The 87831-nt window shown below is 70.5% G+C and carries 69 protein-coding genes (1 of these 69 only partly in view); 31 read left to right on the top strand and 38 right to left on the bottom strand.

The annotated features are described in order from the left end of the window. Positions 1–71: 71 nt before the first annotated feature. From IEY79_RS15670 to map, 6 genes are all read right to left on the bottom strand, one after another. The gene (locus IEY79_RS15670; RefSeq protein WP_189108068.1) at positions 72–254 is read right to left on the bottom strand and encodes a hypothetical protein; all 183 of its coding nucleotides are present in this window, start codon (positions 252–254) and stop codon (positions 72–74) included. Beyond that, positions 251–442: a hypothetical protein gene (locus IEY79_RS15665; RefSeq protein ID WP_189108067.1), complete on the bottom strand. Its 192-nt coding sequence runs from the start codon at positions 440–442 to the stop codon at positions 251–253. Before IEY79_RS15665 ends, IEY79_RS15670 begins: the two co-directional genes overlap by 4 nt. Then, the gene (locus IEY79_RS15660; RefSeq protein WP_189108066.1) at positions 439–768 is read right to left on the bottom strand and encodes a hypothetical protein; all 330 of its coding nucleotides are present in this window, start codon (positions 766–768) and stop codon (positions 439–441) included. Before IEY79_RS15660 ends, IEY79_RS15665 begins: the two co-directional genes overlap by 4 nt. A gap of 123 nt (positions 769–891) precedes the next feature. Beyond that, a complete protein-coding gene (locus IEY79_RS15655; RefSeq protein WP_189108065.1) occupies positions 892–2145 on the bottom strand; it encodes a helix-turn-helix domain-containing protein in 1254 nt (417 codons plus the stop codon). Positions 2146–3633: 1488 nt separating this feature from the next. Then, positions 3634–3792, bottom strand: a complete 159-nt coding sequence (locus tag IEY79_RS15650; protein WP_189108127.1) for a hypothetical protein — start codon at positions 3790–3792, stop codon at positions 3634–3636. A 149-nt stretch (positions 3793–3941) separates the two neighbouring features. Further along, positions 3942–4799: a type I methionyl aminopeptidase gene (gene map, locus IEY79_RS15645; RefSeq protein WP_189108064.1), complete on the bottom strand. Its 858-nt coding sequence runs from the start codon at positions 4797–4799 to the stop codon at positions 3942–3944. A gap of 70 nt (positions 4800–4869) precedes the next feature. Here map and IEY79_RS15640 point away from each other — a divergent pair, with 70 nt between their 5' ends. Continuing rightward, on the top strand, positions 4870–5097 hold the full coding sequence (locus IEY79_RS15640; RefSeq protein WP_189108063.1) for a hypothetical protein: 228 nt from the start codon (positions 4870–4872) through the stop codon (positions 5095–5097). 20 nt (positions 5098–5117) lie between these two features. Here the strand turns inward: IEY79_RS15640 and IEY79_RS15635 are convergent, their stop codons facing one another. Both IEY79_RS15635 and IEY79_RS15630 read right to left on the bottom strand, forming a co-directional pair. Then, positions 5118–6443: an MFS transporter gene (locus tag IEY79_RS15635; protein WP_189108062.1), complete on the bottom strand. Its 1326-nt coding sequence runs from the start codon at positions 6441–6443 to the stop codon at positions 5118–5120. 87 nt (positions 6444–6530) lie between these two features. After that, entirely contained in the window at positions 6531–7160 is a 630-nt protein-coding gene (locus IEY79_RS15630) for a hypothetical protein (RefSeq protein ID WP_189108061.1), read from the bottom strand. 179 nt (positions 7161–7339) lie between these two features. Between IEY79_RS15630 and npdG the strand changes: the two genes are divergently transcribed. Beyond that, positions 7340–8050, top strand: a complete 711-nt coding sequence (npdG, locus tag IEY79_RS15625; RefSeq protein ID WP_189108060.1) for an NADPH-dependent F420 reductase — start codon at positions 7340–7342, stop codon at positions 8048–8050. A gap of 125 nt (positions 8051–8175) precedes the next feature. Beyond that, positions 8176–8412 carry a hypothetical protein gene (locus tag IEY79_RS15620; protein ID WP_189108059.1) on the top strand — a complete coding sequence of 79 codons (237 nt, stop codon included), beginning with the start codon at positions 8176–8178 and terminating at the stop codon, positions 8410–8412. Here the strand turns inward: IEY79_RS15620 and IEY79_RS15615 are convergent. After that, complete coding sequence (locus tag IEY79_RS15615) at positions 8405–9205, bottom strand: site-2 protease family protein (RefSeq protein ID WP_189108058.1); 801 nt, start codon at positions 9203–9205, stop codon at positions 8405–8407. The genes IEY79_RS15620 and IEY79_RS15615 overlap by 8 nt on opposite strands. A gap of 190 nt (positions 9206–9395) precedes the next feature. Between IEY79_RS15615 and IEY79_RS15610 the strand changes: the two genes are divergently transcribed. Further along, positions 9396–12770: an AfsR/SARP family transcriptional regulator gene (locus IEY79_RS15610; protein WP_189108123.1), complete on the top strand. Its 3375-nt coding sequence runs from the start codon at positions 9396–9398 to the stop codon at positions 12768–12770. A 63-nt stretch (positions 12771–12833) separates the two neighbouring features. Here the strand turns inward: IEY79_RS15610 and IEY79_RS15605 are convergent, their stop codons facing one another. From IEY79_RS15605 to panB, 3 genes are all read right to left on the bottom strand, one after another. After that, the gene (locus tag IEY79_RS15605; protein WP_189108057.1) at positions 12834–13694 is read right to left on the bottom strand and encodes an ABC transporter permease; all 861 of its coding nucleotides are present in this window, start codon (positions 13692–13694) and stop codon (positions 12834–12836) included. Continuing rightward, positions 13691–14713: an ATP-binding cassette domain-containing protein gene (locus IEY79_RS15600; RefSeq protein ID WP_189108056.1), complete on the bottom strand. Its 1023-nt coding sequence runs from the start codon at positions 14711–14713 to the stop codon at positions 13691–13693. The genes IEY79_RS15605 and IEY79_RS15600 overlap by 4 nt, the downstream gene beginning before the upstream one ends. Before the next feature lie 239 nt (positions 14714–14952). Continuing rightward, a complete protein-coding gene (gene panB / locus IEY79_RS15595; protein ID WP_189108055.1) occupies positions 14953–15813 on the bottom strand; it encodes a 3-methyl-2-oxobutanoate hydroxymethyltransferase in 861 nt (286 codons plus the stop codon). A gap of 175 nt (positions 15814–15988) precedes the next feature. Between panB and IEY79_RS15590 the strand changes: the two genes are divergently transcribed. The 3 genes from IEY79_RS15590 (at position 15989) to IEY79_RS15580 (ending at position 19626) form a co-directional block, all read left to right on the top strand. Next, complete coding sequence (locus IEY79_RS15590) at positions 15989–17650, top strand: DHA2 family efflux MFS transporter permease subunit (protein WP_189108054.1); 1662 nt, start codon at positions 15989–15991, stop codon at positions 17648–17650. Positions 17651–17745: 95 nt separating this feature from the next. Beyond that, entirely contained in the window at positions 17746–18405 is a 660-nt protein-coding gene (locus IEY79_RS15585; RefSeq protein WP_229700884.1) for a TetR/AcrR family transcriptional regulator, read from the top strand. A gap of 195 nt (positions 18406–18600) precedes the next feature. Further along, positions 18601–19626 carry an endonuclease/exonuclease/phosphatase family protein gene (locus tag IEY79_RS15580; protein ID WP_189108052.1) on the top strand — a complete coding sequence of 342 codons (1026 nt, stop codon included), beginning with the start codon at positions 18601–18603 and terminating at the stop codon, positions 19624–19626. 16 nt (positions 19627–19642) lie between these two features. Here IEY79_RS15580 and IEY79_RS15575 read toward each other — a convergent pair whose 3' ends face one another. The 5 genes from IEY79_RS15575 to IEY79_RS15555 all read right to left on the bottom strand — a co-directional run bounded on the left by IEY79_RS15575 (position 19643) and on the right by IEY79_RS15555 (position 24019). After that, on the bottom strand, positions 19643–21403 hold the full coding sequence (locus IEY79_RS15575; RefSeq protein ID WP_189108051.1) for an NAD+ synthase: 1761 nt from the start codon (positions 21401–21403) through the stop codon (positions 19643–19645). Between the two features lie 126 nt (positions 21404–21529). Then, positions 21530–21949 (bottom strand): CBS domain-containing protein, encoded by a 420-nt coding sequence (locus tag IEY79_RS15570; protein ID WP_189108050.1) that lies wholly within the window; start codon positions 21947–21949, stop codon positions 21530–21532. A gap of 212 nt (positions 21950–22161) precedes the next feature. After that, on the bottom strand, positions 22162–22848 hold the full coding sequence (locus IEY79_RS15565; protein ID WP_189108049.1) for a DUF305 domain-containing protein: 687 nt from the start codon (positions 22846–22848) through the stop codon (positions 22162–22164). Continuing rightward, positions 22845–23498 carry a thioredoxin-like domain-containing protein gene (locus IEY79_RS15560; RefSeq protein ID WP_189108048.1) on the bottom strand — a complete coding sequence of 218 codons (654 nt, stop codon included), beginning with the start codon at positions 23496–23498 and terminating at the stop codon, positions 22845–22847. Before IEY79_RS15560 ends, IEY79_RS15565 begins: the two co-directional genes overlap by 4 nt. Before the next feature lie 77 nt (positions 23499–23575). Then, positions 23576–24019, bottom strand: a complete 444-nt coding sequence (locus IEY79_RS15555) for a hypothetical protein (protein WP_189108047.1) — start codon at positions 24017–24019, stop codon at positions 23576–23578. Between the two features lie 137 nt (positions 24020–24156). Here IEY79_RS15555 and IEY79_RS15550 point away from each other — a divergent pair, with 137 nt between their 5' ends. Together IEY79_RS15550 and glnA2 are read left to right on the top strand one after the other, a co-directional pair. Continuing rightward, positions 24157–24684: a MarR family winged helix-turn-helix transcriptional regulator gene (locus IEY79_RS15550; protein WP_189108046.1), complete on the top strand. Its 528-nt coding sequence runs from the start codon at positions 24157–24159 to the stop codon at positions 24682–24684. Positions 24685–24847: 163 nt separating this feature from the next. Further along, positions 24848–26209, top strand: coding sequence for a gamma-glutamylpolyamine synthetase GlnA2 (gene glnA2, locus IEY79_RS15545; RefSeq protein ID WP_189108045.1), 1362 nt, complete (start codon positions 24848–24850; stop codon positions 26207–26209). A gap of 13 nt (positions 26210–26222) precedes the next feature. Here the strand turns inward: glnA2 and IEY79_RS15540 are convergent, their stop codons facing one another. Then, complete coding sequence (locus IEY79_RS15540; protein WP_189108044.1) at positions 26223–26861, bottom strand: NADPH-dependent F420 reductase; 639 nt, start codon at positions 26859–26861, stop codon at positions 26223–26225. Between the two features lie 116 nt (positions 26862–26977). On the opposite strand from IEY79_RS15540, the gene IEY79_RS15535 reads away from it, so the two are divergent. Next, complete coding sequence (locus IEY79_RS15535) at positions 26978–27388, top strand: winged helix-turn-helix transcriptional regulator (protein ID WP_189108043.1); 411 nt, start codon at positions 26978–26980, stop codon at positions 27386–27388. Here IEY79_RS15535 and IEY79_RS15530 read toward each other — a convergent pair. Beyond that, a complete protein-coding gene (locus IEY79_RS15530) occupies positions 27370–28128 on the bottom strand; it encodes a sulfite exporter TauE/SafE family protein (protein ID WP_189108042.1) in 759 nt (252 codons plus the stop codon). The genes IEY79_RS15535 and IEY79_RS15530 overlap by 19 nt on opposite strands. Positions 28129–28266: 138 nt before the next feature. Then, positions 28267–28779, bottom strand: a complete 513-nt coding sequence (locus IEY79_RS15525) for a pyridoxamine 5'-phosphate oxidase family protein (protein ID WP_189108122.1) — start codon at positions 28777–28779, stop codon at positions 28267–28269. Positions 28780–28960: 181 nt separating this feature from the next. Between IEY79_RS15525 and IEY79_RS15520 the strand changes: the two genes are divergently transcribed. Next, positions 28961–32029, top strand: a complete 3069-nt coding sequence (locus IEY79_RS15520) for a bifunctional [glutamine synthetase] adenylyltransferase/[glutamine synthetase]-adenylyl-L-tyrosine phosphorylase (RefSeq protein WP_189108041.1) — start codon at positions 28961–28963, stop codon at positions 32027–32029. Here IEY79_RS15520 and IEY79_RS15515 read toward each other — a convergent pair. Next, positions 32014–33099 (bottom strand): phosphatase PAP2 family protein, encoded by a 1086-nt coding sequence (locus tag IEY79_RS15515; RefSeq protein WP_229700883.1) that lies wholly within the window; start codon positions 33097–33099, stop codon positions 32014–32016. The genes IEY79_RS15520 and IEY79_RS15515 overlap by 16 nt on opposite strands. A 95-nt stretch (positions 33100–33194) precedes the next feature. Then, entirely contained in the window at positions 33195–34253 is a 1059-nt protein-coding gene (locus tag IEY79_RS15510) for a LacI family DNA-binding transcriptional regulator (RefSeq protein ID WP_189108040.1), read from the bottom strand. Positions 34254–34637: 384 nt separating this feature from the next. On the opposite strand from IEY79_RS15510, the gene IEY79_RS15505 reads away from it, so the two are divergent. The 8 genes from IEY79_RS15505 to IEY79_RS15470 all read left to right on the top strand — a co-directional run bounded on the left by IEY79_RS15505 (position 34638) and on the right by IEY79_RS15470 (position 49014). Then, entirely contained in the window at positions 34638–35909 is a 1272-nt protein-coding gene (locus tag IEY79_RS15505) for an extracellular solute-binding protein (protein ID WP_189108039.1), read from the top strand. Positions 35910–35943: 34 nt separating this feature from the next. Beyond that, positions 35944–36957 carry a carbohydrate ABC transporter permease gene (locus tag IEY79_RS15500; RefSeq protein ID WP_189108038.1) on the top strand — a complete coding sequence of 338 codons (1014 nt, stop codon included), beginning with the start codon at positions 35944–35946 and terminating at the stop codon, positions 36955–36957. Between the two features lie 5 nt (positions 36958–36962). Then, positions 36963–37853: a sugar ABC transporter permease gene (locus IEY79_RS15495; protein ID WP_189108121.1), complete on the top strand. Its 891-nt coding sequence runs from the start codon at positions 36963–36965 to the stop codon at positions 37851–37853. 106 nt (positions 37854–37959) lie between these two features. Then, the gene (locus tag IEY79_RS15490; protein WP_189108037.1) at positions 37960–39657 is read left to right on the top strand and encodes a glycoside hydrolase family 13 protein; all 1698 of its coding nucleotides are present in this window, start codon (positions 37960–37962) and stop codon (positions 39655–39657) included. Further along, positions 39642–40703: a LacI family DNA-binding transcriptional regulator gene (locus tag IEY79_RS15485; protein WP_189108036.1), complete on the top strand. Its 1062-nt coding sequence runs from the start codon at positions 39642–39644 to the stop codon at positions 40701–40703. The genes IEY79_RS15490 and IEY79_RS15485 overlap by 16 nt, the downstream gene beginning before the upstream one ends. 257 nt (positions 40704–40960) lie before the next feature. Further along, a complete protein-coding gene (locus IEY79_RS15480; RefSeq protein WP_189108035.1) occupies positions 40961–42664 on the top strand; it encodes a carbohydrate-binding module family 20 domain-containing protein in 1704 nt (567 codons plus the stop codon). A 211-nt stretch (positions 42665–42875) separates the two neighbouring features. Next, positions 42876–48164, top strand: coding sequence for a pullulanase-type alpha-1,6-glucosidase (gene pulA / locus IEY79_RS15475; RefSeq protein WP_373292548.1), 5289 nt, complete (start codon positions 42876–42878; stop codon positions 48162–48164). Positions 48165–48378: 214 nt separating this feature from the next. Then, positions 48379–49014 carry a DUF4230 domain-containing protein gene (locus IEY79_RS15470; RefSeq protein ID WP_229700882.1) on the top strand — a complete coding sequence of 212 codons (636 nt, stop codon included), beginning with the start codon at positions 48379–48381 and terminating at the stop codon, positions 49012–49014. Between the two features lie 6 nt (positions 49015–49020). Here IEY79_RS15470 and IEY79_RS15465 read toward each other — a convergent pair whose 3' ends face one another. Then, positions 49021–49776, bottom strand: coding sequence for a TetR/AcrR family transcriptional regulator (locus tag IEY79_RS15465; RefSeq protein WP_189108033.1), 756 nt, complete (start codon positions 49774–49776; stop codon positions 49021–49023). Between the two features lie 52 nt (positions 49777–49828). Here IEY79_RS15465 and IEY79_RS15460 point away from each other — a divergent pair, with 52 nt between their 5' ends. Continuing rightward, on the top strand, positions 49829–50338 hold the full coding sequence (locus tag IEY79_RS15460; protein ID WP_189108032.1) for a hypothetical protein: 510 nt from the start codon (positions 49829–49831) through the stop codon (positions 50336–50338). A gap of 16 nt (positions 50339–50354) precedes the next feature. Here the strand turns inward: IEY79_RS15460 and IEY79_RS15455 are convergent, their stop codons facing one another. After that, on the bottom strand, positions 50355–52319 hold the full coding sequence (locus tag IEY79_RS15455) for an RNA polymerase sigma factor (RefSeq protein WP_373292547.1): 1965 nt from the start codon (positions 52317–52319) through the stop codon (positions 50355–50357). Between the two features lie 70 nt (positions 52320–52389). After that, the gene (locus IEY79_RS15450; RefSeq protein WP_189108031.1) at positions 52390–55521 is read right to left on the bottom strand and encodes an alpha-N-acetylglucosaminidase; all 3132 of its coding nucleotides are present in this window, start codon (positions 55519–55521) and stop codon (positions 52390–52392) included. Between the two features lie 161 nt (positions 55522–55682). Between IEY79_RS15450 and IEY79_RS15445 the strand changes: the two genes are divergently transcribed. After that, positions 55683–56189 (top strand): hypothetical protein, encoded by a 507-nt coding sequence (locus IEY79_RS15445; RefSeq protein WP_189108030.1) that lies wholly within the window; start codon positions 55683–55685, stop codon positions 56187–56189. A gap of 78 nt (positions 56190–56267) precedes the next feature. Here IEY79_RS15445 and IEY79_RS15440 read toward each other — a convergent pair whose 3' ends face one another. The 4 genes from IEY79_RS15440 to IEY79_RS15425 all read right to left on the bottom strand — a co-directional run bounded on the left by IEY79_RS15440 (position 56268) and on the right by IEY79_RS15425 (position 61223). After that, the gene (locus tag IEY79_RS15440; RefSeq protein ID WP_189108029.1) at positions 56268–57779 is read right to left on the bottom strand and encodes a DUF1996 domain-containing protein; all 1512 of its coding nucleotides are present in this window, start codon (positions 57777–57779) and stop codon (positions 56268–56270) included. A gap of 223 nt (positions 57780–58002) precedes the next feature. Continuing rightward, on the bottom strand, positions 58003–58656 hold the full coding sequence (locus IEY79_RS15435; RefSeq protein ID WP_189108028.1) for a LuxR C-terminal-related transcriptional regulator: 654 nt from the start codon (positions 58654–58656) through the stop codon (positions 58003–58005). After that, positions 58641–59906: a sensor histidine kinase gene (locus IEY79_RS15430; RefSeq protein ID WP_189108027.1), complete on the bottom strand. Its 1266-nt coding sequence runs from the start codon at positions 59904–59906 to the stop codon at positions 58641–58643. The genes IEY79_RS15435 and IEY79_RS15430 overlap by 16 nt, the downstream gene beginning before the upstream one ends. Before the next feature lie 285 nt (positions 59907–60191). Further along, positions 60192–61223: an NAD-dependent epimerase/dehydratase family protein gene (locus IEY79_RS15425; protein ID WP_189108026.1), complete on the bottom strand. Its 1032-nt coding sequence runs from the start codon at positions 61221–61223 to the stop codon at positions 60192–60194. A gap of 209 nt (positions 61224–61432) precedes the next feature. Between IEY79_RS15425 and IEY79_RS15420 the strand changes: the two genes are divergently transcribed. Together IEY79_RS15420 and IEY79_RS15415 are read left to right on the top strand one after the other, a co-directional pair. Then, positions 61433–62026 carry a hypothetical protein gene (locus tag IEY79_RS15420; RefSeq protein ID WP_229700881.1) on the top strand — a complete coding sequence of 198 codons (594 nt, stop codon included), beginning with the start codon at positions 61433–61435 and terminating at the stop codon, positions 62024–62026. A gap of 55 nt (positions 62027–62081) precedes the next feature. Further along, positions 62082–63608, top strand: coding sequence for a PepSY-associated TM helix domain-containing protein (locus IEY79_RS15415; protein WP_189108024.1), 1527 nt, complete (start codon positions 62082–62084; stop codon positions 63606–63608). A 62-nt stretch (positions 63609–63670) separates the two neighbouring features. On the opposite strand, the gene IEY79_RS15410 is transcribed toward IEY79_RS15415, so the two are convergent. From IEY79_RS15410 to IEY79_RS15400, 3 genes are all read right to left on the bottom strand, one after another. After that, positions 63671–64231 (bottom strand): winged helix-turn-helix domain-containing protein, encoded by a 561-nt coding sequence (locus IEY79_RS15410; protein WP_189108023.1) that lies wholly within the window; start codon positions 64229–64231, stop codon positions 63671–63673. A gap of 440 nt (positions 64232–64671) precedes the next feature. After that, positions 64672–65823, bottom strand: a complete 1152-nt coding sequence (locus IEY79_RS15405) for an ARPP-2 domain-containing protein (RefSeq protein WP_189108022.1) — start codon at positions 65821–65823, stop codon at positions 64672–64674. After that, on the bottom strand, positions 65820–67307 hold the full coding sequence (locus IEY79_RS15400) for a hypothetical protein (RefSeq protein WP_189108021.1): 1488 nt from the start codon (positions 67305–67307) through the stop codon (positions 65820–65822). The genes IEY79_RS15405 and IEY79_RS15400 overlap by 4 nt, the downstream gene beginning before the upstream one ends. Positions 67308–67524: 217 nt before the next feature. Here IEY79_RS15400 and IEY79_RS15395 point away from each other — a divergent pair, with 217 nt between their 5' ends. Then, the gene (locus IEY79_RS15395) at positions 67525–68463 is read left to right on the top strand and encodes a Gfo/Idh/MocA family protein (protein WP_189108020.1); all 939 of its coding nucleotides are present in this window, start codon (positions 67525–67527) and stop codon (positions 68461–68463) included. A 51-nt stretch (positions 68464–68514) separates the two neighbouring features. On the opposite strand, the gene IEY79_RS15390 is transcribed toward IEY79_RS15395, so the two are convergent. Continuing rightward, positions 68515–69192, bottom strand: coding sequence for an SCO2207 family protein (locus IEY79_RS15390; RefSeq protein WP_189108019.1), 678 nt, complete (start codon positions 69190–69192; stop codon positions 68515–68517). 300 nt (positions 69193–69492) lie between these two features. Continuing rightward, complete coding sequence (locus IEY79_RS15385; RefSeq protein ID WP_189108018.1) at positions 69493–70647, bottom strand: epoxide hydrolase family protein; 1155 nt, start codon at positions 70645–70647, stop codon at positions 69493–69495. Between the two features lie 295 nt (positions 70648–70942). On the opposite strand from IEY79_RS15385, the gene IEY79_RS15380 reads away from it, so the two are divergent. Then, positions 70943–71230 carry a hypothetical protein gene (locus IEY79_RS15380; RefSeq protein ID WP_189108017.1) on the top strand — a complete coding sequence of 96 codons (288 nt, stop codon included), beginning with the start codon at positions 70943–70945 and terminating at the stop codon, positions 71228–71230. A gap of 266 nt (positions 71231–71496) precedes the next feature. Then, positions 71497–72420: an AEC family transporter gene (locus IEY79_RS15375; protein WP_189108016.1), complete on the top strand. Its 924-nt coding sequence runs from the start codon at positions 71497–71499 to the stop codon at positions 72418–72420. On the opposite strand, the gene IEY79_RS15370 is transcribed toward IEY79_RS15375, so the two are convergent. The 3 genes from IEY79_RS15370 to IEY79_RS15360 are packed head-to-tail and all read right to left on the bottom strand — an operon-like array spanning position 72401 to position 76393. Next, entirely contained in the window at positions 72401–72961 is a 561-nt protein-coding gene (locus IEY79_RS15370; RefSeq protein ID WP_189108015.1) for a GNAT family N-acetyltransferase, read from the bottom strand. The genes IEY79_RS15375 and IEY79_RS15370 overlap by 20 nt on opposite strands. Beyond that, positions 72958–74934 (bottom strand): SMI1/KNR4 family protein, encoded by a 1977-nt coding sequence (locus tag IEY79_RS15365; RefSeq protein WP_189108014.1) that lies wholly within the window; start codon positions 74932–74934, stop codon positions 72958–72960. Before IEY79_RS15365 ends, IEY79_RS15370 begins: the two co-directional genes overlap by 4 nt. 55 nt (positions 74935–74989) lie before the next feature. Next, positions 74990–76393: a CoA transferase gene (locus tag IEY79_RS15360; protein ID WP_189108013.1), complete on the bottom strand. Its 1404-nt coding sequence runs from the start codon at positions 76391–76393 to the stop codon at positions 74990–74992. A gap of 516 nt (positions 76394–76909) precedes the next feature. Here IEY79_RS15360 and IEY79_RS15355 point away from each other — a divergent pair. From IEY79_RS15355 to IEY79_RS15345, 3 genes are all read left to right on the top strand, one after another. Beyond that, positions 76910–78667 (top strand): ThuA domain-containing protein, encoded by a 1758-nt coding sequence (locus IEY79_RS15355; RefSeq protein ID WP_189108012.1) that lies wholly within the window; start codon positions 76910–76912, stop codon positions 78665–78667. A gap of 109 nt (positions 78668–78776) precedes the next feature. Next, on the top strand, positions 78777–81311 hold the full coding sequence (locus tag IEY79_RS15350; RefSeq protein ID WP_189108011.1) for a PQQ-dependent sugar dehydrogenase: 2535 nt from the start codon (positions 78777–78779) through the stop codon (positions 81309–81311). A 113-nt stretch (positions 81312–81424) separates the two neighbouring features. After that, positions 81425–84109: a glycosyl hydrolase family 95 catalytic domain-containing protein gene (locus IEY79_RS15345; RefSeq protein ID WP_189108010.1), complete on the top strand. Its 2685-nt coding sequence runs from the start codon at positions 81425–81427 to the stop codon at positions 84107–84109. A 115-nt stretch (positions 84110–84224) separates the two neighbouring features. Here the strand turns inward: IEY79_RS15345 and IEY79_RS15340 are convergent, their stop codons facing one another. Continuing rightward, positions 84225–86255 (bottom strand): glycosyl hydrolase family 28-related protein, encoded by a 2031-nt coding sequence (locus tag IEY79_RS15340; protein WP_189108009.1) that lies wholly within the window; start codon positions 86253–86255, stop codon positions 84225–84227. A 319-nt stretch (positions 86256–86574) separates the two neighbouring features. Here IEY79_RS15340 and IEY79_RS15335 point away from each other — a divergent pair, with 319 nt between their 5' ends. Both IEY79_RS15335 and IEY79_RS15330 read left to right on the top strand, forming a co-directional pair. Continuing rightward, a complete protein-coding gene (locus IEY79_RS15335; RefSeq protein WP_189108008.1) occupies positions 86575–87162 on the top strand; it encodes a SigE family RNA polymerase sigma factor in 588 nt (195 codons plus the stop codon). Continuing rightward, on the top strand, positions 87159–87831 hold the 5' portion of the coding sequence (locus tag IEY79_RS15330; protein ID WP_189108007.1) for a WD40 repeat domain-containing protein. The gene runs 560 nt beyond the window's last position; the window shows 673 of its 1233 coding nt (coding positions 1–673); it begins with the start codon at positions 87159–87161; the stop codon falls past the right edge of the window. The genes IEY79_RS15335 and IEY79_RS15330 overlap by 4 nt, the downstream gene beginning before the upstream one ends.

Below are 87831 nucleotides of genomic sequence, written 5' to 3'. Positions count from 1 at the left end.
CGCCGCACCTGGCCCCGCAGGGCTGAGAGGGGGTTCGGTCCCGCAGAACGCCAGGAGATCGGCCACGACTCCTACCGCAAGGAACGGGGGCCCCACCCGATCTCATCGCGGAGTTCGCGAACGGTCTTGAGAAGCCGGGTGGCCATGCCGCAATACGCGTGGAAGGTCGCGCAGTCGGTGCACTTCCCGGAATGGGCGAGATACGCGTCCCACGCCGTCTCTTCCTGGCTTTCGAGTGTCGGAGCGGCAGTCATGAGGTCATCCCCAGGGCGCGTTCGGCGTCCGCGGTGGTCGCGGCGATATTGGCACCGGTACCGCAGATCACGCCCGGCGTACGGCACAGGACGCACCGCATCTGATGGGTCTCCAGATCAAGGGCCGACCGAATCACGATTGCCCGTAGTGCTGCCTTTTCCTCGGGTCCTGGCGCGGGCGTGCTCATGCGTCCACCCTCACCAGGTCACGAGCTGCCTTCCACTCCTCCAGGAGCGCGTCACCGGCTCCACAGGACCGCCCGACCGCACGGCACCCGCAGACCTCAAGATGTGCCATGTACCGGCCGTGAGCTTCGTTCGCGGCGTGCTCTAGGAAGTCGCCCACGCTCATTCTGACCACGACCGTGATCCGAGCATCCAGCGCTCCTTGTGCCATGGCCTTGAGGCCCCGTCGCTGGAAGTTGTCCCGGAGATCCAGAGCCTTCTCGATCTCCGCTCTCGTGCGTTTGGTGAGCTCATGCCGCGCCCGTGCCGTCCGGCTGAAGTTCCTCACGTAGATGGCTCCTTGCTGAGCTGTCGGCCGTACCCCCGGACCGCCGTGAAGCGGTTGCGGGGTCTGGCTATCGACGCTAGGAGCGTGTGAGACCTGACGGGGGCACAGATTGTGCCCCCTCGTTCATGCGGCCAGGAGCCCCATCTTCACGGCAAGAGCGGACGCGCGACGCCTACGCTCAGGGCTCTTCGACTCGGCCTCTTCCAACACGATTCGCTTCGCGAAGCCGTTGTACTTGATCGTCTCGGGTGCTGCTTCGTGTGCCTTGTCGAGCGTGACCAGTGCTACGTCGGGCTGTCGGTCGAGGTGATACGCGCGCGCCTCTTCAATGCGGTGCCTCGCCCTGCGGGGGCGGGACGGGATGGTCGCGGCATCGGCTGCCGTCGCTTGCCGTACGGACTCGCCCCCCGCGTGAAGTTCTACAGCGACGGTCACCGCATGGGCGCCCATGATCGCTTGGGAGAAGGATGTGACAGGGTCGAAGTAGTTCACAGGCAAACGTGCGGCCATGTCTCGCGCCTGGTCCCAGTAACGCCATGCGACACCCGTCTCACCACGCCGCGCGGCCGTGTATCCGGCTTCGAAGGTGAGCGCACCGGCGATCGCCAAGACGGAGTCCTGTGCCTCAGGCAACAAGGGTTCCAGGTACCTCAGACTCTCAAGATTCACCGCGTCTGCCGCATCGAAGTGCGCGGGGCCGGAGTCCCGATGCGCCTGTGCAGCGAGCCACGCGGCTACCCCGATGGCACGGGGATCCTCCGATTCCTGGGCAGCGATCAGACTGCGTTCGGCGACCCTCCACAACAGGGGCGCGTCAGGCTGGTACGCCACGAAGAACTGAGCCAGCGAGTAGACCTCGGAGAGCACGGCCTGCGCTGAGCGCAGTTCTGACACATGCTCAGCCTGCCGGACACCCGAGTGCGCGTCTCGGATCAGATCCGGCAGCAAAGCGCCCACAACGTCCCTGTGGTTGGGGGCGGAGTGCCTTGCGGCCCATGCGCGGGCGAGGCGAGCGCGAAGGTGCGCGGTGTGCGGCGCCTCTCTCTGCGGAATGGCCAGGGGGTACGCGTCGATTGCGGCTTTGACGGCTGCCAGCCGTGGATGTCCTGGGCCGGCGAACAGATCGATGTGGACGCTCTGGTCTCCGGTGAGTTCGGATAGGTCCCGAACTCGCAAGATCTCAGCAATCCGGAGGATGACCTCAAGCTTGGGAGTCTTGAGCCGTCCGCTCTCCACCCCCTTGACCCATGATCCGGTGCGACCGAGCAACCCACCGAGCTGCTCACGGGTCACGCCCCGCCGCGTGCGCAGGATCTGAAGTCGCTGGCCGAAAAGCAAGAGATCGGCATACGGGTCAGGGGTCGCGTCTGGAGACATCACAGGCCTTGCCTCTCCTGGCTGCACAGGTCGTCACTGCTCAGAGTAGAGGGAAGTGATGCTCTCCGGGTCTCGGTGCCTTGTTGGATCCTGCGACCGCAGGCAAGAGGGACCCCGCCTGTGGGGCCCTTTGTATTGCGATCAGGCGACGTTGCCGTCCCACACTCTTCGTTGGTGAGCGTGGAAGACTTGAGACAGTTCAACCTGAAAGGGCATGCGAAATATGTGTCCGTCTATTTGGCTGCCTTGACAGTGACGCTCCGGGCGAACCAGTCGTTGCCCACACGGCCCTCCTTGATTTCCTGGGAACACTTCTCAAGTCGTTCGGAATGATTGGGGTTTGTAGAAAGTTCCGTCGCGGAGCATGGCGAAAAGAAGGACACCGGCCCGGCGTCGGGCGAGGCAGAGCAGGGCCTGGGCCCCTCGGCCGAGCTAGTCGGCGCTGGTGTGTCGAGACCTCGGTGCGCGTCTCGCACCTGCTGTGGATCTCTGTCACGAACTGACGTTGTTGCGGTCCCGCGTGGAAGGCCTTCGGGCCGTCCCAGTCGCCGACTTCAGTGGCGTCGGATCGGACGGGGGCAGTGCTGGGCCCGGACGTCAGACAGCCCCGCTTGTAGGCACGCGGGGCTTCTGTGTGGCTGCGCCGGGTGGAGCTTGAGGAACGAGCGGGACCTGTTCGTGTCGATGTCCGGGTACGCCGGGGCGATGATCTGACGTGTGGAGTGTCAAGCGCACTGGACAAAGGCGCTACCTTGGACGGCGCGGCGGACTGTGTCACCAGCCCGCCGCACGGTTCACGTGTCCTTAGGCACCAGTCACAGTCTGGTAGCCGACGAGGAGCATGAGCCCTGTCACGAGCAACACCGTGATCAGGCGAACGGTCTGGTTGGGACACGCAATGGCCTGCCGGACCGTTCGCCAGAATTCCTTGAACAACATCTCGGTTCTTCACCCCCTCTTGTCTCGGGCCCATGTCTACCGCACCATCCCGACACGGAAGTTGGTTGAACTTCCTGTGCGCCGTGCGGGGGACCGCTGAGCAACGGAGCTGTAGGAGACCACAGTTCGGGCGGAGCCCGCCGACTACCCCCGTCGTAGATCTGGGCTTCAAATCTGTGAAGCGTCACAGATCCGCTCACCTCTACCTAGGCTTTCCAAGTTCGGTGGGGGCTCCGACGTGCTGATCCGCCGGACCCGTGTTCAATGTGAGTTGTAGCCGGAGTGGCCGGATCCTGACTGGCCTCGGGCCGCCGAACTTGCCGCCCGCGTGCAGCTTTGTCATAGCGACCTCGAAGGGCAGGGAAGAGGGCCAGGCCGAGCGGGCCTGTGAGTGGGGATCAGCCGTGCCCCTCCCCTTCCTGACGGCCGGCGTTGCCCTTGGCGTGCCGTGTCGGCCTCGATCTCCATGCGCTTCGCGATAGGTCTGGGTACCGCGTGCGGAAGTTGTCGCCCTTGACGTACTCGGGGTACGGCGTTTCACTCGACGGATCACGGCCTCTCCTCCTTCAGGACGTTCGGGAGGTCGTTCGGCAGGTCCGTGTCGCTCTTGTCGAACTCATCGATGAGCAGTACCCGAGGCAGTTCGTAGGGCGAGTCCGCAGCGAACGGACAGCCGTGGATATCCCACCCTCTGTACTCGGCGGACACCCGGCGTGAAGGTGTCCGCCACTTCGCATCGACTAAGTCAACTAGTTCCCGACGTCCTGTCGGTAAAAGGAATACCTACTGACCACGGGGGGACACCCGCCACCGGTGTGGCCCCCGCGGAGGGCTGAGCAGGTCGGGAGTGAGCGGGGTCAGGGCAGGGTCAGGATGTCCGCGCCGGTGTCCGTCACCACGAGTGTGTGCTCGAACTGGGCCGTCCGCCTGCGGTCCTTCGTCACCACGGTCCAGCCGTCGTCCCACATCTCGTACTCGTGGGTGCCGAGCGTGAGCATCGGCTCGATGGTGAAGGTCATGCCCGGCCGCATGACGGTCGTGGCGTGCGGGCTGTCGTAGTGCGGGATGATCAGCCCGGAGTGGAACGACGAGTTGATGCCGTGCCCGGTGAAGTCGCGGACCACGCCGTAACCGAAGCGTTTGGCGTACGACTCGATGACGCGGCCGATGACATTGATCTGCCGGCCGGGCCTGACGGCCTTGATGGCCCGGTTCAGTGACTCACGGGTCCGCTCGACCAGCAGCGTCGACTCCTCGTCGACGTCGCCGCAGAAATAGGTGGCGTTGTTGTCGCCGTGCACGCCGTTGATGTAGGCGGTGACGTCGAGATTCACGATGTCGCCGTCGCGCAGCACGGTTGAGTCCGGGATTCCGTGGCAGATGACCTCATTGACCGAGGTGCAGAGCGACTTCGGGAACTCGCGGTAGCCGAGGGTGGAGGGATACGCCCCGTGGTCGACCATGAAATCGTGCGCGACCCGGTCGAGCTCGTCGGTGGTGACGCCGGGCGCGATGTGCTTCGCGGCCTCCTCCATCGCCTGGGCGGCGATCCGGCCGGCGATCCGCATCAGCTCGACGGTCTCGTCGCTCTGCACCTCCGGCCCGGTGTACGGGGCCGGCTGAGGCTTCCCGACGTACTCCGGGCGCCGGATCTTCGCGGGAACGGAACGGGCGGGAGAGAGCTCCCCGGGCACGAGCAGTGACTGGCCAGACATACAAGCGAGTCTAACCAGCGTTCAAAAGCTGTCGGTGGGGCAGCATGGCGTTCAGAGGAAGGAGCCGACGATGGCCCTGTTCAAGAAGCGCACGGTGGGCAAGCCGGGCGAGTGGTACTACTGCCTCGAACACAAGAAGGTCGAGGAGGGCCCGGACTGTCCGGCCAAGGACCGCTTCGGCCCGTACGCCTCCAGGCAGGAGGCGGAGCGCGCCATGGAGACGGCGGCCGAACGCAACGTCGACTGGGAGACCGACCCCCGCTGGCACGACAGGCAGGAGGGGCCGCCCCCGAACTGACCCCTCCGGCTCGTCCGGCGTCAGGTGACCACCCCTGGCGCCGGGACCTCGGCCGCGGCCCCGTCCGCCGCGGCCAGCTGCGCCTCCTGGCGGGCCTTGCGGCGCAGCGCGTCCTCGTCCGTCTCCGAGTCGTACGTCATCAGCTTCGGCAGCACCGCGGCCAGCAGTCCCACGGCCACCACGCACGCCACCCCGCCGCTCCAGATCGCCGGGCGGGTGCCCGTCCAGCCGGCCACCGTGCCCGCGCGGACCTGGCCGAGCTGCGGGCCCACGCTGTACGACAGCACCTCCAGGCCCGCCAGCCTGCCCCGCAGTTCCTCGGGGATCGTCTGGTTCCAGATCGTGGAACGGCCCAGTCCGCTGAGCATGTCGCCGGCACCCGCCAGGACCAGGCAGAACAGGACCAGCCAGATGTTCGGCATCAGGCCCGCGAAGGTCATCGCCAGGCCCCAGCCGCCCGCGCCCAGCACCACCATCAGGCCGTGCCGCCGGATCTTCGACGCCCAGCCGCTGGTCAGGCTGACCAGTACGGAGCCGAGCGGGATCGCCCCGTACATCAGCCCCAGCGCCCACTCCGCCTCCAGGTCCTCGGCAAGGAAGGGGAAGATCGCGAGCGGGAAGGCGAAGAGCATCGCGCTCAGGTCGACCGCGTACGTGCCCAGCAGCACCGGCTTGCTCCACGCGTAACGGGCGCCCTCGGCGATCCCGCGCAGCGACGGCTTCCCCGCCTCCTTGGAAGGCGGCGCGGGGCGCAGCCGCAGGCACATCAGTACGGAGGCGATGAAGCCGGTCACGGTCAGCGCGTACGCCGTCGCCGTCCCCGAGAGCGCGACCACGACACCGGCCACCGCGGGCCCCGCCACCGCCGCTGTCTGCCAGCGCAGCGCGTTGAGCGCGGCCGCCGCAGTCGTCTGGGCGTGCGGCACGATCCGGGCGATCAGCGAGTCCAGCGCGGGCCGCTGGATGCCCGAGAGCGCTGAGACGCCCGCGGCCACGACGTACAGCGGCCAGAGAGCCGGCCGGGGCAGCAGCGCGTTGATCAGCAGGACGACCGCGAGCAGCCCGAGGCACGCCTCGGAGAGCAGGATCAGCTTGCGGCGGTCGACCGCGTCGGCGAGCGCACCGCCGTACAGGCCGAAAACGATCAGCGGGACCAGCTCGACCGCGCCCATCGCACCCACGGCGAGAGGCGAGTTGGTCAGATCCTTGATCTGGAGCGGCAGCGCGATCATGGCCATGGAGCTGCCGAAATACGTCACCAGACCCTGGATCCACAGGAGTCGGAACTCGCGCAGCGTGCGCAGCGGGGTGAGGTCCGGCAGGATCGCGGTCAGCTTTCTGGTCACGAGAGGCCATGTTCCGTCGTGGCGGTCACGCCGGGCAACTCCTTTAGCCGCCCGCCGCCGTCCCGGACGCGCGCGACGACGGCGGCATCACCAGCGGGCGGGCGGCGGTGACGTCAGCTGGTCGACCAGCCGTGACAGCCGGTCGCGGAAGCGGCGCCTGCCGCGCGCCGCCGGCAGCCCGTTCTCGCCGGCCGCCGCGCTCACCAGGTGCTGCACCATGTCGAGGTCGATGCCCGACGCGCCCTCCCGGGAGTCCTCCGGCACCGGCGGCGCGATCGTGAGCGCGTCGTGCGCCAGCCCCACCACCTCGGAGTCCCCGCTTCCGAGCGACAGCACCGTGGCCCCCGCTCGCCGCGCGTCGTGCACCCGCTCCAACAGCCCGCCGTCCGGCCGCTCCGGCGCCACCAGCAGCAGCGTCTCGCCCCGTCCCGCCGCCTGGAGCCTGCCGAGCCCGACGGCCAGGTGCGGCGGTTCGCCGGGCCGTACCCGGTGCCGTACGAGCAGGGGGGTCAGCTCCGGGCGGCCGGACCACGCGGCCTCGTCCACCAGGTGCGCTGCCATGTGCCACGGCTCGTACACCCGCGTCCCCACCAGCAGCAGCCCGCCACCTTGCGGCACGACGGATGACCGCAGGGACGCGGCGAACCGCCGGGTCGCGGCCGGCCACTCCGTACCGGCCAGGACTTCACGGAGCAGGGCGACGCGTACGGCATCCATGGGCCGGGATCCTGCCGCAGCGCGGGACCCCGCGCCGGGGGTCCGCACGGCATCACCCGAACGAGCCATTCCGGCTGTGCGTGCGCCGGGCGGGAGTCCCGCAGGGACCGCGAGGGGGCGCGAGCGGCCCGCGAGGGTCGCGCCGAGCACCTCCCACACCGACAAGTACTGTCAAGGTCATGACTTCTACTGACAGTGGCAGCACGCCGAAGCCCCCCGCCAAGGACCCCTGGGAGCTTCCCGATGTCGCGGACCTGACCGTGGGTGTTCTCGGCGGCACCGGCGACCAGGGGCGCGGGCTCGCCTACCGGCTGGCACGGGCCGGGCAGAAAGTGATCATCGGCTCCCGCGCCGCCGAGCGGGCCGGGACGGCCGCCGCCGAACTCGGCCTCGGCGTCGAGGGCGCCGACAACGCCGAGTGCGCGCGCCGCAGCGACATCGTGATCGTCGCGGTGCCGTGGGAGGGCCACGCCAAGACGCTGGAATCGCTCAGGGACGAACTCGCGGGCAAGCTCGTCGTCGACTGCGTCAACCCGCTCGGCTTCGACAAGAAGGGCGCGTACGCGCTGAGGCCGGAGGAGGGCAGCGCCGCCGAACAGGCCGCCGCCCTGCTGCCCGAGTCACGCGTGACCGGCGCGTTCCACCATCTGTCCGCCGTGCTGCTCCTGGACCCCGCGGTCGGACAGATCGACACCGATGTGATGGTGCTCGGCGAGGTGCGGGCCGACACCGACATCGTGCAGGCGCTGGCGGCGCGTATCCCCGGTATGCGGGGGGTGTTCGCGGGGCGGCTGCGCAACGCGCACCAGGTGGAGTCGCTCGTGGCGAACCTGATCTCGGTCAACCGCCGTTACAAGGCGCACGCGGGTCTGCGCGTCACCGACCTCTGACGACGGGGACGGGACGGTGCGCCGGGACCTGACCGCCGTAACGCCGGGACCGGCCGCCGGACCGCCGTAACGCCGGGACCGGACCGCACGGGCCCGGCCCCTCCGCATCGGAGCGCGGACCGGGCATGGGGGACACTGGACGGGCGCCGTACGCACGCACCACGCCCTCGACAGGAGCCGACCCCATGCCCCGCCTCGCTCTCTACGCCCTCGTCTTCTGCCTCCTGGCCATCGCCGCGGCCGTGGTGTCCTTCCTGCGGGGGAACTGGCTCGGTGTCGTCTGGGTGCTGCTGGCCGGGCTGTCCTCGAACATGGCGTGGTACTACCTCCGCAAGGCGAGGACCGCGCCGCGCGCTAGCTGACGAACGACTGGCACAACTCATCACGAGTCGTCCAGAACCGGTAGAAACTCTGACCGCAGTAGGTTTCGAGATCGCTGATGCCGAGCCCGCTCAGGATCGCGTCGATCCCGTCGAAGAACGCGACGTTCACCTCCGGGATGAAGAGGATGCCGAAGACCGCGATCAGTCCGAACGGCGCGAACGGCTCCACCTGGGCGCGGACCTTGCGCGACAGCCACGGTTCGATCACGCCGTAACCGTCAAGTCCCGGCACCGGCAGGAAGTTGAGGATCGCCGCCGTCACCTGGAGCAGGGCGAGGAACGCGAGCGCGAAGCGGAAGAGGAGCGGCACACCGTCGAGCAGGCCCAGCCAGAAGGGCGCGGTGCAGACGACCGCGAACAGGAGGTTCGTCAGCGGGCCCGCCGCCGAGATCAGGCTGTGCCGCCAGCGGCCCCGGATCCGGCTCCGCTCGATGAAGACCGCGCCACCGGGCAGACCGATACCGCCCATGATGACGAAGACCACAGGGAGCACGATGCTGAGCAAGGCATGGGTGTACTTGAGGGGGTTGAGCGTCAGATAGCCCTTGGCGCCGATGGAGATGTCACCGCTGTGCAGGGCGGTGCGCGCGTGCGCGTACTCGTGCAGACAGAGCGAGACCACCCACGCGGATGTGACGAAGAGGAAGACGGCGATACGGGCGTCCGACGCGAAGTCGGTCCACACGGCCCACCCGGTGACGGCCATGACGGCGGCGATCCCGAGGAAGACGGGGCTGATCCGCCGGTCGCGACGGGAGGGTGCGGTGGTCATTCGCGGCTCCTGAAGGGCGCGGGCGGCGGGTGCGGGCGGGGGCGCTGGCGGGGCAGGGCGTGCCTGACCGTACAGGCGACACGCCGAGAACGTCTCGCGTGCGGGAGTCGGTTCCGGCGAGGGTGGGCGTTACGAGGGGGAGAGGCGGCACATGGCGAGCGAGAACGTGGGGAAGCGGTCGGCCGACCGGATGGTCGTACCGGACAATGGTGGGGTGCGTTACCGGCTTCTCGGCCCCACAAGGGCGCTGCGCGCCGACGGCACTCCGTACGCCGTCGGCGGACCAAGGCTGCGCGCGCTGCTGACAGTGCTGGCGCTGCGCCCCGGCCGGATCGTCCCGGCCGCCACGCTCGTCAGTGAGGTCTGGGACGGCGACGCGCCCGCGGACGCCGCCGGCGCGCTCCAGGCCCTGGTCAGCCGGCTCCGCCGGGTGCTCGGTGCCGGGACGGTCGTCTCCGACAGCGGCGGGTACCGGCTGTGCGCCGCCCCCGAGGACGTGGACCTGTACCTCTTCGAGCGGCTCACGGCCGAGGGCACCAGGGCCCTGGACGACGGAAGTCCCGAGCGGGCCGCCGAACTGCTGGACGAGGCCCTGGGGCTCTGGCACGGCCCGGCCCTGTCCGACCTGCCCGACCGCGGGGCCGAGTCGGCGCGCTGGGAGACCCGCCGGCTGGCCGCCCGCCGCGCACGGCTCACCGCCGCGCTCGCCCTCGGCCGGGCGGAGGAGGCGCTGCCGGAGCTGGCGGCGCTCTGCGACGACCACCCGATCGACGAACTGCTCCAGGCGCTGCGTATCCGCGCGCTGCGCGCGGTGGGGCGTACGGCCGAGGCCCTGTCGGCCTACGAGGACGTCCGCCGTGACCTCGCGACCCGCCTGGGCACCGACCCGGGCCACGAACTTCGCTCGCTGCACAAGGAGTTGCTGAGCCCGGACGACGACGGGAACGGCGACCACCCGCGCCGTACGCCCCGGACGGGGCCCGCGGCCGCGGTCGACGGGACCGCGCCCGGCGCTCACACACCGCACCAGCCGGACGCCGCGCTCCCTTCTTCGGCCGGCAACCTTCGCGTCCCCCTCACCAGCTTCGTCGGCCGGGACACCGACCTGGACGCCCTCCAGGGGGACCTCCGCGACGCCCGCCTCGTCACCCTGCTCGGGGCCGGCGGCGCCGGGAAGACGCGGCTCTCGCAGGAGGCCGCCGCCGCGGCCGACCCCGGGGACTGGCCCGACGGGGTGTGGCTCGCCGAGCTCGCGCCCGTGGACGACCCCGAGACCGTGCCCGAGGCCGTACTCCTCGCCCTCGGGGCGCGCGAGACCGTGTTGCGCGGCGCCGGGGCCGAGGGGCTGCGGGCCGTCGACCCCGGCGCCAACGACCCCCTCGTACGGCTCGTCGAGCACTGCTCCCGCCGGAACATGCTGATCCTGTTCGACAACTGCGAGCACGTCGTCGACGCCGCCGCCAGGCTCGCCGAGGAACTGCTCGCCCGCTGCCCCGGCGTGACCGTCCTCGCCACCAGCCGGGAACCGCTCGGTGTGCCCGGCGAGGTCGTACGCCCCGTCGGCCCGCTGCCCGGACCGATGGCGCTTCGCCTGCTCGCCGACCGCGGCGCCGCCGCCCGGCCCGGCTTCCGTACGGACGAGGACCCGGCCGCCGCCGACGAGATCTGCCGCCGGCTCGACGGGCTGCCGCTCGCGATCGAACTGGCCGCCGCCCGGCTGCGGATGCTCACCCCCCGGCAGATCGCCGACCGCCTCGACGACCGTTTCCGCCTGCTGACCGGCGGCAGCCGCACCGTACTGCCCAGGCAGCAGACGCTGCGCGCCGTCGTCGACTGGTCCTGGGACCTCCTCGACTCCGCGGAGCGGACCGCGCTGGGCGCCCTGTCCGTCTTCGCGGGCGGCTGCGACCTGGCCGCCGCCGAGGCCGTGTGCGGGCCCGACGCGCTGGAACTCCTCGGCTCGCTCGTCGACAAGTCCCTCGTGGTCGCCGCCCCCGCCCCGGACGGGGCGATGCGCTACCGGCTGCTGGAGACCGTCCTGGAGTACGCCGGTGAGCGGTTGGACGAGTCCCACGGCCGCGCCGCCGCCGAGCACCGCCATCTCGTGCACTTCCGGGAGCTGGCCCGGCACGCCGACCCGAAACTGCGCGGCCCGGAACAGCTCCTGTGGATCGAGCGGATCTCGGTCGAGTACGAGAACCTGCGCACGGCGCTGCGGCACGCCGTCGCGGCCGAGGACGAGCACGAGGCGCTCTGTCTGGTGCACTCCCTCGCCTGGTACTGGCACATCCGCGACATGCGCACCGACGCCCGGCACTGGTCGGGCGCCGCCGCCGCACTGGGCCCCGACCCCTTCGACCCGCCGGTCTCCCCGGCCCCGCCGATCTTTGAGCGGTGCACGGACGCGCCGCCGCCGATGGCGCCCGAGCAACTGATCGAGGCGCGGCGCGGGGCCCGGCTGATCAACCTGTCCAACATGAACCACGACCTCGACGTGTGGACCTCGCCCGAGGCCCTGGAGTGGCTGCGCCGCGTCAGCGAGGTGTACCGGCCCGGTCTGCCGCAGACCTGCCGTACGCCCGGCTCGCTCTGGTTCTTCTCGATCCTGCTGACGGGGCAGTCCGACCGGCTCCGTGAGGTGACCGACGCGACCGTCAAGGCGTGCCGGGACCTCGGCTACGAGTGGGAGCTTGCCTCCGCCCTCCAGGTGCGGGCCAACATCTTCGCCAACCGCACCGAGTGGGTCGGCGACGCGGGCCGGGACGCCGAGGAGAGCCTGGAGATCTTCACCAGGATCGGTGACGCCTGGGGCGCGGCGGAAGCCCTGTCGGCCCGTGCCGAGGCCTTCGAGCGCAACGGTGAGTTCGAGCGCTCCGCGGACGACTTCCGCGCCGCCATCGACAACGCCCGGCTGCTCGGCGCCGAGGCGCAGATCTCGCTCCTGCGCACCCGTCTGGCGGGTGTGATGATGGAGATGGGCGCAGGTGACGAGGCCGAGGCGATCCTGCGCGAGATCCTCGCCCAGACCGACCGGCGGGACTACGAGGCCGAGCCGGCCGCCCGGCTCTATCTGGCGATGTGGCTCGGCCGCACCGGACGCGCCACTGAGGGCCGCCGTGTACTCGACGTGCTTCGCGACGACTTCAGCCGCTCCAACCTCGCCCTCTTCGAGGGGTTCGTCTTCGGTCTGCTCTCCTGGCTGGAGAATCTCGACGGGCAGTACGCGGAAGCGCTCGACCGGTCACGGCAGGCCCTGGACCGTACGCGCGACCCGATGTCGCGGGTGGTCGCCCCGCAGATGCCGGCCGTTCATCTGCTGACGGCGGGCTGGGCACTGGCCGGACTCGGCGGCCCGCAGCGCGTACGGGACGGGGCGCGCCTCGTGGGCGCGTACGAGGCGCACCTGCCGCGGGGCCACTACACCAACGGGCAGGAGCGTGAGTGCCTTGCGGGTGCCGATGCCACGATCCGTGCCGGGGGGCTGGAGGGCGCCGACTACGAGAAGGCACTCGCCGAGGGTCGCGCGCTCACCCTCGACGAGGCCTTCGAAGTGGCCGGCGCCTGAGGCGCCTTCGGAGCCGCCCCCCTGAGGCACCCCCCGGTCGGCCTCCCTGTGAGAGGCCCGGCGTCAGGTCTTCTTGCGGAACTTGGCCACCGCGATCGGCGCCGTCACCACCGTGATCACCGCCGACCAGGCCAGCGTCATCCACAGGTCGTGCGCGACCGGCCCGCCGATGAACAACGCGCGCGCCGCGTCGGCCAGATTCGACAGCGGGTTGTAGTCCGTGAAGTTCTGCAGCCAGCTGGGCATCGTGGACGGCGGGGTGAAGATCGAGGACCCGAACTGGAGCGGCATCAGCACCAGGAAGCCGACCCCCTGCACGGCCTGCGCCGTCTTCACCGTGAGACCGATCAGGATGAAGATCCACATCAGGGACGCGCCGAACAGCAGCGAGAGCCCGATCGCGCCCAGCACCTGGAGCGGTGAGGTCTCGACCGACATACCGAGGATGAAGCCCACGATCAGCAGGATCGCGAAGGCGACCATCATCCGGCCGACCTCGACCACGATCTTCGCGATCAGGACCGACGACCGGGCGATGGGCATCGTCCGGAACCGGTCCATGACCCCCTTCTGGAAGTCCTCGTTTATGCCGCTGCCCACGGCCATCGAGACGTTGAGCCCCATCATCGCCATCAGACCGGGGACGAGATAGCTCACGTACTCGGACTGATTGCCCTTGCCCGCGACGGCCCCGCCGAAGACGAAGACGAAGAGCAGCGTGAAGACGATCGGCATCAGCAGGACGTCGAACATCGACTCCGGGTCCTGCTTGATCTGAAGGGCGTTACGGCGCGCGAGGGCGCCGATGTGCCGCAGATTGGCCCGCAGGCCGATCCGGCCCTCGTCGGTGACGGGCCGGACGGTCCGTTCGGTCCGGGTGGGCGGAGCGGGCTCCGTCACTTTCGTCGTTGTCGCCGTGCTCATGCCGCGGCCCCCTTCAGCTGCGCGTCGGTCGGTGTGCCGTCGGACTGCTCGCTCGCCTTCTCGCCCGTGATCGCCAGGAACACCTCGTCCAGGCTGGGCAGATGGGTGCCGATGTGCGCGATGTCGAAACCGCGCCCGCCCAGCAGCCCGATGACGGCGGTCAGTTGCACGTCGGCGAGGATCGGCACGAAGAGCATTCCGTCGTGGATCTGCGACCCCGCGATGCCGTCCAGGCCGGTCTCGCTCAACGCCCGCGCCATCTCCGGAAGTTGGCCGGGATCGCTCGGACGGATCTCCAGGGTCCGGCCGCCGACCTTCGCCTTCAGCTCGTCGACCTTGCCGCCCGCGACGACCCGGCCGCGGTCGATGACCGTCAGCTCGCTCGCGAGCTGCTCGGCCTCTTCCATGTACTGCGTGGTGAGCAGGACGGTCACGCCGTCGGCGACCATCCGCTTGACCTCCGCCCACACCTCGTTACGGGTGCGGGGGTCGAGACCCGTCGTCGGCTCGTCCAGATAGAGCACCGCGGGCTGCCCGATCATCGACGCCGCGAGGTCCAGGCGCCGGCGCATACCGCCGGAGTACTGGAGCACCGGCTTCTTCGCCGCCTCGGTGAGCGAGAACCGCTCCAGCAGCTCGTCGGCCCGCTTACGGGCGGCCGGCCTGGGCAGGTCGAGCAGCCGCCCGATCATGTACAGGTTCTCCCAGCCGGCGAGCTTCTCGTCGACCGACGCGTACTGCCCGGTGAGGCCGATGGTGCGGCGTAGCTGTCGCGGCTGCTTCACGACGTCGAAGCCGGCGACGACGGCGGTGCCCGCGTCGGGCAGGATCAGGGTGGACAGGCAGCGTACGAGGGTGGTCTTACCGGCGCCGTTGGGGCCGAGGACACCGAGGACCGTGCCCTCACGCACGTCCAGGTCCACGCCGTCCAGCGCCTTGGTCGCACCGTAGTGCTTGACCAGGCCCCGCACCGTGACGGCCGTGGTGCCGTCGGCAGGGATTGTGTCGATTCGCGTCATGCCGAGGATCCTGGCAGGCGCCACTGACAAGGCACCGACAGACGACCGACAGCCCGCCGACAGACGACCGACAGCCCGCCGACAGGCGGCCGTCGGTCACCAGGGCCCCCGGGAACGCCGACAGCCCGCCGATGGGGGATGTCGGCGGGCTGTCTTCTGGTGCGGCAGTGGCTGCGGGGGTGGGCCCGGGCCCTGTCCGGCGGACCTGCGGGCGGACGGCGCTACTTCGAAGACACGACCTAGTGGAAGGTGTGCTCCTCCTGCGGGAACGTTCCTCCCACGACCTCGTCCGCGAACGCCTTCGCGGCGTCGCCGAGCGTCTGCCGGAGGTTCGCGTACTGCTTGGTGAACCGCGGCACCTTGCCACCCGTGAGACCCACCATGTCGGTGTACACGAGCACCTGCGCGTCGGTGTCCGGACCGGCCCCGATGCCGATGGTCGGGATGTCCAGCGAGCGGGTGACCTCCGCGGCGACCTCGGCGGGCACCAGCTCCAGGACCACCGCGAACGCGCCGGCCGCCTGCGCCGACTTGGCGTCGTGCAGCAGCCGGTGAGCGGCCTCGTCGCCGCGGCCCTGCACCCGGTAGCCCAGGGTGTTCACCGACTGCGGCGTCAGGCCGAGGTGCGACATGACCGGGATACCGGCCTGGACGAGCAGCTCCGTCTGCGGCAGCGAGCGCGCCCCGCCCTCCAGCTTGACCGCGCCGACCCCGGCGTCCTTGACCAGCCGGGTGGCGCTGCGCAGGGCCTGGACGGGGCCTTCCTGGTACGAGCCGAAGGGAAGGTCGCCGACGACGAGGGCGCGCTTGGTGCCCCGTACGACGGCCGCGGAGAGCATCGTCATCTCGTCGAGCGTGACCGGTACCGTGGTCTCGTAGCCGAGATGGACATTGCCCATCGAGTCGCCGACGAGCATGACCGGGATGCCGGCCTCGTCGAAGACGGACGCGGTCATCGCGTCGTAGGCGGTGAGCATGGGCCACTTCTCGCCGCGTCGCTTGGCGGCGGCGATGTCGTGGACGGTGACGCGGCGGGTGCTGGTGCCGCCGTAGAGCGACTTGGTGTCGCCGGAGGGGTTCTGCGCAGCCTCGGACTTCATGGCGTACGGCTCCTTCGTCATCTCGAGGCGCCCTGACGGCGTCCCCGGACCGAGTCCATGGTGGCATCCGATGACCGTCGACGGGAAGTGGGGCTGCTCCGACCGGGCGGGTCGGTTGGGTAAAGAATTTACAATACGAGACGGTCTCGTATTGAAATGGGCATACGCTCGGGCCATGTCCACACCGTCACCCTCCTCCACCCCGCCGCCGTCCGTACCGGTATCCGGGCCGGCCGGCGCCCAGGGCGCGGCACCCCGGGTCCCCGAAGCCATTCACCGCCGCCGCTGGGCCATCCTCGGCGTGCTCATGTTCAGCCTGCTCATCGTGGTGCTGGACAACTCGATCCTGAACGTCGCGGTCAAGACGATCGCGAGCCCCGAGCCCGACGGACTCGGCGCCACCCAGAGCGAGCTCGAATGGGCGATCAACTCCTACACCCTCGTCTTCGCCGGCCTGCTCTTCACCTCCGGTCTCCTCGGCGACCGCGTCGGCCGCAAGAAGGTACTGCTCTTCGGCATCGCGGTCTTCGGTGTCGGCTCCGCCCTCGCCGCGATGTCCGGATCGCCCGGTGAACTCGTCGCGTACCGCGCTCTGATGGGCTTCGGCGCCGCCTTTGTGATGCCCGCCACCCTCGCCGTCCTGATGAACGTCTTCGAGCGTGACGAGCAGCCCAAGGCCATCGGCATATGGGCCGGCAGCGTCGGACTCGGCATAGCCATCGGGCCCATCACCGGCGGCGTGCTGCTCGAACACTTCTGGTGGGGCTCGATCTTCCTGATCAACGTGCCGGTCGTGATCGTCGCGCTGATCGCGATGGTGGTGCTGGTCCCGGACTCCAGGGACCCGAACCCCGGCCGGGTCGACCCCGTGGGCGTACTGCTCTCGATCGTCGGTCTCGTCCTGCTGGTGTACGGGATCATCCGCGCGGGCGAGCTCGCCGACTTCACCGACGCCACGGTGCTGGCCTCGGTCATCGGCGGTCTGGCCGTCCTGGCCGCGTTCGTCGTGCACCAGAAGCGCAGCGACCATCCCTCGATCGACATGTCCTACTTCAAGAAGCCCGCGTTCTCGGCGGCGGTCGCCGCGATCGCGCTGGTCTTCTTCGCCCTGATGGGCGTGACCTTCTTCTCGGCCTTCTACCTCCAGAGCGTGCGCGGCTACAGCGCGCTCGACTCGGGCCTGCTGATCCTGCCGCTCGCCGTGGCGCAGATGGTGTTCGCACCGCGTGCCCGGCTCGTCGTCGACCGGTTCGGCGCCCGCGCGGTCTGCACCGGCGGCATGCTGCTCGTCGCGGCCGGCCTGGCCGCGTTCTCCCTGTTCGACGCCACCACGCCCGTCTGGGTGCTGTGCGTCGTGTTCTTCGTCCAGGGCGCCGGAATGGCCCACATCATGCCGCCGGTGACCGTCGCCGTCATGCAGGCCCTGCCGCGCGAGAAGGCCGGCTCGGGATCCGCCATCAACAACACCTTCCGCCAGGTGGGCGGCGCGCTCGGTATCGCCGTACTCGGCTCGCTGCTCTCCACCACCTACCGCGGCGAGATCGAGGGACACCTCGGCGCCGTCCCGGCCGCCGCGCGCGACACGGCCGGGGAGTCGATCGAGGCGACCATGGCCGTCGCGGGGGGACTCGGCCCCGCCGGCGACGCGTTGGTCTCCTCCGCGAACGACGCCTTCCTGACCGCGATGCATGTCACGGCCCTCGGTTCGGCCGCTGTCGCGCTGGTCGGTACCGCCGTGGTGGCGCTCTTCATGCCGGGCCGTACGGCTCCGGAGGGGCCGACCCTGAAAGAGGCGTCCGACCCGCAGGCCGAGCCCGCACCCGCCCTGCGCGACTGAGCGGGCGGTCGACCACGCCCGCCGGCGTCGGCGACAATCGACCGGATCGGGCGCGGCGTACGGCGGGCGTGGTGAGCAGGGCGAAAGGTGAGGCAGTGCGAGGGCAGGAACAGGGCGAGGAACGGGAGCCCAGGCGGGGCCGGCCGCGCAGTGAGGCGGCCGAACGCGCGATCCTCCAGGCCGTGGTGCGGCTTCTTGAGGAGGGCGAGCCGCTGGCCGGGCTCTCCATCGAGCGCATCGCGCGGACGGCGGGCGTCGGCAAGGCGACGATCTACCGGCGCTGGCGCGACAAGGAGGAACTCTTCGTCGACGTCCTGCGTGACATGGAGCCGCCGGAACCCGCCCTGTCGGGCACCTCGGGCCTCGCCGACATCCTCATCTGTCTGGAGTCCCTGCGCCACCGCGGCCTCGCCCAGCGCAACTCGACCCTGCTGTACAGCGTTTTCGCGCAGATGAAGAGCCACCCGAAGCTGTGGGGGGCGTACCACGCCACCGCGATCGAACCGCGGCGGGCCGCGATGAGGGCGGCGGTCAGCCGCGCCGTCGCCGCGGGTGAACTCCGGGACGACATCGACGTGGAGCTGATGGACGAACTGTTCGCCGGCCCCATGCTCGTACGCACCATCCACCGCAAGGACGCGCCCCTGGACGACGACCTCTCCGAGCGGATCATCCGTGCGCTGCTCGAAGGTCTGCGCCCCAGGGAAACCCCCCGCGACACGGCCGGGGAAACGGCCGGGGGGACGGCGAACTGACCGCCCGCCGGGTGCCCGCGCCGTACGTGCCTGTTCCGTCAGAGCGACCGGTCGTCCGCCCGCGTCCGGAACCCGCCGCCCCTCGCCACTCGTCCTTGTGCCCGTACGGCCGTCGTGGGGGGACGGCAGGGAAAACGCCCGTCATCGCCTAGGGTCGATGGCGGGCGTGCACGGCAAGGCAGTGAGGCAGGCGGAATGACGCAGGAGTACACGGCTGAGTCCCGGGTGGACGGCCCGGAGGACAACGACCCTCCCACCGGCCGGTTCCGGGCTTTCGTCGACCGCTGGCGCGGCGACCCCGGGATCTGGCGGAGAGGTGTCGTCCTCGCGGTGCTCGCCGTCCTGACGGCGCTGCTGATGATCCTGCACGCCCAGATCCCCAACCGCATCGGCAACTTGGGCTCTCTCATGGAGACGTTCCTGCCGTGGCTGGGACTGCTCATCCCGGTGCTTCTCGTGGCCGCGCTGGTACGGCGCTCCGCCACCGCGCTGATCGCGCTCCTGTTGCCCGCCGTCGTCTGGGTCAACCTCTTCGGCGGGCTCCTCCTCGGCAAGTCGGGCGGCGGCGGCGATCTGACGGTCGCCACGCACAACGTCAACGCGGAGAACTCCGATCCGGAGGGAACCGCGCGCGGGATCGTCGAGTCGGGCGCCGACGTGGTCGCGCTGGAGGAGCTGAAGGCATCGGCGGTTCCCACGTACGAGAAGGAACTGGCCGGGACGTACAAGTACCACTCGGTGCAGGGCACGGTGGGGCTCTGGAGCAAGTACCCGATGAACGGCAGCCGCCCCGTCGACATCCGGATGGGCTGGACCCGCGCGATGCGCTCCACGGTGACGACACCGCAGGGCGAGGTCGCCGTGTACGTGGCGCACCTGCCGTCCGTACGCGTCAAGCTGCACGCCGGCTTCACCGCCAACCAGCGCGACAACAGCGCCGACGCGCTCGGTGAGGCGATCGCGGACGAGGAGATCCAGCGGGTGGTGCTGCTGGGCGACCTCAACGGCACGATGAACGACCGCTCCCTGAACGCCGTGACGTCGCAGATGCGTTCGACCCAGGGCGCCGCCGGTGACGGCTACGGTTTCAGCTGGCCCGCGGCGTTCCCGATGGCGCGGATCGACCAGATCATGGTCAAGGGCGTCGAGCCGATGTCGTCCTGGACGCTGCCCCGGACGGGCAGCGACCATCTGCCGATCGCCGCCCGTATCGAACTCTGAGTCCGGCGCGGTCTGTTCAGCGGGTCGGCGACTCCCGCCAGCGGTTCGTGATCGGCAGCCGCCGGTCCTTGCCGAAGCCCTTGGCGGAGATCTTCGTACCCGGCGGATACTGCCGCCGCTTGTACTCCGCCGTGTCCACCATGCGCAGGGTCTTCGCCACCAGCTCCGGGTCGAAGCCCGCCGCGACGATCGCGTCCTTGCCCTGGTCGCGGTCGACGTACATCGCCAGCAGCCGGTCCAGTACGTCGTAGTCCGGCAGCGAGTCCGTGTCGACCTGGCCGGGGCGCAGTTCGGCGCTCGGCGGCTTGGCGATCGAGTTCTCCGGGATGGGCGGGGTCTGGCCGCGCTCCACGGCGGCGCGGTTGCGCCAGCGGGCGAGCCGGAAGACCGTCGTCTTGTAGACGTCCTTGATCGGGCCGTACGCGCCGACGGAGTCGCCATACAGGGTCGAATACCCCACTGCCAGCTCGGACTTGTTCCCCGGCGCGAGGACAATCTGGCCCTCCTGGTTGGACAGTGCCATCAGCGTCGTGCCGCGCAGCCGCGACTGGAGGTTCTCCTCCGCGAGTCCCGTCAGGGAGAGCGAGTCCATGTACGCGTCGAACATCGGCTCGATGGGAACGGTGCGGAAGTTCAGCCCCGTACGGCTCGCCAGCTCGGCCGCGTCGCCGCGCGAGTGGTCCGAGGAGTACTTCGACGGCATCGAGACGCCGTAGACGTTCTCCGCGCCGAGCGCGTCGCAGGCGATCGCGGCGACGAGGGCGGAGTCGATGCCGCCGGAGAGACCGATCAGGACGGACCTGAAGCCGTTCTTGGCCGCGTACGCGCGCAGGCCCACCACCAGGGCGGAGTAGACCTCCTCGTCGTCGTCCAGCCGCTCCGCGTAGCCGCCAGCCAGCTCCGGCTCGTAGGCGGGGACGGGCTCCTCGGAGAGGACGACGTGGTCGACGCGCAGCCCGTCGTCCACGACGCCGCCCGGCCGCTCGGCGGCGGCCGCCGGCAGATCGAGGTCCAGGACCACACAGCCCTCGGCGAACTGCGGCGCGCGCGCCACGACTCCGCCGTCCCTGTCGACGACGATCGAGTCACCGTCGAAGACCAGCTCGTCCTGGCCGCCGATCATCGCCAGATACGCGGTGGTGCACCCGGCCTCCTGGGCGCGCTTGCGGACGAGTTCGAGGCGGGTGTCGTTCTTGGCCTGCTCGTACGGCGACGCGTTGATCGAGAGCAGCAGACCGGCCCCCACCGACCGGGCGGCCGGGACCCGGCCGCCGTCCTGCCAGAGGTCCTCGCAGATCGCGAGCGCCACGTCGATGCCGCGCACCCGTACGACGGGCATGGTGTCGCCGGGCACGAAGTAGCGGTACTCGTCGAAGACGCCGTAGTTCGGCAGATGGTGCTTGGCGAACGACAGCGCCACCCCGCCCCGGTGCAGCACCGCGGCGGCGTTCTGCGGGGAGCCGGCCGGACGGCCGATCCGCGGCCGGTCCCGCTCGGACCGGTCGAGATAGCCCAGCACGACGGGCAGCTCGCCGAAGCCCTCGGCGGCGAGCCGCGCGGCGAGCGCGCGCAGCGCGTCGCGGGACGCCTCGACGAAGGACGACCGCAGCGCCAGGTCCTCGACGGGATAGCCGGTCAGCACCATCTCGGGGAACGCGACGAGGTGCGCGCCCTGCTCGGCGGAGTGCCGGGTCCAGTGCACGACCGCCTCGGCGTTTGCGGCGAGATCGCCGACGGTCGAGTCGATCTGATTCAGAGCGAGACGTAGTTGAGGCACGCCTCCACTGTAATCGTCTTTCTGACGCGATGGGCTGGTGGGGCGGGTGCGGGGCGTGTGTGAGCCCTGCCACGGGGCAGCGGCCCGCACACCTTCCCCAGGCCCGTCCGGTGCGTGCGCGGCGCCTCAGCCGGTCGCGTAGATCCGTTCCACCCACGCGGCGATCTGCGCGTCGCTGAGGTGCTGCGCCAGGTCCGCCTCGCTGATCATGCCGACGAGGCGCTTGTTCTCGATCACCGGCAGCCGGCGGATCTGGTGCTCCTGCATCTCGTGGAGCACGTCGTCCACGTCCGCGCCCGCGTCGATCCAGCGCGGTGTGCCGTGGGCCATCTCGGCCGCGGTGGTCTGCGCCGGGTCGTGGCCCATCGCCACACAGCCGACGACGATGTCGCGGTCGGTCAGGATGCCCGTCAGCCGCTCGTCGACGTCGGCGATGGGCAGCGCGCCCACGTCCAGGTCCCGCATGAGCTGCGCGGCCCGGTCCAGGGTCTCGTGCGAGGGGATCCAGTCGGCGCCGGAATGCATGATGTCTTTGGCGGTGGTCATAGGGTTCGTCCCTCCTGAAAGCCGTCCGCCCCGAGCGCACCCATCGTCATGGGGCCGTACGGGTGTACGCGACCGCTGTCACCCGAACGGGTGAATCGCAGGTCCGGCGAGGGCCGCGCGTACCGCGGATACGGCGCCGCCCCCGCCCGCGGAGACGATCTCCACGGACGGGGGCGGCGGTGCGCCTCGTAGCTCGCGCGTCACGCTCCCGGTCAGGTGCGCGGCTTCGCGCCCCGGGCCTTCAAGAGGTCCGCCATCAGGTCCAGTTCGGACTGCTGCGCCGTCACCATGCCCTTGGCCAGGGCTTTCTCCGTGTCGACCGTGCACAGGTCGGCGCAGCCCCGGGCCATCATGACGCCGCCCTTGTGATGGTCGGTCATCAACTGGAGATACAGGATCTCCGCCTTCTCGCCCTTGGCGGTCCTGAGTGTCTCCAGCTCCGTCTTCGTCGCCATGCCCGGCATCAGCGAGCCGTCACGGACCTCGTGGCCGCCGTGGTCCATGCCCTCCATGCCGGCCATGTCGTCCATGCCCGCGTGCTCGCCGCCCCGCTCCATCCAGGCCATCGGCTTCTGGTCCGTGGAGACCTTCGGGAGGTCCCACATGTCGAGCCAGCCCAGCAGCATGCCGCGCTGGTTCGCCTGGGTGTTGGCGATGTCGTACGCGAGACGGCGCACCTCCTCGTCGTCCGTGCTGTCCCGCACGAGGAACGACATCTCCACCGCCTGCTGGTGGTGGACCGCCATGTCACGCGCGAACCCCGCGTCCGCCGAGTCCGCCGTCGGCGTGGCCGCCGCGCGGGGCGAGTCGTCGCTTCCCGCCGAGGCGACCGTGGCCGCCCCCGCGAACAGGAGCGCGAGAACGACCGCGGTGATGGCGGCCCAGCTCGTCCGGGTCACTGGGCGTCGATTCCGCCGGTGCACGCGGCGCCCGGCTCAGGCGTCTGCGGGCCCTGTACGTACTTCGCGAAGAACTGGTCGACGCGCGGGTCCTTCGCGCTGTCCACGGTGACCTGCTTGCCCCACGCGGTCAGCATGATGGCGCCGGCCTGCTCCTTGACGGGGCTCATCAGGGAGTACTGCGTCTTGCCCACGAGCTCGCCGAGCGCCTTCACGTCGGCCTCGGGCGCCTTGTCGTTGTAGGTCACCCAGACCGCGCCGTGCTCCAGCGAGTGCACCGCGTTGACGTCCGGCACGGGCTCCTTGTAGACGTCGCCCGCGCAGTTCAGCCAGGCCTGGTTGTGGTTGCCGCCGACGGGCGGCGTCTGCGGGTACTTGACCGCCTCGGCGACGTGGTCGCGGCCCAGCTTCTCGGCGTCCCAGGACTTCTCGCCCTTCACGGGCTCGGCCGCGGCCTGTTCCTGCTCCTTCTTCTCCTCGGACTCCTTGTTGAGCACGAACGCGCCGAAGCCGACGAGCGCCGCGACGACGACCGCGCTCGCGGTGATCGTGATGATGCGGTTACGGCGCTCACGCACGCGCTCGGCGCGGCGCATCTGCTCTATTCGGGCCTTGCGCTCGGTGCTCTGGGTCTTGGACTTGGAAGCCATGGTGTCTGTTCGTCCTTCTCGAAAACCTGCGGAACGGGGGTGGGGGATTCGGGTACCCGGTGGGGGCGCGGGCCCGGCTACGTCCGCAGTACCTGAAGGACGTGGAGGTCCGGCGCGCGGGGAGACGCTCCGGACCGGGCCACCTGGCCGGTGCTGGGCGGCAGTGCGAGATGCGCCGGGCTCACGTCGCCGGTGCCGAGCGGGTCGGCGGGGTGCGGCGCGGTGAGCACGGCCGGAGACAGGTGCGGGAGGAAACGGCAGCCGCTCGGGTCGTACGGGCAGGTGTACTCGGGGGCGGCGGCGGGCCGTGCGGCCGTGCCCTCCACATCCGTACGGAGGGTGATGCCGGTGCGCGGGGTCTGCGCGGGCGCTCCCGCCGCAGCTTTTGCCGCCGGCGACGAGGCGGCCGAGTGGTGCGTGTCGACCGGGGTCAGACAGAAGTAGAGCGCGGCGAGCAGCGTCGCCACGGCGCTGGGCAACGCCGTGGGACGCGCGTGACGTAGGCGCTGTCGTCCCCCCATGGGCGCAGATCGTAGTCCGTACAGGTGGCCGAGCAGGAGTACGCGGGCGGTACCGAGTCCGGAACGTGCCGTGGGGGTGGCACAACCCGGCCGTACGGGAGGGGTCCGCCGAGGCTCCGGCGCGGTACAAAGAGGTCATGGCAGACCCTCCGGAACCTCAGCCGAGCGAGCCCGACGTCGACGCCGTGACCCGGGCGGTCCTGATCGCCTCACGGCTGCTCGTCGCGGTGTCCGTCCGTTCCCTGACGGCTGTCGAGGACCGGGTCACCCTGCCCCAGTTCCGGCTGCTGAAGGTGCTCTCCGCGCACGGCGGCGCGAACCTGGTGTCGCTCGCCGAACGGCTCGGGGTGAATCCGTCCACCGCGATGCGGATGGTCGACCGGCTCATCGCGGCCGGGCTCGCCGAGCGCGGGGTCAATCCCGGCAACCGGCGGGAGACGGTGCTGCGGCTCACGGACGAGGGCCGCACGCTGGTCTCGGACGTCTCGGCGGCGCGCAGACGCGAGATCACGGCGATCGTCGAGCGGCTGGCGCCCGAGCAGCGTACGGCGCTCGTGGAGGCCCTCACGGCGTTCACCGAGGCGGGCGGGGAGCGGCCCATGCCGGGCGACGACGGGGAGCCCTATCCGCTGGGCTGGTCGGACACGGCGGCTCCGCTCCACTGAGGCCCCCCGGACGCGCGGAGCACAGGGCGCGTGTCTGACAATGCTTTAGTACGCCGGTGTGCAACCTTCCGGAAATCCTGTGGTGTCATGCTCGGGTGCCCCGGTGTACTCGGCAGCGTGGGAGCAGGCGGCCTGACCGGCAAGGATGGGTAGGACAGCAGATATGGACAAGCAGCAGGAATTCGTCCTCCGGACCCTCGAGGAACGCGACATCCGCTTCGTACGCCTGTGGTTCACCGATGTGCTCGGCTTCCTCAAGTCGGTCGCCGTCGCCCCCGCCGAGCTGGAACAGGCATTCGACGAAGGCATCGGCTTCGACGGCTCGGCCATCGAGGGATTCGCGCGGGTGTACGAGTCGGACATGATCGCCAAGCCCGATCCCGGTACCTTCCAGATCCTGCCGTGGCGCGCGGAGGCCCCAGGCACCGCACGGATGTTCTGCGACATCCTGATGCCCGACGGCTCGCCCTCGTTCGCGGACCCGCGCTATGTCCTGAAGAGGATGCTCGCCAAGACCTCGGACCTCGGCTTCACCTTCTACACCCACCCCGAGATCGAGTTCTTCCTCCTCAAGGACAAGCCGGTCGACGGCACCCGCCCGACCCCCGCCGACAGCTCCGGCTACTTCGACCACACCCCGCAGAACGTGGGCATGGACTTCCGCCGCCAGGCGATCACCATGCTCGAATCCATGGGCATCTCCGTGGAGTTCAGCCACCACGAGGGCGCTCCCGGCCAGCAGGAGATCGACCTGCGGTACGCCGACGCGCTCTCCACCGCCGACAACATCATGACCTTCCGCCTGGTCATGAAGCAGGTCGCGCTGGAGCAGGGAGTCCAGGCGTCCTTCATGCCGAAACCGTTCAGCGAGTACCCGGGCTCCGGCATGCACACCCACCTCTCCCTCTTCGAGGGGGACCGCAACGCGTTCTACGAGTCCGGCGCCGAGTACCAGCTCTCCAAGGTCGGCCGGTCCTTCATCGCCGGACTGCTCAAGCACGCCGCGGAGATCTCGGCCGTCACCAACCAGTGGGTCAACTCCTACAAGCGCATCTGGGGCGGTTCCACCCGCACGGCGGGCTCGGGCGGCGAGGCCCCCTCCTACATCTGCTGGGGCCACAACAACCGCTCCGCCCTGATCCGCGTCCCGATGTACAAGCCCGGCAAGACCGGCTCCGCGCGGGTGGAGGTCCGCTCCATCGACTCCGGCGCGAACCCCTACCTGACGTACGCGGTGCTCCTGGCCGCCGGCCTCAAGGGCATCGAGGAGGGCTACGAACTCCCCGCGGGCGCCGACGACGACGTATGGGCCCTGTCCGACGCGGAGCGCCGCGCGATGGGCATCGAGCCGCTGCCGCAGAACCTCGGCGAGGCGATCTCGCTGATGGAGCGGAGCGAACTGGTCGCGGAGACGCTGGGCGAGCACGTCTTCGACTTCTTCCTGCGCAACAAGAAGCGCGAGTGGGAGGAGTACCGCTCCGAGGTCACCGCCTTCGAGCTGAAGAACCTGCTGCCGGTGCTGTAGAGCTGTTCGTCCGTCAGCGGGCGACCGACATCGCGAACGGCACCGGGCCCCACGCGCGGACCAGGCTCCCCACCAGGAGCAGGAACGCCTCCGGCGCCCGTGCCGTTCGCAGGTCGCCGAGGTCGACGATCCACTCCCGGGGCCAGCCCAGGTCGGTCAGCAGGGCGCCGACCGTCCTCCTGGCGTCGGAGTCGTCGCCGGACAGGAACGCCGAGGGCGGGGTCGCCAGAGTGCGCGGGGCGGCCATCACCGACACGTGCGCCGTGTTGAGGGTCTTCACCACGCGTACGGCGGGAAGCGCCCGCTGGATCTCCTCGGCGAGACTCCCGCCCGGGTGGAGGACGGCCGACGCGAAGCCCTGGGCGTCCGTCTCGACCGCGTTGGCGACGTCGACGAGGACCTTGCCCGCCAGGTGGGGCGCCAGGCTGCTGAGGAGCTCCAGGCAGGCCCTGCCGGGCAGGGCGTTGACCACGAGGTCCGCCGCCCGTGCCGCGTCCGGCAGGCCGGTGACGTGGACGCCCGGCAGGGGCCGGTCCGCCTCGGTCCGCCGTGGGTCGCGGGAGCCCACGAGGACCTTGTGCCCGGCGTCGAGCCAGGGGCCCGCGAGGGCGCGTGCGACATTGCCGGAGCCGAGGACGGCGATGGTGGTCATGGGGGATCCGCTCCTTGATCGGTGGGTGATCGTGCCGCTCACGAGCGAAGTTAGGCGGCGCTACCGTGGGGCGGGAGTACGCACTTGAAGGTGCCCTGCGCACGCGGAGGAGAGCCATGACGACCCGTACCGCCGCCGAGCGGCGGGCCGACGCCCGGACCTCGCATCTGACCCGGGTCGCCGACTGCCCGACCAACCGGCTGCTGGAGCGCATCGGTGAGAAGTGGGTCTCGCTGGTCCTCAAGGAGCTGGCCGACGGGCCGCGCCGGTACGGCGACCTCGCCCGTACGATCGCGAGCGCCAGCCCGAAGATGCTGACGCAGACACTGCGCCGGCTCGAACGCGACGGACTGCTCTCCCGCACCGTCACCCCGGCCGTGCCGGTACGGGTGGAGTACGCGCTCACGCCCCTCGGGCAGAGCCTGATGCCGGTCCTGTACGCCCTGTCGGGCTGGGCCGAACGGAACATCGAACAGGTCGAGGCGGCGCGCCGGTCGTACGACGTGGCTCAGCGCAGCAGCAGTTGAAGACCGCCCAGCACCGTCGCGCCGATCACCAGCCGCTCGAAGACCCGCTGGTCGATACGGTCCACGCACAGCTTCCCGACGAGCGCGCCGGGCAGCACGAAGAGCACGAGCAGCGCGTCCAGCAGGAGTGAGTCGCGGTCGATCAGGCCGAGGCCCGCGCTGAAGGGCACCTTCGTGGTGTTGACGATCAGGAAGAACCACGCGGACGTACCCAGGAAACCGAGCTTCCGGAAGCCCGCCGACAGCAGGTACAGCGACATGACGGGACCGCCCGCGTTGGCGACCATCGTCGTGAACCCGCCGAGCACCCCGTAGAGACGCGCCTTGACGCGGCCCTTGAGCGACGTCGAATCCTGCGGGGTGTCCTCCTCCGGCGCGTAACGGCGCCGCCAGATGGTGACACCCGCCATCAGCAGGAGGATCGAGCCGATGGAGACGCGCACGGCTCCGTCGTCGGCCCACAGCATGAAGACGGTGCCGACGACCACACCGCCGGCGACGGCGGGGAAGAGCCGCCACAGGGTCGGCCAGTGCGCGTGGCGCCGGTAGGTGAGCACGGCGATGGTGTCGCCCACGATGAGGATCGGCAGGAGCACACCGGTCGACTCGCGGGCAGGCAGCACGGCGGCGAACACGGCCAGACTGACGGTGTTGGCGCCGCTGACCGCCGTCTTGGAGAAGCCCACGAGCGCGGCAGCGGCGGCGAGCGCGACGAATTCCCACATGCTGATCGTGTCCATGGCGATAACCCATGCTACGACCACGCGTCCAGCCCGCCCCGGGCGAGCCGGAGCCACACCGCCGACGCCGAGCGGGCACGACGTCCAGGTGCCGGACCGCGACCACCTCCGCGACCTCCGCGCCCGCCGCCGGAACCGTCAGGCGAATTGCCAGCGGGTCTGGCTGTAGGGGGACTTGGCGAAGCAGAAGGCCGTGCGGGGGGTGACTCCGAAGACCAGGGCCGGGCCGCCCGCGCCCACGAACGCGCCGTCCTTCACGTCGAAGTGCCAGACCGAGCCGTACTTCCGCTCGTACATCGCCGCCAGTTCGCGCAGCCGCGCGTCGTCGCTCTCCTGGACCGCCTCGCCCTCGATCACCAGGTCGTGGCCCTCGTTGAGCGTGTTCGTGCCGGTGGTGAGGACGACCTCGCGGTTGTCCTGGAGGTTCATGACCTTCCGCTCCCTCTCGCCCGAGCTGAAGTACAGCGCGTCCCGTGACCAGATCGTCAGCAGCGGGGTGACATGGGGGCGGCCGTCGGGGCGTACGGTCGAGAGCCAGAAGATCTCGGCCTCCGTCAGCCGGGGCACCGCGTCGGCCCAGTTCTCCGCGTCGGCCGTCGGGTGGCTGTAGCGGTCGTCCAGATGCGTGCTTGTCGGTTCCTTGTGCGCCATGGCGCGGTCCTTTCGAGAGAGGTCCTGTACGGCGGCGAGCGGGAGTACGCTCACGACCCTTCCGTAAGTGGTGACCGGCCGCGACACCAGGACTCATCGCTCGGCCCGGCACACCCGCCCCGGGCGGGTGACGGAGTACTAGGCTCGGGCCCGGACCTTGATCGGACAGACGAAAGGCCGGATGACGGTGCAGGGACGCAGGAGCAGTACGTTCACCCGCCTGCTCCGGCACGGCTTCACCGACCCGTCCGCCGCCGAGGGCCTGCTCGCCGCTCCGGAGATGGCCTCCGTACGCGGCGACTCCGTCCTCCTCGACGCGCTCGGCTCCACCGCCGATCCCGATCTGGCGCTGCGCGGCCTCGTCCGGCTGGTCGAGGCGCACCGGAGCGACGACCGGCATGTCCTGCTGGACACCCTGCTCGCCGCGAAGCCCCTGCGGGACAGGCTGCTGGGCGTGCTCGGGGCATCCGAGGCGCTCGGTGACCATCTGGCCAGGCACCCCGCCGACTGGCGGGTCCTCGTCACCTACGAGTCCACCGATCTGCACCCCGGCGTCGCCGAGTTCGAGGCCGGGCTCGCCGAGGCGCACGACGTGGACACGCTGCGCATCGCCTACCGCCGCTGTCTTCTCTCCCTCGCCGCCCGCGACGTCTGCGGCACGACCGACGTCGCGCAGACCGCCGCCGAACTCGCCGACCTCGCGACCGCCACGCTGCGGGCCGCGCTCGCCATCGCCCGCTCCGCCGCCCCCGAGGACGCGGCGCTGTGCCGGCTCGCGGTCGTGGCGCTCGGCAAGTGCGGCGGCCAGGAGCTGAACTACGTCTCCGACGTCGACGTCATCTTCGTCGGCGAGCCCGCCCACACCCTGGTGCAGGACCACAGGGCGGCCGAGAACGCCGGCGACACGTCGAAGACCGAGGCCAAGGCCCTCCAGGCGGCCACCCGGCTCGCCGCCCACATGATGCGGATCTGCTCCGAGACGACCGCCGAGGGCACCATCTGGCCCGTCGACGCGAACCTGCGCCCCGAGGGCCGCAACGGCCCGCTCGTCCGCACCCTCTCCAGCCATCTCGCCTACTACCAGCGCTGGGCCAAGACCTGGGAGTTCCAGGCCCTGCTCAAGGCCCGCGCCGTGGCCGGGGACCTCGGCCTCGGCAGGGACTACGTGGACGCCGTCTCGCCCATGGTCTGGCAGGCCGCCGACCGCGAGAACTTCGTGCCCGACGTCCAGAAGATGCGCCGCCGGGTCGTCGACAACATCCCCGTGGGCCAGGTCGACCGTGAGCTGAAACTCGGCCCCGGCGGGCTGCGGGACGTCGAATTCGCCGTACAGCTCCTTCAGTTGGTGCACGGCCGCAGCGACGCGTCGCTGCGCAGCGGGACCACTCTCGTCGCCCTGCGGGCCCTCGCCGCGGGCGGCTACGTCGGCCGGACCGACGCGGCGCAGCTCGACGAGGCGTACCGCTTCCTGCGTTCCATGGAGCACCACATCCAGCTGTTCCGGCTGCGCCGTACGCATCTGGTGCCCGACGACGAGGCCGATCTGCGCCGGCTCGGGCGCACCCTCGGGCTGCGGACAGAACCGGTCGGCGAGCTCAACAGGGCCTGGAAACGGCACGCTTCGATGGTGCGGCGGCTGCACGAGAAGCTCTTCTACCGGCCGCTGCTCGACGCCGTGGCCCAGCTCGCCCCGGGCGAGATCAGGCTCAGTACGAAGGCGGCCGGCCAGCGCCTGCAAGCGCTCGGCTACGCGGACCCGGTGTCCGCGCTGCGGCATCTGGAGGCGCTGTCGTCCGGCGTGAGCCGCAAGGCCGCCATCCAACGCACCCTGCTGCCGGTGCTGTTGGGCTGGTTCGCGGACTCCGCCGACCCGGACGCGGGACTGCTCGGCTTCCGCAAGGTGTCCGACGCGCTCGGCAAGACCCCCTGGTATCTGCGGCTCCTGCGGGACGAGGGAGCGGCCGCCGAGAATCTGGCCCGGGTGCTGTCCGCCGGACGGCTCGCCCCCGACCTGCTGCTGCGCGCGCCGGAGGCGGTCGCCATCCTCGGCGACCCCAACGGGCTGAGACCACGTGGCCGTGAACATCTGGAGCAGGAGGTGCTCGCCGCCGTCGGACGCGCCGAGACCGCCGAGATCGCCGTCACCGTCACCCGCGGGGTGCGGCGCCGCGAGCTGTTCCGCACCGCCGCCGCCGACATCATCGGCTCCTACGGCACCGAGGAGAGCCCCGCGGAGGAGGACCCCGGCGCACTCGTCGACCGGGTCGGCAACGCCGTCACCGACCTCAACTCCGCCACCCTGGCGGGCGCGTTGCGCGCCGCCGTGCGCCAGACGTGGGGCGACACCCTGCCCGCCAGGTTCGCGGTCATCGGCATGGGCCGCTTCGGCGGCCACGAGCAGGGATACGGCTCCGACGCGGACGTCCTGTTCGTGTACGAGCCACGCGAGGGCGTCGGCGACCAGGAGGCGTCACGTGCCGCGAGCACCGTCGTCTCCGAGATGCGCAGACTCCTCCAACTGCCCACGTCCGACCCGCCGTTGATGATCGACGCGGATCTGCGCCCGGAGGGCAAGACCGGCCCGCTGGTGCGCACCCTCGCCTCCTACGCCGCCTACTACCGCCGCTGGTCGCTGGGCTGGGAGAGCCAGGCGCTGCTGCGCGCCGAACCGATGGCGGGGGACGCGGAACTGGGCCGCGGCTTCATCGAGCTGATCGACCCGCTGCGCTATCCCGTCAACGGTCTGAGCGACGCAGCCGTACGCGAGATCCGCCGGCTCAAGGCCCGGATGGAGTCGGAGCGGCTGCCGCGCGGCGCCGACCCCAACCTGCACACCAAACTGGGCCGGGGCGGGCTGTCGGACGTCGAGTGGACGGTGCAGCTGATCCAGATGCAGCACGCCTGGGAGGTGCCGGGCCTGCGCACGACCCGTACGCGCGAGGCGCTGGCCGCCGCGTGCGCGGCGGGCCTGATCTCCGAGGAGCACGCCCATGTCCTCGACGAGGCATGGGTACTGGCGACCCGGGTGCGCAACGGCGTGATGCTCGTGCGCGGAAGGGCGGGCGACACCTTCCCGTCGGACGGCCGTGAACTGGCCGCCATGGGGCGGTACTTGGGCTACGGCCCCGGGACGATGGCGCCCGGCCCCACCCCGTACAACGGGCACACCGGCGACATGATCGACGATTATCTGCGGACCACCCGCCGGGCACGTGCGGTGATGGACGAGTTGTTCTACGGGGCGGTCTGAGTGGAAGGCTCGCTCCGCGGCGGAGGGCCGTGCGGGCTGGACGGCGCGCGTCGCGGGGACGGCGCGGTCCGGGCGGCCTGTCCGGTCCTGGCGACCTGGGCGGGCGGAGCGGGCTGTGCCGCGCGGGCCGCCTGCCCGGCGGGATCCGGGGCGGCCGCCGTCCCCGGAGTGCCGGGGTGCGCGCCTGGGCGCCGGAGCCACCGGCGTCGTCCGGGGCGCTCGTCGTCGTCCTCGATCAGCTGCGGCAGCTGGTGCGGGAGCGCCCGGTACCAGAGGTAGCTGACGCCGAAGCCGAACGCGAGGCAGATTATGCCGCCCACCGCGTCCAGCCAGAAGTGGTTCGCGGTGGCGACGATCACGATCAGCGTGGCCGTCGGGTAGAGCAGTCCGAGGATCTTCACCCATGGCGTCCTGGCCAGGGCGAAGATGGTCAGCCCGCACCAGAGCGACCAGCCGATGTGCATCGACGGCATCGCCGCGTACTGGTTGGAGACGGCCTTGAAGTTGCCCGAGGCCATCGAGCCCCAGGTCTCGTGGACCTGCACCGTGTCGATGAAGTTCTGCCCGTTCATCAACCGGGGCGGCGCGAGCGGATACAGATAGTAACCGACCAGTGCCGCACCTGTAGTCGCGAAGAGGATGAGTCTGCTGGCCGCGTAACGGCCCGGATGACTGCGGTAGAGCCAGACCAGCACGGCGATCGTGACGATGAAATGGAGCGTCGCGTAGTAGTAGTTCATCGCGACGACAAGCCATGTCACCGAGTTCACGGCATGGTTGACGCTCTCCTCGAACGCGAGACCCAGCGAACGCTCCACGTCCCAGATCCAGTCCGCGTTGTGCAGGGCCTGCGCCTTCTGCTCGGGCACGGCGTTACGGACCAGTGAGTACGTCCAGTAACTCACCGCGATCAGCAGGACTTCGAACCAGAGGCGAGGGTGCCGGGGCGACCTCATCCGGCTCAGCCGACCGGGGCGGGACACCGGGCCGGACGCGTCGGCCGTCGCACCCGCGGGGGGTGTCGGCGGGGCCGTCGTGCCTTCCGGAATCTTCACGGTCGTTTCACCCATGGAGAGAGAGTCTGCCAGATTTCCGCCCTCGACCGATCATCCCTCGGGTGGGTCCTGAACGCATGTGCTACGCCCTACGGACGAGTCCCCGACCCTTACCCCGCCCCGGTTTCCCTCAGGGATCGCCCCACGGGGCCGGGCGCCGGACCGGAGGCGGTTGAACCGCGTACGACCAGCTCAGGCATGAAGACGAACTCACTGTGCGGAGCCGGTGTACCACCGATCTCCTCCAGGAGTGTACGGACCGCGGCCTGGCCCATCGACGGCACCGGCTTGCGGATGGTGGTGAGCGGCGGATCCGTGAAAGCTATGAGCGGCGAATCGTCGAATCCGACGACGGACACCTCACGCGGCACATCCTTGCCGAGCTGTCTGGCGGCGCGGATCGCGCCCAGTGCCATCATGTCGCTGGCGCACACGACCGCCGTGCAGCCGCGCCCGATGAGCGCGGTCGTCGCCGCCTGGCCTCCCTCCAGTGTGTACAGGGAGTGCTCGATCAGCTCCTCCGTCTCCTCGGAGTCAAGCCCCAGCTGCTCCCGCACGGTCGCGCGGAAACCCTCGATCTTGCGCAGGACCGGTACGAAACGCTTGGGTCCGACGGCGAGACCGATCCGGCGGTGGCCCAGCGAGACGAGATGCGTCACCGCCAGCCGCATCGCCGCCCGGTCGTCCGGCGAGATGAACGGCGCGCGGACCTTGGGCGAGAAACCGTCGACGAGGACGAACGGCACGCCCTGGGCGCGCAGTTGCTCGTAGCGCTGCATGTCCGCCGAGGTGTCGGCGTGCAGGCCGGAGACGAAGATGATGCCGGAGACGCCCCGGTCGACCAGCATCTCCGTCAGCTCGTCCTCGGTGGAGCCGCCGGGGGTCTGGGTGGCGAGAACGGGCGTGTAGCCCTGGCGCGTCAGTGCCTGGCCGATGACCTGGGCGAGCGCGGGGAAGATCGGGTTCTCCAGCTCGGGCGTGATCAGTCCGACGAGGCCGGCGCTGCGCCGGCGCAGCCGTACGGGGCGCTCGTAGCCGAGGACGTCGAGTGCGGCGAGTACGGATTCGCGGGTGGCCGTGGCAACACCCGGCTTACCGTTCAGTACGCGGCTGACCGTCGCTTCGCTGACCCCCGCCTGGGCTGCGATGTCGGCTAGCCGTGCGGTCATGGGAGTGGACTGTACCGGGCGTCTGCCGGGATTGCCCACCATGAGCCCGAATCAGCCACGGGCACCGGCCCGGCGGCCGGGGCTGGAGCGCTTGCAGCCCCTTGCAGTGGCCTCGTCGGCAAGATCTTGCAACGCCTTGCGAGGTGGCTCCACCGGAGTGCGGAATGCGTACACCGGGCCGGTATCGGCCGACACGGACGGTACTTGTCAGCTTCCCGAGTCCCCGTCAAGAACCCTCGCGGCAACTGTGCGGACACGTGAATGTAACGATCAAGGATGCTTGCAGGAATCTTCCGCAAGCTCTTTCGGCCTTCTTTCATCCTTGTTACCTTCACGTCGACCCGGCGCCGCGACGGAGCGGTACGGCAGTTGAAGGAGTTTCGGATGCGACGTGGCATAACGGCCACCGCCCTGGTCGCGACCCTGGCGCTCGCGGCGACCGCCTGCGGCGGCGACGAGGAGTCCTCGGGCAAGTCGGGCTCGGGCGAGCTCGAGGGAACGGTCACCTGGTGGGACACCTCGACGGTGGGCAGTGAGGACAAGGTCTTCAAGAAGCTCGCCGAGGACTTCGAGGCCAAGCACAAGGGTGTCGACGTCAAGTACGTCAACGTGCCGTTCGGCGAGGCGCAGAACAAGTTCAAGAACGCCGCGCAGTCCGGCTCCGGCGCCCCCGACGTCATCCGCTCCGAGGTCGCCTGGACGCCCGAGTTCGCCGATCTCGGCTACCTGGCGCCGCTGGACGGCACGGCCGCGCTGAAGGACGAGAAGGACTTCGTACCGCAGGCCGCCGCCTCCACGAAGTACGACGACAAGACGTACGCCGTCCCGCAGGTCATCGACTCCCTCGGCATCTTCTACAACAAGAAGCTCTTCAAGGACGCCGGGGTCGAAGTCCCCACGACGATCGCCGAGTTGAAGACCGTCTCCAAGGCCGTCAAGGACAGGACCGGCAAGACCGGGATGTATCTGCGCGGCGACGACGCGTACTGGTTCCTGTCGTTCCTCTACGGCGAGGGCGGCGACCTGGTCGACGCCAAGGACAAGACCGTCACCGTCGACAGCCCGGCCGGCGTCAAGGCCATGGAGGTCGTGAAGGACCTCGTCGACTCCGGCGCCGCCAAGACCGACGCCACCGACGGCTGGGAGAACATGCAGGCCGCCTTCAAGGAAGGCGACGTGGCCATGATGATCAACGGCCCGTGGGCGATCGCCGACACCTACGCCGGACCGCAGTTCAAGGACAAGGCCAACCTGGGCGTCGCCCCCGTGCCCGCCGGCTCGGCGGGCCAGGGCGCCCCGCAGGGCGGCCACAACCTCGCCGTCTACGCGGGCTCCAAGAACCTCGACGCCTCCTACGCGTTCATCGAGTACATGTCCTCCGCCGAGTCCCAGGCGAGGATCACCACCGAGCTGAACCTGCTGCCGACCCGCACCTCCGTCTACTCGCGGCCCGAGGTCGCGAAGAACGAGATCGTCGGCTTTTTCAAGCCCGTCGTCGACAAGGCCATCGAGCGCCCCTGGATCCCGGAGACCGGCAGCCTGTTCGCCCCGCTGGTGACCGAGTACACGAAGGTCCTCACCGGCCAGACCACTCCCGAGAAGGGCGTCAGGACGACCGGCGACTCCTACCGCGAGCTGCTCAAGGGCTGGAAGTAAGACGTCGCCGAGAGGAAGGAAGGCAGGCCGGCTGATGGCTGTCCACACCGGCCAGTCGGTGGCGAAGGCCGCGGGCGACTTCGAAGTCGCCCGCGGCCGGAGCCGCGGCACTGGCAAACCCCCCGGCGGGCTGCGGCGTTCGCTCTCGACGCACTGGTACGCCTGGGCCATGGTCGCCCCCGTGGTGGCCGTGATCGGCGTGATCGTCGGATACCCGCTGGTCCGCGGCATCTATCTGTCGCTGACCGACGCGAACGAGCGCAACGTCGAGCGGAACATCGGCGTCAACCACCTGCCCGCGACCTACGAGTTCGTCGGTCTCGACAACTACGCCGATGCCCTGACGGGTGGTCAGTTCCTCTCCACCCTCGGCTGGACGCTGGTGTGGACCGTCTCCTGCGTCGGTCTCACCTTCGTCCTCGGCCTCACTCTGGCCAACATCCTCAACCGCCGGATCGCGGGCCGCTCCGCCTACCGGATGATGCTCATCCTGCCGTGGGCGGTCCCCGGCTTCGTCTCGGTCTTCGCCTGGCGCTTCCTCTACAACGAGGACCGCGGCTTCCTCAACAAGCTGCTCGCCGGCGGCGGCATCGACGCCGTGCCGTGGCTGAACGACCCGACGTGGGCGAAGTTCTCGGTCATCGCCGTGAACATCTGGCTCGGTGTGCCGTTCATGCTCGTGGCCCTGCTCGGCGGACTCCAGTCCATCCCGGGGGAGATGTACGAGGCGGCGGAGATGGACGGCGCCGGCCCCTGGCAGCGCTTCCGGCACATCACCATGCCCGGCCTGAGGTCCGTCAGCGCGACCGTGATCCTGCTCAGCACCATCTGGACGTTCAACATGTTCCCGGTGATCTTCCTGCTGACCAGGGGCGGGCCCGGCGAGGCCACCCAGATCCTGGTGACCCAGGCGTACAAGTTCTCCTTCGAGATCAGCCCACGCGACTTCGCCCAGTCCTCCACCTGGGGCGTACTGATCCTCGTACTCCTGATGATCTTCGCCGTGGTCTACCAACGAGTCCTCCGCAAGCAGGGAGATACCTGGTGACCGCCGTGACCGGTACGCGGACGAACGCGCCCACCGCCGCCCCGGGCCGCCCGGCGGCGAAGGTACGGCGCCGCGGGGACCGCTCCAGGGCCGCGTCCGTCGGCCTGCACGCCACTTTGATCGTGGCGTCCGTCATCGCCGTCTTCCCCGTGCTGTGGGTCCTGCTGACGTCGCTGAAACCCGCCGCGTACGCGACGACGACGGACTTCTTCAAAGAGACGACGTTCGAGAACTACACCAAGCTGCTGGACGACACGCCGTTCCTCACCTGGTTCGGCAACTCGCTGCTCATCGCCGGATTCACCACCGTGCTCGGTGTCTTCACCGCCGCCACCACCGGCTACGCCGTCAGCCGCTTCCGCTTCCCCGGCAAGCGGGGCCTCATGTGGACCCTGCTGGTCACGCAGATGTTCCCGATGGCGGTCCTCATCGTGCCGCTGTACAACATCATGTCGGACCTGGGACTGCTCAACCAGGCGGCCGGACTGGTGATCACGTACCTCACGATCGCCGTGCCGTTCTGCGCCTGGATGATGAAGGGTTTCTTCGACACCATCCCGCGCGAGATCGACGAGTCCGGCATGGTCGACGGGCTGACACCGTTCGGCACCTTCTGGCGGCTGATCCTGCCGCTCGCCAAGCCAGGTCTGGCGGTGACCGCGTTCTACTCCTTCGTCACCGCCTGGGGCGAGGTGGCCTATGCCTCCGCCTTCATGGTCGGCGACGAGAACCTCACCCTCGCGGGCGGACTGCAGAAGTTCGTCAACCAGTACGGCGCCCAGTGGGGGCCGATGACAGCGGCGTCCGTGCTCATCGCGATACCCGCGGCGATCGTCTTCCTGTTCGCGCAGCGCCATCTGGTGACCGGTGTCTCCGCCGGCGCCGTCAAGGGCTGACGGTGCGTCAGCCCGACCGTACATCCGCACCACAGCGTCAGTGACAGCGGCGCCGAGGCCGGCCACGACCCCGGCGCCGCTCCCACCCAGACCCCCCAGGGACGACATGACCCAGCACCTCGCTGCCCCTTCCACCGGCACGTCCGACGACGCCCCGGCCCACCGCTCCGGCTGGTGGCAGGACGCGGTGATCTACCAGGTCTATCCGCGCAGCTTCGCCGACTCCAACGGTGACGGCATGGGCGATCTCGAAGGCGTACGGAGCCGGCTGCCGTATCTGCGCGCGCTGGGTGTCGACGCCGTCTGGCTCAGCCCCTTCTACGCCTCGCCACAGGCCGACGCGGGCTACGACGTCGCCGACTACCGCGCCATCGACCCCATGTTCGGCTCCCTCCTCGACGCGGACGCGCTGATCCGCGACGCCCACGAGCTGGGCCTGCGCATCATCGTCGACGTGGTGCCCAACCACTCCTCCGACCAGTACGACTGGTTCCGCCGCGCCATCCAGGACGGCCCCGGGTCGGCGCTGCGCGAGCGCTACCACTTCCGCCCCGGCAAGGGCCCCACCGGCGAACTCCCGCCCAACGACTGGGAGTCCATCTTCGGCGGCCCCGCCTGGACCAGGACCACCGACCCCGACGGCACCCCCGGCGAGTGGTATCTGCATCTGTTCGCCCCCGAGCAGCCCGACTTCAACTGGGACCACCCGGCGGTCGCCGACGAGTTCCGCTCCATCCTGCGGTTCTGGCTCGACATGGGCGTCGACGGCTTCCGCGTCGATGTCGCCCACGGACTCGTCAAGGCCCCGGGGCTGCCCGACATCGGCAGCGACGGGCAGGTCAAGCTGCTCGGCAACGACGCCATGCCCTTCTTCGACCAGGACGGCGTGCACGAGATCTACCGCAGCTGGCGCACCATCCTCGACGAGTACCCCGGCGACCGGATCGCCGTCGCCGAGGCCTGGACACCCACCGTCGAGCGCACCGCGAACTACGTGCGCCACGACGAGATGCACCAGGCTTTCAACTTCCAGTATCTGAGCACCTTCTGGGACGCCGCCGCGCTCCGCGACGTCATCGACACCTCGCTCGCCGCGATGCGCCCCGTCGGCGCCCCCACCACCTGGGTGCTCTCCAACCACGACGTCACCCGGCACACCACCCGCTTCGCCCACCCCGTCTCCCTCGGCACCCAGCTCCGGGAGGCCGGCGACCGTGAACTCGGCCTGCGCCGGGCCCGCGCGGCGACGATGCTGATGCTCGCCCTCCCCGGCTCCGCCTACCTCTACCAGGGCGAGGAGCTGGGGCTGCCCGACGTCACCGACCTCCCCGACGAGGCCAGGCAGGACCCCTCGTACTTCCGCGCCGCCGGCCAGGACGGCTTCCGCGACGGCTGCCGGGTGCCGATCCCGTGGACCCGCGAGGGCAGCTCATACGGCTTCGGCGCAGGCGGCAGCTGGCTGCCCCAGCCGGCCGGCTGGGGCGCGCTGAGCGTCGAGGCGCAGACCGGGGTGGAGGGCTCCAGCCTGGAGCTCTACCGGGCGGCCGTCGCCGCACGGCGCGCGCACCCCGGGCTCGGCGCCGGAAGCTCGGTCGACTGGCAGGACTCGCCGGAAGGCGTGCTCGTCTTCGCCCGCCCCGGCTTCCTCTGCACGGTCAACACGACCGGTGCGCCGGTCCGTATCCCCGTGCGCGGGGACCTGCTGCTGGCCAGCGGTCCCGGCACTGTCACCTTCGACCGCACCCGTCCCGGCGCCGTCGAGGCCGAGGTGCCCGCCGACACCACGGTGTGGTGGACGGTGTGACGCTGCCCCTCCCCAAGTCGGGAGCCGGTACGCCACGGCTCTCCGACATCGCGGGACAGGCATCGGTCAGCGAGGCGACGGTCAGCCGGGTGCTCAACGGCAAGCCGGGCGTCGCCGACACCACACGCCAACGGGTGCTCGCCGCGCTCGACATCCTCGGGTACGAGCGTCCCGTACGGCTGCGGCAGCGCAGCGCCGGGCTGATCGGGCTGGTGACCCCGGAACTCATCAACCCGATCTTCCCGGCGTTCGCCCAGGCCGTCGAACAGGTCCTGGCCGGGCACGGCTACACACCGGTCCTCTGCACCCAACTGCCGGGCGGGGCGACGGAGGACGAACTGGTCGAGCAACTCGTGGAGCGCGACGTCGGCGGCATCGTCTTCCTGTCGGGGCTGCACGCGGACACCTCGGCGGACCCCTCGCGCTACGCCGAACTCATCGACCGCGGCGTGCCGTTCGTCATGATCAACGGCTGCAACGACCGGGTCAGCGCGCCGTTCGTGTCCCTGGACGACCGGGCGGCCATGCGCATGGCGGTGGGGCATCTGGCCGATCTGGGGCACCGGCGGATCGGCCTGGCGACGGGACCGCTGCGCTACGTGCCGTCCGCCCGCAAGCGTGAGGGCTTCGTCGACGCGCTCACCCGGACGCTCGGGCTTGCGCGCGAGGAGGCCGAGGAGTGGGTGTGCTGCACGCTGTTCGGCGTGGAGGGCGGCCAGGTCGCGGCCGGCGCCCTGCTCGACCGGGGCTGCACGGGCATCGTCTGCGCCAGCGACATGATGGCGCTGGGCGTGGTGCGGGCCGCCCGCGAACGCGGGCTGCGCGTCCCGTACGACGTGTCGGTGGTGGGTTTCGACGACTCGCAGCTGATCGCCTTCACCGACCCGCCCCTCACGACGGTCCGTCAGCCCGTGCAGGCGATGGCGGGTGCGGCGGTGAGCGCCCTGCTGGAGGAGATCGGCGGAAGTCCCGTGCAGCGTACGGAGTACGCGTTCCAGCCGGAGCTGGTCGTACGGGGGTCGACGGCGGGCGCCCGGACCGCCTGAGAGGTGCGGTGTGCCGTACGGGGGTCGGCACACCGCAACCTTTTGCGGAAGTTCTTGCTCTTCGACGGGCCGATATTTCCCCGGTGTTACCCGGCGTTGTCCAGAGGGTTGACCGGGCGGGGCGCGCCTCGTACGGTCTGCTCGCGGCAAGCTTTTGCTTTCTTGCAGCAAGAACATTCAGGAGCCTTGAGGGTGGGGCGCGTTGCCCTGCGAGGTCTCTGCCCGATCCCCGCACCTCCCCCCACGCAGGAGGAAACATGGCCCGCAGAGCTCCCGCCCTCGCGCTCGCCCTGGTGGCCGGCGCGGCGGCCCTCGTCGCACCCGGAAGCCCCGCCCAGGCGGCGCCTCCCGGCGAGAAGGACGTCACCGCCGTCCTGTTCGAGTGGCGGTTCGACTCGGTCGCCCGGGCCTGTACCGACAGCCTCGGCCCCGACGGATTCGGCTACGTCCAGGTCTCCCCGCCGCAGGAACACATCCAGGGCGGCCAGTGGTGGACCTCCTACCAGCCCGTCAGCTACAAGATCGCGGGCAGGCTCGGCGACCGCGCCGCCTTCCAGAACATGGTCAACACCTGCCACGCCGCAGGGGTGAAGGTCGTGGCCGACACCGTCATCAACCACATGTCGGCCGGCTCGGGCACCGGCACCGGAGGCTCCTCGTACGCCAAGTACGAGTACCCCGGCATCTATTCGGGCGCCGACATGGACGACTGCCGCTCGCAGATCAGCAACTACGGCGACCGGGGCAACGTCCAGAACTGCGAACTCGTCGGGCTGGCCGACCTCGACACCGGCGAGGACTACGTGCGCGGCCGGATCGCCGCCTACCTGAACGATCTGCGCTCGCTGGGTGTGGACGGCTTCCGGATCGACGCGGCCAAGCACATGCCGGCCGCCGACCTCGCCAACATCAAGTCACGGCTGGCCGATCCGAACGTGTACTGGAAGCAGGAGGCCATCCACGGCGGCGGCGAGGCCGTGTCGCCGGCCGAGTACCTGGGCACCGGAGACGTACAGGAATTCCGTTACGGGCGAAGCCTCAAGCAGGTCTTCCTCAACGAGAACCTGGCCCATCTGAAGAACTTCGGCGAGGGCTGGGGCTTCATGCAGAGCGGCAAGTCCGCCGTCTTCGTGGACAACCACGACACCGAGCGCGGCGGCGACACCCTGAACTACAAGAACGGCGCCGCCTACACGCTGGCCAACGTCTTCATGCTGGCCCACCCGTACGGTTCGCCCGACGTGCACTCCGGCTACGAGTTCACCGACCATGACGCCGGACCGCCCAACGGCGGTACCGTGAACGCCTGTTACGCCGACGGCTGGAAGTGCCAGCACGACTGGCGCGAGATATCCTCCATGGTCGGCTTCCGCAACACGGCGCGCGGCCAGGCGGTCACCGACTGGTGGGACAACGGCGGCGACCAGATCGCGTTCGGGCGCGGCTCCAAGGCGTACGTCGCCATCAACTACACCGGCTCCTCGCTCAGCCGCACCTTCCAGACGTCTCTCCCGGCCGGTGACTACTGCGACGTGCAGAGCGGCAACGGTGTCACCGTGAACGGCTCGGGCCAGTTCACGGCGACCCTCGGCGCCAACACCGCCGTCGCCCTGCACGCCGGGGCCCGCACCTGCGGCGGGGGCGGCAACCCGGGGCCCGGCACATCGGGAGTGACGTTCGGCGTCAACGCGACGACCCAGCTCGGCCAGAACATCTACGTCACCGGCGACCGGGCCGAACTCGGCAACTGGAACACCGGGACCGCGCTCAAGCTGGACCCGGCGGCCTACCCCGTCTGGAAGCTCACCGTGCCGCTGCCCGCCGGTACGGCCTTCGCCTACAAGTACCTCCGCAAGGACGCGGGCGGGAACGTGACCTGGGAGAGCGGAGCCAACCGTACGGCCACCGTGCCGTCCGCCACCTCCGGCGGGCTGACGCTGAACGACACCTGGCGCGACTGACCCATCCCTGAACCGCCCTGACCCACCGACCCGCTCCCCGCGCCACCCCCTCAGCCACCCCCCGCACCACCCGGCCGGCCCCGCGACGCGCACCCGACCCCACCGCACCACCCGCCGTCGCCGGGCCGGTCCTCCCGTACGTACCCCGAGGAGATCCCGCGTGATACGCCCGCCCCTGCCCGCGTTCCCGCGCAGAACGGCCGTCGCCGTCGTGGCCGCGGCCCTCTGCGCGGCCCTGGTGCCCGCGCTGCCGGCCGTCGCCGCCCGCGCCCCGGCGCCGCCGTCGGACGCCCGGCTCGCCGGTGAACCGGCCCGCCACGATCTGACGCGGGAGCAGTTCTACTTCGTGCTGCCCGACCGCTTCGCCAACGGCGACCGGTCCAACGACCGCGGCGGGCTGACCGGTTCACGTACACAGACCGGTCACGACCCCGCGGACAAGGGCTTCTACCAGGGCGGCGACCTCAAGGGGATCACCGACCGGCTCGACTACATCAAGGGCCTGGGCACCACCGCCATCTGGATGGCGCCGATCTTCAAGAACAAGCCGGTGCAGGGCACGGGCGACGACGTGTCGGCCGGCTACCACGGCTACTGGATCACCGACTTCACCCAGGTCGACCCGCACTTCGGTACCAACGCCGAGCTGGAGAGGCTGATCGACAAGGCCCACGACAAGGGCATGAAGGTCTTCTTCGACGTCATCACCAACCACACCGCCGACACCGTCGACTACGCGCAGAAGAAGTACGGCTACCGCCCCAAGGGTGCCTATCCCTACCTCGACAAGGACGGCCGCCCCTTCGACGACCGCGAGGGCGTCGGCCGGGTCGACGCGGACGCGTTCCCGTACACACCGGCGCCGAAGGCGGGCGAGAAGAAGGTCCCGTCCTGGCTCAACGACCCGACGATGTATCACAATCGCGGGGACTCGACCTTCGCCGGGGAGAGCTCGGAGTACGGCGACTTCTCCGGACTCGACGACCTGTGGACCGAACGGCCCGAGGTCGTCGACGGGATGGCGGAGATCTACCGGAAGTGGGTCCGCGACTTCGACATCGACGGCTTCCGCATCGACACCGTCAAACACGTCGACCTGGACTTCTGGACCGAGTGGGCCACCGCGCTCGACGCCTACGCCGCGGAACGGGGCCGCGACGACTTCTTCATGTTCGGCGAGGTCTTCTCCTCCGACACCGCCGTCACCTCGCCGTATGTGACGCGCGGGCGGCTCGACTCCACCCTGGACTTCCCCCTCCAGGACGCGGCGCGCGCCTACGCCTCGCAGGGCGCGTCCGCCGAGCGGCTCGTAGACGTCTTCCGCGAGGACTACCGCTACACCACCGACAAGGCGAACGCCTACGAGCAGGTGTCGTTCCTCGGCAACCACGACATGGGCCGCATCGGCGCCTTCCTCGAACAGGACAACCCCGCCGCCGGTGACGCCGAGCTGGTGAAGCGCGCCCGCCTCGCCAACGAGCTGATGTTCCTCTCGCGCGGCAACCCGGTGATCTACTACGGCGACGAACAGGGCTTCACCGGCCCCGGCGGCGACAAGGACGCCCGCCAGAGCCTCTTCGCCTCCACGACCCCCGACTATCTGGACGACGACCAGCTCGGCACCGACCGGACGCACGCCTCCGACGCGTACGACCCCACGCACCCGCTCTACCGGTCCATCGCCGAACTGTCCAAGCTCACCAAACGGCACCCGGCGCTGCGCGACGGCGTGCAGACCGAGCGGTACGCGGCGGACTCCGTGTACGCGTTCTCCCGCACCGACGGGGCGAAGCTGGACGAGTACGTGGTCGCCGTCAACAACGCCGCGACACCGAAGACGGTGAAGGTGCCGACCGGATCGGTTGGCACCGGCTTCCGTGTCCTGTACGGGGGTTCGGAGATCGGCGGCACCGTCCGCAGCGGCGCCGACGCGAAGATCGAGATCACCGTCCCGGCCCTGTCGTCGCTCGTCCTGCGGGCAGCCGAACCCCTCGCACCGCCCGCCGCCAAACCGTCGATCACCCTGACCGCACCGGCGGCCGGAGCCACCGGCACCGTGGAGATCGGCGCGGACGTCGACGGCGGCCGGCTCAACCGCGTCGTCTTCGCCGCCCAGGTGGGCAACGGCGAGTGGCGCACCCTCGGCAGCGCCGACCACGCCCCCTACCGAGTCACCCAGTACCTGGACACGAAGGTGGCGGCCGGAACACCCCTGCGCTACAAGGCCGTTGTGGTCGACAGCCGGGGCCGTACCGCATCGGACCTGGCGTCATCGACCGCGGGCCGGGCGCCCGCGCCCGAGCCGCCCACGGCCGTCGAGCGTGAGCACGCGATCGTGCACTACCGCCGCACCGACGGGAAGTACGACGGCTGGCAGCTCAAGTCCGCCGACACGACGGCCGAGTTCACCGGGCGCGACGCGTACGGCGCCTTCGCGTGGGTCGACGTCCCCGATGGCGCGTCGGCCGTCCCGTACACCCTCGTCAAGGACGGGACGGCGGACGGACCCGAGCGCACCGTCGACCTGGCGAAGACCGGCGAGGTCTGGGTCGAGCAGGGGCAGACCGGTCAGAGCGACAGCGCCCCCGACGGGGCCTACCCGCCGCAGGACAGGACGAAGGCCGTCCTGCACTACCAGCGCGCCGACGGCGAGTACGACGGCTGGGGCCTGCACACCTGGACCGGCGCCAAGGACCCGACCGACTGGGCGAAGCCGCTGCCGCCGGTGAAGGAGGACGCGTACGGGGTGACGTACGAGGTGCCGCTCGCCGAGGGCGCCACGTCGCTGAGCTACATCCTGCACAAGGGCGACGAGAAGGACCTGCCGTCGGACCAGTCCCTCGACCTGGCGACGTACGGCAACGAGGTCTGGATGCTCGGCGGCCGGCCGAAGTATCTGCTGCCGACCGCCGGCGCCGTACCCACCCCGGACCTCGGCAAGGCCGAGGCACAGTGGATCGACCGCGACACCGTCGTCTGGAAGGTGAAGGCGACCGAGGCCACCAGCCAGCAGCTCGTGTACGCGCCGGACGGCGGCATCACCGTCGAGAACGGCGCGCTGTCCGAGGAGGGGCAGTGGCTGCGGCTCGCCCCCGGGACCCTGACCGAAGCACAGAAGGCCACGTACCCGCATCTGAAGGACTTTCCGGCCTTCACCGTCGACCCGCGTGACCAGGACAGGGTGAAGGAGTCGCTGCGCGGCCAGATCATCGCCACCCAGCGGGCCGCCAACGGGGCGCTCCTGGACGCCACCGGAGTACAGATCCCCGGCGTGCTCGACGATCTGTACGCCACCGCAGCGACGCGCGCCTCGCTCGGGCCCGTCTTCAGGGACGGCCGCCCCACCCTGTCGGTGTGGGCGCCCACCGCCGGGCGGGTGGCGCTGGAACTCGACGGGAAGCGCGTGCCGATGCGGCGCGACGACCGCAGCGGTGTGTGGTCCGCTGAGGGCGCCCGTAGCTGGGCGGGCAAGCCGTACCGGTACGTGGTCGACGTCTGGGCGCCGAGCGTCGGCGAGATGGTGACCAACAAGGTCACCGACCCGTACTCGACCGCCCTGACCACCGACTCGGCGCGCAGCCTCGTTGTCGACCTCGGCGATCCGAAACTCGCGCCCAAGGGCTGGTCGGCCCTGAACAAACCGGCGGCCGTCCCGATGCGCGACGCGCAGATCCAGGAGCTGCACGTCCGCGACTTCTCGATCGCCGACCGCACCTCGGACCACCCCGGCCGCTATCTCGCCTTCACCGACACCGGGTCGAAGGGCATGAAGCACCTCGCCGAACTGGCCGGCGCGGGGACCGGTTACGTCCATCTGCTGCCCGCGTTCGACATCGGCACCATCCCGGAGAAGCCCTCCGACCAGCAGGAACCGGCCTGCGACCTGTCCGTGTACGCCCCCGACTCCGACGAGCAGCAGGCGTGCGTCACGAAGGCGGCGGCCAGGGACGGCTTCAACTGGGGCTACGACCCGCTGCACTACACGGTGCCCGAGGGTTCGTACGCCAGTGACCCCGAAGGCACCAGGCGCACGGTGGAGTTCCGGCGGATGGTGCAGGGCATCAACGGCACCGGTCTGCGGACGGTGATGGACGTCGTCTACAACCACACCGTGGCGAGCGGCCAGGACCCCAAGTCCGTACTCGACCGGATCGTGCCCGGCTACTACCAGCGGCTGCTCGACGACGGCACCGTGGCGACGTCCACCTGCTGCGCCAACACCGCGCCCGAGAACACCATGATGGGCAAGATGGTGGTGGACTCGATCGTCACCTGGGCCAAGGAGTACAAGGTCGACGGCTTCCGCTTCGATCTGATGGGGCATCACCCCAAGGCCAACATCCTCGCCGTGCGCAAGGCGCTGGACGCGCTGACCGTCGCCAAGGACGGGGTCGACGGGAAGTCGGTCATTCTCTACGGCGAGGGTTGGGACTTCGGCGAGATCGCCGGCGACGCGCGCTTCGTCCAGGCCACGCAGAAGAACATGGCCGGCACCGGGATCGCGACCTTCTCCGACCGGGCGCGCGACGCGGTACGCGGCGGCGGCCCCTTCGACGAGGACCCCGGGGTCCAGGGCTTCGCCTCCGGACTCTTCACCGACCCCAACTCCTCGGCGGCGAACGGCACTCCGGCCGAGCAGCGGGCCAGGCTGCTGCACTACCAGGACCTGATCAAGGTCGGACTCAGCGGCAATCTCGCCGACTACTCCTTCACCGACAGCGCGGGCCGCACCGTCAAGGGCTCCGAGGTCGACTACAACGGCGCGCCCGCCGGTTACGCCGCAGCGCCCGGTGAAGCGCTGGCCTACTCGGACGCGCACGACAACGAAAGCCTCTACGACGCCCTGGCCTTCAAGCTCCCGCGCACCACACCGGCCGCCGACCGGGCCAGGGCGCAGGTGCTCGCCATGGCGACGGCGGCGCTCACCCAAGGCCCCTCGCTCTCGCAGGCGGGGACGGACCTGCTGCGTTCCAAGTCGCTGGACCGCAATTCGTACGACAGCGGCGACTGGTTCAACGCGATCAACTGGGACTGCCGGGACGGCAACGGCTTCGCGCGCGGTCTGCCGCCCGCCGCCGACAACGAGGCCAAGTGGCCCTACGCCAAGCCCCTGTTGGGGACGCCCGGCATCGCTCCCGGCTGTGCGGAGATCTCCGGCGCCTCGGCCGCTTACCAGGACCTGCTGAGGATCCGCACCACGGAGGCGGCCTTCCGGCTCTCCTCCACCGGTGCGGTCCAGTCGGCGCTGTCCTTCCCGCTCTCCGGGCCAGATGAGACGCCGGGCGTCATCACGATGCGCCTCGGGGAGCTGGTGGTGGTCTTCAACGCCACCCCGGACACGACGAGGCAGCGGGTCGAACCCCTCGCCGGCCGGACGTACGGGCTGCATCCGGTGCAGGCGGGCGGCGCGGACGCCACGGTCAAGAAGGCGGCCTACGAGGCGGGTTCGGGCACCTTCGAGGTGCCGGGGCGGACGGTGGCGGTCTTCCGGGCCGGCTGAGACTCCCGCGCTGCCTCCGACCCGCCGTCGGCGGGTCGGAGGCCGCCGTTCCCGTCAACGGGTCTTCCATGCACGCGAGTTGCCCGAACTTGTTGCGGGCCCGGCGGGGCTTGAACCTCGCCGGACGGGTAATCCGGTAGGCATGACGTCCACCGACGTGAAACCAGAACCCGAACAGAGTCAGAGCAGGACGCGCGGGTCTCGTGGGTCGAGAATGCCCTGGTGGATCAAGCTGCCCGCCGGGCTCGTGGCGCTTGTCGTGCTGCTCGGGATCGGCAGCAGGCTCGATCTCGTTCCCGGATTCGACGACGTGTTCGGAGAGAAGACGGAGGACCGCACCGGGCCGACCCTTCTCAAGTCCATCCAGGACCTCAGCCGGTACCAGGCGGCGTCCGGAAACTTCCAGGTGGTCGTGGATCTGGAGAAGGACGCCAAGTTCCTCCCCGACACCATCAAGGGGAGCCGCACGCTCTACGTGGGCGCCGGGAGCGTGGGGTCGTACGTGGACCTCGGCGGGATCGGCGACGAGAACGTCAAGGTCAACAAGGAACGCACCACCGCGACACTGCGGCTGCCGCACGCCCAGCTCGGCAAGGCGACGCTGGACGCCGACCGGTCGTACGCCGTCTCGAAGCAGCGCGGGCTGCTCGACCGGCTCGGTGACTTCTTCTCCGACAATCCGGCCGACGAGCGCGCCGTCAACAAGCTCGCCGCCCAGCACATCCAGAACGCCGCGAAGGACAGCGGACTGACGGAGCGGGCCGAGAAGAACACCACCAGCATGCTGCAGGGTCTGCTCACGTCCCTCGGCTTCAAGGAAGTGACGGTGGTGTACGGGTCGGCGGGCTGACCCGCACTACGCGGTGCGCGCGGCGGGCAGCGGCGAAGCCGGAGCCGCTGCCCCTGTCCGAGCCGCCGGCAGCGTGGCCGCCAGCCCCGTCAGACGGGTCACCAGATCGCCGAACGGGCCGCCCGGCGGCTCGTCGGCGAGGACCGGCAGCAGAATGCGCGCCATCTCGTCGTCGTACGCGGCGCTCACCGCCGCCAGCGCGGCGAAGTCGTGCACGAGCTGCAACTCCAGCTCACCGCGCGGGATCCGGCGGCCGTCCAGCCACAGCAGCGCCGTCGACTCGGCGAGCGAGACCCAGGAGCGCACGACCAGTTCCAGCCGGGGCGGCGGGGACTGGATCGAGAGGTGGGAGAGGATCTGCTCGTACGCGGCCTGCCGTACCTCGTCGATCATGGCGTTGGCGGTGGACGAACCCACGGCGGGACCGCCGCGCATCAGCGCGAAGAAGCCGGGGCCGTGCTCGTCCACGAAGTCGAAGAAGCGCGTCATGACCCGTAGCAGGCGGGCGCCGAGCGGCCCTTCGCGCGGCTCGACGAAGCGCTCGGCCAGCTCGTCGGCGGCCCGCCGCAACGCGGCCTCGTACAGCGACTGCTTGCCCGGGAAGTAGTGGTAGACGAGCGGCCGGGAGATGCCGGCGGCCGCCGCGATCTCGTCGATGGAGACGTGATCGGGCGAGCGGTGGCTGAACAGTTCCAGCGCGACACCGATCAGTTGCTGGCGTCGCTCTTCGACGCCCATTCTGCGTCGGACCCCGGTCGTCATATGAACAGCCTAACCGTCGGTGGCCGAAGCCTGTCGGTTACGCTCGCCGACCATGAGCGCATCTGACCAGGAGAAGGTCACCGAAACGCCTGAATCGGAGGCGGAGTCCGGGGCCACGGGGGAGCCGGTTGGGGAGGGGGCGGGTGCGGCCGAAAGGGACTCGGAGGCCTCGGAGCACCCGGAGGCCGACGCCGATCCGGTCGCCGGACCGGGAGCCGACGACCCGGAGGAGGGCGACCACGACGACCGCCACGACGACCACGACGGTGCCGAGCACGACGGCGAGGACGACTACGACGACGACGGCGCTCTCAGCCCGCGCCAGGCCCGCCGCCTCCGTGTCGCCGTCGCCTCGGTCCTGCTGGTCGCCATGGCCGCGCTGTTGGCCGTACGGCTCGCCAACCGCAGCTCCGTCCTCGTCGTCGGCCTCTACGGGTTCGCCATGATCCTCTGCGGCGTCGTCATCGAACTCAGCAGGCACGGCCGCACCCGGCTGGCCACCTGGCTGCTGGGCGCCGGTCTCGTCGCGACGCTGGCCACCGACTGGCTGCTCCTGCCCTGAAGCACGGAACCGGTCCTCACCGCAGCGCGCCCACCCGCCTGCCGTCGGCCAGCAGCCCGTCCAGCTCCGCCCGGTCACCTGGCCTCGCCCGTACCGCCAGCACCCTGCCCCGCGCGTCGCCCGTGACACCACCCGTCGTACGGACGGACCGGAACTGCTCGCTGCCGGCGGCCAGTACGTACCACCGGCCGCCGCGCGACTTCCACAGCACGCCCGCGAGCACGGAGGGCTCGCGCGCGCCGCACGCCGACGAGCTCGAAGCCCGCGCCGCGACCGCCCCCGTCGGTGGCGTCCCGGCCTTCGCCGTCGGCGGCTGGAACTGCGCCAGGACTCTGTTCTCCGTGCCCCGCCATGTCTCCGCGCGCGTGCACACCCACTTCGCGCCGCCGTTGGACTCGGGCAGGTTCTGGCTCGCGTACTGCCAGGAGTTCACCGTCCGCACACCGTGCGAGCGCACGGCGGGGAGCAGGCACGCCGTGCGCGCCCAGGCCGCCCGCGCGACGCCCCCCGACACATCGGCGGGCGCCGACGGGGCGCCGGACGTCAGCCGGGCGGGCGTGAGTTCGCCGAGGTCGGACAGCACCCGTACGGCGCCCGGGTCCTTCTCGGTCACCTCCAGCACGTCCCACGCCCCGCACTCGCGCCTTTCGCCCGGTGTCGGGAGTGGAGCCGTCACCCCGTCCGCGCCGCGCCGCAGCGGTCGCGCGTCACCGTTCGGGTCGAGCAGATCGCGCACGGACGTCGTCTCCACCCAGGGCGCGGTCAGATAGCGCACGTTGCCGTCCGTGCGCGCGGCGACCAGGGCGTACGTGCTCGGAGCCGCGCCGGGGGCGGTGTCGGCCGCCGCCCCGTCCACCCGGGCGAAGTCCAGTGCCACGGGGCCGGCGCCGGTGCGGGGTTCCGCGTACCGGGCGATCCGCAGGCCGTCGTACAGCAGCACCACCCGCGCCCGGTCGACCTCGCCCGCGTACAGCAACTGCGCCGGTCCCATCGGCGGCCCCACGGGCGTGGCCGGTGTCGACGAGACACGCACCGACGTGCCCGGTCTGGCCCAGACCGCCAGCGCCCTGCGCAGCAGCGGCCGGTCGTCGGCGAGCGCGCCGCGCGTGGGCCACACCGAGAAGTCGGTCCGCGCGGAGGCCCGCCACGCGTCCCGCGGGACGCGCCGCACCTTCGCCGGGTCCAGGGCCGCCTCGGCGGCCGAGTTGCGGGTGTACGACGGGGCGGCCGCGCCGTCCGCGCCCCAGCCGTCGCCGGGCAGCCCGAGGAGCGCACCGCACACGGCCACGGCGGCGACACCCGCGACCGCCGCGCGCGCGTGCTGGCGCCGCCGCAGCAGATCGGTGGGGCGCGCCTGGAGCGAACAGGGGTCGTACTCGGGGGACTCCAGCAGCGCCACGCCCTCCGTACCGATGCCGTCCGCCTCAGCGAGCGCCGCGTGCGGGTCGTCCACCCCGGAGGCGGCGAGCAGCCGGCGCACGTCCGGGTCGGTCAGCCCTTCCAGCCCTCTCAGTACGAAGGCGGCCCTGGCGCCGCCGGAGAGGGCCGACAGGCGCCGGTCGAGGGCGAGTTCATCGGCGCCGCCCGAGCGCGGGAACAGCCGCAGCCCCCACACGTGCGGCAGCAACGGCGGCAGTTGGGCACGCCGGGGCCACGCCACCCGGCGCAGCGTCCGCCCCGCGTCGAGCGCCTGCCGCAGCACCCGGGAGCGTACGTAGGCGTACCCGTCGTCCGGGGTGGCGGCCGTGCGGTTGCGCGGCAGGGACCGCTGGACGACGGCGTGCGCGGTCAGCACCCGGCGGTTCCGGCCGAGGGCCGGAGGCAGCACGAGATAGGCGAGCCGCACCAGCCGCGGGTAGTGCTCGACGAGGGCCGCCTCGGCCTGTTCCACGTCGATGGGCGCGGGAGCGGGGCCGGGCGCGGTGGGGGCGGCGGTGGGGGCGGAGGCCGTGGCGGCGTCGGGTGGAGGCACATTCAGCAGAACGAGCGATTCGTCGGATGGTCACCCCGAACGCCCGCAACTCCCTTGCCGGGCGGGGTAATTCGGCGCGCTACTTGCCTCTCGCACTCCCGCCCGAGACCGCCCAGTCGCTGAACTCCACCGTGCCCCGCAGCCCGCTGCTGCCGTTCGTCGCGCTCATGAACAGGCCCACGTCCTGGGTCACGCCAGCGCCCGGCACCTCCACCGTGGCGACCGTGCGCCAGGTGGTCCCGGCATCCGTCGAGCACGCGCCCGTGAACCGGCCCCCCGACCGCGTCAGTCGCAGCAGCACCGGTGCGGTGACGCCGGTGACGCGCTGGTAGGTGTCCAGCGTGCCGTCGCCCGTCGTGTCGTACGAGAGCACGACTCCGTTCGACGGCGTCACCGCCAGATTGACGATGCCGGGGGAGCCGGCCGTCGCGAGACTGTTGCGGACGATGATGCCCGCGCGGGCCCACGGGCCCGTGTTCTCCTGCGAGTCCACCCGCAGTGTCACGCCCGCACCGTCCCCGAACGCGCCTCCTACGAAGGCCGTGCCGAACTGCGCCGTCGCCCGCCACAGGTCCTGGCCGCCTCCGTTGATCGCGAAGCGGTCGCCGAGCTGTCCGAAGACGGCCCCGTTGTTGGTGTACGTACGCCAGCCCGCGGCCGGCGGCCCGGCGACGTACACCGCGCCCCGCTGGACGGTCCGCACGCGCTCCTCGCCGCTCGGCCCGAACTCCAGCGCCAGTTCGTACGGAAGCGGGCGCAGGGGCACCGTGAGCGGTTCGTCCGGGGCCGTCACCGACCAGGAGACGGATCCGCCGCCGGCCGGGCCGACGGGGGAGAGCCGGGTCGGGCCGTCCGGGCGGGCGTCGGGGCCGGTCAGGGCGAAGTCGACGGGGCCCGTGCCGCGCAGGCCGCTGGCGTTCTTGAAGACCGCCGTTACCGTGCCCGTACTGCCCGGCGCGAAGGCGACCGGGTCGGCCGTGACGGTGACGGTGCCCTGGTACGGGGCGGTCGCCAGGGTCTCCCGTACGCGCAGCGCCGTCCGGTACGCGTCCCCCGTCGCCCGCACCGGATAGCTCCCGCGCTCCCGGGTCCACGCCTCCTCGTCCACATACCAGTCGAAGGTCTTCGGCTCCCGCCCGGCGGCCAGCGCGTCCGCCAGCTCGTCCAGATACGCCTGCCACTGCGGCAGATGGACATCGGCCAGCAGGCCCTGCCAGTCGCGGTTGGCGTAGTTGCTCAGGTGCCCGGCCGCCGACCGGTCCGCCCACGTGGTGATCAGCGTGCGCGCCGTCCACTCCAGCGTCACGGCCTCCGCCGGACCGGTCGCCAGCCGTTTGGCGTCCTCCAGCCAGGGCCCGAGCAGGAACGAACGGTGACACCCGGCCATCGTGTCGCTCAGCCGCATCAGCCTCAGCCACAGCGCGGCCAGCGCGCGGAAGGTCGCGGCGTCGCCTCCCTGGAAGGCGCCGCGCAACTGCGGCAGAAGCAGCCGGGAGCGGTTGGCGAGCGCCTGCCGGGCCAGCTCCGTCACGTCGTACCGATACGCGTCCGAGCCGCGCAGTTCCCGCCGTACGTCGAGCAGTGAGCCGAAGGCCTTGTCGAACTCGGCGGTGTCGAACGCCGTTCCCACGGAGGAGGTGAGGGAGGGACGGCGTGAGAAGAGCGAGTCGACGGGGCGGCCGTCGGTGGTCGTCAGCCGGTACGCGGTCGACGCGAGCACGCCGAGGGCGTCCCGCGCGGCGCTGTCCTCGCCGCCGTAGCGCAGATCGGCGTACGACCGGAACCAGCCCGCGCGGTCGACAGCCTCCTCCCGCCAGGCCAGTTCGCTGAACAGCTCGAACGCGGCCGGGTCGCGCTCGGCGGCCTCCGGCATGTACGCCGTCCCGACGAGCGCGCTGCCAGGCTTGTCGCGCCAGGCCGTGAACCGCTCGGTCCAGCGGTCGGAGTTGGCGCCCAGGGTGGTGCGCCCGCCGAAGTTCGGGATGGTCCCGAAGGCGTACGGCGCCCCGCCCCAGTCCCGCTCGCGGTCGGTCACCGAGTCCAGGTCGGACAGGCCGTCGACGATCAGCACGCGGTCGGTGTCGATGGCGTCGAGGAGTGCCGGCACCGGGTTGGTCTGCCAGCCGAGGATCACCCAGGTCGCGTCGGGGCGTGCCCGGTGGAGCGACGTCTCGACCGCGCGGGCCGCGTCCGGCACCGGTACGTCGCCGGCGTTGCCGCCCTCGTGCAGCAGATCCATCTTGAAGTGGTCCACCTCGCCGAAGAGATCGCTCTGGTGCCGGTAGAAGGCGGCGGCGACATCGGCGAAGACGGGCGTGCGCGGGTCGAGCCAGTCGGGGCGCGGCAGCCCGTTCCACATGCCCTGGGGCACCGTCCTGGCGCCCGGGTTGCGGGTGGCGAAGTCGTCGGGGACGGTGCCGAAGTAGCCGGGGAGCACGGGTGCCATACCCAGCTCGCGCATCCGGTCGGTGATCCGCCGGCCGAGCGCGGCGCGGCGCTCGATCAGCTCGGGTGAGAGCGGGCCGCCGTACTCGCTCATGTTCTGGAGCAGCCACCACGGCTGGTGGGAGGGCGCGGGGAGCCAGGTGCGGGCCTCGGTGTCGGAGTAGCCGAAACCGGTCAGCAGCCGGTGGTAGACGGCCTCCTGGCCGGTGGTGACGAGGACCTCGTTGCAGCCGTGCAGGGCCAGGACGTCCAGCAGGCGCTCCCAGCGCGGCCAGTCGGCGTACGGGGCGGTGTATCCGTCGTGGGTGTCGTTGAGGGCGAACCGGTGCCGTACGGTCGCCGAGCGCTCCAGCGGGCGGCGGGGCGCGGGAAGCCTGGCGGGCAGTTCGAGTTGGCTGCCTGACCAGCTGATGTGGGCGCCGCACACGTACTTCAGATACCAGTGCACCCCGGTCAGCAGGACGCCGGCGTCGGTGCCCGACACCTCGACGCGTCCGGCGGACCCGGCGACCCGGAACCGCTCGGCGCCACCCACCGGCCGGAAGCGGAACTGGTCCGCGTGGCGGGGGAGCAGGCGCTCCACGGCGGCGCGTGCCGCGGTGGTGGCGGCCGCGGCGGCAGCGGCCCTGGCGTCGGGCGCGGAGGGGCGGGCTTCGGCGGGGGAGTGCGCGGCCAGCGCCACGGCGACTCCGGCGGCCCCGGCGCCGGCCAGCACCGCACGCCTGGAGGGAGTGGCGGGAGGGGTGGGACTCGGCAGCTCGGTCATCAGCGGTCCTCTGTCCTCGGTTGCTGGAGTTACTGGTGAGAAGTCACGGGTGTGACAACAGGTCCATGCGGAGCGCACGTTAATGACGGGGAGGGGGGTGGGCAACGATGTGATGCGTCGTTCACTCGCGCGGGGGCTTGCAAAGAGGGCACGATGGCCGAATGCGTACCGAGCGACCCCGAGTGGCACTGGTGGTGCCGGCCCTGGCCCTGGCTCTGCTGAGCGGCTGCGGCGGCAATGACGACGAGGCCCCCCGGACGCCGAAGACGGCGACCGGGAGCCTCGAACAGCTGGCCGAGAAAGCCAAGTGTGATCCGAACGTGCAGACCGACGCCGATGAGTTGCGTCAGGCGAACTGCAAGACGGGTTACGGCAGATACATCCTCACCACGTTCGCGACCGACCGCGGTCTGCGCGAGTGGATCAACGAGGCCAACGACTACGGCGGTTCGTACCTCGTCGGCAGGAAGTGGGTCGCGAGCGGCGACGCGAAGGTGGTCGAGTCGCTGCGCGGCCGGCTGGGCGGGACGGTCGAGACGGCCCCTGAGCACCACGCGGGGGGCGGCGACGACGGTGGCGGCGAAAGCGGCGGCCACGGCGACGGCGAGGGCCACGAGGGAGAGGGCCACGACAGCGGGGGCCACTCGGGCCACCCCAGGAAGAGCTGACGACAGCGGGCGCCGGAGGGGCTGAGCACAGCCCCTCCGGCGCCTGAGAATTACGTCACACCGCTAGTCGCGGTCCGTTCAGTTGCATTCCTTGCCGGTGTTGATGCAGTCGACCATCTTGTTCATCACGTCCTCGTCGAAGACATTGATGAAGTCTCCGTGGTCGGTGACGGGCTTGTGCAACTGCTCCGGGAACGAGTCCACCGCGAATCCGGGACCCGGCGGGAGGTCGTACACGATCCGCTGCTTCAGCTGCGGAATCGCCTGGAATCCCTCCTGGCACTGACCGTTCTCGTCGGCGAACGCGACATGCGTACGGTGATTGGCGCTGTCGGTGTTCTGTCCGTCCCAGCAGCTCTGGAAGTCGAACGAACGCACGACCTGGCTGCCGGCGGGGCAGATCGGGTATTTGTCCTTCAGCTGACGGTCCTCGAATCCGGTGCAGCTCCACGAGGCATTGGCGTTGGCGTCGCCGTTGACGAACGCCTTCGCGTCACCGGTGATGATGCGGAGGAATCGGGGCATTGCCGTGACCTTGGACGTGGCGTTTCCGGCGAATTGCAGTGTGACCTCGGACGGGGTCTGGATCTCGCCGACGTTGCCGTCCTTGCCGCCGCCGTCCTCGTTGGCGTCGTCCTCGTTCTGACCGTTCTGGAGGCGGATCACCGGCCAGTAGTAGGTGGACTTGTCACCCTGCTCGTTGCAGGTCGTCTCACCGTTGGCGAGGTCGTCGTCGCTCGCGAAGGCGTTGTTGGCCTGGTTGCCCACGTAGTCGTGCTTGTGGTGGGCGCCGTTGCTCACACCGGGCGCGGCGATGACGTTGTCCGAGTTGAAGAGACCGTTCTCGTTCCGCCCGCAGTCGGTGGTGAAGGTGCCGGTCGAAGCCTGCTCCTGCTCCTGCGGCTGCTGCACGTTGGGCTCGACGGACTCGATGTCGACGAAGTCCGAGGCATCGGGACCGTTGCCGGGCGGTGGCGGCTGCTCGCCGCCGCCGGTGTCGCCGCCCTGGCCCGCGTTCTGACCCTGACCACCGTCCTGGCCGCCGTCCTGCCCGGCGTTCTGGCCACCGTTCTGACCCTGGCCGCCGTTCTGGCCGCCGCCCGGGTCACCCTCGTTCGGGGTGTCGTCGGGGCGCATGGTGCACGGCGCCAGCGACTGCAGGCCCTTCTGCCAGTGCCCGGCGCGCTTGAGCGCGGACTGGATGCGCTTGAGGCTGGCGAGCCGCTGCTGCTTCAGCGGCTTCAGAATCTTCTTCTCGGTAAGTCTCGGGTCCCTCTCCAACTTCGTTTTGTTGTCGGCGAACCGCTTGTACGCAACAGTTATCTGCGTGTCCATCCGGGCGAGTTCCCGGTCGACCTGGGCACGGGCACGCCTCGGCACCTTGGTGATCTCATTCGCGACTTCCGGACAGTCGATGGTGGACATCTGGCGCCCGGCATTCTGGATCTGCTGATCCTGACCGGAGCGGCCTTCTCCCGCGGATGCGTAGACATTTACCGCTACCAGCCCACCCCCGCCCAGAATCAAGGCAGCCGCGGCCGCGATGGCCCGGTTCGCCAGTGTCGAGCGTTTTCTTGACGTGCGTCCCATGGAACTCCTCAAGCTTCAGTGCCGGTTCTCAGGGGGGTCTCCGGCGGGGGGAGGAAGCGCTCCGTTCCATACGGACGTCATTCGCGGCCTGTTCAGCCGCACAAGGAATTCATAGAAATCTCCATCAACAAACCGGGCGGATGCCCTCAACACGCCCCGCCCGGCGTACCTCTTCAGCGAGCGCCGCCCGCCAGGGCCCGTCCGCCGGACAGGCCCTGGTCCGTCACTGCTGCCCCCGGTCCAGATAGGCGATCACCGCGAGCACCCGCCGGTTGTCGTCGTCCGACACCGGCAGCCCCAGCTTCCCGAAGATGTTCGAGGTGTGCTTGGACACCGCCCGCTCCGTGACGACGAGTTGGGAGGCGATCGCCGCGTTCGACCTGCCCTGCGCCATCAGCTCCATCACCTCGCGCTCACGCGGCGTCAGCTGGCCGATCGGCTTGTCCTGGGCCCTGCGGGAGAGGAGTTGCTGGATCACCTGGGGGTCCATCGCCGTACCGCCGGCCGCGACCCGCCGCACCGCGTCGATGAACTGGTCCGCGTCGAAGACCCGGTCCTTGAGCAGATACCCGATGCCGCCGTTGCCGTCGGCCAGCAACTCCCGCGCGTACAACTGCTCCACGTGCTGCGACAGGACCAGGACCGGCAGTCCGGGCCGGTCCCGGCGCGCCGCGAGGGCGCACTGGAGGCCCTCGTCGGTGTGGGACGGCGGAAGCCGGACGTCGACGACAGCGACGTCCGGCTCCAGCTCCGCGAATGCTTTGGTCAGTTCGGGTCCGGTCTCCACGGCGGCCAGGACCTCGAAGTCGTACGCCTCCAGCATCCGGACCAGACCGTCACGGAGCAGGAAGAGGTCTTCGGCTAGGACAACTCGCAAGGGATCTCCACGGTGACCATGGTGGGGCCGCCCTCAGGGCTGCTGACGGCCAGGATGCCGTCGAATGTACCGAGTCGGCGCTCCAGTCCGCTCAGCCCCGTACCGGAACCGATCTTCGCGCCGCCCTCGCCGTTGTCGCCGATCGCGACACGCAGCATGGAGTCCGAGTGGATCATGTCGATCCAGATCCGGTCCGCGTTCGAGTGCTTGATCGCGTTGGTGAGGATCTCACTCACCGCGAAGTACGCGGCCGACTCCACCGGCGCGTCGGCCCGGCCCCGCAGATCCACCTGTACGTCGGTCTCCACCGGCAGCCGCAGCGCCAGCGCCTTCACCGCGTCGCCCAGACCGCGCTCGGCGAGCACCGGCGGGTGGATGCCCCTGACCAGGTCGCGCAGCTCGGTCAGCGCCTCGGCGGAGGACTGACGGGCGTTGGCGATGAGCTCCTTGGCCTTGGCCGGGTTCTTCTCGATGAGCGCCTCGATCGTGCCCAGGTCCATGCCCATGGCGACCAGTCGGGCCTGTGCGCCGTCGTGCAGATCCCGCTCGATCCGGCGGAGTTCGGCGGCGGAGGAGTCCACGGCGTCGTGCCGCGTCTCGGTGAGATGGGCGACCCGCTGGGCCAGCTCCTGGTCCTGGTTGGGGGCGAGCAGCGACTTGGCGAGCAGGAAGTGGCCGCGCTGGATGTCGCCGCCGTAACGGAGACCGACCGCCGCGATCGCCGCGCCCAGTGCCGCCGCGAGCAGGCCCGTCAGCTGGCTGTCGACCGGGACGAAGCCGTACCAGAACGGGTTGTCCTCGAAGACCTTCCAGAGACCGGCCGCCAGCACCAGCCCGTCCAGCGGATAGATGAACAGGCCCACGGAGATCAGGGCGACCGTCGCCCCCACGGTCATGTCCACCAGCAGCCACGTCAGGTCCCGCCAGGTCGCCGGGTCCTTCAGCATCAGCGTGGTCCGCTCCACGTGGCCGGTGACGCCGGTGCGCAGATCGGCCGGCATCGGGCGGTACGGCACCGGGATCCTGACGTCCGACCAGGTGGCCGCGAGCAGCCGGCGGCGGTTGGCGTGCGCCCGCACCGCGGTCAGCACGTACGGGGTGGAGAAGAAGCCGATGCCGAGCAGGACGAAGGTGATCGAGAGCACCGAGAGGACGAACAGTGTGATGGAGCCGGCCAGGGCGGTCACCGCCAGTACCAGCCCCCGGCCCGTGGTCCTGCCCGCCTCGGCGAGCATCTTCTTCCCGTTCATGGTGAGTCCTCTCCTCGTCGCCCGTGCCCCGACGGCGACCGGCCCTTCGCCCTCTGACGGGCACGGCCATAAGTCTGCCGTGCGGCGCCGGTCGCACGTGAGCGGTTTCCGCCCCCAATCGGGGGTGTACCTAGCACCACTCGGGGACCCCCGCACTCCCCCCGTGAGCTGCCTCCGCGACGGGCCCGTCACCGAGCGTCGCCGGATCGGGGGGGCAGGCCGGGAGGTGAGGGAGTGGGCGGGTCGGCGCGCCGCGAGTCGGCCGGCCGACAGACGCCGGAGGGCTCAGCGGGCCAGCAGGTCCACCTCCACCTCCGGTGCGAGCCCGAGCCTCGGGCGGTCCGGACGCTGCGGGGCCTCGCCGCCGATCGACCGGAGCCACGCCCAGGTGTCGGCGACGGTCTCCTCCGCCGGCCGGCACCGGAGCCCCGTCGCGAGCGCCTTGGAGACGTCACCCCTGTGCATCATGTCGTGCACCTCACCGCGCGGCAGCCAGATCGGCAGCTGCGTCCAGGGCTCGACACCGGCGGCGAGGACCGTGTCCGGGTCCGTCCAGCGCAGCTCCGCGTCCGACCCGGTGACCTCGACGCACGCGTCCAGCAGCCCGCCCATCGTGACGTGACCCGGCGGACTCACCAGGTTGTAGGCGCCCCCGAGGCCGCGCGCCGCCGCGTCGAGGGTCCACTCGGCGAGGTCGCGTACGTCGATGTACTGCAACGGGTTGTCGCGCGGTCCGGGCGCGAGTACAGGGCCGCCGCGCGCGATCCGCCCCAGCCACCACGGCAGCCGCCCCACGTTCTCCCACGGACCGAGGATCAGGCCGGCGCGCACCAGGAGCGCGCGGTCGCCGAAGGCCGCCTCGGCGGCCAGTTCGCCGCCGCGCTTGTCCCGCGCGTAGTCACTCGCTTCCGCGTCGGCCGACGCGCCCTCCACCAGCGGACCGTCCTCGGGGAGCCCGGCGGGGGTCGGATACGCGTACACGGAACGGCTGGAGATGTACGCGTAGCGGCCCGCCCGGTCGGCCAGCAGCCGGGCCGCGTCGAGGACGACGGACGGCGCGCCCGACCAGGTGTCGACGACCACGTCCCATTCCGGGGCGGTGTCATCGGTGCCGCCGGTGCCGGGAGTGCCCGGAGCGCCGGCGGTGAGGGCCGCGAGGCCGTCCGGCGCGGTGCGGTCGCCGTGCAGGACGCGGACGCCCGCCGGCGCCTCGTGACGGCCCCGGTGGAACACGGTCACCTGCCACTCCCGCGCCAGCGCGGCCTCGGCCACGGCGCGGCCGACGAACTCGGTGCCACCCAGTATCAGAAGTCTCATCCCTCAACTCTGGCACGGGGCTGTCCGATTACCGGATCCGTTCTGCTGCGGGCATAGCAGGTCAGCGCCGTTCGCACCATCTGCCGCACACGCCACGGGAATGGCAGCATGAGCGCACCATGACAGATGCCCGGTCGCCGATGCGCGCCTTGCGGGCCGCGGTCCTCGCGGCGGTGTGCGTGACACTGGCTGCCATGGGGCATTCGTCCATGTCCGCGCATGAAATTCCGCTCGGTGCCCTTACGGCGGCATTCGCCGCGATCGCCGTTCTGTCGTGGCTCGCGGCCGGACGGCGCCGGGGCATCGGCTTCATCGGACCCGCCGTGCTCGGCGCGCAGGCCGCGCTGCACGTGACGTTCTCCGCCGTCGGGACGGACGGCGCGGTGCCGTCGCCGGACCACACCCACGCGACGGCGGGCATGGACATGGGCCAGGGCGCGGGCGTGGAGGGAGTCGGCGGCACGCCGACCGCCGTCCTGGCCGCCGCCGGGGACACCTCGCCGGGCATGCTCGCCGCGCACCTGCTCGCCGGCGCGGTCTGCGCGCTCTGGCTGGCCCGCGGTGAGGCCGCGTTCTTCCGGCTCGCCCGCACCGTCGCCGCCTTCGCGTTCACCCCGCTGGGGCTGCTGCTCGCCGCGCCCCGGCCGCTCGCCGTACCGCCGCGTGTACGGCACCGCTCCCGCGCGCCCCACCGGCCGCGCGGCGCCGTGCTGGCCCACGACGTGTCCCGGCGCGGCCCACCGGACCGCGGCGCGCATCCGATCCGTACGACGGCCTCCGGGGCCGCCGCCGCCCTGGTCTGACCTGGGCGGGGCCCGGGGGCCGATTCCCCGTGCCACGCCAACTCCTAGGACAGTCATGGCCATTGACGACCCCGTACAGGGCGCCGACACCGCGCGCACCGGTCCCACGACGAAGAAGAAGGCAAGCGCCGAGGCAGGCGCGAAGACCGCCAAGAAGGCGGACAGGAAGCCGGCCGCCGCCCCGACCACCACCTGGGGCGCGGTGCGCCCGCTCGTCCTGCGGCTCCATTTCTACGCGGGCCTGCTGATCGCCCCGCTCCTGCTGATCGCCGCCACCACGGGGCTGCTCTACTCCCTCTCGTACCAGGCCGAGAAGATCGTCTACCGCCAGGAGCTGAGCTCCCCGGACAGCGACCGTACGGCCATGCTCTCCCCGCAGGTGGACGCGGCACGCGCCGAGCACCCGGACGGCAAGGTCACCGCCGTCTGGCCCTCGTCCGACGACGAGGAGTCCACCCGGGTCCTGATGACGATGCCGGACAGCGAGGAGAGCAAGTCGCTTGCCGTGTTCGTCGATCCGCACACGGCCCAGATACGCGGTGAGCTGGACAGTTACGGCTCCTCCGGAGCCCTTCCGCTGCGCACCTGGCTCTCCGAACTCCACCGCCATCTGCACCTCGGCGAACCGGGCCGTATCTACAGCGAGGCCGCCGCCAGCTGGCTGTGGGTCGTCGCGCTCGGCGGGCTGCTGCTGTGGATCGGCCGCAGAAGGACCTCGAAGCGCGCCCTGCTCCGGCCCGAACGCGGGGCCACCGGCCGCCGCGGAACGCTCAGCCGGCACGGCTCGCTCGGCATGTGGGCGGCCACCGGGTTCCTGCTGCTCTCCGCGACGGGCCTGACCTGGTCGACGTACGCGGGCGCCAACATCGGCGCCGTACAGGACCAGTTGGGCGGCGCCACCCCCGTCGTCTCGGCCGAACTGAAGAGCGGCGCGGGCGCGGGGGCCGGCTCCGGTGCGCACGAGGGACACGAAGGACACGGGGGCGACAGCGGGCCCGGCGGTGACCACGAGGGCATGGACATCGGCATCGACAACGCCCTGACCGCCGCGCGCCAGGCCGGGCTCGACGGCCCGGTGAGCGTGAAGCCGCCGGCCGAGGGGACGGCGTACGTCGTCGCCCAGCGGGACAACCAGTTCCCGGTCCGGCTGGACTCGGTCTCGGTCGACCCCGGCACCGGACTGATCCTCGACGAACTGCGCTTCGCCGACTACCCGTTGCTCGCCCAGCTCACCCGGTTCGGTATCGACGCCCACATGGGCCTCACGTTCGGCCTCGTCAACCAGCTGCTCCTCGCCGCCCTCGCCCTCTCACTGATCCTGATCATCGTGTGGGGCTACCGCATGTGGTGGCAGCGCCGGCCCACCCAGGACCGGAAGCTGGGCGTGGGCAAGCCGATGCCGCGCGGGGCATGGCGGAAGGTGCCGCTGTCCGTGCTGCTGCCGCTGATCGCCGTGGCGGCGCTGGTCGGCTGGTTCGTACCGCTGCTCGGTATCACCCTGGTGGCGTTCCTGATCCTGGACGCCGTGCTGGGCGCGGTGGCTCGGGCCCGGGCGCGGGCTCGGGCCGGGGCGACCGCGTAAGGCGCACGTGCAGGGCCCCCGCCGGTACGCCCGGCGGGGGCCCACACGTATGACGGAACCGGCTACGGGACGTACTTGTAACCGACCCGCCGGATCGTCCGGATCGTCTGCCGGTGCTCGGCGCCGAGCTTGCGGCGCAGCCGGGCCACATGCACGTCCACGGTCCGGCCGTCGCCCACGTGCCCGTAACCCCAGACGGTGGTCACCAACTGGTCGCGGGTGTGTACGCGGTGCGGGTGCGCCACGAGATGGGCGAGCAGCTCGAACTCCAGATACGTCAGCTCCAGGAACCGCCCGTCGACCTCGGCGGTCCGCTCGTGCGAGTCGATCCGCACCGGCCCCGCCTCGGTGACCCCGCCGGGAGCGGGGGCGGGTGCGGGGGGATGCTGATCGACCGGTACGAGGACGAGATACCCGACCATCGGCGGCCTGCCCGGCAACGTCGGCAGAGTGTGCGCCGGGGCGGGCAGCCAGGTGGACCCGGGAGGCAGGAGATCCACGAGCGGCCCGGGCACGTCGGCCGCCGGTGGCGGCACGACCTCGTCACGGTCGACGGCTCGCAGTCGGGTCCGGCCGGAGGGATACGGGGTGGCGGCGGGGGAGAAAGGGCGGGAGTTCGCCATGAGGGGTCAGCTCTTTCGCGCGAAGGTTGTCGTCGAGTCGACAGGACGGGACGTACGTCATTCGCGACGGCCGAAGACCTGGGAGCAGGCTTTAGAGGGCCGACGCGTTCCTCGCGCGGCAACACACCCGGTCGAAGTCATGATGCTGCCGGGACGGCCAGAACGGCTCAAGGTCGATGAGACCTGATGCGTCGTGCTGAAGTCTGGCCATGCCCTCATTGAAGCAGACACGGGCCCGCAACAGGAGGTCCCTTTCAAGGCGCGATACGACGAGCCACCACCCCGCACCACAGGGACAGTCCCGCCAATCCCGTCCCCATGATCAACTGACCGGAGCCTCACCACGGCGGACTCCTTCTGACAGACGGGGGCCCTCCGGTCCGGCGGTGTCGGCTCGGCCCGGTCACAGGCCACCCGGTCCGGTGTCCCGCGCCCTCACGTCACCGCAGCAGCGTCCCGAAGCCCGCCGCGTGGATCCGGCGCACGATCTCCTCCGACGTCGTGCCCAACCGGTCCGCCGTCCGCGCCAGATGCCAGTCGTTGTCCGCCAGGCTGTTCAGCAGATGCCCCCGCCTGATCTGTGCCGGAGACAGCCGGAACGTCTTCAGGTACGCCGTACGCCCCTTGTGGTCCGTGATCAGCTCGCCGATGTGCTGCTCGTCGGAACCGACACGGAACGGCGGCAGGAAGCGGTGCAGGTCGAAGGAGCCCATGCGGTAGACGCGCTCGAACGAGTACGACGTGCCGAGCAGTCCACGCGCCATCACCGTGTCGTGCGACTCGCTCCACGCCCGCTCCTGCGCACGCGCCGCCGCCCGCAGATCGGCGAGCGTCGCGATGTACCGCCCGTCCCCGAGGCGCGCCTCGAAGTCCGGTACGGGGCCGCCGAAGTAGCCGTACTGGTAGATCAACTCCCCGTACATGTCCTGGAGCAGCGTCGGGTGCAGAGCCCGGTAGTCGTCCGGGTGCGGCACCACGAACGCGGCGGCGAGCGCGTCCGCGACGTACACCATCACCCCGCACTGCCCCGGATGGATCTCGAAGACCCGCAGCGCGTCGGCCAGCCCGTACACGTCGAGCCCCAGGTAGGCGGACTCGGAACGGGGCGAGAGGCCCTGGCGCACCGCCTCCTGCGACCACTGGTGCCAGGCGATCGTCGGCCCGCCGAAGTGCAGCGCCAGATACCCCTCCATGGCCAGATGCAGCGGCAGGAACCGGCAGCGCGCGACAGCGCCGGGCCGCCGGCCGCCCTTCCTCCTCGACGGGCGCCGCTTGACCATGCGGTGATGCTGGTCGACGGCCATCGCCGTGGGGTGTGCGGTGTTCAGCTGCGTTCCGTACGCGGCCGACTGCCCGCCGCCCGTCCCGTTCTCCGCCGGACCCGCGCCGGACCAGTCCGCGACGAGGCCGTGCGGGATGTACGACACATAGCTCGTGCCCGGCGAGACCAGCACCTCTCCGAACCGGTCGTACACCTCCCGGTGCAGCCGGAGCCCCTGCACCGGCTCCTCGCGCACCAGCGGTACCAGCCGCACGCCGCCCCACACCTGCGCCGGGCGCGTCGTCAGCCCGGTGAAGTCGAGCCCCGTCACGTCGCCCTTCCCCCCTCGTACTCGTGCAGAAAGCTCTCGATCCGCCGGTCCAGATACGCCTGGAGCTCGGCCAGCCCCGTACGCCCCTCCGCGAACTGCGCGATCTCCACCAGGGCCGGCAGATCCTCCGCGTCCCGGATCCCCGCCGTCGGCACACTCGCCGCCAGCCGGCGCACGTCGAAGCCGTCCGCGTCGTACACGGGATTGAGATGGACCACCGTCGTACGCCGCTCCCGGTCGAGCCGCGTACGCCACACCCGCAGCACCTCGCCCGCCAGCCCCGGAGGCGCGTTGTCCCAGCCGTCCGAGACGAGGACGAGCCGCTCGGGGGCGTACTCCAGCGCGTCGACGACCCGCATCCCCAGCGGTGTCGGACCGAAGGGGCGGACGAGAAGCGGGTCCGTGCGCCCCGAGGTCCACCACGCGCCGTACGACCCCGGCGCCGCGAGCGCCTCCAGCAGGAAGTGCCCGCCGAGGGCGACAGCGAGCGGACGCCGGCGCTTCTCGCCGGAGCCGGACGCGGAGTAACTGTCGTCCAGTACGGCGGCGACCCGCCCCCACGTCCCGGCGTACGGCCCCGCGACCCGGCGCGCCGACGTGCGCAGCGCGTGCGTCAGCTCCGCGCGCCGGCGCACCCGCTCCTCGATCGTCAGCGACAGGGTGTACAGCGCGAGCCTCGTCAGCGGCATGGCGGAGAGATCCGTCCGCTCGGGGGCGCCCTCGGCGTCCGCACCCGCCTCGCGCTGTGTGCGCAGCCGTTCGAGCCGGGTCATCCGGGGTGTGATCCGCTCCACGAACGCCGAGCGCTCGACGCCGTGCTTCGCCGCGAACCCCTCGGCGACGGTGAACGGCAGTTCGTAGATGGCGCCCTGCTCGTGGTGGGCCCGTCGGTACGCGTCGAGCAACCGGTGCTCGTAGCGCGGGCGCACGCCCGGCTTGAAGAGGAAGTCGCCCAGCTCGCCCGCCGCCGGGGCGGAACCGGTGGCCGTCCGCAGCGGCAGATGGAAGTGACGTGCCGCCGTCTTCAGCCCGGCGCGGTACTTCACCGCGTCGTGCCCCAAGTCCGGCCGGGCCGCCAGCCACTCGCGCAGGATCGCGCGGGTACGGCGGTTGCCGACCTTCGCGGCGCGCAGCGCGCGGAAGAGGCGGTAGACCCGCTGCGGCGGCAGCAGCGCCAGCCGGGCGGCGATCAGCCGGCCCTCCGTACGCTTCTGGTCCGCGCCCGCCTCGCCGGCGGTCCGCAGCAACTGCTCCACGACGCGCGCCGCGTTGTGGTCGTTGATGTCGAGCGCGAGCGAAGCGGCGTACACGTTGCGGTAGTTGACCCGTACGTACTCGTGGAGGAAGTCGAGCGAGAGCCGCTGCTGATACGCCTCGGAGCGGAATTCGCGCTGGCCCGTCGACGTGACGGCGGCGTTGACGAAGAGGAGCACGTCCTCGGCCGCGATCAGGTCGGAGCAGGTGTCGGTCCCCGACTCGGTCATGGTCTCTCCCCCGGTGCCCATGTCCTTCGGACATGCTGAAGCCGGCCGGGGCATGGGGGCACGAACAGCGAAATTATTGCTTCAGAGGCAAGTCCCGGAAGTCGCACCGGAGGCCCGCGGCCGGCCCTCGAAACGTAGCACCGGGGGTCCCGTACCGCGCCACCCAATTCCCGGCCCGCCCTGGGCGGCGCGGGGCGCGGGCGGCACACTGATCCATATGAGTCAGCTACGCATCGCACTTCTCGGCACCGGCCCCTGGGCCGAGCGCACGCACGCCCCCGCCATCGCGGCCCACCCGGATGTCGAGTTCAGCGGCGTCTGGGGGCGGCGGCCCGAGGCCGCCGCCGCCCTCGCCGCCGCTCACGACACCAAGGCGTACGCGGGCGGCGGTGACGGAGAGGGGGGTTCGGGCGCGGGCGGCCTGGACGGGCTCGACGCGCTGCTCGCCGCGAGCGACGCGGTCGCCTTCGCCCTGCCGCCGGACGTCCAGGCGCCGCTCGCGGCGCGGGCGGCGGCGGCAGGCTGCCACCTCCTCATGGACAAGCCGGTCGCGACGACCGTGCCCGGCGCACGCGCCGTGGCGGACGCCGCCGAACGCGCCGGAGTCGCCTCACTGGTCTTCTGCACGCTGCGCTTCGCCCCCGAGACCGCCCGGTGGGTCGAGGAACAGGCGGCGTTGGGCGGCTGGTTCACGGCACGCGCCCACTGGCTCGGCGCCCTGTACGCGGCGGGCACCGACAGCCCGTACGCGGACTCGCCCTGGCGCCGCGAGAAGGGCGGCCTGTGGGACGTCGGCCCCCACGCGCTCTCCGCGCTGCTGCCGGTACTGGGCGATGTGACGGCCGTGACGGCGGTACGGACCGAGCCCGACCTCACGCATCTGGTGCTCACGCACACGTCGGGCGTGAGCAGTTCGGCGGCGCTGAGCCTGAGCTCCCCCGTGAAGGGCGCGGGCACGGGGTTCGAGCTCAGGGGCGAGCACGGCACGGTCGAGCTTCCCCAGGACTGGGGTGACCCGGTGGACATCTTCGGCAACGCGATCAGCGCCCTGCTCACGGCGGCGCGCACGGGCGAACCGCACGCCTGCGACGTGCGGTTCGGCCTGCGGCTGACGGAGATCCTCGCGGACGCGGAGGAGCAGCTGACCGGGTCCTGACCGGTTGCGGGCCCTGGCCCGGCGCCGTCCGGGTCCTTGCCGGGGCGGGGGTCAGCCCACGCGCTCGATCCGCGCGTTGCGGATCAGGAACTTGCCCGGCTCACGGACCTGTTCGAACGCCGCGTCGTTGAGCAGCGCACAGCTGCCCGACGGTGCGGTGACCCGCACGGTGGTGGACTTGTTGTTGTCGAGGTTGGTCACCTTGAGCGTGGTGCCGACCGGGAACTCGTTGCTCGACGCCGCCGGGGCACCCGCCTCGCCGGACAGTGTGACGGTCGACCCGGCACAGACGACCTCACCGACCTGACCGGCACCCGCACCCGCACCGGCGCCCGCGTCCTCCCCGGCGCCGGTGTCCTCGCCCGCACCCGCACCCGCGCCCGCCTCCTCGCCCGCGCCCTCGTCACCGGCCGGCGGCGCCGCCTCCGCCGGAGGCGGCGCGCCCGTGTCGCTCGCGCCCACCTCGCACCCGGACGCCGCCTGCTTCCGCTTGATCTCCTCGATCACGTCCTGCCGGTTGGCGATCCGCGCGTCGGACAGGGCGTCCGGAGCGGCCCGCTGACCGTCGATGAAACGCTGGTTGTTGCCGAGGGCGGTGTTCAGCCCGTCGCACTCCACCGAGGCCTGGCTGGTGCCGGTCATCGCCACCGCCGTACCTCCCACCAGCGCGGCCGCGCCGACGAGCAGGGCGATCTTCTTCTTCGGGCTGAACGACTTCTTGCGCGACACGTGGGGCTCCTGTCCCCGGCCGCGGGGGCGGCCGGATGGGTTACGTGTGCCGTTACGTACGAACGGTGGGCCCGTACTGCTCAAGCGCCCCGGCATCAACTTCCGTAACCCCGGGCACAGTTCCGCTTCCGGCCGTCACTCGGTGACCGCTTCGCGCACGCCGAGCAGGATCACCGACGCCGTCCCGGCCGAGTTCGGGCCCAGGCAGGCGGATCGCGGACTTCGTCACCATGTGGGCGGACGGGCGGGTGCCGACCGTTCCCGGCCCGCGTCCACCCGCCCGCCCGCCTCGGGACTACATCAGCTCGCGGACCTCAACGGCCTGAAGAACGCACGCAGTTCGTCCGCCACCTGTTCCGGCTCCTCGTGCGACATGAAATGCCCGCCGCGTTCCGGCGTGCTCCAGTGCCGCAGGTCGGTGCAGAGCCGTTCGGTGAGGCTGCGGGGCAGCCCCTTGAACGCGAGCTCATTGCTCAGGGTGACAGCCGCCGGCACATTGATCGTCGGGACCGGCTTGTTGAGCGGGTAGTCGTAGTACTGCCGGAAGGACGTTCCGATACTCCCGGTCACCCAGTACAGGGTGGCGACCGTCAGGAGCGTGTCCTTGTCCCAGCGGCTCTCCAGATCGCCGTCGCAGTCGCTCCAGTCCCGGTACTTGTCGATGATCCAGGCCAGCAGCCCGGCGGGGGAGTCCGCCAGGGCCGCCGCGATCGTGTCCGGCCGGGTGCACATGATCTCGCTGTAGCCCTGGTCACCGACGTCGTAGGCCTTGAGATGGTCGATGTAGGCCTGTTCCTCGGGCGTCGCGGGCCGCTTCTCGAAGTCCGCCCCGACCATGGCGGAGGTGAGGTGGATCCCGGCGACATGCTCGGGGTACAGGGCGCCGATCCACTGGGTGACCCCGCCCCCGATGTCGCCGCCGAAGGCGCCATACCGCTCGTACCCGAGCGTCCCGGTCATCAGCTCATGCCACGACTCGGCGACGCGCCTGCGGGTGAACGGTCCGTCGGGCAGCGCCGAGTAGAGGAAACCGGGCAGCGACGGGACGATCACGTCGAACGCGTCGGCCGGGTCACCGCCGTACGCGGCCGGATCGGCCAGTCGGTCGGCCGCCTTCAGCATCTCCACGAAGCTGCTGGGCCAGCCGTGCGTCATGATCAGGGGCAACGGCGCGGGCGCGCCCTCGGCCCGCCTGCCCGGGACATGGACGAAGTGCACCGGTCGGCCGGCGACCTCGGCGATGCGGTGGTCATAGGTGTTGAGGGCGGTCTCGGCCTTCCGCCAGTCGAACCCGTCCGCCCAGTGGGTGACAAGCTCGCGCAGCTGGCCGGGGTCGGTTCCCGCCAGCCAGAAGGTGCTGTCGGACGCCGTGGTGAAGAGAGTGCGGTTCAGCCGGTCACGCAGGTCTTCGAGTACATCGTCGGATACGGAGATCCGGAACTGCTCGGTGGTCATGTCTTCCTTCGCTCAGAGAATCTGTCCGTTGTACGGACGGCTCCCGGCGCGTGGGTCAGACGGACGCGACGGCCAGGAGGGCCCGGAAAGTTCGGTTGCCGCACATCGGGCTCCACCTCCTCGCGATACGTGTTGTGCCGGACTGTACAGGAGCGCCCGGGGCATGTCCTCCGGGTATCGGGCCAGGAGCCCCCGATGCCCCTCAAACCCCGTCTGGCCAGGGGCGATTGTCAGTGGGAGGCGGTAGAATTGTAAGTGTTCGTGAGGGTTCCACCACCGTGCCGGGAGGTCGCCGATGGCCGTTGCCACTATCACGACGAAGCTCTTCGACATCACACCGCCAGCCGCCAAGTCCGTGCAGCGCAAGCCACTGCCCGCGGGACAGCCCCGTGAGTGGTACGAGACCCACAACCGCCGCCTCAAGGCCATGCGCCTCGCCATCGCCCTGCTCGACTCGGGCGTGTATCACCCGGCGAACGCGAACAACCGGAGGATCCGTTCGACGGCGGCTCTGATAGGCATCCATCCGCCGTCGGACACGACGTGCCGCATGGTGCGTGCCCTGATCCGCTACGGGCGCTGACGGGCCGGAAACACCGGGACCAGCGACGGAGGAACGAGTACAGCGACACAGCAGGCACCCGCCCCCGCCGGTCACCGGCGGGGGCGGGTGCCCTGCCGTCTGCCGTGTCCGGCATGCTGAGTCCGGTGACCTCTCCCGAAGCCGGGCATATACACGTACAGCAGCCGCCATCGCCACCGACGTCTTCGGAGCGGACGCCGCGACCGTCGACCCGCGCGCGGGCGGTCGAGGCCGCCCGTACGCCATAGGGGCAGGAGGCGGTCGCGATGCATGCCGTCCTCTTCGGCTTCCTGCCCATCTGGGTGATCACCGGCCTCGGCTGGGTGGCCGCGCGCCACGACATCCTCGGCGGCCAGGCCCAGCACGTCCTCGGGCGCTTCGCCTTCACCTTCGCCATGCCGGCCCTGCTGTTCCTGGCGATGGCCCGCGCCGACGTGACCGCCCTGCTGAACATCGGCGTCCTCGTCTTCGCCATCAGCCTGATCGTCGTCTTCGCGGCCGGACTTCTGCTCAGCCGCTGGGTGTTCCGGCGCCGCCAGGCCGAACAGGCCGTCGGCGCGATGGCCGCGGGCTACGTCAACTCCGCCAACCTCGGCATCCCCGTCGCCGTACACGTCCTGGGCGACACCTCCTTCGTCATCACCGTGGCCCTCTTCCAGATGCTCTTCATCGCGCCGGTGGTGCTGGTCCTCATCGATCTGGACGTACGGCGTGAGACACGCGGACGCGCGGCCCGGATGCTCCAACTCCCCTTCCGCAACCCGATCATCGCGGCCTCCCTCGCCGGAGTGGCCGTCTCGGCGCTCGGCGTGCGCCTGCCGGCCGAGGCGACCGCACCGCTCGAACTGCTCGGCGACGCCGCCGTCCCGGCCGCCCTCTTCGCGCTCGGCATGTCCCTCAACACCCGCGTACGGCCGGACTCCTCGGGCCGCGCCGAACGCGCTCTCCTGGTCGCCCTCAAGATCGCGGCCCAGCCGCTGCTCGCCTACGCGATCGGCCACTGGCTCTTCGGGCTGACCGGCCACACCCTGTTCGCGGTCGTGGTCTGCGCGGGCCTGCCGACGGCTCAGAACGCCTTCATCTTCGCCTCCGAATACCGTATGGACACCGACCTCGCCAGGGACACCGTCATCCTCTCCACGCTCTGCTCGATGGCCTCCCTCTCGCTGATCACCTGGCTTCTGGTCTGAGCAGTCGGCGCAGCCATCTCACCTCGCCGTCGTGCCACTCGTCGGTGGGCTCCAGACCCACGGCGCGCGCGACGGCCGCCGACGCCGCGTGGTCGGGGTGGACATGGGCCGCGATGTCCCGCACCGGGTGCTGTTCGAGCCGGCGGACCAGCCCGCGCGCCGCCTCGGTGGCGATGCCCCGCCCCTGCATGGACGTGCCCACGACCCAGGCGATGTCCGCGACGACCCACGGCTCGTCCCGGGGACCCGCCGGGCTGATCGTCGCCTGGACCGTCCCCGCCAACCGCCCCTGTCCATCGCCCTCTTCACCCTCCCTGAGCCGGATGACCCAGTTGCACCAGGAGACAGCGGGATCGGACGGCCCGGCGGCCATGCGCGCGTAGCGCGTGGCCAACTCCTCGGCTGTCGCCGGCTCGCCCCCGATGAACGTGTACAGCGCCGGGTCGGCCAGCACCACGGCCACCTCCCGCGCGTGCTCGACCCGCTGCGGCACCAGCAGCAGCCGCTCGGTCTCGATGACTTCGGCCTCGATACGCGTCACTGTTCCTCCCGGGGCGCCGGAGTCCGGTGCCGTACGAATACGAGCCGTTGCTCGCCCGGACCGGGCGGCCTGGTCCACGGGCCGGTCCTGACCGCGTGCAGCCGCCCGTGCTGGATCGCGAAGCGCGGCAGCGAGACCCCGAAGGCGCTCGCGACGGCCGTGAGCATCCGCCGCTCACCCACCCGCCTGTCCTCGCCCTCGTCCGCGCTCTCGTCCGCGCCCACGTGCTCTCCCTCCGTGCCCTCGGGGAAGAAGAGACGCGGATCGAGCGTCTCGGGAATCTCCCCTCTCCGTTCCGTCACGCCTCCGCGCGCGGTGAAGCCATAGCGCTCCCGGCCGTCCTCGGAGTACGAGAAGTGGAAGGTGTCGGGGACCGTCTTGGACCTCTCCCCCTGAATCTCGCACCACACCAGCACGGACCGGCCGCCGCCCCGCGAAGCCTTTTCTCCCATCGGACTGGCCCGCTTCGGCTGGAACGTCTCGGTGCCGTCCCTGAACGCGAAGCTCCAGCCGGGCCCGCTCTCGGCGCCGTCCTTCGCCCCGCACAGGCCCACACGCTCCGGTGCGTCCCGCGCGATGCCCCGCCAGGGGTGGGTCTCCGCCTGGTTGTGCGGAGGAAGCAGCACCTCGCCGCCCAGCCGCTCGCCCAACTCCCGCGGTGGGATGCCCTCGGCGAGCACGAAACGGTAGGAGTGCCGCTGCCGCGCGGGATCGGCCAGCCACGCGAGCCCGTCAGGCGCCTTCTCCTTGACGGGGCCCGAGGGCCCGGCCCGCCCCGGCCGTCCCGCGTCCCCTCCTGTGCTCCGTCCCGCGCCCCGTGGCGTCGACAAGATCCGTCGCCCGCGCTCCGGCGTGACGACGGGCCCGAGGATCGGATCGGCGAGCAGCCCTATCGGGGCGATGTGATCGTCCTCGTACGGCTCCCAGTCGGGCAGCGCCGCCTCCACCGTGCGCCAGGCGCCGCCGGTGTCGCCCCAGCGTGCCTGCTCGCGCGCCGCGACGACCGCCTCGCCGAACAGGCCCGGCGACTCGTACACGTAACCGCGCTCCCGGATCCGCTCCAGCAGCGCCGCGCCCCCTGCCCGGTCGCCCTCGTCGAGCGTTCTCAGGAACCAGTCCCCGTCCTTGCCGCCGCGGGCGTCCTCCAGCGCGGCGAGGGGCATGAACTCCTGCCCGACCAGCGGGTCTTCGAGCCGGCCTTCCGCCCGGTAGTACTCGTTGCGGCCGAGCATCGAGGTCAGTTGCACATACAGCTTCCGGGCGCGCGGTCTGGCGTGTCTCATCGCCTCGGCCAGCGTCTCCATCTGCCGGTCGACGTCCTCCCCGGACAGACAGGCCAGGCGCGCCCGCTCCAGGGACGCGTCGAGTGCGCGTGTCGTGTCATTGACGAATCCGGGGTCCGAGCCGTTGTCCCCGTGGAACTCCACATACTTCTCCCGCATGAACGCGCCGAACGACTCGTATCTGTTCGGATACTCGCCCGAGTAGCCCCGGTAGATGTAGAGCGCCCATTCCCCCTCGGCGTTCACATCACCGGGATCGAGCAGGACATCGGTCATGTCCGAGTCCACGGCGAGCTGAAGGGCCCTGCTCCACATCCCCGCCACCAGGACCGCCTCCGCCGAGGAGTGCGAGGTCAGTGATTTCTCGTACGCCTCCTGGAAGCCGAAGGGGTCCCCGTGCCAGTGGACCCCCTCGCTCGTCCCCAGCAGATAGACCCCGCTCCCTGCTCGCCGCCAGCCGTCGGACACCGCCAGGAAGGAGCGGTACGACGGCGGCAGCGTGGCACCGAGCCGCCGCTCCAGCGCGGTGATCCGCTCCTCGTCGGCGGGCGGGAATCCGAGCCCCGCCTCGACCATCTCCTCCAGACGGCCCTCCTCCCCGTCCTCCTCCGCTTCCTCCCTCGTCCTCGGCGCGGCTGCCCACTCCGCGTTCCACCGCTCCAGAAAAGGTCCCCACCCCAAGATCTCCATGTCACTCATAGTGACATCGACCACTGACAATCGATCGGCCGCGATGCGGACGCGGTCAGAGCCACCGAGCCGGGTCGGTACCCCAGAGCGACGGCGGGCGGGTCCAATCACCGGGTCCACCCTCGTAGTCGACCGGCGAAAGCACGTATCGGAGCGTGCCGTACGGCGAGGGGGTCTCGGCCATCCACGGCTCGGGGTCGTGGGCTTCGCCCGACCGGGCCACCGAGTCGTCGACCCCGGCCGGCTCCGGCCTGATGTCATGCATCAGCCATGAGGCCGTCCCGGCGAGCGAGAGCCTCAGCCGCCGGCCCACCCCGTCGTCCTGACGCTCGGTGAGTGCGCGCAGGACCGCCGCCGCGAGGAGATAACCGGTGCCGTGATCGAGCGCCTGCGCGGGCAGTGCGCCTGGCCGGCCGTCGGCACCCCGCTCGATCAGGGCGATCCCCTTCGCCGCCTGCACCAGCGAGTCGAACCCGCGCCGCTCCCGCCACGGCCCTGTCCATCCCCACGCGTCGAGCTGCGCGACGATCAGCCCGGGATACCGCGCCACCAGCGAATCGGGGTCGAGTCCGTACCGGTCCAGCGAGTCGGCGCGGTAGCCCATGACCACGACGTCGGCCGACGCCAGAAGTTCCTCGAAGACCGCCAGCCCGGCCGGGACACCGAGGTCCAGGCGGGTGGAGCGCTTGCCGAAGCCGGTGTCGGCGTGCGCCTTCGGATCCTCGGGCAGCCGCGGCGAGTCGACGCGCAGCACGTCGGCGCCCAGCAGGCCCAAGGTACGGGTGGCCACGGGTCCCGCGATGACCCGCGTCAGATCGAGGACCCGCACTCCGTGCGCCGGCAGGGGCGGAGCCTCTGTCGACAGGCGTCGACCGGAGGCGGTGGCCTCTCCACCGTCCGGCGAGAGCCGGCTCTCGATCAGCGGCCATCTCCGCGCATCCGGCTCCGCCACGGCCACCGCCAGCCCGCCCGCCGCGTACACCGTCTCCTGGATCGCCCTGGCGGGCCGCGCCCTCAGCTCCTCCGCCAGCCGCCCGGCCAGCGCACCGTTGTCGTCCCCGTCGGGGATCCCCAGCGCCGACAGCAACCGGGCCCGGTGGTGGGGGTAGTTGGCGTGCGTCCGGACCCAGCCGTCCGCCGCGCGCCAGAACGAGGAGAGAGGAGCGAACGGAGACCAGGTCCGCCCGTCGATCCGCAGATGCCGCTCGCTGACGAACGCCGCCCCGACGGCCGCCTCATGCACCCGGACCCCCGGCGTCTCCCGCCCGGACCGCCGCGCCACCAGCTCGGCGGCGGCCAGCGAGCACACCCCGACGCTCGCCCGAGCCAACTGCCGTACGGGCAGCCGTGCCGGCAGCACCCCGGGGGCGGGTACGTATGTGACGAGTCCGGCCGCCTCCCGCGCACCTCCGAGTGCGCGCCAGGCGTGCGCGGTCGCCGTGTCGATGTCCTGTGTCACGGGCGATGGTCCTCTCGGCGATCTCCGCCTGTCAGTATCACGCGGTGTCCGAGCGCGAGGGACGGCGGATCACCCTGATGCGCGGCGGGACGGAGCCCTCGTCACCCGGCCGCCCCTGGCGACCGGGGATCGCGAGCCGAGCATGGCCGAATTTGTCAGCGGCCCCGGGAGCGAGGACATGAGCGACGGGTCCGGCGTGCGTCCCGTCCTCGACCTCCGTTGAACGGGGCGCATGTTCCGTTCAGGCCGCCCGTGACCCTCCGTCGCGCGAAGATCCGATCAATCGCGGTGGCCGATTCCCGTTCCCGGCGCTGCTGTTGAGGGCTGTCGCTACCAGGGGAGCGGTCAAGGGGGACATTTTGTCATGGAGGAAAACTAATCTTCGGATACTTCAGCGCCGACCCTTGACCCCCCTAGACCTCCGATGTTCACTACGCCTGACGACGCCGCCGCCTCGTCGCAAATCACCGCTTCGCTCAGCCAGCGCCTTCGCGCGCCCCGAGAGAGGACCGGATAGTGCGCACTGTGTCCCGCGCCCTGATCGCGCTCGTTCTGGCGGCCATGTCGCTCGTCGCCGTACCGCAGGCCCCGCCTGCCGAGGCGGCGCCCGCCCCGGCCTCCGCGCCGTCCCCAACACGCGCCGCCGCCGCGCCCCTCACCAAGGTCCTGGTCTTCTCCAAGACCGCCGGATTCCGGCACTCGGCCATTCCGGCCGGTATCGCCGCCGTCCAACGGCTCGGCGCGGCCAACGGGTTCACCGTCACCGCCACGGAGGACGCCGGCGCGTTCACCGCCGCCAACCTGGCGCAGTACCAGGCGGTGGTCTGGCTCTCCACCACCGGCGACGTGCTGAACTCCGCGCAGCAGACCGCCTTCGAGTCGTACGTCGCGAACGGCGGCGGTTACGTCGGCGTGCACGCCGCGGCCGACACCGAGTACGACTGGCCCTGGTACGGCGGCCTCGTCGGCGCGTACTTCGCCTCCCACCCGGCCACCCAGCAGGCCACCGTCAAGGTCGAGGACCGCGCGTCCGTCTCCACCTCGCATCTGCCGCAGCGCTGGACCCGTACCGACGAGTGGTACAACTACCGCGCCAATCCCCGCTCGGCGGTGAAGGTGCTCGCCAGCCTGGACGAGACGTCGTACTCCGGCGGCACGATGGGCGATCATCCGATCACCTGGTGCCAGGACTACCGGGGCGGACGCTCCTGGTACACCGGCCTCGGCCACACCGAGGAGTCGTACGCGGACCCCGCCTTCACCACCATGCTCCTCGGCGGCATCCAGACCGCCTCGCGCGCCAAGGCCGCCGACTGCCGCCCGGAGACCGGCTACACGCCGCTGTTCGACGGCAGCCAGGCCAGTCTCGACAAGTGGCGGCAGGCGGGCGCGGGCAGCTTCAGCCTCGCCGACGGCACACTCTCCTCGGTCGGTGGCATGGGCCTGCTCTGGTATCCGGTGACGCCCTTCGCCAACTACTCGCTCAAGGCCGACTGGATGATGCCGGGCGACGACAACGGTGGCGTCTTCATCGGCTTCCCCGACCCGCAGGGCGACCCCTGGAAGCCGGTCGACCTCGGCCACGAGATCCAGATCGACGCGTCCGACGGCGACCCGACCCGTACCACCGGGAGCGTCTACAGCTTCCAGGCGCCCGACACGGCGGCGCGGGCGGCGGCGCTCAACCCGCCCGGGACCTGGAACAGTTACGAGATCGCGGTGCACGACCGGCACGTCGAGATCTGGCTCAACGGCGTCAAGATCAATGACTACACCAGCAACCGTGACATCGCCCTCGGCCACATAGGCCTCCAGAACGACGGCGCGGGCCTGGACATCAGCTATCGCAATGTCCGCATCAAGCAGGACGGGGCGCAGGCCACCGATCTCGCGCGGGGCAAGCCCGTCACGGTCACCAGCGTCGAGCCCGGCAGCACGCACGTGGGTGCCAACGCGGTGGACGGCGACTCCGCCACCCGCTGGGGCAGCGCGTACTCCGACCCGCAGTCGATCACCGTCGACCTCGGCGGCGTCCGTACGCTCCAGCGGGTCCGGCTGAACTGGGAGACCGCCCACGCCACGGCGTACACGGTCCAGACGTCGACGGACAACGCCACCTGGCGCACGGTCAGTACGGTCACGGCGGGCAACGGTGGTCTCGACGAGCTCGCCGTGAGCGGCACCGGGCGGTACGTACGGGTCCTGGGCACCACGCGCGCGACGCAGTACGGCTACTCCCTCTGGGACCTGGCCGTGTACGGCACCAGTCAGTAACCAGTCACCACTCGATCGACCCGCCCGGACGACCTGGGGCACGACAGCACGTCTGTCGCGCCCCGGGCCGCCGGGCGCCCCCACCCCACGATCGGCCCCTGGAGGTTCCGTGTTGTCGCGCGCTGTCGCCTGTCTGACCGCCCTGTTAACCCTGACCGCACTGCTGCTCGCGCCCGGCGCCATGGCCGCCGACCCGGAGGCCGCTCAGAGACCCCCGGTCCAGAAGGCGGCGTCGAAAGCCGCCGAACCCCCGCCCACCAGCGGCTTCGAGAAGGTCAAGCTCGACGGCGGTCTCGGCATGGGCGAGCCGATCGAGCTCGCCGTACTGCCGAACGGCAAGGTCCTCTACATCAACCGCGGCACCAGCGCCGCCGGCGGTCAGGTCCGCCTCTACGACCCGGCCACCAAGTCCACGACGGTCGCGCTGACCATCCCCCTGGACGCGCGCTTCGAGGACGGGCTGATCGGCATCACCCTGCACCCGAAGTTCGCCACCACCGGCTGGGTGATGCTTTTCTACTCGCCCAAGAGCACCCCGCTGGTCAACCGGATCTCCCGGTTCACCTTCAACCAGAGCACCAACACCATCGCCCCGTCCAGCGAAGACATGATCATCGAGTGGCCGACCGAGCGTGAGATGTGCTGCCACTCGGCCGGCTCCATGTCGTGGGACACGGCGGGCAACCTCTACTTCGCGGTGGGCGACAACACCAACTCCGGCGGCGACGCCCAGGGCATGGCCCCGATCGACGAACGCCCCTCCCGGCACGCCCAGTTCGACGCCCAGCGCACCTCGGGCAACGCGAACGACCTGCGCGGCAAGATCAACCGTATCCACCCGGAGGACAACGGGACGTACACCGTCCCCGACGGCAACCTCTTCGCCAAGGGCACCGCGGGCACCCGCTCCGAGGTCTATGTGATGGGCGTCCGCAACCCGTACCGCGTCTGGGTCGACGAGAAGGCGAACAACACCCTGTACTGGGGCGAGGTCGGCCCCGACGCCGGAGCGACCATCCCCGCGCGCGGCCCGGCGGCGTACGACGAGTTCAACCGGGCCACCGGCCCCGGCAACTACGGCTGGCCGTACTGCGGCGGCCCCAACGTGGCCTACAACGACTGGGACTTCGCGGCCAACCAGCCCCGCGGCTGGTTCCCCTGCGGCGGCAGCACCGGCCCGGTCAACAACTCCCCGCGCAACACCGGCATCCAGCAACTGCCCCCCACCAAGACGTCGTTGGTGTGGGAGCAGCACGGCGGCAGCAAGGAGTGGCCGCAGCTCGACAACCCCGGCGGATGCGGTTCGCCCAACCACACCGAGGTCTACCACTACGACGCGAATCTCAACTCCGACGTCAAGTGGCCGCAGTACTACGACAACAAACTGCTGATCTCCGAGTACTGCCGTAACTGGATCAAGGAAGTGCAGTTCAACAACGGCAACGCGTCCACCGGTACGCCGACGGCGATCGAGCCGGTCCTGGACGGGATGAAGCTCGTCCACCCGATCGACATGGAGTTCGGGCCCGACGGCTCGTTGTATCTCCTCGAATACGGCAGCGGCTACTTCTCGGGCGCCGAGGACGCGGGCCTCTACAAGATCAATTACGTACAGGGCGGCCGTTCACCCCTCGCCAAGGCCTCGGTGAACAGGGACAACGGACTCGCGCCGCTGGCCGTGACCTTCTCCAGCGCGGGCAGCAGCGACCCGGATAACAATCCGCTCAGCTACGCGTGGGACTTCACCGACAACGGAAGCACCGACTCCACGGCCGCCAACCCGTCCTTCACCTATCCGTCGAACGGCAGTTTCCAGGCGAGACTCACGGTCAGCGACGGCACCGGCCGCACCGGCACCGCGACGATCCCGGTCGTCGTCGGCAACAACCGCCCCACGCTGACGATCTCGCAGCCACCGGCGGGCGGCGCGTTCGAGTGGAACGAGAACGTCACCGTCACCGCGTCCGCGACCGATCCGCAGGACGGTCCGATCGACTGCTCGAAGGTGATCGTACGGATCGCCCTGGGCCACCAGGAGCACGCGCACGAGGTCGCCGAAGGCACCGGATGCTCCACGACCTTCAACACCGGACCGATCCACTCCGGCCTCGACGCCACGCAGTTCTACGTGGTGCGGGCCAGCTACACGGACAAGGGCGCCGCCGGCACCGTACCGCTGACCGGGGAGAAGGAGCTCAGCCTCTGGCCCAAGAAGTGGCAGGCGGAGCACTTCGCGCAACTCTCCGGCCCTCAGGTCATCACCGCCGCCGGGGCCGAGGGCGGCAAACGCCTGGGCGACGTGCAGAACAACGAGTGGGTCAAGTACCACCCGGTGAGCCTCAAGGGCGTCACCGGCATCAGGGCCCGGGTCTCCTCCGACAAGGCGGGGAACGTGGCGACCTTCCGCTACGACTCCGTCACCGGACCGGTGGTCGGGCGGGTGACCGTGCCCAACACCGGCGGCTGGGAGACGTACACCGAGGTCAACGTGCCCGTCACGAACGCCGTGGAGCAGCCGCGAGATCTCTTCGTGGTCTTCACCGGAGGCTCCGGAGCCATTCTCGACCTCGACAGCTACACCTTCACCGGGCCCGGCATCAGCCGTCCCGGCTCCATGACCGCCCGTGGGAGTGATGCACAGTGACCACCGCGAGATCCGACCGACCGGCGAGACCGGCCGCGAGTACGAGGCGCACGGGAACACACGGGAGAACACGCGCCGCACGCCTGCTGGGCGCGCTCCTCGTCCTCGTCTGCATGGTGAGCGGCCTCTCCGCCGGCTCACCGGCCGTGGCCTCACCCACCGACGCCGCCTTCAACTCCTCCACCGGCGCTCTGAACGTGGACTACGCGAACTACATGTCCAAGCACGACATCGTCTACAACCGGCCGACCACCGAGCCCAAGCACGGCCTCACCGTCGGCAACGGCCGTACGGGCGCGATGGCCTGGCAGAACAACGGCTTCAACATGCAGGTGTCCGGTGTGGACACCTCGCAGCAGACCGCCTTCGGCGCCGGGCTGCTCAACCTGTCCACCACCCCGGCGATGGACAGCGGCTACTCCACCTTCCAGCAGCGCCTCTCCCTCTATGACGGCACCCTCACCACCAAGTACGACAACAACCGCACCGTCACGGTGATGGGCAAGCCCAACTCCGAGGTCATGGGCATCCATGTGGAGGACACCCGCTCCGGGGTCTCCGCGATCAACCTGGATCTGAGCCTGTGGGACGTCGCGGGGCTCGGCAACAGCGGTGACGTGCCGAACATCGAGACGTGGCGGACGGTGTCCACGTACGCGGACTCCACCGGCGCCGGCCTCAGCCGCGGCCAGGCGGACCCGCAGAACTTCGGCTACACCCTCGGCGCGACCGTGGAGGGCGCCGCGTACACCGCGCGCGTCGTCGACGGCCGCAAGGTACGGCTCTCGATCACACCGGACTCCAGCTACACCATCTGGTTCACCGCGAGCACCCGTCTCAACGCGCCGAGCCACAACTCGGTCGCCGAGGCCAAGCGCGCGCTCGCGGAGGTCAAGGCCGCCGGATACACCAGCACCAACAACGCCTATCTCAACTGGTGGCACGCGTTCTGGCAGAAGTCGTTCGTCCAGTACTCCAACGGGTCGCGCGAAGCGGACTACATGGAGAACGTCTACTACCTCTCCACCTACATGATCGCGGCGGCCGGATACGGAAACTATCCCGCCCACTTCATCAACGGCGTCTTCCGGGCCACCGGGGACGCCACCAAATGGAGCAACGCGTACTGGTACTGGAATCAACGGGACATCTACAACTCGTTCCTGGCCTCCAACCACACCGATCTCATGGCCGGGTTCAACAAGCTCTACAGCCGCAATTTCGACGCGCTGAAGGCATACACCAGAACCCGGTACAACGTGGACGGCATCTGGGTGCCGGAGACGATGGGCTGGGACGGCAACGCGCGCGGCACGGTCAACAGCGACTTCACCAACAACATCTGGTCGACCGGCACCGAGGCCGCGTACAACATGTACCTCCAGTACACGTACACGAACGACACCAACTACCTGCGAAACACGGCCTATCCGTTCATGCGCGAGGTCGCCAAGTTCTACCAGGCGAAGCTGTCGTTCAACAGCTCGACCGGCAAGTACTACGTGGCCAGCTCCCACTCGCACGAGACGTACTGGAACGTGCCGAACGCGATCACGGACCTGGCCGCCGTACGCACCCTGTTCCCGCTCGCCATCAAGGCGAGCAACCAGCTGGGCCTGGACGCCTCGCTGCGTCCGCAGTGGCAGAACATCCTGGACAACCTGATCGCGTATCCCTCCGACACGGCGGCGAACACCTATCTGCCGCACACGCCCCCGATCGCGCAGACGCGTAACAACGAGAATGTCGCGGCCGAACTGATCTGGCCCTACGACCTCACCGGAATCGGTTATCCCGACCAGCAGAAGGCGATCAACACCTGGAACGTCAGGCCGTTCCCGTACGGGAACGTATGGGCCAACGACGCGATCCAGGCCGCCCGGCTGGGACTCGGGAATCAGACGCTCCAGGGTCTGAAGACCATGCTGCAGAAGTACCAGAACTATCCGAACGGCATGACCAGCAACACCAACGGCGTCTTCGAGTATCTCGGCGTACATCTGGCCGCGACGAACGAGTCGCTGCTCCAGTCGTACAACGACAAGATCCGCGTCTTTCCCGCCGTCCCCACCGATTCCACCTTCGTCGGGAAATTCAGTCTGCTGGCCAAGGGCGGATTCATGGTCAGTTCGGAGAGGGAGGCCGGCGAGATCAAGTACGTCGGGCTGAAGAGCCAGTTCGGGAACGCGGCCCGCGTCGTCAATCCGTGGGGCACCCAGGAGGTCAGGGTCCGCAGGACCTCCGACAACGCCATCGTGACCACATCCAGCAGCGCCGAGATCACCTTCAACACCGGGGCGAACCAGGTGTACGTCGTCGAGCGGACCGCCAAGCCGCTCAGCTCGTACAGCCAGACAACGCTCACCGGCACCGCGAACCAGGGCATGAAGTCCCTGGCCGGCACCAGCTCCACGCTGGGGTCGAACGCGACGGCCGACCCGATGGTGAACAACACCGCGCTGACGTACGACAACAACTGGCATCTCACGAACAGCCGCGGTTACGGCGACTTCAACGACGACACCCACCACAGCACCACGGTGGACGCGGTCGCGTCGTACACGTTCAACGGCACCGGGATCCAGTATCTGTCCGAACGCAACGGCGACATGGGGACGGTCGACGTCTACCTCGACAACGTCTTCCAGGCGACGGTGAATCTGAGAGCCGACGGCGCGAGACAGGTCCAGCAGGTCGTGTGGCAGAAACAGGGGCTGACCCGAGGCTCGCACACGATCAGGATCGTGAACCGCAGTACATCGGTGGGGATGGTGGACGCGCTGCGAATCACCCCCTGACCGGCGACCCGGGCCAACCGGCCCGGCCATGACCGTGGCCCCGCGCGGAGGACGCCGTGCGGGGCCACACCATGAGGGGGGAGCCTCAGGTCGGCGGGTCAGCCGTTGACGGGCTTCACCAGGCGGACGGCGCCGGAGGGGCCACCACCGGCGGACGGTCGTCGCACGTGATCGTGTTAGGCAGCAGCCACGGCGCGAGCCACGACTCCGTACCCCGTCCTCCGTCGTTGCCGCCGAGGTCGCCGAGCGTGAACTCCGAGCCGGCGGGGGTGAAGTTGAAGGAGCCGCAGTTGTTGACACCGACGGCGCCCACGTTGCGCGCGTCCACGTTCTCGAAGGACGCGGACCCCTTCACACGGGCGCTGACCGCCGACGTACCCGTCCCGTCGATCCTGACGTCCTTGAAGCGGACACCGTCGATCGCGTACAGGTCCTTCACCGCGTAGTCGCTGACCAGCATGATCGCGTTGTACGTGCTGTCGAGATAGTGGTCGCCGGTGACCCGGACGTCCGCGTCGATGTCCTTGTCGAGCGCGTAGAGCCAGATGGCTCCCAGCCCGATGTTCCAGTTCAGCTCGTACGTCCCGGCGCGCACCGTGGTGTTGTCGGTGAAGCGCAGCGCCCCGGTGAACGGTTCGGCGCCGAAGCGGGACCCCGCGTGCAGCGCGCTGCCCTCCCGGACGGGGTCGGCGACAAGATTGGCCGAGACCGTGTTGTCCGTGCCGCCGTAGACCGCGATGCCGTTGGCCAGGACCGGTGACTGCACGGTGTTGCGGGTGAACGTGTTCCGCGCGTTGGCGGTCTTCTCCGACCACATCGCGAGGCCGTCGTCGCCCGTGTTGCGGACGAAGTTGTCGGACACGACCGAATTCGTCACGCCCGTATGGAAGTTGAGGGCGTCGGCGATCTGGTCGACGACGATGTTGCCGGAGACACGGACGTTCGACATCGGTCCGTCGAACCAGAGACCGACCTTGGTGTGCCGGATGTGCAGCCCTTTGACGGTCGAGTCGCTCATCGCGCCGCCGACGCCGTTCACCTGGTCGGTGTCGATCCGCTCCCGTACGTCGCCCTCGATGGCGAAGCCCGACAGATGGACGTTCCGGCTCCCTCCGTCGGCCGCGTCCTTGCCGTAGAAGCCGACGCCCGTGTGGACCGAGCCGTCGGGCGCGGGGCTGTCGAGGGTGACCTGGCGGCCCTTGACGACCGTGTGCCAGTTGCCGGCGCCCTCGATCGTGACGTCGTCCACGATGATGTGACGGTTCACCTGGTAGGTGCCCGGCGGGAGGTACACGGTGAGGTTCCTGCGCTTCGCGAAGGTGATCGCCCTGTCGAACGCGTCCGCCGAATCCCGTCTGCCGAGGGGATCGGCGCCGAACAGCAGCACGTTCGCGGCGGTGAGCCGGACATGCGGTGCGCCGACGAGCTCCGAGTCCAGGAGGTCCACCACCGTCCAGTCGGCCTTGCTGCCCGCCGGGACCGTCAGCCGTACCTTGTCACCGGCCCGGTACGTCCTGCCGAGCTTCAGGCGCTGCTCGTCGTAGAAGTGGCTCGGGCGGAACGGCTTGGTGATGACCGGTGCGGGAGTCGTCGCGGCCGGCACGCACGCGCACTCGGTGATCCACCAGTCGGGGTGCAGCAGGTCGGCGCCGGGGTCGTTGGAGAAGGGGTACTGGTTGTAGAGCCACGCGTACTGGGAGGTGAGCGTCATGGTCTTACGGCCCTTGCCGTTGACCGTGACATCGAGGGGTGCGGTGATGCCGCCGCCCCCGGGCGCGTCCGGGATGCTGTAGCGCACGGTGATCGCGTTGGCGGCGCTGGGGAGGATGAACTCGACGTACTGCTTGGGCGCCAGCTTCACCGCCGTACGGCCGGAGGCCTCGGAGGGCAGCGTGTACGCGGTCCGGTCCGGGCCGATGACCGCGCCGCTCGTCGCGGCGTTCTCCGCCTCCTGCTCGGCGAAGCCGACGCGGGCGCCCCGGCCGGCGATGAGCGCGGGGTCCAGGGCGGCGCGGGTGACGACGGGGCCGGCGGGGCCGGTGGGTCTTTCGAGGGGTGCGGCGGCGAGGACGGTGCCGCCGCCGCTCAGCAGGCTGAGACTCAGACCCAGCCCGACGGCGGCGGCGGTCAGTGAGGTCCACGACATCTAGGGCTCGATTCTCTTGGAGAGGACGAACGCGGGTGGGGCTGACGCTCGGTGGAGCGGACGCCGTGGGGGTGAGGTGGACATTAGGACCGTCGCGCCGTGCTTCACAAGATGTCTGCGAGCAGTTTTCGTATCCCTGCGCCTCAACTGCGGTGACCAGTCAACTTCTTGCGCTACGGTTCACGGTCCCTTACGGATCGGGTCACCTCTGAGGAACCCCCCCCGGACACCTTTCGCGCGCCCGGCATAGTGAGGCGCCCTCGCGCGCGTCAGCACGGGTAGGCAGGGCCGACCGGCCCGCCGGGAGAAGAAGGTGACGATGGATGCCACAGGCCAGGAGAGTTTCCTGGAATTCGTGACCAACAGGTCCACCGCGCTGCTGAGAACCGCCGTGCTGCTCAGCGGGGGCGACCGCCACGCGGGAGAGGACCTGTTGCAGAACGCGCTCATCAAGGCCGCCGGCCGCTGGCACCGGATCGACGAACCCGAGGCGTACGTACGGCAGATCCTCTACCGCCAGCAGGTCAGCCGGTGGCGGCTCAAGGGCCGGCGCAAGGAGCTGACCGTCGCCGATCCGCCCGACCCGGGCGTCGACGCCCGGACCGCCTCCGGCGCGGACGGGACCGGCGCCGCGGAGCTGCGGCTCGTGATGCGCGACGCGCTGTCGCGGCTCACCGCGCGGCAGCGCGCCGTACTCGTCCTGCGCTACTTCGAGGACCTGCCCGAGGCCGACGTCGCCCGCCTGCTCGGCTGCTCCGTCGGCACGGTCCGCTCCACCACCCACCGCTCCCTCGCCCGGCTGCGGGTCCTCGCGCCCGAACTCAGCCTGCTCGACCCGTCCGACGACGAGAAGCCGGAACAGCAGCCGCCGTCCCGGGACTTCGCCCCCGTGGAGGTACGACCGTGAACGTCGAGGAATTGGTGCGCGCCTCCCTGCGCGAGCAGGCCGCCGGCACCGCGACCGCCCCCGCCGACCTGGCCGGCCGGGTCCTCACCGCACGCCGCCGCCGCAGAGCACGCCACCTCGCCGGGGCCGCGGTCACGACCGTCCTGGTCGTCACCGCCGCGCTGGCGGGGCCGGGCGTGCTCAACTCGGGCGAGGCGTCCACCCAGTTGGCGAGCGAGGCATCCCGCGGCAAGACCCTCACACATGTGGACCAGTCGCCGCCACGCGACCTGATCGCGGTCGGGGACCAGGCGCTCGCCGCGTACTTCACCTCCCGTCAGGTCAAGCAGCCCAACCGCGACCAGATCATGACCCGGACCTACTCCGTGCTGGACCAGAAGACCGGCAGGTACGAGGTGGACGCGCGCTGGGCCTATCTGACGGTCGCGCCCGGTATGCGCACGGCGGCGGTCCTGGAACGCCAACTGCCCGTCACGCGCATAGGAGTTCTCGACCTCCTCACCAAGAAGGTGACGCGCTGGATTCCGATGAAGGGCCTCGACGGGGGTGTCGGCGCGGTCCAGTTCTCGCCGGACGGCAAGAAACTCATCGCCACGACGTACGACAAGGATCCTTTCCGTACCTACTGGTCGAAGAGGATCCCGGTGAACAACACCGAGGAGCCGCAAC

This window comes from Streptomyces camponoticapitis, from assembly GCF_014646115.1.
GTDB classification, from domain to species: domain Bacteria; phylum Actinomycetota; class Actinomycetes; order Streptomycetales; family Streptomycetaceae; genus Streptomyces; species Streptomyces camponoticapitis.
This window is presented reverse-complemented; position numbering and strand designations above follow the sequence as displayed.

What these genes read in the sequence shown, in the direction of transcription:
- IEY79_RS15335 (WP_189108008.1), top strand. Translation starts at nt 86,575, where the DNA reads ATGGATGCCACAGGCCAGGAGAGTTTCCTGGAATTCGTGACCAACAGG.
- IEY79_RS15445 (WP_189108030.1), top strand. Translation starts at nt 55,683, where the DNA reads ATGCGTACCGAGCGACCCCGAGTGGCACTGGTGGTGCCGGCCCTGGCC.
- IEY79_RS15440 (WP_189108029.1), bottom strand. Translation starts at nt 57,779, where the DNA reads ATGGGACGCACGTCAAGAAAACGCTCGACACTGGCGAACCGGGCCATC.
- IEY79_RS15430 (WP_189108027.1), bottom strand. Translation starts at nt 59,906, where the DNA reads ATGAACGGGAAGAAGATGCTCGCCGAGGCGGGCAGGACCACGGGCCGG.
- map (WP_189108064.1), bottom strand. Translation starts at nt 4,799, where the DNA reads ATGTCTGGCCAGTCACTGCTCGTGCCCGGGGAGCTCTCTCCCGCCCGT.
- IEY79_RS15620 (WP_189108059.1), top strand. Translation starts at nt 8,176, where the DNA reads ATGGGGGACACTGGACGGGCGCCGTACGCACGCACCACGCCCTCGACA.
- IEY79_RS15490 (WP_189108037.1), top strand. Translation starts at nt 37,960, where the DNA reads ATGACCCAGCACCTCGCTGCCCCTTCCACCGGCACGTCCGACGACGCC.
- IEY79_RS15665 (WP_189108067.1), bottom strand. Translation starts at nt 442, where the DNA reads ATGAGCACGCCCGCGCCAGGACCCGAGGAAAAGGCAGCACTACGGGCA.
- npdG (WP_189108060.1), top strand. Translation starts at nt 7,340, where the DNA reads ATGACTTCTACTGACAGTGGCAGCACGCCGAAGCCCCCCGCCAAGGAC.
- IEY79_RS15555 (WP_189108047.1), bottom strand. Translation starts at nt 24,019, where the DNA reads ATGGGGGGACGACAGCGCCTACGTCACGCGCGTCCCACGGCGTTGCCC.
- IEY79_RS15615 (WP_189108058.1), bottom strand. Translation starts at nt 9,205, where the DNA reads ATGACCACCGCACCCTCCCGTCGCGACCGGCGGATCAGCCCCGTCTTC.
- IEY79_RS15630 (WP_189108061.1), bottom strand. Translation starts at nt 7,160, where the DNA reads ATGGATGCCGTACGCGTCGCCCTGCTCCGTGAAGTCCTGGCCGGTACG.
- IEY79_RS15345 (WP_189108010.1), top strand. Translation starts at nt 81,425, where the DNA reads ATGGTGAGCGGCCTCTCCGCCGGCTCACCGGCCGTGGCCTCACCCACC.
- IEY79_RS15515 (WP_229700883.1), bottom strand. Translation starts at nt 33,099, where the DNA reads ATGGGTGAAACGACCGTGAAGATTCCGGAAGGCACGACGGCCCCGCCG.
- IEY79_RS15380 (WP_189108017.1), top strand. Translation starts at nt 70,943, where the DNA reads ATGGCCGTTGCCACTATCACGACGAAGCTCTTCGACATCACACCGCCA.
- IEY79_RS15655 (WP_189108065.1), bottom strand. Translation starts at nt 2,145, where the DNA reads ATGTCTCCAGACGCGACCCCTGACCCGTATGCCGATCTCTTGCTTTTC.
- IEY79_RS15420 (WP_229700881.1), top strand. Translation starts at nt 61,433, where the DNA reads ATGTCCGCGCATGAAATTCCGCTCGGTGCCCTTACGGCGGCATTCGCC.
- IEY79_RS15415 (WP_189108024.1), top strand. Translation starts at nt 62,082, where the DNA reads ATGGCCATTGACGACCCCGTACAGGGCGCCGACACCGCGCGCACCGGT.
- IEY79_RS15550 (WP_189108046.1), top strand. Translation starts at nt 24,157, where the DNA reads ATGGCAGACCCTCCGGAACCTCAGCCGAGCGAGCCCGACGTCGACGCC.
- IEY79_RS15450 (WP_189108031.1), bottom strand. Translation starts at nt 55,521, where the DNA reads ATGACCGAGCTGCCGAGTCCCACCCCTCCCGCCACTCCCTCCAGGCGT.
- IEY79_RS15600 (WP_189108056.1), bottom strand. Translation starts at nt 14,713, where the DNA reads ATGACGCGAATCGACACAATCCCTGCCGACGGCACCACGGCCGTCACG.
- IEY79_RS15670 (WP_189108068.1), bottom strand. Translation starts at nt 254, where the DNA reads ATGACTGCCGCTCCGACACTCGAAAGCCAGGAAGAGACGGCGTGGGAC.
- IEY79_RS15470 (WP_229700882.1), top strand. Translation starts at nt 48,379, where the DNA reads ATGCCCTGGTGGATCAAGCTGCCCGCCGGGCTCGTGGCGCTTGTCGTG.
- IEY79_RS15640 (WP_189108063.1), top strand. Translation starts at nt 4,870, where the DNA reads ATGGCCCTGTTCAAGAAGCGCACGGTGGGCAAGCCGGGCGAGTGGTAC.
- IEY79_RS15530 (WP_189108042.1), bottom strand. Translation starts at nt 28,128, where the DNA reads ATGGACACGATCAGCATGTGGGAATTCGTCGCGCTCGCCGCCGCTGCC.
- IEY79_RS15610 (WP_189108123.1), top strand. Translation starts at nt 9,396, where the DNA reads ATGGTCGTACCGGACAATGGTGGGGTGCGTTACCGGCTTCTCGGCCCC.
- IEY79_RS15505 (WP_189108039.1), top strand. Translation starts at nt 34,638, where the DNA reads ATGCGACGTGGCATAACGGCCACCGCCCTGGTCGCGACCCTGGCGCTC.
- IEY79_RS15365 (WP_189108014.1), bottom strand. Translation starts at nt 74,934, where the DNA reads ATGGAGATCTTGGGGTGGGGACCTTTTCTGGAGCGGTGGAACGCGGAG.
- glnA2 (WP_189108045.1), top strand. Translation starts at nt 24,848, where the DNA reads ATGGACAAGCAGCAGGAATTCGTCCTCCGGACCCTCGAGGAACGCGAC.
- IEY79_RS15500 (WP_189108038.1), top strand. Translation starts at nt 35,944, where the DNA reads ATGGCTGTCCACACCGGCCAGTCGGTGGCGAAGGCCGCGGGCGACTTC.
- IEY79_RS15525 (WP_189108122.1), bottom strand. Translation starts at nt 28,779, where the DNA reads ATGGCGCACAAGGAACCGACAAGCACGCATCTGGACGACCGCTACAGC.
- IEY79_RS15580 (WP_189108052.1), top strand. Translation starts at nt 18,601, where the DNA reads ATGACGCAGGAGTACACGGCTGAGTCCCGGGTGGACGGCCCGGAGGAC.
- panB (WP_189108055.1), bottom strand. Translation starts at nt 15,813, where the DNA reads ATGAAGTCCGAGGCTGCGCAGAACCCCTCCGGCGACACCAAGTCGCTC.
- IEY79_RS15340 (WP_189108009.1), bottom strand. Translation starts at nt 86,255, where the DNA reads ATGTCGTGGACCTCACTGACCGCCGCCGCCGTCGGGCTGGGTCTGAGT.
- IEY79_RS15605 (WP_189108057.1), bottom strand. Translation starts at nt 13,694, where the DNA reads ATGAGCACGGCGACAACGACGAAAGTGACGGAGCCCGCTCCGCCCACC.
- IEY79_RS15535 (WP_189108043.1), top strand. Translation starts at nt 26,978, where the DNA reads ATGACGACCCGTACCGCCGCCGAGCGGCGGGCCGACGCCCGGACCTCG.
- IEY79_RS15590 (WP_189108054.1), top strand. Translation starts at nt 15,989, where the DNA reads ATGTCCACACCGTCACCCTCCTCCACCCCGCCGCCGTCCGTACCGGTA.
- IEY79_RS15375 (WP_189108016.1), top strand. Translation starts at nt 71,497, where the DNA reads ATGCATGCCGTCCTCTTCGGCTTCCTGCCCATCTGGGTGATCACCGGC.
- IEY79_RS15410 (WP_189108023.1), bottom strand. Translation starts at nt 64,231, where the DNA reads ATGGCGAACTCCCGCCCTTTCTCCCCCGCCGCCACCCCGTATCCCTCC.
- IEY79_RS15570 (WP_189108050.1), bottom strand. Translation starts at nt 21,949, where the DNA reads ATGACCACCGCCAAAGACATCATGCATTCCGGCGCCGACTGGATCCCC.
- IEY79_RS15460 (WP_189108032.1), top strand. Translation starts at nt 49,829, where the DNA reads ATGAGCGCATCTGACCAGGAGAAGGTCACCGAAACGCCTGAATCGGAG.
- IEY79_RS15540 (WP_189108044.1), bottom strand. Translation starts at nt 26,861, where the DNA reads ATGACCACCATCGCCGTCCTCGGCTCCGGCAATGTCGCACGCGCCCTC.
- IEY79_RS15480 (WP_189108035.1), top strand. Translation starts at nt 40,961, where the DNA reads ATGGCCCGCAGAGCTCCCGCCCTCGCGCTCGCCCTGGTGGCCGGCGCG.
- IEY79_RS15560 (WP_189108048.1), bottom strand. Translation starts at nt 23,498, where the DNA reads ATGGCTTCCAAGTCCAAGACCCAGAGCACCGAGCGCAAGGCCCGAATA.
- IEY79_RS15395 (WP_189108020.1), top strand. Translation starts at nt 67,525, where the DNA reads ATGAGTCAGCTACGCATCGCACTTCTCGGCACCGGCCCCTGGGCCGAG.
- IEY79_RS15510 (WP_189108040.1), bottom strand. Translation starts at nt 34,253, where the DNA reads ATGACCGCACGGCTAGCCGACATCGCAGCCCAGGCGGGGGTCAGCGAA.
- IEY79_RS15400 (WP_189108021.1), bottom strand. Translation starts at nt 67,307, where the DNA reads ATGACCGAGTCGGGGACCGACACCTGCTCCGACCTGATCGCGGCCGAG.
- IEY79_RS15520 (WP_189108041.1), top strand. Translation starts at nt 28,961, where the DNA reads ATGACGGTGCAGGGACGCAGGAGCAGTACGTTCACCCGCCTGCTCCGG.
- IEY79_RS15425 (WP_189108026.1), bottom strand. Translation starts at nt 61,223, where the DNA reads ATGAGACTTCTGATACTGGGTGGCACCGAGTTCGTCGGCCGCGCCGTG.
- IEY79_RS15465 (WP_189108033.1), bottom strand. Translation starts at nt 49,776, where the DNA reads ATGACGACCGGGGTCCGACGCAGAATGGGCGTCGAAGAGCGACGCCAG.
- IEY79_RS15385 (WP_189108018.1), bottom strand. Translation starts at nt 70,647, where the DNA reads ATGACCACCGAGCAGTTCCGGATCTCCGTATCCGACGATGTACTCGAA.